Origin of the sequence: Rhodococcus sp. 1R11 (genome assembly GCF_004563845.1) — a bacterium.
In the GTDB taxonomy this organism is placed as follows: domain Bacteria; phylum Actinomycetota; class Actinomycetes; order Mycobacteriales; family Mycobacteriaceae; genus Rhodococcoides.
This window is the reverse complement of record NZ_SPNG01000010.1, coordinates 56,412-171,754: the sequence shown is the minus strand read 5'-3', so window position 1 is coordinate 171,754 and position 115,343 is coordinate 56,412. Positions and strand designations below refer to the sequence as shown.

106 protein-coding genes, 1 tRNA gene and 1 pseudogene (2 of these 108 cut by a window edge) are annotated in these 115,343 nt (G+C 65.0%); 64 read left to right on the top strand and 44 right to left on the bottom strand.

What is annotated here, in order from left to right:
* A protein-coding gene (locus E4P29_RS18260; RefSeq protein WP_135046593.1) for a propionyl-CoA synthetase crosses the window boundary here: on the bottom strand, nucleotides 1-1,320 show its 5' portion. Its footprint begins 537 nt before the window's first position; 1,320 of the gene's 1,857 nt are visible here — the first part of the coding sequence; its start codon is at nucleotides 1,318-1,320; the stop codon falls past the left edge of the window.
* A gap of 193 nt (nucleotides 1,321-1,513) precedes the next feature.
* Between E4P29_RS18260 and E4P29_RS26610 the strand changes: the two genes are divergently transcribed.
* Entirely contained in the window at nucleotides 1,514-1,945 is a 432-nt protein-coding gene (locus E4P29_RS26610; RefSeq protein WP_135046592.1) for a hypothetical protein, read from the top strand.
* 20 nt (nucleotides 1,946-1,965) lie between these two features.
* Here the strand turns inward: E4P29_RS26610 and E4P29_RS18250 are convergent.
* The 6 genes and pseudogenes from E4P29_RS18250 to E4P29_RS18225 all read right to left on the bottom strand — a co-directional run bounded on the left by E4P29_RS18250 (nucleotide 1,966) and on the right by E4P29_RS18225 (nucleotide 6,918).
* Nucleotides 1,966-3,458: pseudogene (locus tag E4P29_RS18250) on the bottom strand (carboxyl transferase domain-containing protein).
* Nucleotides 3,459-3,468: 10 nt separating this feature from the next.
* Nucleotides 3,469-4,668: an ABC transporter permease gene (locus E4P29_RS18245; RefSeq protein ID WP_135046591.1), complete on the bottom strand. Its 1,200-nt coding sequence runs from the start codon at nucleotides 4,666-4,668 to the stop codon at nucleotides 3,469-3,471.
* Nucleotides 4,665-5,558: an ATP-binding cassette domain-containing protein gene (locus E4P29_RS18240; protein WP_135046590.1), complete on the bottom strand. Its 894-nt coding sequence runs from the start codon at nucleotides 5,556-5,558 to the stop codon at nucleotides 4,665-4,667. The genes E4P29_RS18245 and E4P29_RS18240 overlap by 4 nt, the downstream gene beginning before the upstream one ends.
* Nucleotides 5,559-5,574: 16 nt before the next feature.
* A complete protein-coding gene (locus E4P29_RS18235) occupies nucleotides 5,575-6,129 on the bottom strand; it encodes a hypothetical protein (protein ID WP_135046589.1) in 555 nt (184 codons plus the stop codon).
* Nucleotides 6,126-6,398, bottom strand: a complete 273-nt coding sequence (locus tag E4P29_RS18230) for a helix-turn-helix transcriptional regulator (RefSeq protein WP_135046588.1) — start codon at nucleotides 6,396-6,398, stop codon at nucleotides 6,126-6,128. Before E4P29_RS18230 ends, E4P29_RS18235 begins: the two co-directional genes overlap by 4 nt.
* Before the next feature lie 64 nt (nucleotides 6,399-6,462).
* On the bottom strand, nucleotides 6,463-6,918 hold the full coding sequence (locus tag E4P29_RS18225) for a MarR family transcriptional regulator (protein ID WP_135046587.1): 456 nt from the start codon (nucleotides 6,916-6,918) through the stop codon (nucleotides 6,463-6,465).
* Between the two features lie 81 nt (nucleotides 6,919-6,999).
* Between E4P29_RS18225 and E4P29_RS18220 the strand changes: the two genes are divergently transcribed.
* On the top strand, nucleotides 7,000-7,830 hold the full coding sequence (locus E4P29_RS18220) for an alpha/beta fold hydrolase (protein ID WP_135046586.1): 831 nt from the start codon (nucleotides 7,000-7,002) through the stop codon (nucleotides 7,828-7,830).
* Nucleotides 7,831-7,890: 60 nt separating this feature from the next.
* On the opposite strand, the gene E4P29_RS18215 is transcribed toward E4P29_RS18220, so the two are convergent.
* Nucleotides 7,891-9,522, bottom strand: coding sequence for an ABC-F family ATP-binding cassette domain-containing protein (locus E4P29_RS18215; RefSeq protein WP_135046585.1), 1,632 nt, complete (start codon nucleotides 9,520-9,522; stop codon nucleotides 7,891-7,893).
* Between the two features lie 54 nt (nucleotides 9,523-9,576).
* Between E4P29_RS18215 and E4P29_RS18210 the strand changes: the two genes are divergently transcribed.
* Nucleotides 9,577-10,425, top strand: a complete 849-nt coding sequence (locus tag E4P29_RS18210; RefSeq protein ID WP_135046584.1) for an aldo/keto reductase — start codon at nucleotides 9,577-9,579, stop codon at nucleotides 10,423-10,425.
* Between the two features lie 69 nt (nucleotides 10,426-10,494).
* Nucleotides 10,495-11,322 (top strand): uroporphyrinogen-III synthase, encoded by an 828-nt coding sequence (locus E4P29_RS18205; protein ID WP_135046583.1) that lies wholly within the window; start codon nucleotides 10,495-10,497, stop codon nucleotides 11,320-11,322.
* 4 nt (nucleotides 11,323-11,326) lie between these two features.
* On the opposite strand, the gene E4P29_RS18200 is transcribed toward E4P29_RS18205, so the two are convergent.
* Nucleotides 11,327-12,400, bottom strand: coding sequence for an NAD(P)-binding domain-containing protein (locus E4P29_RS18200; protein WP_135046672.1), 1,074 nt, complete (start codon nucleotides 12,398-12,400; stop codon nucleotides 11,327-11,329).
* Nucleotides 12,401-12,455: 55 nt separating this feature from the next.
* Between E4P29_RS18200 and E4P29_RS18195 the strand changes: the two genes are divergently transcribed.
* From E4P29_RS18195 to E4P29_RS18185, 3 genes are all read left to right on the top strand, one after another.
* Entirely contained in the window at nucleotides 12,456-13,187 is a 732-nt protein-coding gene (locus E4P29_RS18195) for an enoyl-CoA hydratase (RefSeq protein ID WP_032371283.1), read from the top strand.
* The gene (locus E4P29_RS18190; protein WP_135046582.1) at nucleotides 13,184-14,518 is read left to right on the top strand and encodes an ammonium transporter; all 1,335 of its coding nucleotides are present in this window, start codon (nucleotides 13,184-13,186) and stop codon (nucleotides 14,516-14,518) included. The genes E4P29_RS18195 and E4P29_RS18190 overlap by 4 nt, the downstream gene beginning before the upstream one ends.
* Nucleotides 14,519-14,710: 192 nt before the next feature.
* Nucleotides 14,711-15,385, top strand: coding sequence for a hypothetical protein (locus E4P29_RS18185; RefSeq protein ID WP_027495954.1), 675 nt, complete (start codon nucleotides 14,711-14,713; stop codon nucleotides 15,383-15,385).
* 63 nt (nucleotides 15,386-15,448) lie between these two features.
* Here the strand turns inward: E4P29_RS18185 and E4P29_RS18180 are convergent, their stop codons facing one another.
* Complete coding sequence (locus E4P29_RS18180) at nucleotides 15,449-16,396, bottom strand: alpha/beta hydrolase (RefSeq protein WP_135046581.1); 948 nt, start codon at nucleotides 16,394-16,396, stop codon at nucleotides 15,449-15,451.
* Nucleotides 16,397-16,592: 196 nt separating this feature from the next.
* Between E4P29_RS18180 and shbA the strand changes: the two genes are divergently transcribed.
* Together shbA and E4P29_RS18170 are read left to right on the top strand one after the other, a co-directional pair.
* Nucleotides 16,593-17,174: an RNA polymerase sigma factor ShbA gene (shbA, locus tag E4P29_RS18175; protein ID WP_135046580.1), complete on the top strand. Its 582-nt coding sequence runs from the start codon at nucleotides 16,593-16,595 to the stop codon at nucleotides 17,172-17,174.
* Nucleotides 17,175-17,288: 114 nt separating this feature from the next.
* Entirely contained in the window at nucleotides 17,289-18,935 is a 1,647-nt protein-coding gene (locus E4P29_RS18170; protein ID WP_135046579.1) for a hypothetical protein, read from the top strand.
* Between the two features lie 64 nt (nucleotides 18,936-18,999).
* Here E4P29_RS18170 and htpG read toward each other — a convergent pair whose 3' ends face one another.
* Nucleotides 19,000-20,925, bottom strand: a complete 1,926-nt coding sequence (gene htpG, locus E4P29_RS18165; protein WP_135046578.1) for a molecular chaperone HtpG — start codon at nucleotides 20,923-20,925, stop codon at nucleotides 19,000-19,002.
* Nucleotides 20,926-21,019: 94 nt separating this feature from the next.
* Here htpG and E4P29_RS18160 point away from each other — a divergent pair, with 94 nt between their 5' ends.
* From E4P29_RS18160 to E4P29_RS18095, 14 genes are all read left to right on the top strand, one after another.
* A complete protein-coding gene (locus tag E4P29_RS18160; protein WP_135046577.1) occupies nucleotides 21,020-22,135 on the top strand; it encodes an MBL fold metallo-hydrolase in 1,116 nt (371 codons plus the stop codon).
* Between the two features lie 55 nt (nucleotides 22,136-22,190).
* Nucleotides 22,191-24,584, top strand: a complete 2,394-nt coding sequence (locus E4P29_RS18155; RefSeq protein WP_135046576.1) for an HAD-IC family P-type ATPase — start codon at nucleotides 22,191-22,193, stop codon at nucleotides 24,582-24,584.
* A gap of 61 nt (nucleotides 24,585-24,645) precedes the next feature.
* Entirely contained in the window at nucleotides 24,646-24,834 is a 189-nt protein-coding gene (locus E4P29_RS18150) for an antitoxin (protein ID WP_135046575.1), read from the top strand.
* 76 nt (nucleotides 24,835-24,910) lie between these two features.
* On the top strand, nucleotides 24,911-26,536 hold the full coding sequence (locus tag E4P29_RS18145; protein WP_135046574.1) for a Na+/H+ antiporter: 1,626 nt from the start codon (nucleotides 24,911-24,913) through the stop codon (nucleotides 26,534-26,536).
* A gap of 29 nt (nucleotides 26,537-26,565) precedes the next feature.
* Nucleotides 26,566-27,747 (top strand): alpha/beta hydrolase, encoded by a 1,182-nt coding sequence (locus tag E4P29_RS18140; protein ID WP_135046573.1) that lies wholly within the window; start codon nucleotides 26,566-26,568, stop codon nucleotides 27,745-27,747.
* The gene (locus E4P29_RS18135) at nucleotides 27,744-28,916 is read left to right on the top strand and encodes a histidine kinase (RefSeq protein ID WP_135046572.1); all 1,173 of its coding nucleotides are present in this window, start codon (nucleotides 27,744-27,746) and stop codon (nucleotides 28,914-28,916) included. Before E4P29_RS18140 ends, E4P29_RS18135 begins: the two co-directional genes overlap by 4 nt.
* A complete protein-coding gene (locus tag E4P29_RS18130; protein ID WP_135046571.1) occupies nucleotides 28,913-29,716 on the top strand; it encodes a LytTR family DNA-binding domain-containing protein in 804 nt (267 codons plus the stop codon). The genes E4P29_RS18135 and E4P29_RS18130 overlap by 4 nt, the downstream gene beginning before the upstream one ends.
* Before the next feature lie 13 nt (nucleotides 29,717-29,729).
* Nucleotides 29,730-30,089 carry a hypothetical protein gene (locus E4P29_RS18125; RefSeq protein WP_135046570.1) on the top strand — a complete coding sequence of 120 codons (360 nt, stop codon included), beginning with the start codon at nucleotides 29,730-29,732 and terminating at the stop codon, nucleotides 30,087-30,089.
* 6 nt (nucleotides 30,090-30,095) lie between these two features.
* Complete coding sequence (locus tag E4P29_RS18120) at nucleotides 30,096-31,838, top strand: cation acetate symporter (protein ID WP_135046569.1); 1,743 nt, start codon at nucleotides 30,096-30,098, stop codon at nucleotides 31,836-31,838.
* 201 nt (nucleotides 31,839-32,039) lie between these two features.
* Entirely contained in the window at nucleotides 32,040-32,339 is a 300-nt protein-coding gene (locus E4P29_RS18115; protein WP_135046671.1) for a DUF485 domain-containing protein, read from the top strand.
* Nucleotides 32,336-33,967, top strand: coding sequence for a cation acetate symporter (locus E4P29_RS18110; protein WP_135046568.1), 1,632 nt, complete (start codon nucleotides 32,336-32,338; stop codon nucleotides 33,965-33,967). Before E4P29_RS18115 ends, E4P29_RS18110 begins: the two co-directional genes overlap by 4 nt.
* A gap of 84 nt (nucleotides 33,968-34,051) precedes the next feature.
* The gene (locus E4P29_RS18105) at nucleotides 34,052-34,483 is read left to right on the top strand and encodes an SRPBCC family protein (RefSeq protein WP_027495972.1); all 432 of its coding nucleotides are present in this window, start codon (nucleotides 34,052-34,054) and stop codon (nucleotides 34,481-34,483) included.
* A 20-nt stretch (nucleotides 34,484-34,503) separates the two neighbouring features.
* Nucleotides 34,504-36,135, top strand: a complete 1,632-nt coding sequence (locus E4P29_RS18100) for a substrate-binding domain-containing protein (RefSeq protein WP_135046567.1) — start codon at nucleotides 34,504-34,506, stop codon at nucleotides 36,133-36,135.
* A 149-nt stretch (nucleotides 36,136-36,284) separates the two neighbouring features.
* Entirely contained in the window at nucleotides 36,285-37,895 is a 1,611-nt protein-coding gene (locus E4P29_RS18095; RefSeq protein ID WP_245154392.1) for a VWA domain-containing protein, read from the top strand.
* 1 nt (nucleotide 37,896) lies between these two features.
* Here E4P29_RS18095 and E4P29_RS18090 read toward each other — a convergent pair whose 3' ends face one another.
* Together E4P29_RS18090 and E4P29_RS18085 are read right to left on the bottom strand one after the other, a co-directional pair.
* The gene (locus E4P29_RS18090) at nucleotides 37,897-38,634 is read right to left on the bottom strand and encodes an energy-coupling factor transporter transmembrane protein EcfT (RefSeq protein WP_135046565.1); all 738 of its coding nucleotides are present in this window, start codon (nucleotides 38,632-38,634) and stop codon (nucleotides 37,897-37,899) included.
* Nucleotides 38,631-40,661, bottom strand: coding sequence for a DUF2232 domain-containing protein (locus E4P29_RS18085; protein WP_245154391.1), 2,031 nt, complete (start codon nucleotides 40,659-40,661; stop codon nucleotides 38,631-38,633). Before E4P29_RS18085 ends, E4P29_RS18090 begins: the two co-directional genes overlap by 4 nt.
* Before the next feature lie 39 nt (nucleotides 40,662-40,700).
* Between E4P29_RS18085 and E4P29_RS18080 the strand changes: the two genes are divergently transcribed.
* Entirely contained in the window at nucleotides 40,701-41,957 is a 1,257-nt protein-coding gene (locus E4P29_RS18080) for an MFS transporter (RefSeq protein ID WP_245154390.1), read from the top strand.
* A 29-nt stretch (nucleotides 41,958-41,986) separates the two neighbouring features.
* Here E4P29_RS18080 and E4P29_RS18075 read toward each other — a convergent pair whose 3' ends face one another.
* From E4P29_RS18075 to E4P29_RS18045, 7 genes are all read right to left on the bottom strand, one after another.
* On the bottom strand, nucleotides 41,987-43,387 hold the full coding sequence (locus E4P29_RS18075) for a DEAD/DEAH box helicase (protein WP_135046563.1): 1,401 nt from the start codon (nucleotides 43,385-43,387) through the stop codon (nucleotides 41,987-41,989).
* Nucleotides 43,388-43,610: 223 nt separating this feature from the next.
* On the bottom strand, nucleotides 43,611-44,966 hold the full coding sequence (locus E4P29_RS18070) for an HNH endonuclease signature motif containing protein (protein ID WP_135046562.1): 1,356 nt from the start codon (nucleotides 44,964-44,966) through the stop codon (nucleotides 43,611-43,613).
* A gap of 106 nt (nucleotides 44,967-45,072) precedes the next feature.
* Nucleotides 45,073-45,148, bottom strand: a tRNA-Arg gene (locus tag E4P29_RS18065).
* A 115-nt stretch (nucleotides 45,149-45,263) separates the two neighbouring features.
* The gene (locus E4P29_RS18060) at nucleotides 45,264-45,890 is read right to left on the bottom strand and encodes an isochorismatase family protein (protein ID WP_167735528.1); all 627 of its coding nucleotides are present in this window, start codon (nucleotides 45,888-45,890) and stop codon (nucleotides 45,264-45,266) included.
* A 142-nt stretch (nucleotides 45,891-46,032) separates the two neighbouring features.
* A complete protein-coding gene (locus tag E4P29_RS18055) occupies nucleotides 46,033-48,441 on the bottom strand; it encodes an FtsX-like permease family protein (protein WP_167735527.1) in 2,409 nt (802 codons plus the stop codon).
* Nucleotides 48,442-48,500: 59 nt separating this feature from the next.
* A complete protein-coding gene (locus tag E4P29_RS18050; protein ID WP_209205454.1) occupies nucleotides 48,501-49,205 on the bottom strand; it encodes an ABC transporter ATP-binding protein in 705 nt (234 codons plus the stop codon).
* A 74-nt stretch (nucleotides 49,206-49,279) separates the two neighbouring features.
* Entirely contained in the window at nucleotides 49,280-50,512 is a 1,233-nt protein-coding gene (locus E4P29_RS18045; RefSeq protein ID WP_027495984.1) for a helix-turn-helix domain-containing protein, read from the bottom strand.
* 334 nt (nucleotides 50,513-50,846) lie between these two features.
* Between E4P29_RS18045 and E4P29_RS18040 the strand changes: the two genes are divergently transcribed.
* A complete protein-coding gene (locus E4P29_RS18040; protein ID WP_135046559.1) occupies nucleotides 50,847-51,752 on the top strand; it encodes an acyl-ACP desaturase in 906 nt (301 codons plus the stop codon).
* A 102-nt stretch (nucleotides 51,753-51,854) separates the two neighbouring features.
* Entirely contained in the window at nucleotides 51,855-52,715 is an 861-nt protein-coding gene (locus tag E4P29_RS18035) for a universal stress protein (RefSeq protein ID WP_094644477.1), read from the top strand.
* Here E4P29_RS18035 and E4P29_RS18030 read toward each other — a convergent pair.
* From E4P29_RS18030 to E4P29_RS18020, 3 genes are read right to left on the bottom strand one after another with little or no spacing between them, the layout of a single operon-like run.
* On the bottom strand, nucleotides 52,708-53,034 hold the full coding sequence (locus tag E4P29_RS18030) for a cupin domain-containing protein (RefSeq protein ID WP_094621643.1): 327 nt from the start codon (nucleotides 53,032-53,034) through the stop codon (nucleotides 52,708-52,710). The genes E4P29_RS18035 and E4P29_RS18030 overlap by 8 nt on opposite strands.
* 54 nt (nucleotides 53,035-53,088) lie before the next feature.
* Complete coding sequence (locus E4P29_RS18025) at nucleotides 53,089-53,598, bottom strand: dihydrofolate reductase (RefSeq protein ID WP_135046558.1); 510 nt, start codon at nucleotides 53,596-53,598, stop codon at nucleotides 53,089-53,091.
* Nucleotides 53,595-54,395, bottom strand: coding sequence for a thymidylate synthase (locus E4P29_RS18020; RefSeq protein WP_027495989.1), 801 nt, complete (start codon nucleotides 54,393-54,395; stop codon nucleotides 53,595-53,597). Before E4P29_RS18020 ends, E4P29_RS18025 begins: the two co-directional genes overlap by 4 nt.
* Before the next feature lie 29 nt (nucleotides 54,396-54,424).
* On the opposite strand from E4P29_RS18020, the gene E4P29_RS18015 reads away from it, so the two are divergent.
* A complete protein-coding gene (locus E4P29_RS18015) occupies nucleotides 54,425-55,291 on the top strand; it encodes a DNA-formamidopyrimidine glycosylase family protein (RefSeq protein WP_094644479.1) in 867 nt (288 codons plus the stop codon).
* Here E4P29_RS18015 and E4P29_RS18010 read toward each other — a convergent pair.
* Nucleotides 55,284-56,828, bottom strand: a complete 1,545-nt coding sequence (locus E4P29_RS18010) for a carboxylesterase/lipase family protein (protein ID WP_135046556.1) — start codon at nucleotides 56,826-56,828, stop codon at nucleotides 55,284-55,286. The genes E4P29_RS18015 and E4P29_RS18010 overlap by 8 nt on opposite strands.
* A 74-nt stretch (nucleotides 56,829-56,902) precedes the next feature.
* On the opposite strand from E4P29_RS18010, the gene E4P29_RS18005 reads away from it, so the two are divergent.
* The 5 genes from E4P29_RS18005 (at nucleotide 56,903) to E4P29_RS17985 (ending at nucleotide 62,141) form a co-directional block, all read left to right on the top strand.
* Nucleotides 56,903-57,463, top strand: a complete 561-nt coding sequence (locus E4P29_RS18005) for a molybdenum cofactor biosysynthesis protein (protein WP_135046555.1) — start codon at nucleotides 56,903-56,905, stop codon at nucleotides 57,461-57,463.
* Between the two features lie 126 nt (nucleotides 57,464-57,589).
* The gene (locus E4P29_RS18000) at nucleotides 57,590-58,981 is read left to right on the top strand and encodes an SLC13 family permease (protein WP_135046554.1); all 1,392 of its coding nucleotides are present in this window, start codon (nucleotides 57,590-57,592) and stop codon (nucleotides 58,979-58,981) included.
* 29 nt (nucleotides 58,982-59,010) lie between these two features.
* A complete protein-coding gene (locus tag E4P29_RS17995; protein ID WP_135046553.1) occupies nucleotides 59,011-60,231 on the top strand; it encodes a CoA transferase in 1,221 nt (406 codons plus the stop codon).
* Nucleotides 60,232-61,155: a hydroxymethylglutaryl-CoA lyase gene (locus E4P29_RS17990; RefSeq protein ID WP_135046552.1), complete on the top strand. Its 924-nt coding sequence runs from the start codon at nucleotides 60,232-60,234 to the stop codon at nucleotides 61,153-61,155.
* The gene (locus tag E4P29_RS17985) at nucleotides 61,152-62,141 is read left to right on the top strand and encodes a D-glycerate dehydrogenase (RefSeq protein ID WP_135046551.1); all 990 of its coding nucleotides are present in this window, start codon (nucleotides 61,152-61,154) and stop codon (nucleotides 62,139-62,141) included. The genes E4P29_RS17990 and E4P29_RS17985 overlap by 4 nt, the downstream gene beginning before the upstream one ends.
* On the opposite strand, the gene E4P29_RS17980 is transcribed toward E4P29_RS17985, so the two are convergent.
* On the bottom strand, nucleotides 62,129-62,902 hold the full coding sequence (locus tag E4P29_RS17980) for an IclR family transcriptional regulator (protein WP_135046550.1): 774 nt from the start codon (nucleotides 62,900-62,902) through the stop codon (nucleotides 62,129-62,131). The genes E4P29_RS17985 and E4P29_RS17980 overlap by 13 nt on opposite strands.
* Complete coding sequence (locus E4P29_RS17975; protein WP_167735526.1) at nucleotides 62,899-63,507, bottom strand: TMEM175 family protein; 609 nt, start codon at nucleotides 63,505-63,507, stop codon at nucleotides 62,899-62,901. The genes E4P29_RS17980 and E4P29_RS17975 overlap by 4 nt, the downstream gene beginning before the upstream one ends.
* 60 nt (nucleotides 63,508-63,567) lie before the next feature.
* Between E4P29_RS17975 and E4P29_RS17970 the strand changes: the two genes are divergently transcribed.
* Nucleotides 63,568-64,974, top strand: coding sequence for an APC family permease (locus E4P29_RS17970; protein ID WP_135046548.1), 1,407 nt, complete (start codon nucleotides 63,568-63,570; stop codon nucleotides 64,972-64,974).
* Nucleotides 64,975-64,979: 5 nt separating this feature from the next.
* Here E4P29_RS17970 and E4P29_RS17965 read toward each other — a convergent pair whose 3' ends face one another.
* Nucleotides 64,980-66,410 carry an NAD(P)/FAD-dependent oxidoreductase gene (locus E4P29_RS17965; protein ID WP_135046547.1) on the bottom strand — a complete coding sequence of 477 codons (1,431 nt, stop codon included), beginning with the start codon at nucleotides 66,408-66,410 and terminating at the stop codon, nucleotides 64,980-64,982.
* Nucleotides 66,411-66,439: 29 nt separating this feature from the next.
* Between E4P29_RS17965 and E4P29_RS17960 the strand changes: the two genes are divergently transcribed.
* Nucleotides 66,440-67,198 carry an SDR family oxidoreductase gene (locus E4P29_RS17960; protein ID WP_135046546.1) on the top strand — a complete coding sequence of 253 codons (759 nt, stop codon included), beginning with the start codon at nucleotides 66,440-66,442 and terminating at the stop codon, nucleotides 67,196-67,198.
* A 33-nt stretch (nucleotides 67,199-67,231) separates the two neighbouring features.
* Here the strand turns inward: E4P29_RS17960 and E4P29_RS17955 are convergent, their stop codons facing one another.
* The 3 genes from E4P29_RS17955 to E4P29_RS17945 are packed head-to-tail and all read right to left on the bottom strand — an operon-like array spanning nucleotide 67,232 to nucleotide 69,511.
* Complete coding sequence (locus tag E4P29_RS17955; RefSeq protein WP_135046545.1) at nucleotides 67,232-67,477, bottom strand: DUF2630 family protein; 246 nt, start codon at nucleotides 67,475-67,477, stop codon at nucleotides 67,232-67,234.
* A 16-nt stretch (nucleotides 67,478-67,493) separates the two neighbouring features.
* The gene (locus E4P29_RS17950; protein WP_135046544.1) at nucleotides 67,494-68,750 is read right to left on the bottom strand and encodes a hypothetical protein; all 1,257 of its coding nucleotides are present in this window, start codon (nucleotides 68,748-68,750) and stop codon (nucleotides 67,494-67,496) included.
* Entirely contained in the window at nucleotides 68,747-69,511 is a 765-nt protein-coding gene (locus E4P29_RS17945) for a crotonase/enoyl-CoA hydratase family protein (RefSeq protein WP_135046543.1), read from the bottom strand. The genes E4P29_RS17950 and E4P29_RS17945 overlap by 4 nt, the downstream gene beginning before the upstream one ends.
* A 60-nt stretch (nucleotides 69,512-69,571) precedes the next feature.
* Here E4P29_RS17945 and E4P29_RS17940 point away from each other — a divergent pair, with 60 nt between their 5' ends.
* Nucleotides 69,572-70,174 carry a TetR/AcrR family transcriptional regulator gene (locus E4P29_RS17940; protein WP_027496005.1) on the top strand — a complete coding sequence of 201 codons (603 nt, stop codon included), beginning with the start codon at nucleotides 69,572-69,574 and terminating at the stop codon, nucleotides 70,172-70,174.
* Nucleotides 70,161-71,777, top strand: a complete 1,617-nt coding sequence (locus E4P29_RS17935) for an acyl-CoA dehydrogenase family protein (RefSeq protein WP_135046542.1) — start codon at nucleotides 70,161-70,163, stop codon at nucleotides 71,775-71,777. The genes E4P29_RS17940 and E4P29_RS17935 overlap by 14 nt, the downstream gene beginning before the upstream one ends.
* A 15-nt stretch (nucleotides 71,778-71,792) precedes the next feature.
* On the opposite strand, the gene E4P29_RS17930 is transcribed toward E4P29_RS17935, so the two are convergent.
* Together E4P29_RS17930 and pgi are read right to left on the bottom strand one after the other, a co-directional pair.
* Nucleotides 71,793-72,803 (bottom strand): hypothetical protein, encoded by a 1,011-nt coding sequence (locus E4P29_RS17930; RefSeq protein ID WP_135046541.1) that lies wholly within the window; start codon nucleotides 72,801-72,803, stop codon nucleotides 71,793-71,795.
* A 125-nt stretch (nucleotides 72,804-72,928) separates the two neighbouring features.
* Complete coding sequence (pgi, locus tag E4P29_RS17925) at nucleotides 72,929-74,578, bottom strand: glucose-6-phosphate isomerase (RefSeq protein ID WP_135046540.1); 1,650 nt, start codon at nucleotides 74,576-74,578, stop codon at nucleotides 72,929-72,931.
* 83 nt (nucleotides 74,579-74,661) lie between these two features.
* Between pgi and E4P29_RS17920 the strand changes: the two genes are divergently transcribed.
* Nucleotides 74,662-76,113 carry an NAD-dependent succinate-semialdehyde dehydrogenase gene (locus E4P29_RS17920; protein WP_135046668.1) on the top strand — a complete coding sequence of 484 codons (1,452 nt, stop codon included), beginning with the start codon at nucleotides 74,662-74,664 and terminating at the stop codon, nucleotides 76,111-76,113.
* A gap of 44 nt (nucleotides 76,114-76,157) precedes the next feature.
* Here the strand turns inward: E4P29_RS17920 and E4P29_RS17915 are convergent, their stop codons facing one another.
* Entirely contained in the window at nucleotides 76,158-76,448 is a 291-nt protein-coding gene (locus tag E4P29_RS17915; RefSeq protein ID WP_027496010.1) for a chorismate mutase, read from the bottom strand.
* A 328-nt stretch (nucleotides 76,449-76,776) separates the two neighbouring features.
* Between E4P29_RS17915 and pcrA the strand changes: the two genes are divergently transcribed.
* On the top strand, nucleotides 76,777-79,266 hold the full coding sequence (pcrA, locus tag E4P29_RS17910) for a DNA helicase PcrA (RefSeq protein WP_135046539.1): 2,490 nt from the start codon (nucleotides 76,777-76,779) through the stop codon (nucleotides 79,264-79,266).
* Nucleotides 79,267-79,339: 73 nt separating this feature from the next.
* Here the strand turns inward: pcrA and E4P29_RS17905 are convergent, their stop codons facing one another.
* On the bottom strand, nucleotides 79,340-80,344 hold the full coding sequence (locus E4P29_RS17905) for a M23 family metallopeptidase (RefSeq protein WP_135046538.1): 1,005 nt from the start codon (nucleotides 80,342-80,344) through the stop codon (nucleotides 79,340-79,342).
* Nucleotides 80,345-80,576: 232 nt separating this feature from the next.
* Between E4P29_RS17905 and E4P29_RS17900 the strand changes: the two genes are divergently transcribed.
* From E4P29_RS17900 to E4P29_RS17885, 4 genes are all read left to right on the top strand, one after another.
* Nucleotides 80,577-82,439 carry a hypothetical protein gene (locus E4P29_RS17900; protein WP_245154389.1) on the top strand — a complete coding sequence of 621 codons (1,863 nt, stop codon included), beginning with the start codon at nucleotides 80,577-80,579 and terminating at the stop codon, nucleotides 82,437-82,439.
* A 146-nt stretch (nucleotides 82,440-82,585) separates the two neighbouring features.
* Nucleotides 82,586-83,749 carry an ADP-forming succinate--CoA ligase subunit beta gene (sucC, locus tag E4P29_RS17895; RefSeq protein WP_032377331.1) on the top strand — a complete coding sequence of 388 codons (1,164 nt, stop codon included), beginning with the start codon at nucleotides 82,586-82,588 and terminating at the stop codon, nucleotides 83,747-83,749.
* An 8-nt stretch (nucleotides 83,750-83,757) separates the two neighbouring features.
* Complete coding sequence (sucD, locus tag E4P29_RS17890; protein ID WP_032371251.1) at nucleotides 83,758-84,669, top strand: succinate--CoA ligase subunit alpha; 912 nt, start codon at nucleotides 83,758-83,760, stop codon at nucleotides 84,667-84,669.
* A gap of 132 nt (nucleotides 84,670-84,801) precedes the next feature.
* Nucleotides 84,802-85,143, top strand: a complete 342-nt coding sequence (locus E4P29_RS17885) for a DUF2200 domain-containing protein (RefSeq protein ID WP_135046537.1) — start codon at nucleotides 84,802-84,804, stop codon at nucleotides 85,141-85,143.
* Between the two features lie 6 nt (nucleotides 85,144-85,149).
* On the opposite strand, the gene E4P29_RS17880 is transcribed toward E4P29_RS17885, so the two are convergent.
* Together E4P29_RS17880 and E4P29_RS25965 are read right to left on the bottom strand one after the other, a co-directional pair.
* Complete coding sequence (locus E4P29_RS17880) at nucleotides 85,150-86,565, bottom strand: NAD(P)/FAD-dependent oxidoreductase (RefSeq protein ID WP_135046536.1); 1,416 nt, start codon at nucleotides 86,563-86,565, stop codon at nucleotides 85,150-85,152.
* 9 nt (nucleotides 86,566-86,574) lie between these two features.
* Complete coding sequence (locus tag E4P29_RS25965) at nucleotides 86,575-86,751, bottom strand: hypothetical protein (RefSeq protein ID WP_167735525.1); 177 nt, start codon at nucleotides 86,749-86,751, stop codon at nucleotides 86,575-86,577.
* A 345-nt stretch (nucleotides 86,752-87,096) separates the two neighbouring features.
* Between E4P29_RS25965 and E4P29_RS17875 the strand changes: the two genes are divergently transcribed.
* The 16 genes from E4P29_RS17875 (at nucleotide 87,097) to E4P29_RS17800 (ending at nucleotide 106,633) form a co-directional block, all read left to right on the top strand.
* On the top strand, nucleotides 87,097-87,309 hold the full coding sequence (locus tag E4P29_RS17875) for a hypothetical protein (protein WP_135046535.1): 213 nt from the start codon (nucleotides 87,097-87,099) through the stop codon (nucleotides 87,307-87,309).
* Between the two features lie 98 nt (nucleotides 87,310-87,407).
* The gene (locus E4P29_RS17870; protein ID WP_135046534.1) at nucleotides 87,408-88,259 is read left to right on the top strand and encodes a hypothetical protein; all 852 of its coding nucleotides are present in this window, start codon (nucleotides 87,408-87,410) and stop codon (nucleotides 88,257-88,259) included.
* Nucleotides 88,249-89,238, top strand: a complete 990-nt coding sequence (locus tag E4P29_RS17865) for an alpha/beta hydrolase (protein WP_135046533.1) — start codon at nucleotides 88,249-88,251, stop codon at nucleotides 89,236-89,238. The genes E4P29_RS17870 and E4P29_RS17865 overlap by 11 nt, the downstream gene beginning before the upstream one ends.
* On the top strand, nucleotides 89,177-89,806 hold the full coding sequence (locus tag E4P29_RS17860; RefSeq protein ID WP_135046532.1) for a hypothetical protein: 630 nt from the start codon (nucleotides 89,177-89,179) through the stop codon (nucleotides 89,804-89,806). Before E4P29_RS17865 ends, E4P29_RS17860 begins: the two co-directional genes overlap by 62 nt.
* Entirely contained in the window at nucleotides 89,799-90,287 is a 489-nt protein-coding gene (locus E4P29_RS17855; protein WP_135046531.1) for a hypothetical protein, read from the top strand. The genes E4P29_RS17860 and E4P29_RS17855 overlap by 8 nt, the downstream gene beginning before the upstream one ends.
* A 64-nt stretch (nucleotides 90,288-90,351) precedes the next feature.
* Nucleotides 90,352-94,194, top strand: coding sequence for a hypothetical protein (locus tag E4P29_RS17850; RefSeq protein ID WP_135046530.1), 3,843 nt, complete (start codon nucleotides 90,352-90,354; stop codon nucleotides 94,192-94,194).
* Between the two features lie 52 nt (nucleotides 94,195-94,246).
* Nucleotides 94,247-94,513, top strand: a complete 267-nt coding sequence (locus E4P29_RS17845) for a hypothetical protein (protein WP_135046529.1) — start codon at nucleotides 94,247-94,249, stop codon at nucleotides 94,511-94,513.
* Nucleotides 94,514-94,619: 106 nt separating this feature from the next.
* Entirely contained in the window at nucleotides 94,620-95,843 is a 1,224-nt protein-coding gene (locus tag E4P29_RS17840; RefSeq protein ID WP_027496018.1) for an acyl-CoA dehydrogenase family protein, read from the top strand.
* A 108-nt stretch (nucleotides 95,844-95,951) separates the two neighbouring features.
* A complete protein-coding gene (gene sfnG / locus E4P29_RS17835) occupies nucleotides 95,952-97,076 on the top strand; it encodes a dimethylsulfone monooxygenase SfnG (RefSeq protein ID WP_135046528.1) in 1,125 nt (374 codons plus the stop codon).
* Between the two features lie 93 nt (nucleotides 97,077-97,169).
* A complete protein-coding gene (locus E4P29_RS17830) occupies nucleotides 97,170-98,378 on the top strand; it encodes a DUF5336 domain-containing protein (protein ID WP_135046527.1) in 1,209 nt (402 codons plus the stop codon).
* Between the two features lie 72 nt (nucleotides 98,379-98,450).
* Nucleotides 98,451-99,920, top strand: a complete 1,470-nt coding sequence (locus tag E4P29_RS17825) for a DUF6350 family protein (protein WP_135046526.1) — start codon at nucleotides 98,451-98,453, stop codon at nucleotides 99,918-99,920.
* Between the two features lie 70 nt (nucleotides 99,921-99,990).
* The gene (gene purN, locus E4P29_RS17820) at nucleotides 99,991-100,614 is read left to right on the top strand and encodes a phosphoribosylglycinamide formyltransferase (protein WP_348539774.1); all 624 of its coding nucleotides are present in this window, start codon (nucleotides 99,991-99,993) and stop codon (nucleotides 100,612-100,614) included.
* Nucleotides 100,611-102,167, top strand: a complete 1,557-nt coding sequence (gene purH / locus E4P29_RS17815) for a bifunctional phosphoribosylaminoimidazolecarboxamide formyltransferase/IMP cyclohydrolase (RefSeq protein ID WP_135046524.1) — start codon at nucleotides 100,611-100,613, stop codon at nucleotides 102,165-102,167. Before purN ends, purH begins: the two co-directional genes overlap by 4 nt.
* Nucleotides 102,168-102,369: 202 nt before the next feature.
* Nucleotides 102,370-103,185: a DUF559 domain-containing protein gene (locus E4P29_RS17810; RefSeq protein ID WP_245154388.1), complete on the top strand. Its 816-nt coding sequence runs from the start codon at nucleotides 102,370-102,372 to the stop codon at nucleotides 103,183-103,185.
* A gap of 116 nt (nucleotides 103,186-103,301) precedes the next feature.
* Nucleotides 103,302-104,687 (top strand): ATP-binding protein, encoded by a 1,386-nt coding sequence (locus E4P29_RS17805; RefSeq protein ID WP_135046522.1) that lies wholly within the window; start codon nucleotides 103,302-103,304, stop codon nucleotides 104,685-104,687.
* Entirely contained in the window at nucleotides 104,687-106,633 is a 1,947-nt protein-coding gene (locus tag E4P29_RS17800; RefSeq protein ID WP_032371243.1) for a VWA domain-containing protein, read from the top strand. Before E4P29_RS17805 ends, E4P29_RS17800 begins: the two co-directional genes overlap by 1 nt.
* On the opposite strand, the gene E4P29_RS17795 is transcribed toward E4P29_RS17800, so the two are convergent.
* From E4P29_RS17795 to rpmB, 7 genes are all read right to left on the bottom strand, one after another.
* Entirely contained in the window at nucleotides 106,634-107,206 is a 573-nt protein-coding gene (locus tag E4P29_RS17795; RefSeq protein ID WP_135046521.1) for a DUF1707 domain-containing protein, read from the bottom strand. It abuts the gene before it with no gap.
* Between the two features lie 25 nt (nucleotides 107,207-107,231).
* A complete protein-coding gene (locus E4P29_RS17790) occupies nucleotides 107,232-107,696 on the bottom strand; it encodes a hypothetical protein (protein ID WP_135046520.1) in 465 nt (154 codons plus the stop codon).
* Between the two features lie 46 nt (nucleotides 107,697-107,742).
* A complete protein-coding gene (locus tag E4P29_RS17785) occupies nucleotides 107,743-108,669 on the bottom strand; it encodes an AEC family transporter (RefSeq protein ID WP_135046519.1) in 927 nt (308 codons plus the stop codon).
* Nucleotides 108,670-108,750: 81 nt separating this feature from the next.
* The gene (gene rpsR / locus E4P29_RS17780; protein ID WP_008719028.1) at nucleotides 108,751-109,005 is read right to left on the bottom strand and encodes a 30S ribosomal protein S18; all 255 of its coding nucleotides are present in this window, start codon (nucleotides 109,003-109,005) and stop codon (nucleotides 108,751-108,753) included.
* A 14-nt stretch (nucleotides 109,006-109,019) separates the two neighbouring features.
* Nucleotides 109,020-109,325, bottom strand: a complete 306-nt coding sequence (rpsN, locus tag E4P29_RS17775; protein ID WP_027496028.1) for a 30S ribosomal protein S14 — start codon at nucleotides 109,323-109,325, stop codon at nucleotides 109,020-109,022.
* Nucleotides 109,326-109,328: 3 nt separating this feature from the next.
* Nucleotides 109,329-109,499: a 50S ribosomal protein L33 gene (gene rpmG / locus E4P29_RS17770; RefSeq protein WP_209205461.1), complete on the bottom strand. Its 171-nt coding sequence runs from the start codon at nucleotides 109,497-109,499 to the stop codon at nucleotides 109,329-109,331.
* Complete coding sequence (gene rpmB, locus E4P29_RS17765; RefSeq protein WP_032365915.1) at nucleotides 109,496-109,732, bottom strand: 50S ribosomal protein L28; 237 nt, start codon at nucleotides 109,730-109,732, stop codon at nucleotides 109,496-109,498. The genes rpmG and rpmB overlap by 4 nt, the downstream gene beginning before the upstream one ends.
* Before the next feature lie 137 nt (nucleotides 109,733-109,869).
* Between rpmB and E4P29_RS17760 the strand changes: the two genes are divergently transcribed.
* The 5 genes from E4P29_RS17760 to E4P29_RS17740 all read left to right on the top strand — a co-directional run bounded on the left by E4P29_RS17760 (nucleotide 109,870) and on the right by E4P29_RS17740 (nucleotide 114,165).
* Nucleotides 109,870-111,102 carry a GTP-binding protein gene (locus E4P29_RS17760; RefSeq protein ID WP_135046666.1) on the top strand — a complete coding sequence of 411 codons (1,233 nt, stop codon included), beginning with the start codon at nucleotides 109,870-109,872 and terminating at the stop codon, nucleotides 111,100-111,102.
* A complete protein-coding gene (locus E4P29_RS17755) occupies nucleotides 111,099-111,359 on the top strand; it encodes a type B 50S ribosomal protein L31 (protein WP_135046517.1) in 261 nt (86 codons plus the stop codon). Before E4P29_RS17760 ends, E4P29_RS17755 begins: the two co-directional genes overlap by 4 nt.
* A 3-nt stretch (nucleotides 111,360-111,362) precedes the next feature.
* Nucleotides 111,363-111,530 carry a 50S ribosomal protein L32 gene (gene rpmF / locus E4P29_RS17750; protein WP_135046516.1) on the top strand — a complete coding sequence of 56 codons (168 nt, stop codon included), beginning with the start codon at nucleotides 111,363-111,365 and terminating at the stop codon, nucleotides 111,528-111,530.
* 77 nt (nucleotides 111,531-111,607) lie between these two features.
* Nucleotides 111,608-112,672, top strand: coding sequence for a VIT1/CCC1 family protein (locus tag E4P29_RS17745; protein ID WP_135046515.1), 1,065 nt, complete (start codon nucleotides 111,608-111,610; stop codon nucleotides 112,670-112,672).
* A 311-nt stretch (nucleotides 112,673-112,983) separates the two neighbouring features.
* Nucleotides 112,984-114,165 carry an RtcB family protein gene (locus E4P29_RS17740; protein ID WP_135046514.1) on the top strand — a complete coding sequence of 394 codons (1,182 nt, stop codon included), beginning with the start codon at nucleotides 112,984-112,986 and terminating at the stop codon, nucleotides 114,163-114,165.
* Nucleotides 114,166-114,250: 85 nt separating this feature from the next.
* Here the strand turns inward: E4P29_RS17740 and E4P29_RS17735 are convergent, their stop codons facing one another.
* Nucleotides 114,251-114,547, bottom strand: coding sequence for a hypothetical protein (locus tag E4P29_RS17735; RefSeq protein ID WP_135046513.1), 297 nt, complete (start codon nucleotides 114,545-114,547; stop codon nucleotides 114,251-114,253).
* 445 nt (nucleotides 114,548-114,992) lie between these two features.
* Between E4P29_RS17735 and E4P29_RS17730 the strand changes: the two genes are divergently transcribed.
* Nucleotides 114,993-115,343 carry the 5' portion of a metallophosphoesterase gene (locus E4P29_RS17730; RefSeq protein WP_135046512.1) on the top strand. The gene runs 1,368 nt beyond the window's last position, so only the first 351 of its 1,719 coding nucleotides appear in the window; it begins with the start codon at nucleotides 114,993-114,995; the stop codon falls past the right edge of the window.

Genomic DNA, 115,343 nt, shown 5'->3' with positions numbered 1-115,343 from the left:
TGGCAGCTGTACGACGATGTTGCCCTCCGTGCCTGCGTCCACGGGATTACCGGACGCGTCGAGGATACCGACCTGGAATCCCGGTACCGGTACGGTCGGCGATCCGGGTTTGATCGGAAGTGGTTCCAGTCCGCGAAGATTGGCGCAGATCGCCCAGCCGGTTTCGGTCTGCCACCAATGGTCGACGACGGGTCGATCGAGGGTGCGTGAAATCCACTCGTACGTATCGGGATCGAGGCGTTCACCGGCGACGAACAGTGTCTCCAGCGAGGAGGTGTCGTACTTCTCGAGCTCGGCGGCGTGAGGATCGACCTTGCGGATAGCGCGTAGCGCGGTCGGTGCGGTGAACAGTGCGCGGACACCGTGGTCCTGGATCACCCGCCAGAACGCGCCTGCATCGGGAGTCCCGACGGGCTTGCCCTCGTAGAGAACCGTTGTGGCACCGGCGAACAGCGGTCCGTAGACGATGTACGAGTGTCCCACCACCCACCCGACATCGGAGGCCGTCCACATCACCTGACCGGCATCGACGTCGTAGATGTTGCGCATCGACCACGTCAACGCGACGGCATGACCGCCGTTGTCGCGCACCACGCCCTTGGGCTTGCCCGTCGTACCCGACGTGTAGAGGATGTACAGCGGATCCGTCGCCGCCATCGAAACCGGTTGTGCGGCCGTGGCGTCGGCGATGAGGGTGTCCCAATCCAGCCACTCGTGTTCGCCGGGAATGCCCTCTCGCCCTTTCACGATCACTGCCGGCGTGTTCGCGGTCGTGAGCGTCAGGGCGCGCTGCAACAACGGCAGATACTCGATGACGCGACCCGGCTCGAACCCACCGTTCGCGGTGATCAGCAGCACCGGCTCGGCGTCGTCGATGCGCGCGGCGAGTTCTTTGGCGGCGAATCCGCCGAACACCACCGAGTGCACCGCACCGAGTCGCGCGCACGCGAGCATCGCGATGACGGCCTCGGGGATCATCGGCAGATAGATGACCACGCGGTCGCCCGGTCCGACGCCCTGCGCGCGCAGCACGCCGGCGAAGCGCGCGGTCTCGTCGAGAAGTTCGGCGTAGGTGTAGCTCCGGGTGAGCCCGAGCATCGCCGAGTCGTAGATCAACGCGGTCCGGTCGCCGTGCCCGGCGTCGACGTGCCGGTCGAGTGCGTTGACGCAGGTGTTGAGACGGGCTCCGGGAAACCACTGCGAGCCGTCGAACGCCGTGGTGGGAGGGGTGTCCCAGTCGACTCCCGACGCGGCCGCCAGCCAGAAATCCTCGCGGTTGTCGATGCTGCTGTCGAACGCCTGCCGATACTCGCCACTCATGTCTGCGAGCGTAGTTCGAGGGTGGGGCGGTCCGGGCCGGGTTGCGCACTACCGGCGACGACCGGCGGAATCCCGTCGACCGGCGGTCGTACTGTGCACTCCTGCCCACGCGCCGTCAATATTCACGGCCGGGGCGTCAAGATTGCGTCAACACCTCTGTCCGACGCCACCGCCCGGCGCAAGACTCCTTCTCATGACACTTCTCGACATGCTTCCGTCTCTCGGTTCCGCCTATGTTGCGCGGTGCGATCCAGCGCTGTGGCCGGCGGACACTCACTGTGTGTGCGGCCGCATCACCGTCGACGGCGTTGCGCTGGAGGATCTGGCCGATGCCGAGGGCACTCCGGTGCAGTGGGGCCGCATTCTGGTGACTCGGGTGCGCTCGGTCATCGCAGGCGAAGTGGGCGTCGATGCCGAGTTCGGTGACCTGCTGCAGGCCGTGGTGGTCAACCGGCATTCGGTGGGTGCGGTGGTCAAGGTGGACGTGCACGGTCCGGGGCGCCGGTGCGTGAGCCCGGTGGAGCTACCCGCCGACCTGCGTGCGGGCGACGTGTTGGCGCTCGTGACCTCCCACGTGCACGGCGGAGCCTGCGGTCGTTCTGCAGGCTCCACTCCGGTCTCGTAGCAGGGGTCGGGAGTTTCCACTCACAAGGTGACCCCGAGAGTGCGGTAGCGGCCGAGTCTCGCACTCGTCCGAGCTGCCGCTTCGAGGGTCGACAGCTCGCGTAGTTCGCGGACGACGGCATCGGCGATGCGACCGGAGAACGCGGCCGGTTCGTCGGCCGCATCGGGGAGTTCGGGAACGATGGCGTCGACGATGCCGTCGCGCAGCAGATCGACCGACCGAATGCCCTGGGCCTCGGCCATGTCCGGGGCGTGGGCGGTGTCGCGGTGCACGATTGCGCTGGCACCCTCGGGTGGAAGTGGTGCGAGCCAGGCATTCTGGGCACACAGGACTCGGTCGGCGGGCAGCAGTGCGAGCGCCCCGCCGCCGGTGCCCTGGCCGAGAAGCACCGACACCGTCGGAGTGTTCACGGTGACCAGATCGGAGATCGAGCGCGCGATCTCGGGAGCGAGACCACCCTCCTCAGCTTCTTTGGACAGTGCTGCGCCGAATGTGTCGATGACGAGCACCAGAGGTAGCCGGAGTTCCTCGGCCAGGCGCATGCCGCGGCGAGCTTCTCGTAGTGCTGCCGGACCCATCGTTGCCGTGGCGGTGCTGCTGCTTCGGTCGTTACCGAACAGCACACAGGAGACACCGCGAATGCGGCACAGCGACAACAGGATCGAAGTGTCGGCTTCGCCCTGACCGGTGCCACTGAGCGGAACGTGCTCGGTAGCAGCATGTTCGATCAGTTGCCGAATCCCGGGTCGATCGACGCGACGTGACGACTCCACCGAATGCCAGGCCGACCGCTCGGTCAGGGGTGCGGGACTTTCGTCAGCGATATCGGTCCACCTCGGGGCGTCGACGATCACCCGCAGTGCGCGGATAAGTAGGTTGCGCAGTTGGTCCACCGGCACCACCCCGTCGATGACCCCGTGCTGGTACAGGTTCTCGGCCGTCTGGACACCCTCGGGAAAAGGCTTGTCGTAAAGGCCTGATAGACCCGCGGGCCGAGGAACCCGATGAGGGCCTCGGGTTCGGCGACGGTGACGTGGGCCAGCGAACCCCAGGATGCGAACACGCCTCCCGTCGTCGGATTGCGGAGATACACCACATACGGCAGGTGCGCCGCCTTGTGTGCGGTGACGGCGGAGGCGATCTTGACCATCTGCACGAAGGCCAACGTTCCCTCCTGCATGCGCGTGCCGCCGGAGGTGGGGGAGGCAATGAGTGGCAGGCCCTCTGCAGTGGCGCGCTCGATCGCGGAGGTGATGCGCTCTGCCGCCGCGACGCCGATCGATCCGGCGAGAAACGCGAACTCGCAGGCGATGATCGCGACGCGTCGGCGGTCGATGGTGCCCTCGCCCGTTAACACCGATTCGTCGACGCCACTTTTCTCGCGAGCCCTGGCCAGATCCTTCAGATAGGACTCCCCAGCATGGACGTCCACCGGCGTGGAGTCCCACGACACGAACGATCCGCCGTCGAGAACGGAGTCGAGAATCTCGGCGGCGGATGTCCGTGGGCTCATGGCGCGAACTCTATCGAGCGAAGGCTTCCTTCCACGAGACGGTCTTGCCGATTCGAAGGATGGAGCGCTGGTAGATCTTCGCTGCGCCCATCGCCAGGACCGCGGTGGTGATGATCATCAAGACCGCCGAGCCGACGATCTGCACCGGTGAGGTCACGCCGGCGGCGATGCGCAACGGCATCATGATCGCGGAGAACGGGGGGATCCAGCTCAACGTGTTCGCGAGTGTGCTCTCCGGATCGCTGACGGAGTAGAAGGCAGCGAAGAACATTGCCATGATCAGGATCAGGAGCGGCATGGTCGTCGAGTTCACGTCCTCCTGCCGCGAGACCATCGACCCGCCCGCCGCGTAGAGCACTGCGAAGAAGGCGAAGCCCAGGATGAACCAGGCCAACGTGGCAGCGAAGACACTGACGGCGGCACCGGTGACGGTGAGTACGCCAGTGCCCAATCCTGCTCCGACACCGGCGACTCCGTACAGGGCGAGCTGCAGGATGCCGACGGCGCCGATACCGAGGATCTTGCCCCACAGCAGCTGCAGTGGGCGAACGGTGGAGAGCAGCAGTTCGACGACACGCGAGGACTTCTCTTCGACGACGCCCATCGCGACGTACATGCCGAAGCCGATGATCTGTGCGTACAACAGGAACACGGCGGACAGGGCGAGCGCGGTCCGCTGACCGGCTTCGGGATCTGGCGGATCGATCGCATCGACGGTGACCGTCGCGGCACTTGTTGCTGCCCCGAGTTCGTTCTGGTCGACGCCCTGTTGCGCCAGTGCAGCATTCGTGGCTTGTGTTGAGACACTGCCCTCGACGACGGCGCGCAGCGTCCCGGTCAGATCCGATTCGGTGACGGCCGTGTACGCGCCTGCGGTCCCGTCCGGAACCAGCGCCACGTCGAGATCCCCGGATTCGACGCCGCTCCGTGCGGCCCCCGCGTCGGCGATCTCACGAACGTCGACCGGCGAACCGACGGCGTCGCCGGTTGCTTCCACTACGGCCGCGATGGACTGATCGCCGGAAATGCCGATCACGTCGCGTTCCTCGTCGCCGCTGCCGGAGAAGATCGAGTAGGCGATGATGCCGCCGACGATGACGGCGAGAATGATGACGTTGCTGATGACGAAGCTCTTCTTCATCACCTGAACGGTGAACTCGCGCTTGGCGATCAATGAGACCGCGCTGAAGGAATTCAGTTGTGAGCTCATGCCACTACCGCCTCTCGGAACAGGTCGCTCAGGGAAGGTTTCTGGATGGAGAATTCGTGTACCGGTCCGGTCGCGAGCGCGGCCCGCAGAACTGATTGATCGTCGGCTCCCGGTGCCAACCCCAGAACGGTGATGCCGTCGTTCTGGCTGAGGATGCTCACGCCGTCGATGCCCGACGCCCATCCGGGGGCAGCGTTCGGTGCGTGGACGTGCAGGTGGGAATCTCCCGATCCGCGTAGTTCATCGACGGTGCCGACGGCTTTCATCGAGCCGGCGGCGATGATGCCGACGCGGTCACAGAGGCGTTGCACCAGGTCGAGTTGGTGGCTCGAGAACACCACCGGTACTCCGGCAGCTGCCTTTTCGCGGAGGACCTCGCTCATGACGTCGACGGCGATCGGGTCGAGGCCGGAGAACGGCTCGTCCAACACGAGAACCGCGGGGTCGTGCACCAGCGCTGCTGCCAACTGGACGCGCTGCTGATTCCCCAGGCTCAAAGCGTCGACGGTGTCGTTCACTCGCTCGTCGATGCCGAGACGTTCGGTCCAGCGAATCACTGCGGCTTTGGCATCCTTCGACGAGAGGCCGTGCAGCTCGGCCATGTACGCCAATTGCGGGCCGACCTTCATCTTCGGGTACAGGCCGCGCTCCTCCGGCATGTAGCCGATCGTGCGGCGCACGTCGAGGTCGACGGGTTTGCCGCCCAACAGAACCCGGCCGGAATCTGCAGACAGAACACCGAGCGCAATGCGCATCGTGGTGGTTTTGCCCGCGCCGTTGCTGCCGACGAAGCCGAACAGTTCGCCAGGCCGGACGTCGAAACTCAGGTTGTCCAGGGCGATCTTGTCGCCGTATCTCTTGGAGACGGAGTCGATCGTGAGGGTGCTCATGGTGCCCTTTCGGTCGTTACTGCTGGTCGAACTCTTCGGTGTCTTCTGGTTCGGGGTTGGGGGTGATCCACGCGAGAATCATTGCGGGGGAGCAGATGCCGGTCATCAGTGCGGCGAGAGTCCATCCGCCACCTGCGTACGCCAGGCGCGGCATCTCGTCGTTCGCCGTGGACAGGAAGATGGACGCGAACGCCGCCGCCATCACCAGGGTCTGCGTGACGGTGAGGCCGATGGATCGAGCTTCGTTGCGCTGCTGCACTTCCCACTCGTCGAGTGCTCCTACCGGTGCGTCTCCGTGCCGGCCCGAGACCGTCTGGAGAACAGTCCAAACCGGTATGAACAGGAGGGCGGCCGGTATCCATCCGATCGCGAACCACTTCGAGAACAGGCTGCCGATACTGACGACGAAAAATGTGAAGAGGAGTACAGCCACAGCGACAACGAGGATTCGGCGTCGATGCTGGGTTCGCCACGTAGGAAGCCAATGCCTCGTCTTGGCGTCGTTCTCGAGAAATCGGCGGGTCCGATAGGCCTGATAGCGGGTGAGGATGTCGGAGCCGGGCGTAGTCATCGATCCTTCTCCCTTCGGAAGAGTTCGGCCGACAGTGGTCCGAGTTCGTTGCGTGAGAACACTGCCTCGATCGGCAGATCGAAGACATCGCAGATGCGCATCGCGAGGTCCAAGCTCGGGTAGTGGTCGCCTCGTTCGAGGGCGCCCACCGTCTGGGGATTCACTTCGACGAGTTCGGCCAGTTGCGCGCGGCTCATCTTTCGTTCTGCCCGCAGAACACCCACCCTGTTGAAGATCGGGAGCGCGGTACCGCGCTTGACGGGGCTCATGACAATGAAGTGTTGTATAAACCCAACGATGTGTCAACCGGTAATAACAAAACCGCTGATTTGTCTACGGGGTCTGCTGCTCCCGAGTGGAGGCGACGATGGCGCGCATCGTGGTCAGAAACTCATCGATCGTTGCCCGCTGCTCTGGCGTGAATCGTGCGAGTTCGTCGACGGCCTGGCTGATGACGGGGCCGAAGAACCTCGTCCCGAGTTCCGACGCATGCGCGGTCACGCGTAGCAATACACGGCGGCGATCGGATGGGTCTGCTTCGCGTGACACCAAGTCTCGCTTGCTCATTCGATCGATCAGGGCAGTGATCGACGCGGATTCCAGGCCCAGCTGGGTTCCTAGCCAACCGGGGGTAGCGCGCGTTCCGGCTCGGTCCGCGTCGAGCAGACAGATCAGCGCCCGGATATCCGTCGGATGGAGCGCATGTCTCTGCGCGAACTCCGCGCCCAGAAGATCGAGGTCGACCGTCAGTGCACGTAGTTGGTGGACGGCAGAGATGGGCTCGGTCATGTGCTGGTCCCTCGGGAGATGCTGGACGAGAAGTCTCTCTATTGTCTACTATCTCGATCATCGAGAGAATAGAGGGTTGCCGTGACGTTGGAGAAGTTCTATGCCGTATACGACCGAGTGCTGCGGGAGTGGCCGGCACATACCCAGGCCATCGACGTGAACACGGTGCACGGCTCCACACGAATCAACGCCTGCGGACCCGTCGACGGTCCGGCGCTGGTGTTGCTGCCGGGCGCGGGTGCGACGTCGACCGTCTGGTTCGCCAATATCAACGCACTCTCGCAGCACTATCGGGTCTACGCGGTCGACCTCATGGGCGACGTCGGACGGAGTGTTCCCGGTGAGCAGTCCATCGACTCCGTGGACGAGCTGCTGAACTGGGTGACGGCGGTGCTGGATGAACTGGGCCTTGGAACCGTCGCACTGTGCGGCCATTCCTACGGCGCGATGATCGCTCTGGCGTACGCCCTGCACAACAAAAGCCGCGTCGATGCGCTGACGTTACTCGATCCCAATTCCTGCTTCGGCTCCATGAGTCCGCGGTACCTGGTGCATGCCCTGCCGATCCTGCTGTCGCCCAACGAGAAGCGGCAGCGTGCTTTCGTCCGATGGGAAACCGATGACGCGCAGTTGGATCCGGATTGGCTCGACGTGCTCGCGCTCGGAGCCGCGCACGCCCCGACGTCGAAAACCATCGTTCCGAAACGGCCGAAACCTGCTGCGTTCGCGAACTTCGGTGTCCGCACCACAGTGGTTCTCGCAGGGAAAGGGAAGGTGCACAACGCATCCAAGATCGAAGCGACTGTGCATGCCGTTCTACCGGCAGCGCGGACCGTGATACTCGACGGAGCCACGCATCACACGTTGCCGATGCGTCCCGCCGCCGAGGTGAACGAAATTCTGCTGAGCTGACGTGAATCGGGTGCAGCTGACCGCGCTCACCGCGGCCAGCTGCACCCGATTCAGCGCGACCTACTTCTCGCTCAGCTGCCCATCGTTCATCGTCCAGTGACGAGTGCTGCGGACCGTGTCGAGCATTCGGCGGTCGTGGGTGACCAGCAACAGCGTGCCCTCGAAGTTCTCCATGGCCCGTTCGAGTTGTTCGATGGCAGGCAGGTCGAGGTGGTTGGTCGGCTCGTCGAGCACCAGGAGATTGACTCCGCGGGCCTGGAGCAAAGCGAGTGCCGCGCGGGTTCGCTCACCGGGCGAGAGCGAGGATGCCGGCCGCAGTGCGTCGTCGCCGCGCAGCCCGAACTTGGCCAGCAGTGTGCGGACCTCGGCGTCGGGCCACTCGGGAACTGCGGCACTGAGGGCGTCGGACACTGTGCCCTCGCCGACGAAATATGCCCGTGCCTGGTCGATTTCGCCGACAGCGACTCCGGATCCGAGCGAGGCCGTGCCCTCATCGGGGCTGAGCCTGCCCAGCAGTACCGACAGCAACGTCGTCTTGCCGGAGCCGTTGGGCCCGGTGATCAGGATTCGATCACCCCACTCGATCTGTGTCGTGACCGGTCCGAACGTGAATGCGGAGCGCCGCACGACGGCCCCGCCCAACACCGAGACGACGGTGCCGCTGCGAGGAGCGGCCGCAATTTCCATCCGCAGCTCCCATTCCTTGCGGGGCTCCTCGACCACCTCGAGTCGCTCGATGCGCCGCTGCGTCTGACGGGCTTTCGCAGCCTGCTTCTCTGTCGACTCGGCGCGGGTCTTGCGGGCGATCTTGTCGTTGTCGGTCGCCTTGCGTCGCGCATTGCGCACCCCCGACTCCATCCAGTTCCGCTGCATCTGGGCGCGAGACTCCAACGCCGACTTGGTGTCTGCGAACTCGTCGTACTTCTCCCGGGCATGCTGGCGCGCAATCTCGCGCTCTGCCAGATACGACTGGTAGCTGCCGTCGTACACGTCGATGCGGCGCTGCGCTCGATCGAGCTCGACGACGCCGGTCACCGTCCGAGCCAGAAACTCGCGATCGTGACTGACGACGACGATCGCCGCCCGCGTCGCGACGACGAATTGTTCGAGTTGCTCGAGGCCTGCGAGGTCCAGGTCGTTGGTGGGCTCGTCGAGCAGAAGAATGTCGTAACGCGCGAGGAAAATCGCGGCGAGACCGGCGCGGGCAGCCTGCCCACCGGACAGCGCCGTCATCAGCGCAGACCCGTCGACATCGAGGCCCAGATCCGCGAGCACCTTCGCCGTTCGCTCCGCCAGATCCGCGCCGCCGAGAGCCAGCCACTTCTCCAGCGCCGGGGTGTAGAGGTCCTCGTCACTCGAACCCAACGCCTCGGCGGCTGCGTTCATGGAGGCTTCGGCATCGGTGACCCCGGTACGCCGGCCGAGGAAATCCAACACGGTCTCCCCGGCGATGCGCTCGGGCTCCTGCGCCAGATAACCGACGGTCGCGTCGGGCGGGCTGGTGTAGATCTCACCCTCGTGATCGGCCGTGCCGACCCCCGCGAGCAGCGTCAACAGCGTCGATTTACCTGCACCGTTCGCCCCGACGAGTCCGATCACATCACCCTCGGTCACCGTCAGATCGAGGCCGGAGAACAGTGTTCGATCGCCGTGAAAAGCGGCGAGATCGTCGATACGAAGCGTTGCGGTCACACCGAAACCATAGGGGCCGGGAACAACACCACCCCACCCACCGTTGGCATTCGTATGACGTATTCAGCCGAGACCAGTACTGTCCCGACCATCGTGCTCAACGACGGCACGTCCATTCCCCAGCTCGGGTTCGGTGTGTGGCAGGTTCCCGACGACGGTGCCCAGGCCGCAGTGTCCGAGGCGCTGAAGGTCGGGTACCGCAGCATCGATACCGCCAAGGTGTACGAGAACGAGGCCGGCACCGGCAAGGCGATCGCGGAGTCCGGCATCGCGCGCGACGAACTGTTCGTCACCACCAAGCTGTGGAACGACGATCAGGGTTACGACTCCACCTTGAAGGCCTTCGACGCCAGCATGGATCGTCTGGGACTCGAATACCTGGACCTGTACCTGATTCACTGGCAGCAGCTCGATCGCGACAAGTACATCGACACGTTCAAGGCGTTCCAGAAGCTGAAGTCGGACGGCCGCATCGGTTCGATCGGCGTCTCCAACTTCACCATCCCCACGCTCGAGAAGCTGATGGACGCCGTCGGTGAGGTCCCGTCGGTCAACCAGATCGAATTGCATCCGCGCTTCATCCAGGAAGAACTGCGCGCTTTCCACACCTCGAAGGGCATCGCCACCGAGGCCTGGAGTCCGCTCGGCTCCGGCACCGTGCTCGACGACCCGGCCTTCGTGCCCATCGCCGAGGCGCACGGCGTCACCCCGGCCCAGGTGATTCTGCGCTGGCACATTCAGCTCGGCAACGTCGTGATCCCCAAGTCGGTCACTCCCGAGCGGATCGCGAGCAACTTCGACGTGTTCGGCTTCGAGCTGAGCAACGACGAGATTCAGCAGATCAACGCTCTGGACACCGCCGACGGCCGAACCGGCCCGGACCCGGACAAGTTCAGCAGCTGACCCGCCATGTGAGTGGAACTTCGTAGTGGACTACGAAGTTCCACTCACATGGGGGCCTAGTCTGTACCCATGTCGGAACCGCTCGCAGGCAAGACCGTTGCCCTCACCGCCGAGCGGCGTGCAGACGAATTGGCCACCATGCTCGAACGCCGCGGCGCGAACATAGTTCACGCCGCGGCGATTCACGTTCTGCCCCTCATCGACGACTCGGAGTTGAAGTCTGCCACCGAGGGCATCGTCGAACGCCCACCGCAGATCGTCGTGATCAGCACCGGTATCGGCTTCCGGGGCTGGCTCGACGCGGCGGCCGAATGGGGTGTGCGCGACGACCTCCTGGCAGCGCTCGAGCACACGCGAATCATTGCTCGTGGCCCCAAAGCACGTGGTGCGATCAGGGGTGCCGGGCTGCGTGAGGAATGGTCGCCCGCCACCGAAGCATCGCAGGAAGTCGCCGATCACCTTGCTGCCCAGGGTGTTTCCGGTGCCGACATTGCCGTGCAACTGCACGGCGTCATCACCGAATGGGAACCGACGATTCATCTGAGCGATGCTCTGAGCGAACTCGGTGCGCAGGTAAGACCGATCCCGGTATACCGCTGGATCCGCCCCGTCGATCAGGCCCCGCTCCTCGACTTGTTGGCACAGATCATCGAGCACCGCGTCGACGCGGTGACGTTCACGAGCGCTCCCGCCGTCGCCTCCCTGCTGTCGACGGCCAAGGACAACGCCATGCTCGACGGCTTCCTCGCCGCACTTCGAGGCCCCGTCGCCGCGATCTGCGTGGGGCCGGTGACGTCGGCACCGTTGGATGCGTTGGGCGTTCCGACGTCGATGCCGAGCCGTGCGCGTCTCGGTTCCCTGGCCAAGTTCGTCGTCGAGCAGCTCTCCTCGCCATAAGGACTCAGCCCAGGGTCTCGAGCAACTCCGTCACCGCTGCTCGCCCGGCCCGGTTCGCCCCGATCGTGCTCGCGGACGGGCCGTACCCCAGCAGGTGGACGCGATGGTTCGCGGCCACCCGGGTGGTCAGCCTGCCGTCCATGACGATTCCGCCGCCGTGCCCGCGCAGTCGCAGCGGAGCGAGGTGATCGAGGGCGCTGCGAAATCCGGTGGCCCACAGGATCACGTCGGCGTGCTGGGTCGAACCGTCCTCCCACACAACGGAATCGGCGGTGATGGACGAGAACATCGGCTTGCGTTCGAGAGCGCCACGCTCACGTGCGGCAGCCAGCGACGGGGTGAGCAACAGACCGGTCACCGAGACGACCGAGCCCGGCGGCAGACCCGCTCGCACTCGCTCCTCGACCATGGCGACGGCTTTGCGTCCGGCGTCGTGGTCGAATCGGCTGTCCCGGAACACCGGTGGTCGACGCGTCACCCACGTAGTCGTCGTCACCTGGGAGATCTCGTCGAGCAGCTGGACGGCCGAGATCCCGCCGCCGACCACGACGACGTGTTTGCCGACGAACTCGTCCGCGGTTCGGTAGTCCTTGGTGTGCAGTTGTCTACCGGTGAAGGTCTCGGCCCCGTCGTAGTGCGGAACGAACGGTTTCTCCCACGTTCCGGTCGCATTGATGAGGCCCTCGGCTATGACGACCGTGTCCCCGGCCTCGACTCGAAAGAGAGGTTCGCGGTCGCACACGACCGTCACCGTGACGGGGCGTCGGACATTCAGTTCGAACCGTTCCTCGTACGCGCGGTAGTAGCGGGGAACCGCGTCGGCTGCCGCGATGGATTCGGGTGGCTCGTCTCCCAGCGTGTCGGCGAACGGCATCCCGGGCAGATCGTGCACTCCGTTGACGGTGCTGAGCGTCAGCGACGGCCACCGGAACTGCCAGGCACCGCCGGGTCCGGGGGAGCGGTCGAGCATGACGAAGCCCGCACCTGCGGCAAGTCCGGCCCGCCTGAGGTGGTAGCCGGCCGAGAGCCCGGCCTGGCCGGCGCCGATGACAGCAACCCGAGTGTCGATCACGAGTATCAGTAGATCAGGCCCCGCCCGGTGACCGCCGCTACCAGCCGGTAACCTGCTCGGCGTGATCGGACACACTCGTGACGGCGATGTCGTCATCCTGGAACTGCAGCGACCGGACAAGCGCAATGCGCTGAGCACGGATCTCTGTGTCGCGCTACGACGCGAGGTCGAGCAGGCGGATGCCGACGGCGCGCGGGTCGTGGTGATCACCGGGCAGGGCAGTAGTTTCTGTGCCGGTGCCGACCTGACCGGAGATGCGTTTCCCGACGCGTTCGGCGAGACGCTGGAAGGCATGCTCACCGCCATCGAGCGAGTGTCCGTTCCCGTCGTGGCGGCGATCAACGGGCCTGCCGTCGGAGCGGGGACGCAACTGGCCATTGCCTGCGACCTGCGGGTGGTCGCACCCGAGGCATTCTTCGAGATTCCCTCCACACGTCTCGGAATCGCAGTGAGCAACTGGACGATCAAGCGGCTGGCGGCATTGGCCGGCGGCGGCGTGGCGCGCACGATCCTGCTCGGCGGCGAACGGGTACACGCCGATCAGGCGTACACGTGCGGTCTGGCCAACAAGCTCGGCGATCGCGATGTTGCCGTGCAGTGGGCGCACTCGATCACCGCTCTCGCACCCCTGGCGCTGCGACACCTCAAGCTGGTGTTCAACGACGACGGCGCGCACGACGATCCGACGCCCGCACAGCGCGCGGCATTCGAGGCCGCCTGGAGCAGTGCGGACATGAAGGAAGCGCGCCGCGCGAGAGCCGAGAAGCGCGCACCGAAATTCGTGGGCAAGTGATCAGCGGAGCGCCCGACGCGGGCGACACGGCCTGGTTGCTGGCCAGTACCGCGCTGGTTTTGCTGATGACGCCGGGCTTGGCCTTCTTCTACGGCGGCATGGTGCGCTCGAAGAGCGTGCTGAACATGATGATGATGAGCCTGTCGGCCATCGCCGTGGTGTGGCTGCTGTGGTTGGTGTTCGGGTTCTCGATGGTGTTCGGCGACAACGTTCTCGGCGGCTGGATCGGAAACCCGTTGCAGTACGCAGGTTTCGAGGGTTTGCTCGGCGGCGTGTACACCTCGGCGGCGGGCACGGTGTCGATTCCGTTGGTGGGAACCGTTCCGGCGTTGGTGTTCGCAGCGTTCCAGGCGGGATTCGCCATGGTGACGGTCGCGCTGATCTCCGGTGCGGTCGCCGACCGGATGCGCTTCGTGCCGTGGGTGCTGTTCGCAGCCCTGTGGTCCACGCTGGTGTATTTCCCTGTGGCGCACTGGGTGTTCTCGCTCGACGGGCTCACCAGTGAGTTCGGCGGGTGGATCACCAACAGGCTCGGCGCGATCGACTTCGCCGGTGGCACGGCCGTGGAGATCAACGCGGGTGTGGCCGGGCTGGTGCTGGCCCTTGTGGTCGGCAAACGGAGCGGGTGGCCGCGAGATCCCATGCGTCCGCACAATCTTCCGGCCGTCATGCTCGGAGCCGGACTGCTCTGGTTCGGCTGGTTCGGGTTCAACGCGGGCTCGTCGTTGGCGGCCGACGGCGTCGCCGCAGTGGCACTGGTGAACACGATGGGTGCCGGCGCGCTGTCGATGGCCGCGTGGCTCGTCGTCGAGAAATGGCGGGACGGGCACGCGACGTCGTTCGGTGCGGCCTCGGGTGTGGTGGCCGGACTCGTTGCGATCACGCCGTCGTGTACTGCCGTCACACCGATCGGTGCAGCGGCGATCGGCATCGTCTCGGGCGCGTTGTGCGCGTTGGCGATCGGCCTCAAATACCGCTTCGGCTACGACGACTCACTCGACGTCGTCGGTGTGCATCTCGTCGGCGGTGTCGTCGGAACGCTGATGATCGGACTCGTCGCCAGTGCGCAGATGCCGGCGGGTGTGGACGGTCTGTTCTACGGCGGCGGCCTGCATCAGCTGTGGGTGCAGGCGATCGCGGTGGTGGCGGTGTTCGTGTACACCGCAGTCGTCACCACCGCTATCGCGTTCGCAATCAAGGCCGTCATGGGCGTGCGCGCCGACGCGCAGCACGAGGCCGACGGCCTGGACGAGCACGAGCATGCCGAGTCCGCCTACGACTTCGGAGTGGGCCACGGAGGCAGCAACAAGCCTGGTCTTTTCGGTAAGTAGGGGCAAACTCTGCGCACCCTTTACGAACCAGCTGGTACTTGAAAACTGTTGTGTCCCTTTTGGGTTGATACGTTCGATCGTTGTACGGATCGACCCCGTTCGTTCATCTCGGGTTCGCCTCACTCGCGTGTTCCACCCATAGCTTTTCGCTGCTCGGTATCGAGAGATGGACACGACGAAAGACTGAGGAACATGAAGCTGACTCGATTCGCGGCAACGTCCGCATTGGTCATTGCAGCGATGACGACCGCCATGGGCACCGCCTATGCGGATCCGGCCCCGGCTCCCGCCGCTGCCGTCGGGTGGAACGTCACCCAGGCCGGCAACCAGGTCCTCGTCGACACGACGGCCGGCACCCTGAGCAACGAAGACAACCACCTGGTCGTCCGTGACGCCAACGGCGCACTCGTCGACTCCGTACCGCTCGCCATCGCCGCCGACGGATTCTCGCACCCCGTCGCTGCCGACATCGACGGTAACCACGCCACTCTGACCGCTGATGTCTCGCCTGCCGCCGCAACCCCGGTCTCCACCTCCCTTCCCGGCCTGCAGCAGGTCGACCTGCCCGCCGCAGTCGCAGGCGTCAAGGACAACCTCAGCCTCACCGCCTCCGTCGGTGGATTCCTCGGTGCTGCAACCGGAATCGTCGGCGGATGCATCCTCGGAATCATCACCGGAGTCGTCGTGACCGCACCGGTCGCAACTCTTCTCGGAGCAGGCCCCATCGGCGGCTGCGTCATCGGCGCGATCGCCCTCGGTGCCATCGGATCGCTCGCCGGCACCTCCGCCGGTGGCCTCGGCGCGGTCATCGGAAACGCCGGACAGTTCATCCAGCTGCTCAACGCTCCCCCCGCCGTCAAGAAGTAACTTCCGACGGTAGAACTGTGGCCCGCACCGGATATCCGGTGCGGGCCACAGTCGTCGGTAGGTCTAGCGGGCCAGTTCCAGATCCCCCACGTGAGCGCGCCGAGCTGCCGTCACGAGTTCGACGATGGCGTCGGCCACCTCGTGTGCTCGTTCGAGAATCACCATGTGTCCGGCCTGCGCGATACGTACCAACCGTGCGTCGGGAAGATGGGCGGCGAGGGTTTCCGAGTGTCGCATCGGCGTCATCAGATCGTCCGAACCGCAGAGCACCAGGGTGGGAATCGAGGCCAGTGCAGCCAGACCGGTCACTTCGTCGAGACCGCGGAACGCGCCGAGGAAGCCGGCCATCGTCACGATGGACGTGTCGCCGAGCATGGCCGTCGCCAGCGTGACCACCCGCGGGCTGACTTTGTGGGAGCCGCATCCCGCCGTCCTGACGATGGGGGCGCAGACCCCGCGACTGAGCCGCTTGGCACCCGACATCAGTCGAGGGGCGCGTCGAACAGCTGCCTGAAACGCCGACACGGCCGGATGCGCGAGGCAACTACCGAGGCCGTCATCGGTGATCCCGCCCGCGGACGTCGCGATCAACCCGACCCCGACCAGGCGCGAGCCGACGGCATCCGGGTACTGACGCGCGTAGGAGAGCGCCGTCATGCCGCCCATCGAGTGTCCGATGACGACAAACGGCCCCACCGGAACGACAGCGCGGATCACGTCGGCCAAGTCCTCGCCGAGCTGATCGATGGTGCAGCTGTCCGGCGTTGCGGCGCCGGACTCGCCGTGGCCGCGGTGGTCGTACAGAACGATTCGGGTGTCCTCGCCCCAGACATCCTCGACGTGGGTGCGCAGCTCGGTCCACGACTGCATCCGCAGGCAGTGTCCGTGTACGAACACCACGGTCAGAGCCGCATCGGGCCGTCCGAACTCGCGCACTGCAAGCGTGGTGCCGTCCCCGGCGGCGACGGTGCTCCGACGACCGACCAGGTGGTTCTGCTCACTGGTACTCATGTGCGCTCCGCGGTGTCAGGGTCACGTGACGCGACGTGGATGTTGTCCGGTACGTCGCTCATACGACACGCCGTGTTACCTGAGTCACATTTTTCTCGAATGTGGTACCCGGTCCGACCAAGCCGAACGGTCGGCTGCCTCGAAGTACTGGTGAGCGTTCAGGTGAGGGCGCGCGTTGCCAAGAAGGAGATCGGCCATGAGCACTTCCATGGACACGCTCGAAGACGTCGTGCCGCGGGCCGTCGCGGGTGACCGCGCCGCACTCGAACGCGTACTGGTGTTGATCCAGCCTCCGATTCGCCGCTACTGCGCTGCCCGCATCGGCAATCTCGATGTCGCGGCCGACGACGTGGTGCAGGACGTCTGCCTCGCTCTGGTCACCGCGATACCCAAGTACCGCGACATGGGCAAACCGTTCATGGCATTCGTCTACGGAATCGCTGCTCACAAACTGGCCGATGCCGGCCGACGATCGGCTCTGCGGCAGACGTTCTCGACGGCCGAGCTGCCCGAGGAAGTGTCGGGTGAGGACGGTCCCGAGCAGGTCGCGCTGGGCGACGAACTCCGCTCCCATGCGCAGGCCCTGATGAACACCCTGCCCCCGAAGTACAGCAAGATCATCCTGATGCGAGTGGTGTGGGGCCTGACGGCACCGCAGACCGGCGAAGCTCTGGGAATGACGGCCGGTGCAGTGCGGGTGGCCCAGCACCGGGCGATGAACATGCTGCGTGCCGAACTGTCGAACTTCTCGCTACTGGCGGCCCGCACAGCCGCCTGACACCGCCCGGTGGACGGACTTTCCGAGACGTATGTCCGATAAGCCGGTTCGATTAACACCAGCTACATCGGCTCAAGACACGTCGGCAACGTGGCGGTTCTACGTTACTGAGCCATGACCGCCGTACAGCCAGCGCCGACAGACACCGCGCTGAAAGAGACGCTCGAGGACTACACGCTGCGCTTCGCGCCGCGTAGCTACCGTAAATGGGGAACCGGTGTTGTCGCGACGTCCGCGCTCGGCGGCATCGCGTATCTCGCGGATTTCGCCATCGGTGCCAATATCGGAATCTCGTACGGAACCGGCAATGCACTGTGGGGCATCCTGGTGTTCGCCGTCGTCATCTTCCTGACCGGCCTTCCGCTTGCCTACTATGCGGCCCGTTACAACATCGACCTCGACTTGATTACGCGCGGAAGCGGATTCGGCTATTACGGATCGGTCGTCACCAACGTCATCTTCGCGACGTTCACCTTCATCTTCTTCGCGCTCGAAGGCTCGATCATGGCGCAAGGACTCGAACTGGGTCTGAGTATTCCGTTGCCCATCGGGTACGCGGTGTCCACGATCATGGTGATTCCGTTGGTGATCTACGGCATGAAAGCCCTTGCCAAACTTCAGGTCTGGACGACCCCGCTGTGGCTCGTCCTGATGGTGTTGCCGTTCGTGTACCTGGTGATCAGCAATCCCGACTCGGTGGGCGAGTTCTTCGCCTATGGCGGTCAGGACGGGGCCGACGGCAAGGGCGTCAACGTCGGATCGGTGATGCTCGCCGCAGGCGTGTGTCTCTCGCTCATCGCGCAGATCGCCGAGCAGATCGACTACCTGCGTTTCATGCCGCCCAAGACTCCCGAGAATTCCCGACGCTGGTGGACTGCAGTGCTTCTCGCCGGCCCCGGCTGGGTCATCTTCGGTGCCCTCAAGCAGGTCGTCGGCCTCTTCCTCGCCGTGTACCTGATCGCCAACGTCGTCGACGGATCCACCATTGCCAACGAGCCGGTGCACCAGTTCCTGGAGATTTACGAGAACTTCATGCCGGGTTGGCTCGCAATGACCCTCGCGGTGATCCTGGTCGTCATCAGCCAGATCAAGATCAACGTGACCAACGCGTATTCCGGATCGCTGGCGTGGACCAACTCCTACACCCGCCTCACCAAGACGTATCCGGGCCGCATGGTGTTCGTGCTGTTCAACCTCGCGATCGCGCTGATCCTGATGGAAGCCAACATGTTCGACTTCCTCAACAGCATCCTCGGCTTCTACGCCAACTGCGGTATCGCGTGGATCGCCGTGGTGGCCTCGGACATCGTGTTCAACAAGTACATTCTCAAGCTCTCGCCCAAGGTGCCCGAGTTCCGACGCGGCATGCTCTACAACATCAACCCGGTCGGCTTCGGATCGATGGCGGTATCGGCGATCCTGTCGATTCTGGTGTTCTTCGGGGCATTCGGATCTGCGATCAAACCGTATTCGCCGATCGTGGCTCTCGTTCTCGCGCTGGTGCTTCCGCCCATCCTGGCGATGGCGACCAAGGGCAAGTACTACCTGCGACGCACCGACGACGGCATCGATCTGCCGATGTTCGACGAGCACGGCAACCCGTCCGACGAACTCGTGATGTGCCACGTCAGTGGCATGGAATTCGAGCGACCCGACATGATCGCGTCCAACGTGCCGGGGCCCAACGGGGAGAAGCAGTACATCAGTTCACTGTCGCTGAGCACTGACAAGACGGGGGAGCACATCCTCCCTCCGCAGTGACCCACCCATGTGAGTGGAACTTCGTAGCAGGCTACGAAGTTCCACTCACATGCGGCGCAGCCGCTCAGATGGTGCGCGTCAACCGATCGGCGAGCAACTTCGAGAACTTCGCCGGATCCTTCAGCTCGGTACCCTCGGCCAGAAGTGCCGTCGCATAGAGCAATTCGGCGGTCTCGGCGAGGTGTGGATCGTCGCTACGATCCTCGCGAGCCTTCTTCAGTCCCGTCACCAGGTCGTGGTTCGGGTTGAGTTCGAGGATGCGCTTGGAGGTCGGCACGAACTGGCCCGACGCCTTGTACATCTTCTCGAGCTGCGGGGAGAAGCTGAACTCGTCGCCGACGACGCAGGCCGGTGACGTCGTCAGGCGCGTCGACAGACGTACCTCCTTGACGTCCTCGCCGAGGGTGTCGGTCAGCCAGGTGAGCAGGTCGGCGAATTCCTTGTCCTGCTCCTCGCGCTTGGCCTCGGACTCCTTCTTCTCCTCTTCGGTGTCGAGGTCCACCTCGCCCTTGGCGATGGACTGGAACGACTTTCCGTCGAAGTCGGTGACGTTGCCGACCCACACCTCGTCGACCGAGTCGGTGAGCAGCAGGACTTCGAGGCCACGAGCCTTGAACGCCTCCATGTGCGGCGAGCTCTCGATCTGCTGACGGGATTCGCCCGTCATGTAGTAGATCTGCTGCTGGCCGTCCTTCATTCGGTCCACGTACTCGGCGAGGGTCGTCAGACCCTCTTCCGAGTGGGTGGACGCGAACGACGAGATGCCCAACAGGGTTTCGCGGTTGTCGGCGTCGGAGATCAGGCCTTCCTTGAGGACCGTGCCGAACTGCGACCACAGCGTCTTGTACTTGTCGGGCTGCTCGCTCTGCAGCTCCTTGACCGTGGAGAGCACCTTCTTGGTCAGGCGTCGACGGATCGCGCGGATCTGCCGGTCCTGCTGCAGAATCTCGCGAGAGACGTTGAGCGAGAGGTCTGCTGCGTCGACGACACCCTTGACGAAGCGCAGGTACTCGGGCAGCAGTTCCTGCGAGTCGTCCATGATGAACACGCGCTTGACGTACAGATGTACGCCGGCCTTGCTCTCGCGCATGAACAGGTCGAACGGTGCCTGCGACGGAATGAACAGCAGCGCTTGGTATTCGAACGTGCCCTCGGCCTTGAACGGGATGACCTCGAGCGGCTCGTCCCAGGCGTGGCTGACGTGCTTGTAGAACTCCTTGTATTCCTCCTCGGACACCTCGTCCTTGGATCGGGTCCACAGCGCCTTCTGCGAGTTGATCGTCTCGGTCTCGATGGTGACCGTGTCCTCGCCGCCCTCCTCTTCGCTCTTGACGCGCTTCTCGACGTCGATGCGAATGGGCCAGGCGATGAAGTCGGAGTACTTCTTGACCAGTTCCTTGATCTTGCGCTCGGACGCGTAGTCGTGGAGGTGGTCTTCCTCGTCGGCGGGCTTGAGAGCGAGCGTCACCGAGGAGCCCTGCGGGGCGTCGTCGACGTCGGTGATCTCGTAGGTGCCCTCGCCGGTGGACTCCCACTTGGTGGCCGTGCTCTCACCGGCCTTGCGGGTGAGCAGCGTGACCTTCTCGGCCACCATGAACGTGGAGTAGAAGCCGATGCCGAACTGGCCGATGAGTTCCTCGGAGGCGGCGGCGTCCTTGGCTTCCTTGAGCTTCTTGCGCACCTCGGCGGTGCCGGACTTGGCGAGGGTGCCGATGAGGTCGATGACCTCCGAGCGCGACATTCCGATGCCGTTGTCCCGGATGGTGAGGGTACGAGCGGAGGAGTCGATATCGATCTCGATGTGCAGATCCGAGACGTCGACGTCCAGATCCTTGTTGCGGTACGACTCCAGGCGCAGCTTGTCCAGCGCGTCCGAGGAGTTCGAGATCAGTTCACGGAGAAAGCTGTCCTTGTTGGAGTAGATGGAGTGCACCATCAGATCCAGGAGCTGACGCGTCTCCGCCTGGAATTCGAGCTGTTCGGTACTCAATGTCTCCCCTTCTAGCAGCAAAACCGACGCAAATATTCTACGGCAAGGCTACGGGTGAGCTGCGAAGACGTCGGCGCCGCCTACTGTGGTGCCCGTGACGAAGACGAAGTTCGTAGCAGGAGCAACCGCAGCGTTGGGTGGGGCATGGTTGGCGCGTGCGCTGTGGGGTCTTCCGTCGGCCATCGGTGCCAGGAGAGTGCACATCACTCCGTACGCGGCCGGGTCCCCGCGCTACCGCGACCGCCGATTCCACAACTCCGACCCCAGTTCGAGTTACGTCCCGGGTCGCGGCGAGAAGGGGCAGAAGAACATGCTCGTCTCGCTGTTCACCGAGCGAGGTAAGGGCAGGCCGCAGCGGCCGATTCCACTGGCACCGCCGATCGCGCCGGTGGATGCGGGCGAGCTGGCGGTCACCTGGTACGGACATTCGAGTGTGCTCGTCGAGGTCGACGGGTATCGCATTCTCGCCGATCCGGTGTGGAGCAAGCGCGTGTCCCCGTCCTCGGTGGTGGGGCCGGCACGGCTGCATCCGACCCCGGTCGCCCTGACCGATCTACCTCGGGTCGACGCCATCGTGATCTCCCACGATCATTACGACCATCTCGACAAGGCGACGGTGCAGAAGCTGGCGAGCACGCAGTCGGCCCCCTTCGTCGTGCCGCTGGGCATCGGCGCGCACCTGCGCAAGTGGCGGGTGCCGGGTGAGCGCATCATCGAACTCGATTGGGACGAGCAGACGGCCATCGGTGGGCTCACCGTCACGTGCACCGAGGCTCGTCACTTCTCCGGACGCGGCCTGACTCGCGATTCGACGCAGTGGGCGTCCTGGGCGTTCGCCGGTCCGGTGCGACGCGTCTTCTTCGGCGGCGACACCGGTTACACACCGAAATTCGCAGAGATCGGCAGCAAGTACGGGCCCTTCGACCTGACGCTTCTTCCGGTCGGGGCCTACGACGTGCGCTGGCCGGACATTCACATGAATCCCGAGGAGGCTGTCACCGCGCATGTCGATCTGACGCCGTCGGGGATGTTCGTGCCGATCCATTGGGCGACGTTCAACCTGGCATTCCATCCGTGGTCCGAACCGATCGTGCGACTGCACGCCGCTGCGCAGGACGTGGGTGTGCAGGTTGCGGTACCGATGCCGGGCCAGCGAATAGACGGCATGAGAACGCTGCACGACGATCGCTGGTGGACCCGTCTGGGCTGAGGCCGCTCCAGGCAAGGAGTGGAGCCTGCAGGAACGACCCAACTAGGCTGCACCCATGTCTATCGACGCCGATGCACAGCGGGACACCGGGCTGACCGAGGCGGAGGTCGCCGCACTGCGGGCCGAGGGGAAATCGAACGACGTCCCCGCTCGCGCGTCACGTTCGGTCCGCGACATCGTCCGGGGCAATGTGTTCACCCGAATCAACGCGATTCTCGGCGTACTGCTGATCATCGTGCTCTCGACGGGCTCGGTGATCGACGGCATGTTCGGGCTGTTGATCGTCGCGAACAGTGGCATAGGAATCATTCAGGAGATCCGCGCCAAGCGCACGCTGGATCGGCTGGCCATCGTCGGCCAGAACAAGCCGCAGGTGCGACGCGACGGTGTCTCGCAACAGATTCCGCCCGACGAGGTCGTCCTCGGTGACATCGTCGAACTGGGCCCCGGTGATCAGATCGTCGTCGACGGCGAGGTGATCGAGACGGCGAGCCTGGAGATCGACGAATCGTTGCTCACCGGCGAGGCCGATACCGTGCACAAACTCGAAGCAGCGCAGGTACTTTCGGGCAGCTTCGTCGTTTCGGGCAGTGGGGCCTATCGGGCGACGAAGGTCGGACGCGACGCCTACGCGGCCAAGCTCGCCGAGGAGGCCAGCAAGTTCACCCTGGTCAAGTCCGAGCTGCGCAGCGGTATCGACAAGATCTTGAAATTCATCACTTACCTGATGATTCCGGCCGGCGCGCTGATCATCTACAACCAATTGTTCTCCAGCGGGCAGGCTTTGAAGCCTGCCTTGAACGGCATGGTCGCGGCGCTCGTTCCGATGGTCCCCGAGGGTCTCGTCCTGATGACGTCGATCGCGTTCGCGGTGGGTGTCATCAGGCTCGGGCAGCGGCAGTGTCTGGTGCAGGAATTGCCTGCCATCGAGGGGCTCGCGCGCGTCGACGTGGTGTGCGCCGACAAGACCGGCACGCTCACCGAGAACGGCATGCGGCTCTCGGAATTGGTGGTGATCGACGAGCGCGACTCCGGCTCGGTGACAGAAGTTTTGGCGTCTCTGGCGCACGACGATCCGCGGCCCAATGCCAGTGTGCAGGCCGTTGCCGAGGCATACCCCGACGCGCCGGGGTGGACGCAGAGCGCGGTGGCTCCGTTCTCCTCGGCCAAGAAGTGGAGCGGTCTGTCGTACGGTGAGCACGGTAACTGGCTGCTCGGTGCTCCGGACGTGTTGCTCGACCCGACTTCGGAGACCGCTCGACAGGCCGAAGATGCCGGGTCCAAGGGCTTGCGGGTACTGCTGCTCGCCAGTAGTGACCTCGCCGTCGACGACACCGCGGCGCCGGGAGTCGTCACGCCGCGGGCTCTGGTGATTCTCGAGCAGAAGGTGCGCGAGGACGCCCGAGACACGTTGGAGTACTTCGCAAGTCAGCACGTTCAGGTCAAGGTCATTTCCGGGGACAACGCCGTGTCGGTCGGCGCGGTCGCGGGCTCGCTCGGTCTTCCGGGCGGCGACGCCCCGATCGACGCACGTGACCTGCCCGAGGATTCCGAGCAACTGGCCGACACCGTGCAGAACTCGACGACGTTCGGCCGCGTTCGGCCGGACCAGAAGCGTGCGATGGTGGGCGCGTTGCAGTCTCGTGGCCACACCGTTGCGATGACCGGTGACGGCGTCAACGACGTGCTCGCACTGAAGGATGCCGATATCGGTGTCTCGATGGGCTCGGGTAGTGCAGCCACGCGTGCCGTCGCGCAGATCGTGTTGTTGGACAACAAGTTCGCCACCCTGCCCTACGTGGTGGGGGAGGGGCGACGCGTCATCGGCAACATCGAGCGCGTGTCCAACCTGTTCCTGACCAAGACCGTGTACTCGGTGTTGCTGGCGTTTCTCATCGGTCTCTCGGGAGTGCTGTCGCAGGTCTTCCATTTCGAGCCGATCCCGTATCCCTTCCTGCCGAGGCACGTGACCATCGCCGCGTGGTTCACCATCGGCATTCCGGCGTTCGTGCTCTCGCTGGCCCCGAACAACGAACGGGCACGCAGCGGGTTCGTCTCGCGGGTGATGCGATTGGCCGTTCCGTCCGGGTTGATCGTCGGCTCGTGCACGTTCGTGTCGTATCTGCTGGCCTACGCGGGTCCGAACGCCTCCGAGACCCAGGTGACCCAGGCGAGCACCACCGCCCTGATCACGCTGATCATGATCGCGCTGTGGGTGTTGGCCGTCGTTGCGCGGCCGTACAACTGGTGGAAGGTGGTGCTGCTCGCGGGATCCGTCGGCGGCTACCTGCTGTTGTTCGCAATCCCGTTCTGCCGCACATTCTTCAAACTCGATCCCTCGAATGTCGGTGCCACCACGAGCGCGTTGATCATCGGCGCTGTCGGTATCGCACTCGTCGAGATTGCCCACCGGTTCGGATCTGTGTTGCGCAACCGAACAACTGGGTGACGGCCGGAACGAAACGTAGACTGAGGGGCGTTCCGTTTCACCCGACTGGCAGGAGAGTTTCATGGGCTTCGCAGACAACTTGAAGGGCATGGTCGACAAGGGCAAGGACCTTGCGGCAGAGAACGCGGACAAGATCGACGACGTCGTCGAGAAGGCCGGGGACTTCATCGACAACAAGACCGGCGGCAAGTACGCCGACAAGATCGACAAGGTGCAGGAAGCAGCCAAGAAGGCAATTCCGGACAAGTAGGTCGATTCGGACCGTCCACCCGGTGTTCGGGTCGTCGGTGGTGCCGTAGGGCGCTGCGGACGGCAGAATCGGGCGGGTGGACGGACCGGTACTTCTTCTCGTAATCATCTTCGCGATCGCGGTCGCGGGATTCGCCGAACGTCTGGACCTGCAGGTCCCGCTCGTCCTGGTCACCGTCGGATCCATCGCATCGTTCGTGCCCGGCGTGCCGCACATCAGTCTCTCGCCCCAGCTCATCCTCGGCGTCGTGCTACCGCCGTTGCTCTATTCCGCGGCACTGAACTACTCCTTCGTCAGTTTTCGCCGCAACTTCGGCCAGATTCTGCGACTCGGTCTGGTGATGGTGATCGTCACGACCGTGGCCGTCGGGTATTTCGCCAACCTGCTCGTTCCCGAGCTGACTCTGGGTGCGGCCCTCGTGCTCGGTGCCGTCGTGGCCCCGCCCGACGCAGTCTCTGCGACTGCCGTCGGCCGTAAGCTCGGCCTGCCGGCACGGATGATGGCCATCCTCACCGGGGAGAGCCTGGTGAACGACGCGGCTGCGTTGACTCTGTTCACCTTGACCGTTGCGTCGGTGACGGGCAGTCGTATCGAACTCGGTTCACCGGTCCTGTTCTTTCTGTACGAGATCGTCGGCGGCGTGCTGGTCGGATTCGTCCTCTCGCGCATCGTTCGTTTCGTTCGAAACCGGATCGCCGACTCGGCGCTCGAGACGGTGCTCGGACTCGTCCTACCGTTCGCGGCCTATCTGGCGGCGGAAGAAATTCACGCGTCCGGCGTGTTGGCCGTCGTCACCGCAGGGTTCGTACTGGGCCGCGTCACGGCCGATGTGTCGGTCTCGACCCGGGTGCAGGAGCGCCAGGTGTGGCCGACGGTGGACCTGCTGCTGGAAGCATTCGTGTTCGCGTACATGGGCTTACAGCTGAAGTTCGTCATCTCCGAGGTGCAGCGTGAGGGACTTCCGGTGCATCACATCTTCGGGTACGCGCTGCTGGTGTTGCTCGTGGTCATCGTCGTGCGTCCGGCCTGGATCTTCTTCAATTCGGGCAGAAATCTGCTCTTTCGCACGGTGTTTCGCCGCGAGGGGGTGGCCGACGGTCTGACGTGGCAGCAGAACCTGGTGTTGTCGTGGGCCGGGATGCGCGGAGTGGTGACTCTCGCTGCAGCAGCGGGTGTCCCGTTCACCACCGTGCTCGGCGACGAATTTCCCGGGCGGGCGGTGATTCAGGCGGTCGCGTTCGTCGTCGCGGTCGGAACGTTGTTGCTGCAGGGCCTGACGCTTCCGCTGCTGATCCGCCGACTCGACGTCGCCGATCCACTCGAGCAGCAGCGCACCGACAATCAGCGATTGCTCTCGCAGGCCATCGCCCGTACCGCCGCCGAGACCTACCTCGAGCGTGCTGCGAAGGACGGAATCGCGGGCGTCGACAGCGATCGGGTGGCCGAGGTGATCGCGCGCGTGCGACGGTCGGTCCGGGCCCGGATGGACGCGGACGAGACCGAGGACCGCGAGAAGCGAATCGCAGCGGCCGGCGCGCTGTTCGACACTCTGCGACACAATGTCCTGGTCGCACAGCGGGCCGCACTGATCGCCGCCCGCGACTCGGGGGAGTTGGACGACGAAGCCCTTCGCGCAGTGTTGAATGGGTTGGACGTGGAAGAGATTGCGGCCGAGGCACGCATCGAACGACGCACGACGTAGACGACGAACACAGTGGGAGCGCTGAGACAGTGAGGTCGACCGGACTGGTGGTCGCCGCGGCACTGGTGTTCGTCCTTGCCGCGTGCGGCTCGCCTACCGTGCCTCCTGCCGTTCCGGCCTCCACGTCGATCCCGGCACCCGAGGGCTCCGAGCGCGGGTCGATCGTCTCGTCGATGCCACTCGGTCAGGTCGACATCGGTGTTGCATTTCTGGGCGGATCCGTCACGAAGATCGTCTACCGCACCACCGACGGCGTCACCGGAGGCGGAACCGACACGTCGGCAACGGTGTTCGTGCCCAAGGGTTCTGCGCCTGCGGGCGGTTGGCCGATCGTCTCGGTCGGGCACGGCACCACCGGTGTCACCGACGAGTGTGCGCCCTCGCTGTATCCGAACCTGTTGGGCACCATCGGCTTGGTGACGCCGTTCCTCGAGCGCGGCACCGTCGTGGTGGTGACGGACTATCAGGGTCTGGGGACCCCGGGAGATCCCGCGTATCTGAACGTCGACGCAGCGGCCTACGACGTCATCGATGCGGTGCGCGCCGCGCGTACCGTGGTGCCCGACGTCGGAACCCGGTGGGGTGCCATCGGCACTTCTCAAGGGGGACAAGCAGTCTGGTCCGCTGCCGAGCGCAATGCGGACTACGGCGACGGCCTGGAACTGGTAGGAGTCGCTGCGTTGTCGCCCGCAGCCGATCTGACGCGGTACTTCGCAGCCGACACCGAACAGACCCTGTCCCGTCAGTTGCTGGTGCCGTTTCTCTACGAGGGTCTGCACGTCACGGATCCGAGCGTCGAGCGCTCGGACTACATCCGCGGCTCCTTCGCCGACAACGTGACCGCGCTGACGGCCTGCAGCGATCTGCTCGGTTTCTCCAAGGCCGACGCCGGAGCAGTCATCGATCCGGCCGATGCCGTCCCGGCTGATGACCGGGCCGCGAATCGAATGACGGACTGGCTCCGATCGGTGGCACTGCCGACGTCCCGCACCGATGTTCCGCTGTTCGTTCTGGTCGGCGAGCGCGACGACCTGATCGATCCGCAGTGGACCCGCGACGCCGTGGCGAAAGCCTGTGGACTCGGCGACGACGTGGAACTGCGTTCGGAACCCGAGCAGGGGCACGCGGACCTGGCCGCCAACGGTATCGGCGTCGACTGGCTCGTCGAGCGCTTCTTGAACGTTCCGACCAGCGGGACCTGCGCGCGATGACCGCGGCACTGGCGTGGATGGCGGTGATCGTAGCGGCGATCGTCACCGCCATCGCGCTGATCAGCCTGCGTGGGCGACGCGATCTGACCACCCCCGAGGAGCGTGCGGTTCATGCCACCCTGCATACCGCGTCGTTGGCCGCAAAGCCGCTGCGGAACGGTCTCGATGCCCGCTCGGCCGCCGCCGCTGCTCCGCATCTTCGCGTCCTGACCGGGGCGGATGCACTGGGTATCTGCGATCCGAGTGCGTCGCTGCTGGCCTGGGACGGGCCGTGGCAGGAGTTGACGCCGGCGTTCGTGGAGGCGGCCAGACGCGCCGTCGACGGGCAGCGGCGCGTGCTGGTGCGGCTTCCGCTCGGCTCGATCCACGAGGTCAAGGCCCTGGTGGTGCAGCCGTTGATCGACGAGGATTCGCCGGTGGTGGGGGTACTCGGTGCCGCGGTGGTGGCCGAGCCGGGGCCGGGCATGCTCGGGGCTATCGCCGAGGTCGCGCGCTACGCGTTCGGCCAGATCAAACTCGCCGAACTCGACGCGTCGAGGGCGCGATTGGACCGCGCGGAGGTGCGTGCGCTCCGGGCGCAGATCAGCCCGCACTTCATCTACAACGCGCTGGGCACCATCGCGTCGTTCGTCCGTACCGACCCGGATCGGGCACGGGAACTGGTGCTCGAATTCGCCGACTTCACCCGGTACTCCTTCCGCAACGCCGGGGAATTCACCGTGCTCGCCGACGAACTACGCAACATCGATCGGTACCTGACGCTCGAACGGGCCCGGTTCGGCGATTCGCTGCAGGTCACCCTGCAGGTGGCTCCCGAGGTGCTCGGGGTGGCGCTGCCGTTTCTGGCGCTGCAGCCACTGGTGGAGAATGCCGTCCGGCACGGATTGTCGGGCAAGGCCGACGGCGGTCGCGTCACGATCATCGCCGCCGACGAGGGCACCGACGCCGTGATCAGCATCGAGGACGACGGAGTGGGAATGGACCCCGAGGTATTGCGATCGGGCAGCCTGCACACCGAGGATGCCGCCCACGTGGGACTGGCGAACGTGGACGATCGGCTGCGGGCGGCCTTCGGAAACGACTACGGTCTCGTCGTGGACACCGCACCGGGAGCAGGCACGAAAGTGAGCCTTCGGGTGCCCAAGTTCAGGCCGGGGGTGCGGGCATGACGCATCCTGCGAACTCCGGTGCGGCGCGCGGGCTGGTGGTGCTGGCGGTTGACGACGAGCGGCCTGCCCTCGACGAACTGGCTTTCCTGCTGCGTGAGCAGGAGGCCGTGTCCGAGGTCTACACCGCGCAGGACGCGACCACCGCACTGCGCCAACTCAAGCAGACCTCCGGTCAATCCGTGGTCGATGCAGTGTTTCTCGACATCAACATGCCCGGCCTCGACGGCCTCGAGCTCGCCGGAATCCTGTCGGCGTTCGCTCGGCCACCTGCCGTCGTGTTCGTCACCGCTCACGACGATCGGGCGTTGGCCGCCTTCGACCTGGGTGCGGTGGACTACCTCCTCAAGCCGTTGCGCGACGACCGATTGGCCGAGGCCGTCCGACGTGTTCTGCTCGCCCGTCGTCGCCCTGCCGAGTCGGCCGAATCGGCTGCCGACGAGGTCATCCCGGTCGAGCTCGGTGGAACCACCACGCTGGTGCACCGGTCGACGGTGGCGTGGGTCGAGGCCGACGGTGATTACGCGCGGCTGCATACCGCCACCGGCTCTCATCTGGTGCGTATTCCGATCTCGGCTCTCGAAAGCCGTTGGGCCGATGCCGGTTTCCTGAGAGTGCATCGTTCGTATCTGGTGTCGCTTCCGTTGGTCACCGGAATCAGAAGCGTGGGTTCGGGCTTGGTGGTGTGCCTGCGGGCCACCGGCACGCTGCCGGCCTGCGAACTCCCGGTGAGCCGACGGCACACCAGAGAACTCAAGGACCGGCTCGTGCGCGGTCCGCTGCAGTCGTGGTCGTCGCGGTGACGAGAGGTGCGCGGTGAGTCAGCCGCACCGGGAGCGGGTGGTGCTCTCGCAGCGCCGCGGCGCGCGCCTGGTGCGTACCCGCGTCGAGGTGCAGGAGCAAACCGAGGTGGGCGACGCACTGGTGCGAAGCCTGGTGCGTGCGCAGCTGTTGCTGTCGCTGCGGCTTGCGGTGATGACGTTGTCGATCCTGTTCGCGATTCCCCTGCTGGGCATGCTGCTCACCCGTCTCACCGATGTCGCGCCCTTCGGTATCGGATTGCCGTGGTTGCTGCTGGGGGTGGCGATCTATCCGTTGCTGTTCGGCGTCGGCCGCGCGTACGTGCGCCGCGCCGAGCGTAACGAGGCCGAGTTCGTCGTCCTGGTCGAGGACTAGACACCGGTGAACGGATCCATTCCCGTCGCGACGCTGATCGCGTTGATCGTGGCCGCGGGGGCAACCGTCGGTATCGGGGTCTACGGAGTTCGGTTGGCCCGCACCACCTCCGACTTCCTGGTGGCCTCACGCACCGTCGGACCGCGGTGGAACGCAGCGGCCATCTCGGGTGAATACCTTTCTGCCGCATCGTTTCTCGGTGTCGCCGGGCTCATCGCAAAGTACGGTGCCGATGCGCTCTGGTATCCCGTCGGCTTCACCGCAGGCTATCTCGGTCTGCTGCTCTTCGTCGCCGCTCCACTGCGCAGGAGCGGCGCGTACACGGTGCCCGACTTCGTCGAATTCCGGCTCGGCGCACCATGGTTGCGTACCGTGGCCATGCTCGTGGTGGTGGTGATCTGCGCGCTGTATCTGGTGCCGCAGTTCCAGGGCGCAGGCCTGACGCTGAACATCCTCCTCGGAGTGCCGGGCTGGGTGGGAGCACTGGCGGTCGGTCTGATCGTCATCGCGAACGTCGTCGGCGGCGGAATGCGCTCGATCACCTTCGTGCAGGCATTCCAGTACTGGCTCAAGCTCACCGCGATCGCCATCCCCGCACTGGTGCTGACCGTCCACTTCTTCGCCGACGACCGCAGCGTCGGGAGCGCGGCCCCGCCGACCGTCGCCGAGCAGACCCGGGTCGACATCACCACCGACGTGCTCGTGCAGGTCGACTCGCCGATCGTGGTGTCCGTGACCGGAACCCTGGACGAGCAGAGCGTCGACGGACGGGTGAATCTCGACGCCGGCGAACACCGGCTCGGGTCCGGGACGCTACTCACCCTCGACGCAGGCTCGCCGGTTCCGGTGGTCGCCGGCGCACCGACCACCGACCGCGCGTGGGCGATGCCCGGCGGGGGACTGGGCGGTCAGCACCCGCTCTACCAGGTGTATTCGCTGATCCTGGCCACGTTCCTCGGCACCCTCGGGCTGCCGCACGTGCTGGTGCGGTTCTACACCAACCCCGACGGGCGAGCCGCTCGACTCACCTCGTTGACCGTGCTGGCGCTGCTCGGCACGTTCTATCTGTTCCCGACTGTCCTGGGAGTGTTCGCCCGGCTCTACGTGCCGCAATTGCTGATCACCGGTGCCTCCGACGCCGCAGTGTTGCTGCTGCCCGGCTCCGTGCTGTCGGGGGTACCGGGCCAGTTGTTGGCCGCACTCGTGGCCGCCGGAGCCATCGCCGCGTTCCTGTCGACCTCGTCCGGCCTGCTGGTCAGCATCGCCGGAGTGCTGAGCACCGACGTGCTCTCGGGCAAGGTCCGAGACTTCCGCGTCGCGGCCGTCCTTGCGGGCGCAGTGCCACTCGCACTGTCGATCGGCGTTGTCTCACTGGATCTCTCGCGTACCGTCGGGCTCGTGTTCGCCGTCGCCGCGTCCACACTGTGTCCGTTGCTCGTGCTCGGGATCTGGTGGCGCGGACTGACGGCGGCAGGAGCCGCGGTCGGGCTGTTCCTCGGCGGCGGTCTCTCCCTCGTCGCCGCGTCGATCTCCGTCGTCACCCCCATCTCCGACGGCGTCCTCGGTGGCTGGGCGGCAGCGATACTCGGCTACCCGGCCGCGGTCAGCGTGCCCGTGGCCTTCGCCGCGATGATCGTCGTCAGCCTCGCCACCCGAAAAACGGTGCCGCCGGACATCTCCCGCATCTTTGCCCGACTGCACCTGCCCGAAGGCCTCGACATGGGCAAAGACCGAGAGCGCGAGCTGTAGCGAGAGGCGGCCGTTCGTCGGGTCTGCGCTACCGCTCGTCGCACACTCCCGCAGCCCGCCGTGTGATCGACGCCACCCCCTGATGTTGTGACCTGACTCTCATTACAGTTCCGAGTCAGCTACAGCTCACATCAACTTCAGGAGTCCAAGGTGACCGCACCGGAAACCAATTCGCCACCGGACGCGCAAGCGTTCGTCGACATGCAGGCCAGTCCCGAGTTCCAGGAACTCCGGCACCGCCTGCGTAGCTTCGTGTTCCCGATGGCCGGGTTCTTCCTGGTCTGGTACGTCGTCTACGTACTGCTCAGCACCTACGCCGTCGACTTCATGTCGACCAAGGTGTGGGGCAACATCAACGTCGGTCTGCTGCTCGGCCTCGGCCAGTTCGTCACCACGTTCGCCATCACCGGCATCTACGTGCGGTTCGCCAACCGTGAACTCGATCCTCGCGCCGCAGCCCTGCGCGCCGAAATGGAAGCCTCCCAGGGAGCGAAGCGATGATCCTCGCGCAAGCAGCAAGCACCACGGTCGGTGAACCGATCGTCAACATCGCGATCTTCGGCGCATTCGTCCTCATCACGATGGCCGTCGTCATTCGCGCCTCCAAGAAGAACGCGACGTCTGCGGAGTTCTTCACCGCGGGCGGCGGATTCTCCGGACCGCAGAACGGCGTCGCCATTGCCGGTGACTACCTCTCCGCGGCAAGCTTTCTCGGTATCGCCGGTGCCATCGCCGTCTACGGCTACGACGGCTTCCTGTACTCCATCGGTTTCCTCGTCGCCTGGCTCGTCGCGCTCCTGCTCGTCGCCGAATTGCTCAGGAACACCGGCAAATTCACGATGGCGGACGTGCTGAGCTTTCGGCTCAAGCAAGGCCCGGTTCGTACCGCGGCCGCCCTGTCGACGCTGACGGTGTCGCTGTTCTATCTGTTGGCTCAGATGGCAGGTGCCGGCGGACTCGTCGCACTGCTGCTCGACATCTCCGACCGCACCGGGCAGTCCATCGTCATCGCCATCGTCGGTGTGTTGATGATCGCGTACGTGCTCATCGGCGGCATGAAGGGCACCACGTGGGTGCAGATCATCAAGGCCGTTCTGCTCATCGCCGGTGCCGCATTCATGACCGTGCTCGTGCTCGCCAAGTTCGGCCTCAACTTCTCCGAGCTCCTCGGCAGCGCGCAGGCGATGGTGTCGAGTTCGACCGATTCAGCAGTGAATGCCCGTGACGTCATCGAGCCCGGTGCCCAGTACGGCGGCAGCGCCACCTCGAAGATCAACTTCCTCTCGCTCGGTATCGCCCTGGTGCTCGGTACTGCAGGTCTGCCGCACGTGCTGATGCGCTTCTACACGGTGCCCACCGCCAAGGAAGCTCGTCGCAGCGTCGTGTGGGCCATCGCGCTCATCGGTGCGTTCTACCTGTTCACCCTCGTGCTCGGCTACGGTGCCGCAGCGATCGTCGGACCCGACCGCATCCTGGCCTCGGCCGGCGGTCAGAACTCCGCAGCTCCGCTGTTGGCCTTCGAGCTCGGCGGCGTCATTCTGCTCGGCGTCATCTCGGCGGTCGCCTTCGCGACCATCCTGGCCGTCGTCGCCGGATTGACGATCACCGCGTCGGCGTCGTTCGCTCACGACATCTATGCAAGCGTCATCAAGAAGGGCAAGGTCGACGACAAGAAGCAGGTCAAGGTCTCGCGGATCACGGCCGTCGTCATCGGCATCCTGGCCATCGGCCTCGGCATCCTGGCCAACGGGCAGAACATCGCCTTCCTGGTGGCACTCGCGTTCGCCGTCGCGGCAGCAGCGAACCTGCCGACCATCCTGTACTCGCTGTTCTGGCGTCGCTTCACCACCACGGGCGCACTGTTCAGCATGTACGGCGGCCTGATCTCGACGATCGTGCTGATCATCTTCTCCCCGGCCGTGTCGGGATCCAAGACGTCGATGATCCCCGGCTCGGACTTCGCGTGGTTCCCGCTGTCCAACCCCGGCATCGTGTCGATCCCGTTGGCATTCATTCTCGGTATCGTCGGAACGCTGATCTCGAAGGACACCGAGAACACCGACAAGCAGGCCGAGATGGAGGTCCGCTCTCTCACCGGCATCGGTGCGGAGAAGGCCAGCGCCCACTGATCCACCTGTAGAACTGTTCGCGAAGTGCCCGTGTGAGCAAGGCCTCACACGGGCATTTTTCGTCCAGCGGTTACCATCCCTGCTGTGGCCAAGCTGAAGGTTTCCCTCGACGTCCCGCTGACACCCGAGCAGACGTGGGCGCACGCGTCCGATCTGTCCGGCTACGAGCAGTGGCTCTCCATCCACGAAGCGTGGCGCGGTGAGCTGCCCGAGCAGCTGGCCGTCGGCACCACCCTGGACTCCATCGCCAGCGTGAAGGGCATGCGCAACCGCGTCTCGTGGAAGATCGAGTCCTACGATCCGCCCAGGAAGCTCGAGCTCAAGGGCAACGGCAAGGGCGGAGTGAAGATCGGGCTTGACCTGTCGGTGAAGTCCAAGGGTGACGGGTCCGAGATCACGATCGACGTCAATTTGGGCGGTGCCCCGTTGTTCGGACCCATCGGGTCCGGTGTCGCTCGCGCGCTCAAGGGCGACATCGAGAACTCGCTGAAGACGTTCGTCAAGATCTACGCCTGACGGTGTAGGAGTGGAGATGCATGCCCGGTAGGCACAGTGCGCCGTCGTCCGCGACGGGCAGCAGAGGGTTCGCCAAGTACGTCGTCGTCGCCGTCGTCCTGCTTCTGATCGTCGCAGGCGGAGTGTTCGTGGCGCAGAAGGTCTTCGGCAGCGACTGCGGTGATCCGTCGAACTACACGTTGGCTGCCGATCCCGCGATCGCACCGGTACTGCAGAAGATCGTCGACGACTCCTCGCCCGAGGATCTCGGTTGTGCCGAGGTGACGGTGACGGCGATGGAGTCGGGTCAGGTGTCGGCCGCAGTGGCCAAAGGCGACGACGTTCCCTCGCTCTGGATTCCCGATTCGTCGCTGTGGGTCGGCAAGACCGTGCGATCGACCGCCTCGCTGATCGACCTGGCGAGCCAGTCGGTGGCGAGCACCCCGGCCGTCCTCGCAACCCGCAAGGACGAGGTTCCGTTCTTCGACACGTGGCTCACCGCACTGAAGCTCGAAGGTCTGCGCATCGGTAATCCGTTGGCCAACACCATCTCCGACGCGGCCATCCTCGGGGCGGTCGCCGAGGCCGGTGGGGACGAGAAGGCCCTCGATGCGGTGTCGACGGCGCTCGTGCCGATCGCTCAGGCTCAGGCCGCCACCCGCGGTGAGGCCGATCCCACCACCCGGTTGGACGATCTGGTGGCCGACGGCGGCGTGGCCGTGGTATCCGAGCAGACGATGTTGCAGTACCGAACCGACACCGGTGTCGAACTCGGTGCGACGGTGCCGCCGACGGGCAGTATCTTTCTGAACTTCCCGCTGGCCGTCACCGAGCCTGCAGGCGAGCGGCACGACAGTGCGAAGTCGGTCGGCACCGCACTGGCCGCGGTCATCGAATCCGATCGAGGGCGGGAGATGTTGTCCGAGGCCGGTTTTCGGTCGGAAGACAACGCGCCCCTCGATTCCGATCGTGGTATCGGTGCCGTCGAGAGTCTGGCGATCGGAGACCAGCAGGCTGCCGAATCGGTGTTGCGTCAATATCAGGTGCTGGCGCTTCCGTCGCGAACGCTCGTGATGGAAGACGTGTCCGGCTCGATGAACTACAGCGCCGGCGCGAACACTCGGATCGCGATGACGGTGCAGGCCAGCGAGACCGGAAACCGACTGTTTCCCGACAATGCGTCGATGGGATTGTGGGCCTTCTCCATCGGACTCGGCGGCGGCGATCAGGATTACCGTGAGCTGGCACCGATCCGGCGCATGGACGAGAAGGTGGGCAACACGACCCAGCGGGAAGTGCTGCTGCAGCAGACCCGCACCCTTCCGTCCCTGGTCGGTGGTGGAACCGGGCTGTACGACACCACGTTGGCCGCGTTCCGCACCGTGCAGCAGGGCTACGACCCCGACGCGGTGAACAGCGTCATCATCCTCACCGACGGTGCCAACGAGGATCCGAACAGCATCTCGCTCGACGAGCTGTTGGCCACACTGCGCACCGAACAGGACCCGTCGCGTCCGGTCGTCATCGTCACCATCGGTATCACCGACGACGCCGATGCCGGTGTGCTGCAACAAATTTCTGCTGCTACCGGGGGTACCAGCTTCGTGGCGCGAAACCCGGCCGAAATCCCGAACGTCTTCGTCAATGCGCTGAGAAGCCGTTCCGGTCGGTGACGGGAGCGGCTATGCTGTGCGCCGCGTGCTCTCCGTCACCTGGGGTAGTGCGGAGCAGTCCCGCAACACAGGCGTGTCGGGGGTAGTAGTAGGGGGCGAAGTCGATGTCAGGACGCCACAGCGGCAGTAGTCGCAGGTTCAGCCCTGTCGTGACCTGGGGCGCGGCCGCTCTGGCGGTAGTCGTGGTCGCGGCCGGTGGCTGGTTCGGCGTCCAGGCCGTACGCGCAGCGGGTTCGGACTCGTGCGAATCGCTCGACACGGTCTCGCTCGCGGTGGACACCTCGATCGCCGAACCGGTGCAGCAGATCCTCGGCCGGGCGGGCGAGGTGGACCGCGGCTGCGTCGACTTCGAAGTGCGGGCCGAGCGACCCACCGACACGGCGACCGAGATCGCAGGCACCGACGAGAATCGCCCCGACCTGTGGATCCCGGACTCGACGTTGTGGCTGCTCAAGACCCTGCGCTCGACCGGAGCCCTGCCCGAACTCGCCAAGACGTCGGTGGCGAACACGCTGCCCGTGCTGGTGTCGGCCTCCGATACCGCTCCGGTGGCCGACACCTGGCTCAGCGTGCTGCAGATGCCGGGCCAACGCATCGGTGATCCGCTCACCAGCAGTGCCTCCAACGCTGCGATCCTCGGTGCACTGGCCGAGTCCGAGGTCGCGATCTCCGACGCCAAAGCCGTGTCCGCCGCTCTAGTGCCCATGGCACAGGACTTTGGCCGGATAGCCGACACGCCCCACGACACCCCGGACCTCGTCGCCCAGGTGGCGACCGAGGGCGGCACCAGCGTCGCCACCGAACAGGCCGTGCTGGCCTACGAAGCAGCGAACCCCGGATCGGCGCTCACCGAGTCGGTGCCGCCGACGGGCAGCTACTTCCTCAACTACCCGCTCGCCGTGACGGCTCCGGCCGGACCGGAGTACGACCGTGTCAAGGCAGCCGGGGCCGCGTTGGCGTCGGTGCTGGCCTCGCAGTCGGCGACGGACACACTCGTCACAGCAGGCTTCCGAACATCGAGTGGAACCCCGCTGACGGGCGGCAGAGGCGTCGGCTCGGTGGCCGCGTTGGAAATCAAGAATCCGCTGTCGATCGAGACGACGTTGCGCGACTGGGCCGTGCTCGCGTTGCCGCTACGGACCCTCGTCGTCGAGGACGTGTCCGGTTCGATGGCGGCGAAGTCCGGCGACTCCACCCGCATCGCGTTGACCGTCGATGCCTCGCTCGGTGCCAACGACCTGTTCAGCGACCAGACACAGATGGGGCTGTGGGCCTTCTCCATCGGACTCGGTGGTGGAAAGCAGGACTATCGAGAACTGGTGCCGCTCGGCCCGGTGAGCAACACGTTCGACGGTAAGCCGCAGCGTCAGGCCATTCTCGATGCGGTCCGTGGGCTACCGGCTCTGGTCGGAGGCGGAACCGGGCTCTACGACACCACTCTTGCGGCGTTCCGACGTGTCAAGGAGGGCTACGACCCGGACTACGTCAACAGCGTCATCATTCTCACCGACGGCGCGAACGAGGACAACGGCAGCATTTCCCTGGACCAGCTTCTCGCCGCCCTGCAGAAAGAGCAGGATCCGGTGCGTCCCATCGTGATCATCACGGTCGGCGTCACCAGCGACGCTGATCCGGTTGCGTTGCAGCAGATCTCGGCGGCCACCGGAGGAACGAGCTATGTCGCGGAGGATCCCCGCGATATCCCGGACGTGTTCGTCAAGGCGTTGAACTCGCGCACCGAGCGTCTCGCGGGGGAGTAGCTCACCGCAGCAGGAAGCTGATCGTGATCGCGGCCGCGCAGGCCAGCGTCACCACCACCAGAGTCGCCGCGTCCGAGCCCTTGAAGCGTGCCTCGGTGGCGGTGATCATGCCGGTGCCCCCGCGTGCGGTGATGGCCTCACCCATCTCGTCCGCGCGCCTGATGGCCACCGACATCACCGTGGTCACGATGTCGACCAGCGAGTTGTCCGACGCACTGTTGACCACGGGTTTCGGGCGCAGCCGTCGGGCGGCGTTGAGGGTGCGCATCTCCTCGATGAGCAGTGGGAGCGACCGCAGGCTGAGCGCTACGGCGATCGCCCACTCGTCGACCGGCAGCTTCAGCTTTTTCAGCGGTGCACCGAGTTTCGACACCGCCGGAGCGATGTCGCTCATCGACGTCGTCCACCCGATCATCATCGATGCGCCGAGCAGAACGAACACGAACAGCGTCGCACGGAAGTACAGCAGAACCGCTGCGCCGCCGATGGGCAGATTGATCAATGCTCCGACGCCGAAGAGTGCCCAGATCCACCACGGCGGGCGCGGTAGTGCTGTGATCGGAATATGGGCAATGGCAGCGGCGATGACCAGCAGTGCGAACACGATGCCGAGGGCAGGCCACGTCGGAGCCGCGACGAGCGTGACGCTGAGCAGCAACACCACGATGAGCTTGGTGCCCGCCCACAGTCGATGAATGGGTGAGAACCGCGGAACCTGGCGCAGTACGACGGTCGTCACGAATGCACGCTCCCGTGAATCGAATCGGAGACGATGTGGCCGTCGGCCATCGTGATGGTTCGACTGCAGACGGCGTCCATACCGTCCACGTCGTGCGAGATGACCACGATCGACACGCCGCGCTCACGCAGGCCGGCGAGGACGCCGATGATGTCGTCGCGTCCGGGCGGGTCGAGTCCGGCCAGAGGCTCGTCGAGCACCAAGATGCGGGGTCGACGAGCGATCAGACCGGCCAGCACCACGCGTCGCATCTGTCCGCCGCTGAGCGAGTCGACGTCACGTGCGGCCAGTGACCGGTCGAGACCGACGGCATCCATCGCGGCAGACACTGTGGCAGAGCCGGTTTCGGGTCCCGCGGCCGCGGCGATGTCCTCGGAGACGGTGCGCCGTTGCAACTGCAGGCGCGAATGCTGAAAGGCCAGCCCGACGTCGCCGACTCGCGACGTCATCGTCTTGCCGTCGAGCTGCGCGACGCCGGTGGTGGGCCCGGTGAGCCCGGCCATGATCCACGCCAAAGTCGATTTGCCCGAACCGTTTCCGCCGAGAACGAGAACTCCCTCGCCTCGCTTGACGGTGATGTCGACGCCGTTCAACGCCGATTGTGCCCACGGGGTGCGCCTGTTGTAGACGTGCCGCACGTCGCGTAGTTCGAGCAGGCGCGGGCTCGAATTATCGTGCAGCACAGCAGCGTTGACGGTCCTGGTCTGCATCCACAGCGTGTCGTGCTCCACCTGTATGCCCTCGTGTAGATGTACGACGCGATCAGCGGCAACAGTTTCCGAGACATGATGGGTCACGAGTACGACCGACATCCCGTGCCGACGGGGCAGTGCCGCGAGTAATGAGACCAGATGCTCGCGGCCCGAGGCGTCGATCATGGCGGTTGCCTCGTCGGCGATCAGCAGAGCGGGACGCCGAGCCAGGGCCGCGGCGACGGCAAGTCGCTGCATCTCGCCGCCGGAGAGAGAGGCCGTGTCGCGAGCACCCATGCCGCTCAACCCCACCTCGTCGAGCAGGGCGTCGACGTCGGGGCGAGAGTCGCCGGGTGGCAGTCCCCATACGACGTCGTCGGCGACGCGGGTGCCGAGGATCTGGCTTTCGGGTCGCTGCAACACCACTGCGGTGCCGCCGTACCGTCCGAGTCCGGTGGAGTCGGGACGAGTCACCGACCCCTCGGAGGGTTCGCGGCCTGCGAGAATTCGCGTCAGCGTGGATTTGCCGGATCCGTTGTGGCCGACGATCGCGACGAATTCGCCTGGTTCGATGCGCAGGTCGATGCCGCTCAACGCTGCCGATCTGCTGCCGGGATACCGGTAGCCGACGGCGGTCAGGGTGACGGGCAGTGGCGCGATCTCGTCGTCGATGCCCGAGACGAACGGCTCCGGGGTGGGGATGGCGGAGAGGCGATCGAGGATGGCGGTGAGGATCAGCCACGCGAACAGCGTTCCGGTGACGATGCCGAATGCGATGGATCCGCCGACCCACCACCACCAGTTGTCGAGTACCGCTGTGCTGCTGCTGCGAATCACATCGGCGATGCCCTGCGGGGCGGATGCGCGCTCGAAGAGTCGGGAGATGCCTTCGATGGTGTTGCGGAGCGTCTCGAGGAACAGCTGCCGCAGCGGGACGAGGATCAGCAACAGCAGCACCGCGAGGGCTCCGAGTGCCGGTCCGACGACGGCCGACGTGACGAGCACGCCGAACAGGCCTTGCTTCCGGCGCTTCGCCCGGCCGACCAGACCGCCCAGTAATGCCGCACTGGCCACGGTGAGCGCCGTCTGAGTGCCGGCCGCGACGAATCCGACGAGTATGCCCGCCACCGCTGAGGTGACCAAGGCCCGAGTGCGATAGCGCAGGGCTACCACCGACATCGGAATTGCGGCGACGACCTGCAGAATCGCTGCCATGGGCACCAGGACGCCGATCACCGTCAGCGCGACAGTGAAGCTGCTCATCACCGCAGCGGTCGCCAATTCTTGCGGACCGAGGGGCCCGGACTCGGGACGGTGGGCAGCGCTGACGGTCACCGCTCCAGTGTGCCAGCTCGACTGAGGCACACTGTCTGCGTGACTTCCGAGATCGCGACCCGCAGGCGACTTCATCCGGCATGGATCGTCGCGGCCGTGGCGTTCCTTGCCCTGGTCGGCGCAGCCGGCTTCCGCGCGGCACCGAGTGTGTTGATGGTGCCGCTGCAGGAAGAGTTCGGTTGGCCGCGGTCGATGCTGTCGCTCGCGGTGGGCGTCAACCTGGTGCTGTTCGGTCTGACGGCACCGTTCGCCGCGGCGTTGATGGAGCGTTTCGGGATCCGAGCTGTGACGTCGACGGCATTGGTCGTCGTGGCAGCGGGCAGCGCTCTGAGCGTGTTCGTGACCCAGTCGTGGCAGTTGGTGTTGACGTGGGGTGTCATGATCGGGTTGGGCACGGGGTCGATGGCTCTGGTGTTCGCGGCGGTGGTGACGAATCGATGGTTCGTACAGCGTCGAGGGCTCGTCTCGGGCGTGTTGACCGCGGGCAGCGCGACGGGGCAACTGATCTTTCTGCCGTTGATCGCTCAGCTGGTCGACCGATCCGGTTGGCGCGCAGCGTCGTTCCTCATCGCCGGGGGCTCGCTGATCGTGGTGCCGTTCGTGTTGCGGTGGCTGCGCAATATGCCGGCCGATGTCGGCGTGACTCCGTACGGCGCACCCGCCGACTACGTCCCGCCTGCGGCGGTGTCGACCGTGAACCCGGCGCGCGCAGCGGTGCAGGCTCTACGCGACGCGAGCCGAGTGCGAACCTTCTGGGCGTTGGTGCTCGGATTCGCGATCTGTGGCGCAACGACCAACGGGCTCATCGGAACTCACTTCATACCGTCGGCGCACGACCACGGAATGCACGAAACCACCGCAGCGGGTCTGCTGGCGGTGGTGGGAATCTTCGACATCGTCGGGACGATCGCATCGGGTTGGCTGACCGATCGAGTGAATCCGCGGTATCTGTTGGCGGCCTACTACGGCTTTCGTGGAATCTCGCTGTTGTTTCTGCCGTGGTTGTTGTCGGCGACGATCCAACCGTCGATCGTCATCTTCGTGGTGATCTACGGATTGGATTGGGTGGCAACGGTCCCGCCCACGATTGCTCTGTGCCGAGAGGTGTTCGGCGACAAGGGGTCTCTGGTGTTCGGGTGGGTGTTCGCCTCACACCAGATCGGAGCGGGCATCGCGTCCGTCGTCGCGGGCGTCGTGCGGGACGCCACCGGTGCTTACACGATGGCGTGGTTCGGTGCGGCCGGTCTGTGTGCAGTTGCTGCCGTCGTGAGCATCAGAACAGGAAAGCCCTCGTAGCGAGGGCTTTCCTGTTCCCGAAGTTCGTGTCAGCGGCTGCGCTGGCTCGTGGCCGGTCCTGCTGCGCGACGGCTGTGGCCGCCGCCACCGGAACGCGGCTGTCCACCACTGCGCGGCTGTCCACCACTGCGCGGCTGTCCACCACTGCGCGGCTGACCGCCCGAGCGGGCAGGGCCGCCGCGTCGCGCGTTGTTGTTGCGCGGTGCTCCGGTGCGGGCGGGGGCCTGCTCGACTCGCGGTGCAGGCTCGACGTAGCGGGCCTGCTCGCCGACGAGGTTCGCCACTGCAGGCGAGTCGGCGGTGACGCGGATCGGGGTGACCTTTATGTCGGCCTTACGCAGCAGCACTGCGGTGTCCTTGCGCTGCTCGGGCAGAACCACGGTCACGACGTCACCTGCGCTACCGGCGCGCGCGGTGCGGCCGGAGCGGTGCAGGTATGCCTTGTGCTCGGCCGGGGGATCGACGTGGACGACGAGCTGAACGTCGTCGACGTGGACGCCGCGGGCTGCGACGTCCGTGGCGACGAGCACGCGGGCCTGGCCGGAGGAGAAGGCCGCGAGGTTGCGGTCACGTGCGGCCTGCGAGAGGTTGCCGTGCAGGTCGACGGACGGGATTCCGGCGTCTGTGAGCTGCTTGGCGAGCTTGCGGGCCTGGTGCTTGGTGCGCATGAACAGGATGCGGCGTCCGGTGCCGGAGGCGAGCTGGTGGACCAGCTTCTTCTTGGCTTCGACGCCGTCGACCTCGAACACGCTGTGAGTCATGGCCTCGACGTGCGAGGTCGCCTCGTCGACGGAGTGCGTGATCTGGTTGTGCAGGAAGCGCTTGACCAGTTTGTCGACACCGTTGTCCAGCGTCGCCGAGAACAGCATGCGCTGACCCTTGTCGGGCGTGGCGGCGAGGATCCGGGTGACGACGGGCAGGAACCCGAGGTCGGCCATGTGGTCTGCCTCGTCGAGGACGGTGATCTGTACGCCGTCGAGAGTCAGGTGGCGCTGCTTCATGAGGTCTTCGAGGCGTCCGGGGCAGGCGACGACGATGTCGACACCGGACTTGAGTGCGGACACCTGACGGACCTGCGAGACACCACCGAAGATCGTCGTGACCTTCAATGAGTACGCGGCGGCGAGGGGTTCGATCGCGACGGCGATCTGGGTGGCGAGCTCACGCGTCGGCGCAAGGATCAGTCCGCGCGGGCGGCCGGGCTTGCGGTTGCCGGGGAGTTGGCCGGCGAGACGCGCGACCATGGGGATGGAGAATGCGAGTGTCTTTCCGCTGCCGGTCTTTCCGCGTCCGAGTACGTCGCGTCCCTGCAGTGTGTCGGGGAGCGTGTCGGCCTGGATCGGGAAGGCCTCGGTCTTGCCCTGGCTCGCGAGTACGTCTGCGATGGCCTGGGGTACTCCGAGTGCAGCAAAAGTCTGTGGGGTCGTCATTGTGATGAAAAGTGCCTTTCGGGCAGGGTGTTGCACCTGCGGGCCTTCGGGCCGAGATGCAAGGTGGCGAGACTGCCGGTGGGCAGTTTCGATCGCCGTAAGAGAAGCCTGTGCGGGGTGCACATGGTGATTCGGGAGCATTCCACGACGTCTGACGTGCAGTTACGCGCGTCGATATCGAGTGTAACCGAGTGCGGACCCGATCTCTTCCCGCGGTCGACGGTCACGCGGCGTCGGAGCCGAACAGTCCGTCGATGTAGACGTTCTCCGCCGGCGAGCTGTAAAGCTCGACCACCGGCATCGGCGGCGCGCTCGAATCGTACGTGTGCCCGGTGGGTGAGATGAGCCTGTAGCGATGGCGCGCGTTCCGTTTGTCTCGCAGCGATTCGGCCGTCCAGCCTTCGCCTTCTTTCGCGTAATTGCATGCGGCACAAAGGCCTGCGCCGTTTTCGGCGCTGGTCGCTCCGCCCGCGGTGTGTGCGGTGATGTGGTCGTGGTGTCGGATCGGCGCGTCGCACCACGGGGTGCGGCACGTTCGATCACGGAGATCGATGAGGCGTCCGAGAGCGGTGGGAAATGCGCGGGATGTGGATTCGACGGCGGTCAGCGCGCCGGTTTTCGGATGGGCATAGAGGCGACGTAATGCGACGTGCGTCTCATTGCCCTGTGCGTCGTCGAGTGCGTCGCGGACGAGTTGACGTGCGACGTCCGACGGGATGTCGCCGTAGCCGTGCAGATATGCGGACGTGTCGCCACCGGCGAGCAGGGTCGAATCCGAGATGACGATGTCGACGGTGACCGGTGGACCTTGAGCGGCAGATGCGCCGGTGATGCGCTCGAATGCAAGGTCGGCCATGATCTGGTCGCGGCTGCGTGTGTCGCCACCTGCGTTGATGACGGTGTCGGCGTCTCGTCGCAGGGTTGCCCACATGCAGACGGTCTTCTCCATCGAGGTGAGCGCAGTGAAGAATCCCATCGATTCGGGTGCGGGGCGCGTACTGACTCGGCGTGCGGCGTATGCCTTTGCGCGTCGCTTGACCTGGGAGGCGGCGTCCAGTTCGTTGGCGAGTGCGCGGGCGCGACCTTCGATGGTGCGATCTCCTGCACCGGCGAGGGTGGCGGGGTCTGCGCACAGGCGTTCGTCGATGGTTCGGCGATCGTCGACGGTGAGGCACGCTGTTTCGCGAGCGAGGATCATGACGCGCCACTCGTTCAGTTCGCCGGCTTTCAGGCGGGCCAGGGTGTGTGGCATTTCGTGAACGAGCGCACGAGCAAGCCCGAGATGAGTGCCGCCGCGGTTGGGTGACTCTCGTCGAGCCAGGCCGATCTGCGACGCAATACCGGTGCGCCACTGCGCTTTCGGCTTGCCACGTTCACGACGTTCGTTGCTGATCACTGTTGCGACGGCATCGGTCACCACGGCTTGGGTTGCCACACTGACGCATTTGACGGTTTCGAGAGCAGAGATGAGATCGATGCCTGCTGCTGCGTCGACAACGATGTCGGATGCCTGAAGACGCGCAACGAACCCCAACACCTCAGCGGATGTGAGCGGTGATTCCTGTACAGCTGTGACCACGAGTTCCTCCCCAGTACTCGAATGCATGTTCGAATGTACGCCCGCTTGGAAGGAAGCGCAATGGGGAGGAGCGTGAAATCTGAGAGTGTGCGCCGAAATGCGATGCTGGTGCCCTCGGCAGGATTCGAACCTGCGACCTACCCTTTAGGAGAGGGTTGCTCTATCCCCTGAGCTACGAAGGCTGGTGATCGAACGAACGCTCCAAAGTCCCTGGCCAGCAAAGTCTTTCGATCAGTCGAACAATCGGTTTGCGGGTGGGTCGCTGTCGTACTGCACAGTGGGCCCACGTCGCGTTCGTCAGTCTAGCGGTCCGCCCCCTGGATCGTGAAGCAGGTTCGCGCTGCTGGTCACCACACCGGTCAGTGATGTGATCAGATTCAGGGCGGTGCGGTGCTGGTGGGCGGTGTAATCGGCGACCGATTCGATGCCGACGAAGCACTGAATGTCCCGGGCGAAAGCGTCGAACGTCGTCGCGAGAATTCCCGCCGAGGCGAAGAAGCCCACGATGACCAGCTGGTCACGGCCTCGCCGGCGTAGTTCGACCTCGAGATCGGACGCGTAGAACGCGCTGTAGCTGCGCTTCGCGATCGGAACGAAGTCCCGCTCGGTGACCGCCACATCCTCGGTGGACGGGCCCAACCCCCACATCGGCCCCAGCAGTCCACGCTGTTCGATCGCCTCAGCCGCCCGCGGACCGCTCGCCAGAATCGGCACTCCGGCAGACCTGGCGTGCGCGACCACCGCCGACGCTTCCGCAGCCACTCGCGCACGAACCGAGGAGTGCAGCACGTTCAGGTAGTACGGCTGCATGTCGTGGACCAGAAGTGCCGCGCGATCGGGCCGTAACTCCCACTCGGGACCACCCACACAGTCGCGCAGAGTCTCTACCGCGTACTTCTCTACTTCGACGCTGAATGTGGCCACGTCGGTCATCCTCGTACAAACGCGCGCGCATTTGCCAGACGCGCGCAGAGTCGTCAGCCGCTGGCTGTCTATTTCGCTCGCACCTGACGAACGCGCGCGCGTTTGCGAATCCCGAGGCCGAGAACCCGATCGCCTCTCACCGTCAGTCCGCCGCAATAGCATCCACGATGTTCAGGCGTGATGCGTGTACCGCAGGCGGAGCCGATCCCAGCAGCGAGAGGCCCAGCGCGACGAGTCCGTACAGCAGCACAGTCCAACTGGCGTTGTACTGCACTGGAATTCCGATGCTGGCACCGAGGATCAGCGTGCTCAGATATTGCAGGCCGGCGCCGATGATCAGCCCCAGCACACCGCCGACGATGCCCACGGACAGTGCCTCCGCGAGCACCATGCGTGCCAGGGTTCCTCGGCCGCCGCCCATGGCGCGCAGTACTCCGAGTTCACGTCGACGTTCGAGTACCGACAGCGTCAATGTGTTCAGCAATGCGACGGCAGCGACGAGTGCGACGATCCACTGCAGTGCGATGGCCAGCGCACCGGATTGGCGGATGGCCGCGCTGGTGCCCTCGAGTGCCGCGGCGCCCGTGTATACGAATGCCTCGGGCGGCAGCGTCGACCGCAGCGAATCCTGCACGGCTGCAACGTCTCCGTCGACGGTGATCTCGAGGTACGTCGCTCCCGGGCGGTCGTAGAAGCGCTGCATCGATTCCAGCGAGATCGCCATCGTGCCGCCTGCGGCGTTGATGTAGTCCACGAGATCGAGCACGCGTACGTTCTGCACTCCGGTCGGCGTCGGCAGATCGATGGAGTCTCCCGCAGTCACTCCCAGCGTCGTACCGAGCGCCTTCGACAGCACCACGCCGTCGCCCGCGAGCAATCCCGCGCGTACGTCTGCGGGGAGCGAGGCCAGTGTCACCGCGTTGCTTCCGTCGGCGACGCCTTGGATGGAGACCAGCTCGTCGTCGATGGTCGCGTAGGCCCACTGTCCTTCGACGACGCGGGAGACGCCGGCCGTCGCCCGCACGGCCTCGTCGACGGCGGTGGGAACGATCGGGCCCGACGGTATGGCGTCGGGTGAGCTCATCGATACGTACAGGTCCGTGTCGGCGAGCGACGACAGTGATTCGGCGGCGGAGTCGGTCATGTTCGTCAACGAACCGGACACTCCCACACTGACTCCCACGGCGATGACGATGGTCATCACCGTCGCCCAGATGCGCCGCGGGGCGCGTTCGATCGTTGCGGTAGCGAGCCGCCCGGCACCACCCCATCGGCGGGGCACAGCGCCGGTGGCCCAGACGATCGGCCCAGTTCCGCCGACGCACAGTGCGACAACCCCGAACATGAACAGGGCACCGGCACCGAGAGTCAGTTGCCCGTCCACGTTGACGGCGAACACGAACGATCCGGCGATGGCCAACAGACCGAACACCGTGGCGGCCAACGTGAACGACAACTTGGGACCACCGGACGTTTCTCCGCCGCCGACCGCCAATGCTTCGATCGGCGAGATGCGATACACCTGAACGGCAGCCAGAGCGGACGCGCCGACGCAGGCCAGCACGCAGGCCACGATCGCGACGGGAATGGCGAAGCTCGGCAACACGTATTCGATCCGCGCATCGAATGCTTGCGACAGGAACGGCGGCAGGCTCTCGATGGCGATGCGGCCCATGATGATTCCGAGAGGTACCCCGACGGCACCGCCGACGAGACCCACCAGCACCGACTCGAACAACAGGTCGCGGACGATGTCCGCGCGCCGACCGCCGACCGCTCGGAGCAGGGAGATGGTGGGGCGACGCTTGGCGATGGCCATGCTCATGACGTTGAACACCAGGAACGCCGCGACGACGAACGCGATGAGGGAGACCATGAGCGTCGCATTGCGCGTCAGACTCATGGCCTGATCGGCTCTGTCGGCCCGAAATTCCGGATTCATCACCGATACTCGGCCGGCCAATGCCGCGTCGAGGTTCGATCGCAGGTCGTCCCCGCCACCGAGAACGAAGATCGAATCGAGCTGACCGGGGCGGTCGGTCAAGGCCTGCGCGGTGGGCAGCAACGTGACGGCGAACATGCCTCCACCGATGCGCTGCGTGCCAGGGCCGTCGATCACGCCCACTACCGCAGTCGGTCGGTCGGCGATCGTGACCGTGTCACCCTGCGTCAATCCCGTTGCTGCTCCGACCAATACGCCCGACGGGTCGGACAGCAGACCCGCTGCGTTGCCCACCGCACCTTGCAGATCGGACTGCAGTGCCGTGATCGAGGAATCGACACCCAGTACCGTCAGCTCGCCGACATCGGATCGCACGATGCTGCGGAGCAGGGGTACTGCCGCATCGACGCCCGCTACACCGCGTACGACGTCGAGTTCGTTCTGGTCGAATCCCGAATCGGTCACGCCGACCACTTCGTACTGCGCGTTGCCCGCGATCGATACCGCCAGACGTTCGACGGATCCGGTCAGCGATCCGTAGGTGCCGAGGACAGCGATGAGCAGACCCGCGGCGACGGCGACGACTCCCGCCGAGACCAGCGAACGCACCCAGTGCATTCTGAGGTCGCGGAGGCTGATGACGCGAAATCTACTGAGCGCGGTACCGATCACCGAGGTGTACCGGCGGTGTCGGTGTCGACGCGGCCGTCGATCATGCTGACGACGCGATCGGTCGACCTTGCCGCCTCGAGATCGTGCGTTGCCATCACCACTGCCCGACGCCCGTCGCTGCCGTGGGCTACGTCGGCGAGAATCTCGAGAACGTTGTGGGAGGTCTTGGAATCGAGGTTGCCCGTCGGTTCGTCGGCGATCAGCAGCGCCGGGTCCATCATCAGGGCTCGCGCGATCGCGATGCGTTGAATCTGACCGCCCGACAGCTGCGCCGGGCGGTGTTCCGATCGTTGCGCCAACCCCACCATGTCCAACAGCCGCATCGCATCGGCTTTCGCCTTCTTGATGGGGGTGCCGTCGAGCAGCTTCGGGACGGCCACGTTCTCCCACGCCGACATGGTCGGCAGCAGGTTGAAGAACTGGAAGACGAAGCCCACCTGATGGCGTCGGAAGTCGGACTGGGCGTTGTCGTCGAGGGTGGTGACCTCCACGTCGTTGAATCGGATCGACCCGGCCGTCGGGGTGTCCAGCGCGCCGAGCATGTGCAGCAGTGTCGACTTACCTGCTCCGGACGGCGCGACCAGCGATACGAACTGACCGCCGTCGATCGTGAGATCGATGCCGTCCAACGCACGGACCGGCTGTTCGCCGGTGGGGTACTCCTTGACCACGCCGGACAACTGGAGCTTCAACTTCGTCATGCATGATCCCCTGCTTCTCGAATACTTCCGACGCTACCTGCCGTCGAGTCGAGAAACCGGTCGGAGTTCTCAGATCACGCTGCGCCGCGCGAGGATTCGAGCCGCCTGGCCACCAGTGCCGCCTGCAGGTGGCGGATACCGGACGGACGAGTCGGGTCGAACCCGGTCAGTTGTGCGATTCGCTTGAGGCGGTAGTCGACGGTGTTGGTGTGCAGATGGAGTTGCCGAGCGGAGCGCTGTCGGTTGAGGTCGTGCGAAATGTGGATCTCGAGGGTCTCGAGCAATTCGGGTGACGAGTCGAGGGGCTCGAGGATCTGGGTGAGGTGGCGTCGACCCGGTCCGGGACGAGTGAGCTGGTACTCGAGCACCAGATCGTCCATCCGGTACAACCCGGACGGGCGGTGCAGCTGATGAGCCAGCGACAACAGTTCGTGGACCTGGTCTGCTGCGGTGGGAATGTCGGCTGTCGCGGCCTGCTCGGCGGTGGCGGTGACGGGCACCTCGGCGGCGGTACCGATGCGGTGCACCAGGGCCTCGACCCACTCGTCGTCGTGGACGCCGGGGATCAGGACGGTTCCGCCCTCGGTGCTGAGCAGCGACAGGGGAGTGCGTCCGCAGACGGTGGCCAGTTCGGCCTGCACGCGACGCAGCTTGCGTCGTGCAGCCACCGTCTTCTGGATGTTGGGGTCGTTCTCGTCGGGGTGCGGCGGTACCGACAGCGCGAGCACGAGGTAGCTGTCGGCGAGTTCGATGCCCGACTGGCGGGCCATCGAGACGGCGTTGTGTCCGCTCAGCAACGAGGTGACCAACGTGTGCGCGGCTGTGTGATGCTCGCTCGCCACCGCCTGAAGCTCTTCGACGTAGCTCTTGCTGGCCGCGATCGAGACCTTCTCCGACAGCAGCACGAACATGCGCGCAGCTTCGATCAACTGGGCGGCGTCGCCTTCTCCTGCCCGCTTGGACACCAGGTTCCAACCGATTTGAATGCCCTCGTGGTAGACGCTGAGGACGGACTCGAGCGGCACACCCTCACGAGCCCACTGACTGGCCTTGGCGCGGAGCTCGGCCAAGTCGGACTCGGCAGGTGCGCGCCGCTCGTCGAGCATCTGCACCGCGATGCTGATGCATTTGACGGTGAATTCGGTGACGTCTCCGTGGAGTTGCTCACCGGGAAGTGAGCCGCAGGGAGTATTGGCGGCGAAGTGACCTACCAGGAGGCGCGCCACTGCGCGAAAGTCGCGAAGGGGAGCCGAAGCAGGCTGCCCTGCGACCATGATTCCGAGGCCAGTCGAGTTGTGAACGGTCACAGATCAACCCTTCGTGTTGGATTCTTCAGGTTTTGAGAGAGCTAACGTACTCACGCGTAGAAACGCGCTTCCTGCCGTGAATCTATGCAACTTCAGCCGAAATGGCAGGTTTTTCAAACTTTGAGTTTGTTTCCTGGCCTCTAACAGGATCGATCATAGGTTGTTATCTAGGTGTGATCCATGGTTTCGGGAAAACTCGTTGTGATTTATCTCGAGCGGGCCACGAGGGGCCTTGCGACTTGCCCTAAACAATGTGGAAGGCGGTCCCATCGCCCGCGCTGCGCGCCTACTTTGATCTCGGATCGGACCGGGCACGCGGGGTGAGAGGGCAAGTATGCGCAGCGACATCGGGCAGTTCGCGGTTCTACGGAAACTGCAGCCGACGATCGACGAGAACCTCGCTCGCCACCGCTCGGCGGCCGTCTCCTGGCAGCCCACGGACTTCGTTCGGACCGAGATGTACTGGGGAACGCGTACATCCCCACTGACCGAAGCAGCCAAGGCCGCACTGGTCACCGATCTCCTCACCGAACAGAACATCCCGCTGTATCGGTGCGAGGTCGCGGCGTCGGGTACCGGCTCGTGGCCCGCATGGCTCACCGAGTGGAGCGCCGAGCGCACCCGGCATGCTGCCGCCGTCACCGACTACCTCGTCGCTACCCGCAGTGTCGATCCGGCGGCGCTCGGTCGAGCTCGCGCACAGTGCAAGACGGTGGGATTCGACTCCCCGATGAACGGCGCTCACCTCCTTCGTTCGCTGGCGCAGGTGACTCTCGACGAATCGATCAGCAGCGTCTGCCATACGAATACGGCGTACCAGTGCAACGATCCGGTGGCCGATTGCTTGCTGGGCCGGATAGTCGACGACCAGAAATTGCACGTCACCTTCTTCGCGAATCTGGTGTCGGCAGCGCTCGACGTCGCCCCCGCTCCGACCGTCACGGCGATCACCGAAGTGGTCATGAACGCGCAGTTGCCGGGCACCAACCTGCCCGGCTTCGGTCGAAGCGCCATGCTCATCGAGCGGGACGGGATATTCGATCTCCGACGTCATCTCGACGAGGTGCTGCTGCCGTTGCTCGCGCGGTGGCAAGTCTTCGAGCGGACCGACCTGGGTGTCGGTGCCCGCAGACGCGACCAATTGGCCGACTACCTGGGGCATCTCGACACCCGGGCTGCCGCAGTCGAGGCGAACCGCACCCGAACTCAGGGGTACGCAGACGCGCTGCGCGCCAGCTGACGTAAGCACATCCCGCCGTTGGCGACTATTCATCGACTAGCCTGAACCCCTGTTCGTCATTCACCGAGCCGCGGGCTCGGGGCTACTACCGGAGGCCGGCACGTGACAGGGCATCGACCGATCATCGTCGGCATCGACGGTTCCGCTGCGGCCGACAAGGCTGTGATCTGGGCGGCCCTGTGCGCTCGGCGACGGGACCGGCGATTGCACATCGTGACGGCCGTCGACATGCCGGGCGTCGTCGATCTGAGCGAATTTGCCGGCGAGGCAACGGAATACGTTGCCACTGCGAAATCGCGTCTGGCGGCGGCCGAAACGCTGGCCGTGTCGGTCATCGACGACCCGACGTTCGAGGTGACCTCCAGTGCTGTCGAGGGCGGCGTGATGGACGTACTCATCGGTGTGTCGGCCCAAGCCGAGCTGTTGGTGATCGGAGCGAGCGAAACGGGCGCTGTGACAATCTCTCTGGCAGCCCACAGCGTGTCGCCAGTGGCCGTCGTACGCGGCCGGGACATCGACGGCCGTCCCGTCGCCGAGGGCCCGGTCGTCGTCGGCGTGGACGGATCCGACGTCAATCAGCCAGCGGTCGAGTGGGCGTTCGCCGAGGCCTCGGCACGTGATGCCCCGTTGATCGCAGTGCACGTATGGTCCGACGTGGATCTGACGCGCTCGTTCGGCCGGGCACCCGCGGACTGGCAGTCCATCGCCGACACCGAGGAAGCGCTGCTGGCAGAAAGTCTCGCCGGGTGGCAAGAGCGGTTCCCGGAGGTCGACGTCCAACGCGTCGTCGCCCAGGATCGCCCCGTTCGAGTGCTCAGTGGACTGTCCGAAACGGCAGCGCTGATCGTGGTGGGTAATCGGGGGCGCGGCGGATTCGGGGGAATGCTGCTCGGATCGACGAGCTTCGCTCTGGTCAACACCGCAGATTGCCCGGTGCTGGTCGTCAGGAAAGCGGTCACATAGCGACGGTCAACAAGAAGCTGACGTCTTCGAGCGCTTCGACGCTGTGTCGTGCGTCGGGGATGACGAGGAGATCGCCGGTCGAGCCCTTCCAGGTCTTCTCACCGCTGATCAGCTCCAACTTGCCGCTCAGGACGAGGACGGTCGACTCACCGCTGAGATCGTGTTCGGCCAGCCTGTTGCCTGCGGCCAGCGCCACGACGGTCTGCCTCAATTTGCGACTGTGGCCGCCGTACACCGTCTGCGAACTGCGGCCACTCGACGCGCCGACTGCGAGCTTGAGTTGCTGACGGGCAAGTGCGGTGAGTGACTTCTTGTCCATAGCCGCCAGTATGACGCACCACCCACAGTCACGACGGGGGAATCATGAACGCGCTCAAACAGTTTGGGTAGGCTTTCCGTACTCCACATATCTGAACTGTCTACCGTCGACTCTGCTGGTGAGCCAGTCGCCCGTCTTCGTGATCCATTCGCCTTCCACCGACGGCGCATCCGTATCGCCCGGTACCTCGACGTCGATCTCGGTCACATGCAGGGTTGTGGCGAATGGCATTGCCGATCGGTAGATTTCACCGCCGCCGATGATCCACACAGTGTCGTCCCCGGCAAGGGCCAGGGCTTCGTCCACCCCGCCGCATGTCTCGGCACCCGGCACCTCCAGCGAGCGGTTGCGAGTGACCACAATATTGCGTCGGCCCGGAAGCGGTCGAAATCTTGCCGGCAGAGACTCCCAGGTTTTGCGTCCCATGATGACCGGGTGATTCATCGTCACGGCTTTGAACCGGGCCATGTCTTCCGGTACTTCCCATGGAATCCTGCCGGCTTCGCCGATTTTGAGGTTGGAGCTTTGCGCCCAGATCAGGCCGACTTCTCTCGATGCACTCACACTGCTACCGGGGCCTTGATTGCAGGGTGGTGCTGATAGTCGACGATCTCGACGTCGTCGAAGGTGTAGTCGAAGATCGAATCCCGTTGTGCCAGTTTCAGAGTCGGGTAGGGGTACGCCTCGCGGGAGAGCTGCTCGGCAACCTGGTCGCGGTGATTGTCGTAGATGTGGCAATCGCCGCCGGTCCACACGAACTCGCCTACGTCGAGGCCGGTCTGTGCGGCGACCATGTGGGTGAGCAGTGCGTAACTCGCGATGTTGAACGGCACACCGAGGAACATGTCGGCGCTGCGTTGATACAGCTGGCACGAGAGCTTGCCGTCGGCAACATAGAACTGGAAGAACGCATGGCACGGCGGCAGGGCCATCTGCGGGATTTCGCCGACGTTCCACGCCGAGACGATCATTCGCCGCGAATCCGGATCGGTCTTCAGGGTCTCGATGACCTGGCTGATCTGGTCGATATGCTCGCCCGACGGGGTCGGCCACGAACGCCATTGCACTCCGTAGACGGGGCCGAGCTCGCCGTCCGGAGCTGCCCACTCGTCCCAGATGCTGACGCCGTGTTCCTGCAGCCAGGTGACATTGGAGTCTCCGCGCAGAAACCACAGCAGTTCGTAGACGATCGACTTGAGATGGACCTTCTTGGTGGTGATCAACGGAAAGCCCGCGGCCAGATCGAACCGCATCTGATGCCCGAACACGCTGGTCGTCCCGGTTCCCGTCCGGTCGGATTTGGCCGTACCGGTGTCGAGGATGCGGCGCAGCAGATCTTCGTACGGAGTCGGAACCATCACGACGGCCATCGTAGCTGCATACTGGACACATGCCGGAATTACCCGAGGTGGAAGCCCTTGCCGGCTTCTTGCGCGAGCATGCCGTCGGTGCCGTGATCGGCCGGATCGACATCGCGGCGCTCAGTGTTCTCAAGACCTTCGATCCGCCGATCACAGATCTGCAGGGTCGCGACGTCACCGATGCCGCGCGGTTCGGAAAGCATCTGGCGCTGCAGGCAGGTGACCTGTGGCTGATCACCCACCTGTCGCGTGGGGGTTGGCTGCGGTGGGTGGACAACCCCAGTGTTGCTCCGCCGAAACCGGGTAAGGGGCCGTTGGCGCTGCGGATCCACTTCTTCACTCCAGAAGGCGCGACGCCCGCCATCGACCTGACCGAAGCCGGTACCAAAAAGCGATTGGCGGTCTGGGTGGTCCGTGATCCTCAGCAGGTCGCGAGCATCGCCCGGCTCGGGCCGGACGCGATGACGGTCACCGAGCTCGAATTCGCCGAGATACTGGGCAGCACCACCGCGCGTCTGAAGACCTCGTTGGTGGACCAGTCGTTGCTCGCCGGGATCGGCAACGCCTACTCGGACGAGATTCTGCACGTCGCCAAGCTGTCGCCGTTCGCGTCGTCGAGCAAGCTCGACGCGGAAGCCGTTTCGGTTCTCTATGCCGCGATGCGCTCGGTCCTGTCCGACGCGGTGGACCGTTCGGCCGGGCAGGATGCGGCGCGCCTCAAGGGGGAGAAGCGTTCCGGAATGCGGGTGCATGCCAGGACCGGACTGCCGTGCCCGGTCTGCGGAGATCCGGTGCGCGAGGTCGCGTACGTGGACCGTTCTTTTCAGTATTGCGCGACGTGCCAGACGGCCGGCAAGATTCTCGCCGACCGCCGGATGTCGCGGTTGCTCAAGTAGCGGGTTCGAGCGTTTGACTGGCGTAGCCGCGGTAGCCTTCCCACGCTGTGCGGCGATCGCTGCGCGGATCTTTCTGCACCCGAGTGCGCGTGTCGAAGATCAGCGTCTTGCGCTCGGCTTCGTCGTAGGCCGGCCACGATTCCAACGGCTTTCCGTTGGTGGCGAACGCAATCCAGTGTGACTGCACCTGCTCGGTGACCTTCGCGAACGACTTTCGTCCGCCCGTCGCGGTCAGGGCCTTGCCGAACAACGTCTCGTTGATGCCGAAGACAGCGAACAATTCGAATCCGTGGGTAGCGTCGAGGCCCAGCAGCTTCATCGACCGAGGGGCGAAGTCGAAGCGATAGAAGTACGTCGGTGCGTGACGCGAATGTCCCTCGGCCACTTCGAGAGACGGCTTCCAGAACGTGAAATCTCCACCGAAGTCGATGGCCGCGCGCTCGCTCGGGTATCCACGGTATCCGCCGGTGACAACCGGTTCTGCCGCTGGATCGGTGAGGGAGAAGAGTTTGGAAATGCGTTCGGGGTTGGTGGGCAACGCGTCCAGAAACTTCGGAAACAGTGTTCCCTCACGGGCATTGGTGCCGATGATCAGCGGAACGTTGTGTGCGGTGCCGTTCCCGTATGCCTCGACCGGATCGACAGGAAGGAAATCACCGTCGATCACCGGGCCGAAGGGGAGCAGGCCGGGAGTGCGGTGCAGCGTGGTGAGTCCGAGCTTGGTGCCTGCTCGGCCGAGTGCCAGGACCTCGGCGTTCTCCAGGGTTTCCACCGCGGTCTCGGCGGTGCCCCCGAGGTAGCCGACGTATTCGCTCGCCCACTGGTCCGCACGGTGCTTGGCGGTTGTCATGCCCGGTGCCGAACTCTCGGCAATTGCCTGGGCGAAAAGGCCTTTCGCGGCAGGGACCGTCATCAGGGTGGTGACGGCATTGCCGCCTGCGGACTCGCCGAAGACGGTGACGTTGTCGGGATCCCCGCCGAACTCGGCGATGTTGCGCTGGACCCACTCCAATGCCGCCACCTGGTCGCGTAGTCCCAGGTTGGAATCGAACGGCCGCTCGGGGGTCGAGAAGCGGGACATGTCGAGGTAGCCCAGAGCGCCGAGTCGGTAGTTGACCGAGACGTAGATGATGCCGTCGCCGTCCTGCAGCGAGCGCCGGACCAGCGAGCCTCCGCCGTACAGCGGGGTGGCCGACGTGCCGAGGGTGTACGCGCCGCCGTGGATGAACACCATGACCGGTCTGGGTTTTGCGCTCGGCGTGCTCGGTGCCAGGACGTTGAGCGTCAGGCAGTCCTCGCTCGACGGTTGGTATTTCCCGATTGCGAGCATCGTGCCCCGCTTGTGCTGAACGGATGCGTTGCCCCACTCGGTCGCGTCGCGCACGCCCTGCCACGGCTGCGTGGGTCGAGGTGCGCGGAACCGGAGCGGACCGACGGGAGGGGCGGCGTAGGGAATGCCCCGCCAAGTGGTGAGATTCCCGACCGGCTTTCCCTCGATCATGCCGTCCGTGGTGGTCACGCGTGTTTTCACAGCCATTTCGCGATACTACCGGGCGCTTCTTACCCAGTGGTAAGAACCGGCAGTGTTCGGCACCGGGCAGACTCGGGAGCATGCCTTTCGAGTATCGAGCCGAGATTGTGGAGCTACTGCGAGCGCCCTCGCACGCGTACTTCGGGAGATCCAAGGACGGCCCGGCCGAGGTGCCGACGGACCTGCCGGACAGCGTCGAGATCGTCGCCCACAAGGGCATCCGCGGCGATCGATTCTTCGGGGTGAAGGCTCATACCGAGGCAGCGGTGAGCTTCCTGGCACTCGAAGCCTGGGACGCCGTCGGCGAGGTTCTGGGAGTCGACGTTCCCGACCCGGCCGTGGCCAGGCGAAATGTTGTGGTCCGCGGGTTGGAGCTCGACCCACTGCGCGGACTGGAATTCGAACTCGATTCCGGTGACGGCTGGATTCGCTTCCGGGGCGGCCGACCTGCCCATCCGTGCGCGTGGATGGACCGCATGGTGGTCGACGGAGCTCGCAAGGCATTGATCGGTCGCGGCGGATTGCGGGTCGAGCCGCTGTCGGACGGAATCTTGCGAGTCGGGCCGCTGTCGGTGCGCTCTCCGGTCGAACTGGATGCGTCGCGAGCTGCGCTGTCGATTCGGCGCGCGCAGCCCATTTGACGCGAATCTGAGAGCCCCTCTTGCTCACGAAGTAAATATGTGCCCATAATGTGGGTAATGGTGCGACGCATCACACCGGTCCGTCATCGATGGCGGCGGTCACTCTCTGCCTGGAAAGACCTGCCGATGTCCGATGTGTGGATCGTGATCAACACCGTCGTCGCCGTGCTGGCGGTGGTGGTATTCATCGTTCGTTTCCATTTCAACCCGGTGATCTCGCTGGTGCTCGGGGCTGCGTACCTGGGCCTGGCGACCAAGCTGGGAGTGTCGACCACTGTCGACACGATCACCGGCGGATTCGGCGAGATCATGGCCGAAGTCGGACTGCTCATCGCATTCGGCGTTCTGATGGGTTCGGTGCTGCAGGAGATGAGCGCCATCCAGCGTCTCGTCGGCACCCTGCTGAAAACATTCGGGCCCAAACGGCTCCCGTACGCGCTGTCGCTGACCATCGCGACCGTGTTGCAGTCCATCTTCCTCGACGTGCTGCTGGTGATCTCGGCTCCGCTCGCTCGCAACCTCGCCCCCAAGATCGGCAAGTACGGCACAGCCAGAATGGCTACGGCACTGGCGATCTCGCTCGAATGTGGAATCGTGTTCATGGTCCCCGGTGTCGCGACGCTCGCGCTGGCCGGACTGCTCGGCGTGCCGCTGGGCAAGATGATGATCTACGGACTGATCCTCATCGTTCCGGTCGTCGTGCTGTCGGTGGCCGTCATGTCGTTCGTGTTCCGGCACGGTTGGTGGAACGAGGAGAAGGACGAGCAACAGATCACCGTAGTCACTGAGCCCGGGGGCCCGGAGCCTGTCGAGGCCGACGACGAGCCACTCGACGCCGGCGGCGGCGTGGCCCAGAAAGTGCGCACCGAGAAGCAGACCTCGCTGCTCGTGTTGCTCTCGCCGTTGCTGCTCGCGCTCGTCCTGATCGCGATCGGTGCCGTTCTCGAAGTCGCCGAGATATCGGTGCCGGTAGTCGAATTCATCGCCAGCCCGGTCATCGCGCTGCTCCTCGGATTGGTGGGGACGTGCCTCATCGGTCGCTACCACGTCGGCCAGGAGCGGGTGGAGAAAGCTCTCGCTCGTGGTTTCGCCGAGAGCGGTCAGATCCTCATCCTCACCGGTGTCGGTGGATCGCTCGCAGCCGTCATCAACGAAGCAGGTCTCGGCGACATCCTCGGCCAGTACTTCACGGCCAGCACCGCGGCACCGCTGTTGATGGTGTGGGTCATTGCGGCCGCGTTGCACATCGCCGTCGGATCGGTGACGATCTCCGCCATCACCTCGGCCGGCATCCTCGCTCCGGTGGCTCCGCTGATCGGGCTCGACCCGGTGTTCATCGCGCTCGCCGCCGGTGCCGGATCACTGTTTGCCGTGCACGTCACCAGCAACACCTTCTGGCTGTTGCAGTCCTTGATGGGCCAGTCGACGAGGGGCACACTCAAGACGTGCTCGGTGGGCGTGTCGGTGGCATCGGTCATCGCCATCGCCTTGATCGTGCCGATGAGCTGGATCCTGTGACCTCGTCCGTGAATATCGAAAGGAACACAATGGCATTGCCGCTCAGTGGAGTTCGAGTTCTCGAACTCGGCAACTACATCGCCGCACCCACGGCGGCCAGGATGCTCGCCGATTTCGGCGCCGAGGTGATCAAGGTCGAGAGGCCGGGTACCGGCGACGAACTGCGCAATTGGCGGCTGTACTCCGGTACGACATCGATGCTGTACCGCACGATCAACCGGAACAAGAAGTCGATCGTGTTGGACCTGCGCACCGAGCAGGGCCGCAAAGATGTGGTCGACCTCGCCGCGCACTGCGACATCGTGCTCGAGAACTTTCGACCCGGCACACTCGAGAAGTGGGGCATCTCGCCGGAGGTTCTCAGTGCCGCCAATCCGGAGCTGATCATCACGCGTATCTCGGCCTTCGGACAAACGGGACCCATGTCGCAGCGACCCGGATTCGCCGCAGTTGCAGAGGCATACGGTGGTTTTCGTAATCTCGTGGGCGACCCGGACCGGCCACCCGTGCGGGTCGGTGTGTCGATCGGCGACTCGATCGCCGGTCTGTATGCGGCGTTCGGATGTGTCATGGCGTTGTTTCAACGACAGACGCAGCGCGCAGCCCAGGGTTCGGACGAACAGACCCCGTTGTCGTTGGCGCAGCGGTCCATCGACGTAGCGCTGAACGACTCCATCCTGTCCATGATGGAGTCCCTGGTCCCGGATTATCTGGCCTACGGCGTCGAACGCGAACGGACAGGCGGCCGAATGGAGGGAATCGCCCCTTCGAATGCGTACCCGTGCAACGACGGTCACTCGATCATCATCGCCGGCAACGGCGACGCCATCTTCCAGCGTTACATGGAGACCATCGACCGTCCCGATCTGGGAGCCGATCCGAACCTCGCGACCAACGCAGGCAGGTGGCGTCGCCGCGACGAGCTGGACGCCGCAATCTCGGCGTGGACCGGATTGCGTTCGCGTGCAGAGGCATTGAAGATACTCGATGCCGCGGGGGTGCCGTCGGGTCCGATCTACACTGCCGCGGACATCGTCGCCGACGAACAGTACGCGGCCCGCAACATGATTCAGCACTTCCAGGTCGACACCGGCGAGGACGAGCCCACCGACGTCGGGTTCGTCGGAGTCGTCCCGGTCATCGGTGATGCATCCCTGCCGATCCGATCGGTCGGGCCGGATCTGGGCGAGCACACCAGAGAAGTACTGTCGACGCTGCTCGGCCGGACCGACGAAGAGATGGGCCTGTAGATGTACAGATTCACCCCCACCGCGGAGTTACGCGACGTCACGATGCGCGACGGACTGCAGCTCACCGGCAAGATGCTCCCCACCGAACGCAAACTCGAGATCATCAGGGCCCTGATCGAACTCGGCGTACCGGAACTCGAGATCGGCTCGATGGCGCGGGGCGACAAGGTGCCGCCCATGGCCAACACCCTCGAGGTCGTCGGCGAGCTGACCGCCGAGGAACTCGAGCGATGCTGGGTGTGGGTCGCCACTCCACGCCACGTCGAGAAGGCCGCTGCTGCGGGAGCTCGTAACTTCCAGTACTGCTTCTCCGCGTCGGACTCGCACAATCAGGCCAACATCGGGCGCACCACCGAGGTATCGCTGGCCGCCATGCCCGATGCCGTCGATATCACCCGCTCGGTGGGAGGGCAGATCGAGCTGTGTATCGCGACGTCGTTCACCTGTCCTTTCGAGGGGCAGGTACCGCCGGATCGGGTCATCGAGATCGCCAATGACGAACGAGCAACGGGCGCAACGGACATCGTCATCTGCGACACCCTCGGGCAGGCGGTGCCGGTTCAGGTGTCGTCGCTGATTTCACGGGTGCGCGCGGAAACGCCGGATCGCCGGGTGGTGTTCCACGGTCACGACACCTGGGGTCTGGGCGTCGCGAACACTCTGGCCGCCATCTCGGCCGGAGCCGCGATGGTCGACGGTTCGCTCGGCGGACTGGGCGGCTGCCCCTTCGCCCCCGGTGCCAGTGGCAACACCTCGTCCGAGGACATTCTCTTCGCGACGAGGCCGGACTGGTTCGAGCCGAAGACGCTGGCACGCATGGTCTCTCTGTCGGAGGGCCTGCTGGCCGAACTGGAGGAGCCCATGCGATCGAAAACCGTGCAGGGTGCCAGGTCCGAGGCGCACGTGTTCGAGTGGGTCGTATGAGCCGCATTCTCGTCACGTCGGAAATCCCGGCTCCCGGCATGGACATTCTGCGGGCTGCCGGCGAGGTCGACCTCCGCGAGGTGGACCACGAGCAGCTTCTCGACGCCTGCGCATCGGGTACGTACTCCGTGGTCGTCTCGCAGTTGCGCGACCGCTTCGACGCGGAACTACTCGCTACGGCGTCGATCACCGGGATCTCCAACTACGCCGTCGGATTCGACAACATCGACATCGCGGCCGCGACCCGCAACGGAATCACCGCCGCGAACACTCCAGGTGTGCTGACGGATTCGACCGCAGACATCGCGATGCTCCTCATCCTGTCCACGGCCCGCCGCGCCATCGAAGCCGATGCCTTTGTTCGGTCCGGATCCTTCACCGGGTGGAAGCCCGAACTGCTTCTGGGCAGCGATGTCTGGGGCCGCGTACTCGGCCTCGCCGGTTTCGGCCGGATTGCTCGGGCCACCGCTCGGCGGGCACTGGGCTTCGGTATGACGGTGAAGTTCTGCCCCCGGCCACCCGGCGATCGCGAGGTCTCCGACGACGAACTCGGTGAGTTCGCCGGCCGCGTCGAACATGTGGCGTGGGACGAGATCGTTGCAACGAGTGACTTTCTGTCTCTGCATGTCCCGTTGTCGGACTCCACCCGGCACCTGGTCGATGCTGCCGTGTTCGAGGCCATGAAGCCGTCGGCGATTCTGATCAATACCGCGCGGGGGCCGGTGGTCGACGAGGCAGCGCTGGTGGTTGCTCTACGTGAGAAATCTATCGCCGCAGCAGGATTGGACGTCTACGAACACGAACCTGCGCTCGAACCGGGTCTGGCCGAACTGTCCAATACCGTGCTCCTACCGCACGTGGGCAGCGCGACGGTCTCGGTGCGTTCGGAGATGGCGCGCCTGTGCGCCACCAATGCCGTGGCGATGCTGCGCGGTGAGCTCCCGCCGCACCCGGTCAATCCCGAGGCCTGGGGTCAGGCGGGGTAGCGGCCGCCGAGGGTCCGGGTGATCTGTTCGGCATGCGAGATCAGCAGGTCCACCCAGGCCTCGCACTGCGACTGCGGCATTCGCAGCGTCGGGCCGCTGATGGTGACGGCACCGACGATGTCCGAGGCCGAATCGAACACCGGAGCAGACAACCCCGATGCGCCGGTGTCGCGCTCGCCGGTGGTGATCGCATAGCCGTCGGACCTGGTCTGGGCCAACAGTTCCCGCATCGTCTCGGCCTCGGTCACCGTCTGCTCGGTCAACGATTCGAGTTCTCGGGAGAGAACGCGCTCGGCCAGTTCCGAGTCCCAGGCCAAGAGGACGCGGCTGGCCGATCCCGCGCTGAGCGGAACGACTTTGCCGACGTACATGTCTCGCCGCAACGCATGCCGCGTCTCGGCAATGGCCACGCATACACGGTAGTTCTGCTCGGGCCGAAAGAAGCACGCTGTTTCGGTCGTCAGATCGCGCATGTCCTTGAGGATCGGGTTGACGACCGACAACACATCGAGATCCTTGGTTGCGGTCGCGGCCCAGTACGCCATCCGCACACCGATACGAATGCGATCGCCGCCTCGATCCAGAAAACCCTGTTGGACCAGGTTGGTGACCAGACGCTGCACCGTCGAGGTAGGTAGTCCGGTGCTCTGCTGAATCTCGCCCAGCGTCATGGCCGGGCGATCGAACGAGAACGCATCGAGAATCTCGGTGATTTTGCCCAGCACGAGAAGCGGCTGCTGCTTCGGTGAATTCTCGGTCACTCGACCAATCTACGTGTAGTGCGTCGATCGGCGAAGTGGTTGATCGGCTTGGCCAGCAGCAGGATCAGCAGTGACCACAGGCCGAGTGGTGTGAACGCCAGACCGAACGCGATCAGGATCAACGCCGAACCGACGGCGCCGGTGCGGACTCGTTCCACGTCGCGAGAGTCGGCGGCCACGATCGACGGGTGCCGCGAGACGACGACGTCCGCGACGAACATGGCGATGACGGAGACAGCGATGGTGGCGACGTACAGCGTCGACGAACTCGAGTCGTATCCGTTCTTCTCGGCGATCAGCTTCGTCGGAAAAGGGAGGAACACGATGGACAGTAGCCACACGAAATTGACCCACATCAGCGCAGGTGTGTAGCCGATCAGATTTCGGAAGACGCGGTGGTGGCTGAGCCATTGAGTGAAGATCACCAGAAAGCTCAGGACGAACGCGTAGAACTCCACACCGTGCTCACGAAAGACGTCCACGAAGCTGTCGCTCCGGCCCGGGTCGGCCAACTCGACCAGCGGTAGGACCAACAGCGTGGCCGCGATGGCTACCACGGCATCGCTGAAATTGACCAGTCTCTCGAAACCGCGTTGGTATTCCATGTCAGCCCATCTCGTTTTCCATGTCAGCATTGTGCTCTCAGTACGGGTAGCGTCCCAACGATGTCCGAGCGACGTACTCTGACCACCGGGCGAGTGGTATTTCTGGTGGTTGCTGCCGCAGCACCGATGGCGGCCATGATCGGTAATGTGCCATTGGCTTTGATTCGCGGAAACGGGGCGGGATTGCCTGCCGCCTACGCGATCAGTGCCGTTGTGTTGCTGTGTTTCTCGGTGGGTTTCGCGGCGATCGCACAGCAGGTGTACAGCACCGGGGCGTTCTACACCTACATCGGTCTCGCGTTGGGTAAACCGCCTGGAATTGCTGCCGCATATGTCGCAGTTGTCGCGTATACGTCACTTGCATGCGGGCTTTCAGGAGCATTCGGCTATTTCACCCATTTGGTCTTCGCCGATTCGGGCATCGATATTCCGTGGTACGTCTTCACCGGCGTTGCCGTGGTGATCGTGGCAATTCTCGGGTTTCGAAATGCCGACCTCTCGGCCAAGGTCTTGGGGACATTGATGGTGCTGGAATTTGCTTTTCTGGTGGTGTTCGACGGCTTGGTCGTCGGGCAGAAGGGTGCTGCCGCAGTGCCACTGGAGTCGTTCACACCGACTCAGGTGTTCTCCGGTTCGCTCGGTATCGCCATGATGTTCGCCTTCTCGAGCTTCATCGGGTTCGAATCCGCAGCGTTGTACGGGGAGGAGACCAAGGACCCGCGGCGAAGTATCCCGCGTGCGACGTTCATTGCGGTGTCGATCATCGCGGTCTTCTACGTCACGACGAGCTGGATCGTCGTCGGTGCGGCAGGCGGCGTCGACGCTCCGGCGCTGGCCCGGACCGAACTGGGCAACCTACTGTTCACGCTGGCGCGTGAGTACGGCGGAACAGTGCTGTACGACGGAACCGCAGTGCTGCTGTGCACCAGCGTGCTCGCCTCGTATCTGGCGGTGCACAACGCCGCCAGTCGATATCTGTTCGCGTTGGGCCGTGAGCGTGTACTTCCGGTGTGGCTCGGCCGAATTCACCCGCGGCACGCGAGCCCCCACGTCGGGAGCATCACTGCATCGGTGGTGGCAGCGGTATCGCTGACGGGCTTCGCGGTGGCCGGTGCCGACCCCTACCTGAGCTATGCGGCCGGTGCCATCGGCCTCGGCACTCTGGGTGTCATCGCGCTGCAGGCCGCCGCGGCACTGTCGGTGGTCGTGTTCTTCATCGGCCATCCCGATCGATCCGTGTGGCGCACCGCGATTGCCCCGGGCATCGGATTTCTCGGGTTCACGACCGGATTGTTCCTCGCCGGAACGCATTACAGCGTGCTCACCGGATCCGATTCTGCCGTCGTCAACGCGGTACCGGTGGTGCTGATCCTCGCAGCGATCCTCGGGATCCTGGTGGCTCTACGCCTGAGGCGAACCGACCCGACAACCTACGCCGGGATAGCTGCAGCATATGCGCGGAGCTGAACCTGTCACCGGCGCGATTCGAGTAGCCGGAGCCAGATTTCGCTGACCGTCGGATACGACGGCACCGCATGCCACAGATCGTCGAGCGATACCTTCCCGACCACGGCAACGGTGGCCGCGTGGACCAATTCGGCCACCCCCGGCCCGACGAAGGTCGCCCCGACGAGAGTGTCGGTGGCCCTGTCGATCACCAACTGCGCACGACCCGAATAGTCGTCCTGCTGCAGGGAGGAACCCGCAACGGCGATGTCCTGGGCCGCGATCTCGACGTCGATACCGGCTTCGCGTGCCTTCGCCTCGGTGAGCCCGACCGAGGCGACCTCGAGGGGCGTGAAGACGACCTGGGGAATCTGTCCGTGATCGGCGGTGGCGCGAAACTTCTTGTGATCGAGTGGCTTTCCCTCGGCCCGGGCAGCGATGACGTCACCGGCCACCCGTCCCTGATACTTGCCCATGTGCGTCAACGGTGCCCGGCCGTTCAGATCGCCGACGGCATAGAGCCAGTCGTGGTCTCCCACAGTGAGGTGATCGTCGACGTCGACGTATCTGCCGTCGGGAAGACCGACGGAGGACAGCCCCAGATCCGAGCTCGCCGGGGAGCGGCCCGCCGCGACCAGCACCTCATCCACGACGAGGTCCTCGCCGCCGACCGTGAGAGTGACCGGACCACCGTGGATTCGGCCGACGCCGGTGTCGGCGGGATCTTGTCGCGACACAGCCGTCAGGGACGCGTCGAGCATGATCGTTGCGCCGCGTTGTTTCAGTACATCGGCGACGAGTTGTCCGGCGAACGGCTCGGAGCCCGCCAGCAGGGACGAGCCGCGCACGATCATCGTGACTTTCGCCCCGAGGGACAGCAGCCACGTCGCTGCCTCGCTCGCCACGACACCGCCGCCGATGATGGCCACGTGTCCGGGGGTCTCGTGAATGTTCGTGGCATCGCGGGAGATCCACGGTCGGGCGTCGCGAAGGCCGGGAGTGTTCGGTACCGACGCGGTGGTGCCGGTCGCCAGCACCACCGCGTGCCGAGCTGTGAGCGTTCTGCCGTCGACCTCGACGGTCTTGACCCCGCTGAGCCGTCCGTGGCCACGGATCACCGAGATGCCCGCGGACTCGGCCCACGACACCTGCGACGAGTCGTCGAGGCCGTGCGTGAAGGATTCCCGTCGGGCCAATACGGCGTCGGCGTCGAGGGGTTGGTCGCCGACCAGTTCTTTCACACCCGGCATGTTTCGGGCGGTGTCGAGCACCTCGCTCGGCCGCAGGAGCGCCTTGCTGGGCATGCATGCCCAGTACGAGCATTCGCCGCCGACGAGTTCGTGTTCGACGATGGCGGCGGTGCGGCTGCTGCCTTGTATCGCGTACTGCGCGGCATTCTCGCCGACGGGTCCTCCGCCGATGACGATCACATCGAATTCCGAGCTGTCTGGGGCCATTGCTCCACAGTGACATAGGCTCCCCGCTTATGGCGACCACTCGGAGCAAGATTCTGATCACCGGCGCGAGTTCGGGACTGGGCGAGGAGATGGCGCGCCGCTTCGCAGCCATGGGCCGCGATCTCGCGCTCTGTGCGCGACGGGTCGAGCGGCTCGACGAGCTTCGTTCCGAACTGATGACGCAGCATCCCGGGATCACCGTGGCGGTACGCGCCCTCGACGTCACCGATCACGATGCCGTGGTGATGGTGTTCGGCGAACTGCGCGACGAGCTGGGCGGCCTGGATCGAGTTGTCGTCAATGCCGGACTCGGCAAGGGTGCGAAAATCGGATCCGGTCGCGCGGACGCCAATCTGCAGACCGCGCGCACCAATTTCGTCGGTGCGCTGTCGCAGGCCGAGGCTGCGTTGGCGATATTTCGGGTCCAGAAGCACGGGCACCTGGTGTTCGTCTCGTCCATCAGCGCCGATCGAGGTCTGCCCGGTGCCAAGGCGACCTACTCGGCCAGTAAGGCGGCGGTGGCCTCTCTCGGAGAATCGTTGGCCACCGAGTTGGCTCGCACCGACATCGTCGTCACGACGCTGCTGCCGGGCTTCATCGCCACCGACATGTCGGCGGGCGCAGGCGACAGTGCTGCTCTCACAGCCACTCTGGACGAGGGCGTCACCGCGATGGTCCGGGCCATCGAGAGCGAAACGCGCCGCGCCGCGCTGCCCGGCCTGAAATGGCGAGGCATCGACGCGGCGCTGCGGTTCCTGCCGAACGTGCTGACGGATCGAATGGTCTGAATCGCAGGAGTGGAGCCTGCGGAATGACCGGATCTACTGCAGGTATCCCTCGACCTGGTTGACGCTGTTGGCCGTCGCGGAGTCGGGGTCCTTTCCTGCGTCGATGCGTGCGCGGCGCTGCCGGAGCAGGTCCCAGCACTGATCGAGAGCGTGTTCGAGTGACGCGAGCTGTGCCTTCTCGGTGTCGGGATCGATCTCCCCAGCCTGGGTCTCGGTGCGCAGCTTGTGCTCGGTGGCGATCAGCTGCTGAATCTTGGTGTGGATATCGTGCTCGTTCATGGCTGCAACGGTAGACCTACCAGGGTGTACCGGCCAGGTTTCGCCGCGCCAGAGCGCGGTGCACCGCGGCGGTGAGTTCTGCGGCCGATCCGACCAGCGCGTCGTCGGTGCACACCAGGGAAAGTGTGTAGCGCCCGTCCATCCGGGACAGGTAGGTCGACAGTCTGATCGTCGACAGCGGGATCGGTCCCGTCGGTGCGGGGTGGATCGCGCGGGTGGCCAGACCGCAGGATCGATGCGGTCCGAGGGTAGCCAGAGCCTGCGGAATGTCGCCGATGTTGGAGCACAACACTTCTCCGCGCCCCGGCGTCGACGTCAACTTCGCCGCAAGGCGGTGGGGGAGCAGTTGGACAACCTCGGGCGGGTACCCCGCGGGCGCTCCGACGGGCGCGGCGAAGGCAGCTTTGCACGCCGCGCGCACTGCAGCCGGTGAATCGTCTCCGCGAACGTCGACGGTGGCCATCCCGATCGAGTTCGCGTCGCCGGATCCGGTGCGGAAGGGGATGTCGACGGTCACCGTGGGTGAGCCGAGTTCTGCCATGGTCGCGGCGACGACGCATACGAACAACGAATTGGGTGAGCCACCACCGAGCTCGGCAGCCGAATCCCACTGCGCTGCATCGACGTCTACGACCACTGAGAATGCCCGTCGAACACGGTGGGGGCGAGTGCGATTCGAGTCGGATGCCGTGAACGCGCGCAGCTCGGCCCGAGCCTTCGCGCTCACCCACAGTCGAGCGGTCGCGAAAATCGACCGCACGAGCACGGTGACGATCATGCGCAGAGCGTCCGCCGCGTCCGAACCGGGGGAGGCGATCGGCTCGGTTTCTACCGAACCTGAAAACGACTGTGCGGCAGCGTCGATGAGCCCGCGGGCATCGGCGAGCGCATGCGAGCACACCAGCGATACGACGGTACCGCCGTCGGCCAGCGGAGCTGCCGTCAACCGCCACCCCGGTCCGTATTGCGGATCCAACTGCACATCGGCCTGGTGGTCGGCCCACTCGATGGCATCGTCGACCGGCTCGGAGGCGACCGTCAGCGTCAGCGAGGTGGAACAGACGTCCCATCGGAGCCGGGCACCGGGGATGCGAGGCACGCCGACCTGCCGCCCCAGCTGCCCGCGCGCGAGCGCAGCGTGTACCCGTTCGAGTTCGTCCTGGGTCACCGACTCAGCAGTACGCCAAATACCCTGCAGTGCAATCGGTGTGCCGTACCCGCGGTGTGTGCGGAGAAAGATCTCGTCGATCACCGACAGGCGGGTCGAGGTCACGGACTGGGGGTACCGTGTCGCCCCGCGCCCGAGGCGAACCGACTCGCTCCGGTGAGCGCGTCGGCGGTGATCGAGATGGCACCGTGCCGGAACTCGTTCTTCAGCGCGGCTTCCTCGTCGAGGCCGTCCTGCTCGAGGACGGACAGTCGATCCTCGCGCATGCAGGTCTGGGGCAGCAACGCCAGTTCGGCGGCCAGCGCCTCGGCCTCGGATCGGGCACGGCCGACCGGAACCACCCGGGTGATCAGACCGATGTCCAACGCTTCCTGGGCGGCCACGGCGCGTCCGGTGAGAATCATGTCCATCGCTCGCCCGGTGCCGATGATGCGCGGCAAACGCACTGTGCCGCCGTCGATCAGGGGCACGCCCCAGCGTCGACAGAACACGCCGAACGTGGCGTCGTCCTCCGCGATGCGTAGGTCGCACCACAGGGCGAGTTCGAGCCCGCCCGCGACGGCGTGTCCCGACACCGCGGCGATGACCGGCTTGGACAACCGCATTCGCGTCGGGCCCATCGGACCGTCGCCGTGTTCGGTCGCGTGGTTCGACCTGGGGGTGCCGAGCGCCTTCAGATCGGCACCGGAGCAGAAGGTCCCGCCTTCGCCCCACAACACGGCAACCGACGCGGATTCGTCGGCATCGAATTCCTCGAAGGCCTGAGTGAGTTCCTGAGCAGTGGGCCCGTCGACGGCGTTGCGTGCCTCCGGGCGTGAGAGGACCACGGTGGTGACGGGGCCTGATCGTTCGATCCGTACCGGCATGGTTACGAACCTACTCGAGTCCCCTTGCGTGAAGCACTGAATCAGTGCTTCAATCCTTCAATGCCCTACCGGCGAACACCCGCAGTGCAGGCCCGGCTCGATGCCGGCCGAACGAAACTGCTTGCTGCCGCCGTCGAGGTCCTGTCCACCAAGGGATACGCGGGCCTGTCGGTGGCCTCGGTCGCCGCGGCCGCCGGCGTGTCTGCGGGCAGCGTCTACACGCACTTCGACGGCAAATCCGACCTGGTCGTCGAGATCTTCCGGCAGGTATGCACCCGAGAAGTGGCTGCGGTGGTCGCCGTCGCCGCGCACGGCAGCACATCCGAGCGAGTCGCCGCGGTGGTCCAGACGTTCGCCGGGCGAGCCCTGAAGAACCGCACGATGGCCTACGCGCTGCTCGCCGAACCGGTCGATCCAGCAGTGGACGCCGAGCGGTTGGTGTTCCGGCGCAAATTCACCGCTGCGTTCGCCGACGCGATCGTGGCAGGAATCGCCGCCGGGGAAATTCCCGATCAGGATGCGGCGATCTCGGCCGCCGGCCTCGTGGGCGCCGTCGGCGAAGTGCTGGTCGGTCCGTTGTCCTCGCACGAGTCCGTGGACGTGGTCCCCGGTCTCGTCGCTTATTCGTTGCGTGCGTTAGGAGTTCGAGATGAACACACATGAGGTCTTCAATCAGGCGACCGACCTGACGCCCTACGACGTGTCCGACGACGCCTCGCTGCTGGACGGCCTCGACCGCGCCGGCGGCGGCTGGGCGCGCGACGAGGTGCGGCAATTGGGCGCTCTCGCCGGCGGAGTCGAGGCCCAGGAGTGGGGCAGGCTCGCGAACGAGAACCCACCGGTGCTCAGAACACACGATCGGTACGGCCATCGCGTCGACGAGGTCGAATTCCACCCGCATTGGCACGACCTGATGACCGTCGCGGTCCAGCACGGACTGCACGCCAGCCCGTGGACAGACGACCGAGTGGGTGCGCACGTGGCCCGCGCCGCGAAATTCTATGTATGGGGACAGGCCGAAGCAGGCCACATGTGCCCGATCTCGATGACCTACGCCGTCGTACCCGCGTTGCGGCACAACCCATCTCTGGCCGAACAGTTCGAACCATTGCTGGCGTCCCGGGAATACGATTTCGGGCTGCGCGAGCCGTCGAGCAAACGCGGCTTGATCGCCGGTATGTCGATGACAGAGAAGCAAGGCGGCTCTGACGTTCGCGCCAACACCACCACCGCCACCCCGTCGTCGGACGGCACCTATTCGATCGTCGGCCACAAGTGGTTCACGTCGGCACCGATGTCGGACATGTTCCTGACGTTGGCCCAGGCACCCGGCGGGCTCTCGTGCTTCATGTTGCCGCGGGTGCTGCCCGACGGCACCCGTAACCGAATGATGCTGCAGCGCTTGAAGGACAAGCTCGGCAACAAATCCAACGCCTCGGGGGAACTGGAATACGACGGTGCGACCGGCTGGCTCGTCGGCGAGGAGGGCCGCGGGGTGCGCACCATCATCGAGATGGTGAACATGACCAGATTGGACTGCGTCATCGGCTCGGCTGCCGGTATCCGCAACGCCACCGTCCGCGCGGTGCATCACGCACGTCACCGAGCTGCCTTCGGTGCGCAACTGATCGATCAGCCTCTGATGCGAAACGTATTGGCAGACTTGACCATCGAATCCGAAGCGGCGACCGCGGCCATGATCCGCCTGGCGCAGGCCACCGACGGTTCCGCTCGCGGCGACGATCAGGAGAGCGCGCTACGCCGAATTGCTCTGGCCATCACCAAGTACTGGGTGTGCAAGCGCGCACCCGCACATGCGGCCGAAGCACTCGAATGCCTGGGCGGCAACGGTTACGTCGAAGAATCGGGTATGCCTCGGTTGTTCCGCGAATCGCCGCTGATGTCGATCTGGGAGGGCTCGGGCAACGTCGCCGCACTCGACTCGCTGCGTGCACTCGCTCGTCAACCCGACAGCGTCGAGGCCTTCTTCGGTGAGATCGGCAAGGCGTCGGGCGTGGACTCTCGACTGGACGACGCCATCGCCCGCGTCGGGAAAGAACTCTCCGACACCTCCGACATGGAATACCGCGCCCGCCGCGTCGTCGAACTGATGGCCCTGACCTTCCAAGGCGCGCAACTGGTGATGCACGGAAACCCTGCGGTGGCCGACGCCTTCTGCGCGAGCCGACTCGACCGCGACTGGGGCATTGCCTTCGGCACCCTGCCGACGGGAGTCGATACGGCAGCGGTGTTGGCTCGGGTGTAGTGGCCGTCCGGGGATTTACGCCCCTCGTGGGAATTCGCACCGCCTGTAGGGTGCGCATATTCCTACGAGCGCCGTAGCTGTGGGGAGGGGTAGCTCGGCGTACCGTCCACTCGGCGGGCCGAGGAGCAATGCCCGCCGGTAGGCAGCATCAAGCCGGTCGATGATGACGTGCGGAGTCGACAGGTCCCGCCAGTCGAATCTGAACACCGTTCTGCCCTGCTCGGCCAACCGGTTGTGCCGATTCTTCTCCGCGATGATCGCTTGCCGTGGCTGCGGACCGTACTTGTCTTCCCCGTCGAACTCGGCGATCACCTCGGCCAGGTCGGGAAACAGGAAGTCGGTACGGGCAATGCGTCGACCGCCTTCGTCGAAGATCGTCTGATTGGACAGCGGAGTCGACACTGTCTGCAGGATCAGTCGCGATCGACTTTCGCCGACGCTGTCGCTCCGCGCACTCATCACGCTGACTGCACGTCTGGCGCGTCCGGTACCAATTCGGAATTGCGCTGCGTCGCAGAACTTCTCGAGTTCCTCGATCGTGGTGAGGCCGTGGCGCAATGCCCGATCACCGAGGCACACCGCAACCTCGAGTGGATGAGTCCTGGCGACGTCGACGACTGTGCGCGCGGGACGTGTGACACGCATACCGTCGAGATGAAACCACTCGTCGTCCAGTAGATCGGTGCCGTGGAGGAACCGGCGTCGACTGCGCTTGCCCGAGTGGCCCTGACGGTTGGTCATCGTCACCGTGTCGAGCGGCAAGTTCCACACGTCGAGTCCGAGAACCACCGCTGCGGATACGTGGCTGAGTACGACGTCGTCGCCGGAATCGGTATAGGTCGCCTGCGCCAAGAGTGCATGCTGCTGCGCAGAGTTCAGTGTTGCGAACACATCCCCTCGAACGAACCAGCCTCTACGGATTGCAACAATGGACTTGTGTGCGCGTGCCCGGCGAAGGTTGTCATCGGTGCAGCCCGACGCGAGCGCATCGGCACGGGTGAAGAGCCCACACTGGTCGAAGTCCATGCTCGATTGGACGCACGGCCGACCTGTTTGGATCCGTCGAGCGGCAATCTACGGCCCGTCCAGGAATCCGCACCGCCTGCAGGGTGCGCAGATTCCTACCAGGGCCGTAGATCCCCCGACCGACCTCAGACTGCGCGACCCCGCTGATCGCGGTACCAGCGCACCAGTGCGTCGGTGGACGAATCCGATTGCACGGCAGGGGCTTCGGTGTCGGTGAGTACCGGGGTCAGTTCGAGTGCCTGGGTCTTGCCGAGTTCGACGCCCCACTGGTCGTAGGAGTCGACGCCCCAGATGACGCCTTCGACGAAGACCTGGTGTTCGTACAGGGCGATCAATTGGCCGACGACGGACGGGGTGAGTTTGGGGGCGAGGATCGAGGTGGACGGTCGATTGCCCGGCATCACCTTGTGCGGCACCACATCTGCGGGTGTGTCCTCGGCGGCGATTTCCTCGGCGGTCTTGCCGAAGGCGAGCACCTTGGTCTGGGCGAAGAAGTTGCTCATCAACAGGTCGTGCATCGAGCCGCTGCCGTCGCGGGTGGGCAGATCGTCGGTGGGCTCGGCGAAGCCGATGAAGTCTGCCGGCACCAAACGTGTTCCCTGGTGCAGCAATTGGTAGAAGGCATGCTGACCGTTGGTGCCCGGCTCGCCCCAGAAGATCTCTCCGGTGGGGGTGGTGACGGGGGAGCCGTCGGCCTTGACGGACTTGCCGTTGGACTCCATCGTCAGCTGCTGTAGGTAGGCCGCAAAGCGCGAGAGGTCATTCGAATACGGCAGTACCGCACGGGTTTCCGCACCGAAGAACGAGCTGTACCACAGGCCGATCAAGCCGAGCAGAACCGGCGCGTTCTCGGCGAGCGGTGTCGACCGGAAATGCTCGTCGATGCGGTGGAAGCCGTCGAGGAATTCGGCGAACGCCTCTTTGCCGACAACGGCCATGACCGACAGGCCGATTGCCGAGTCCACGGAATAGCGTCCGCCCACCCAGTCCCAGAAGCCGAACATGTTGGCGGTGTCGATGCCGAAGTCTGCGACGCGTTCGGCGTTGGTGGACACGGCGACGAAGTGCTTGGCGACGGCGTCCTCACCGAGTGCGTCGACGAGCCAGCGGCGGGCCGCGGTCGCGTTGGTCAGCGTCTCGAGGGTGGAGAACGTCTTGGACGCGATGATGAACAGCGTCGACGCCGGGTCGAGTCCGTCGAGCGCGCCGACGAGATCGGCGGGGTCGACGTTCGAGACGAACTTCGCGGAGATCCCCGCATCGGCGTAGTGACGGAGTGCGTTGTAGACCATGACCGGGCCCAGATCGGATCCACCGATACCGATGTTGACGACGGTGGAGATCTTCTCGCCCGTGGCACCGACCCATTCGCCCGAACGCACGCGATCGGTGAATTCGCCCATGGCCGTGAGGACTTCGTGTACATCGGCAACCACGTTCTGGCCGTCGACGGTCAACGACGCATCGGCCGGTAGACGCAGCGCGGTGTGCAGCACAGCGCGATCCTCGGAGGTGTTGATGTGCTCGCCTGCGAACATGGCGTCGCGCTTGCCTTCGACGTCTGCGGTGCGCGCCAGTTCGATCAGCAGCGCGAGAGTCTCGCTGGTGACGCGGTGCTTGCTGTAGTCGATGTGAAGATCCGCGGCGCCAAGGGTGAAGGTGCGCCCTCGGTCGGCGTCATCGGCGAACAGAGTTCGGAGATGAGTATCGGCAATCGCGGAGTGGTGATCGGTCAGTTTCTGCCAGGCATCCGTGCCGGTGATATCGACGCTCATACGAACCAACAGTAATCCGGTGCCGAGTCATGCGCGCGTCGTTTGTCGTTTGCATCGGGCGCTGCGGAGGCATCATGGACGGTATGGACCAACGTGCATTGATCGATTCGATTCCGGCAAAACTGTGGATCGGCGGCAAGGCCGTCGACGCCGAGGGCGGTAAGACGTTCCCGGTGAACGATCCGGCGACCGGCAAGCCCCTGACGGAGGTGGCCGACGCATCGCCCGCCGACGCGATGAAGGCCCTCGACGCGGCTGCTGCGGCGCAGAAGAGCTGGGCGGCAACACCTGCCCGCGAACGCAGTGAAATTCTTCGAGCGGCGTTCGAGAAGGTCACCGAGCGTGCCGACGACATCGCGCTGTTGATGACTCTGGAAATGGGCAAGGCCCTCGCGGAGTCGAAGGCCGAGGTGAAATACGGCGCGGAGTTCTTCCGGTGGTTTGCCGAGGAAGCGGTGCGCATCGGCGGTCGATACACCCCGGCCCCGGCAGGCAACGGCCGCATTCTCGTGACTAAGGCTCCGGTCGGCCCGGTACTGGCGATCACCCCGTGGAACTTTCCGTTGGCGATGGGCACCAGGAAGATCGGGCCCGCTCTGGCCGCCGGCTGCACCATCGTGGTCAAGCCGGCCCGGGAGACCCCGCTGACGATGTTGCTGCTCGCGCAGATCTTCGACGAGGTCGGCCTGCCGGAGGGCGTGCTCTCCGTGCTGACGACGTCGAAGTCCGGCGACGTCACCGGGCCGCTGCTAGAAGACCCGAGGCTCCGCAAACTCACCTTCACCGGATCCACCGGCGTCGGCAAATCGCTCGTCGAGAAGTCCGCGACGAGGTTGCTGCGGACGTCGATGGAACTCGGTGGCAATGCCCCGTTCGTGGTGTTCGACGACGCGAACATCGACGACGCGGTGGACGGCGCGATGCTGGCGAAGATGCGCAACGGCGGCGAGGCCTGCACGGCGGCGAACCGTCTGCACGTGCACAACAGTGTGCGTGAGGAATTCACCACCAAGTTGGTGGCGAAGATGTCCGAGATGAAGCTCGGACCCGGCGTCGACCCCGACACCAAGCTCGGCCCGCTGATCAACGCAGACCAGCTCGAGACCGTGCAGGAGCTCGTCGACGATGCAGTGGAGAAGGGAGCGACGGTAGCGCTCGGCGGTAGCGCACCGGGTGGCGACGGCTACTTCTACCCGGCGACCGTACTCACCGACATGCCGGCGTCGGCCCGCATTCTGAAGGAGGAAGTGTTCGGTCCGGTGGCCCCGATCGTCGGATTCGACACCGAACAAGAAGGAATCGACGCGGCCAACGCCACCGAGTACGGCTTGGCGTCGTACATCTACACCGAAAGCCTGGACCGTGCGCTACGGGTGGCCGACGCGATCGACAGCGGCATGGTGGGTGTCAACCGCGGAGTGATCTCGGACGCGGCAGCACCGTTCGGTGGAGTCAAAGAATCCGGATTCGGCCGTGAGGGCGGATCCGAGGGAATCGAGGAATACCTCGAGACCAAGTACATCGCACTGAAGTAGAGCATCGGTTGGGCGTGCATCCTGCGCGCCCAACCGGGGTTCGGTCAGTGGCCGAGGCGACCGCGGCCGAGGCGGAGCAGGAGCATGGCCAGCGTGTGACCCTCCTGGCCGAGGCTGCTGAAACGCTCGAGAACTTTCATCTCACGGCTGTGCACGAGGCGCGGGCCGCCGGACGCCATGCGGGTGCGTCCGATGATCTGCGAGACCTCGGACCGACGCCGCACTGCTGCGAGGATCTCGGCGTCGAGACGGTCGATCTCCTGACGCAGGTCGTTGATCTCGGCTTCGCTGGAAGGCAATGCAGTCTCTGAATCGATCTTCGTCGTCATAGCCATCGTCTCTCCTCGGGTCACATCTTGGATCGTTGCGTCGTCCGGCACCGTTACGCCTTTCGTATTCGGAACTGCAGCGGCTGTCGGCTGGGTTTCGTCTCGAAGGACCGAGATCGACGAGATTCCCGCCGGGAAAGCTGGGGCGTTACGACTGTCGACAGGCTCCCGCTCGTCCGGCTGCGCAGTGGCCGATCCGACGCAAGCGATGACGCACGACTTTTTCGATCACCGATCCAGTGTGCCACGGGGTAACCGTCCTGAAAAGTCGGAGACGACGCCGACGACCACGGGATGTGGGTTTGTCGGTACACGCCGGTAGCCTGGCCAGACGATGAACACATTCCTCCAGGGCCTCGAGTCCCGTAAGAACACCTCGTCCGACGCGCTGCTGGAGGGGCTCAATCCTCAGCAGCGTGAGGCCGTCGTGCACACGGGATCGCCGCTGCTCATCGTGGCCGGTGCAGGCTCGGGCAAGACAGCGGTGCTGACGCGTCGCATCGCGTATCTGCTCGCGGAGCGGGGGGTGTCGCCGGGGCAGGTCCTGGCGATCACGTTCACCAACAAGGCGGCCGCCGAGATGCGCGAGCGGGTGGCCGGTTTGGTGGGGCCCAGGGCAAACGCGATGTGGGTGTCGACGTTCCACTCCAGTTGCGTGCGCATCCTGCGGGCCCAGGCGGCACTGTTGCCGGGGTTGAACTCCAACTTCTCGATCTACGACGCGGACGACTCACGTCGGCTGTTGACGATGATCTCGAAAGACCTGCAGATCGACACCAAGAAGTTCTCGGCCCGCCTGCTCTCGACGGCGATCTCCAACCTCAAGAACGAGCTGATCGGCCCGGACAAGGCCGCCGAGGACGCCGACGGCGACCCTGCCGAGCTGCCCCGACTCGTCGCGAAGGTCTATCGCATCTATCAGCAGCGTCTGCGCGCGGCCAACGCCATGGACTTCGACGACCTCATCGGCGAAACCGTGGGCATTCTGCAGGCCTTCCCGCAGGTGGCGCAGTACTACCGACGCCGGTTCCGGCACGTACTGGTCGACGAGTACCAGGACACCAACCACGCCCAGTACATGCTGGTTCGCGAACTCGTCGGCACCCCCGATGCGGACGGCGCGCTCGAAGGCACCGTTGCGCCGGGAGAACTGTGCGTGGTGGGTGACGCCGACCAGTCGATCTACGCATTCCGCGGCGCGACCATTCGCAACATCGAGGAGTTCGAGCGCGACTACCCCGACGCTCGCACCATTCTGCTCGAGCAGAACTACCGATCGACGCAGAACATTCTGTCGGCGGCCAATGCCGTCATCTCGCGCAACATCGGACGCCGCGAGAAGAAGTTGTGGACCGACACCGGTGAAGGCGAACTGATCGTCGGGTACGTCGCCGACAACGAGCACGACGAGGCGTCGTTCGTCGCGTCGGAGATCGATCGACTCGTCGACAGCGGAGATGTGCGTTTCGACGAGGTGGCGGTGTTCTACCGCACCAACAACTCCTCGCGTGCGCTCGAAGAGATCTTCATTCGATTGGGCCTGCCGTACAAGGTGGTCGGCGGAGTCCGGTTCTACGAGCGCAAGGAGGTCCGTGATCTCGTTGCGTACCTGCGCGTGCTGTCCAACGAAGACGACACCGTCAGTATGCGGCGCATCCTCAATACCCCCCGCCGTGGCATCGGAGACCGCGCCGAGGCGTGTGTGGCCGTGCACGCCGAGCAACGCGACATCAGCTTCTCGCGAGCGCTGCACGACGCGGCCGCGGGCAAGGTGGCGTTGCTCAACTCGCGGCAGCAGAAGTTGATCGCTCAGTTCATGGAACTGCTCGACGAGTTGCGTGCCGTCCTGACGGCCACCGACGGAGACGGCAACGACATCGCCGATATCGGCGACGTGGTCGAAGCAGTTCTGGACCGCACCGGCTATCGCGCCGAGCTTGAGGCCAGTAGCGACCCGCAGGACGGTGCTCGCCTGGACAACCTCAACGAATTGGTCAGCGTCGCACGGGAGTTCACGTCCGAGGCGCGTAACCAGGCCGCAGTGGCGGAAGAGGCACTCGAAACAGGTGACGACCGGAACGACGAGGACGGCGGTGTCGACGGTCTGGCCGAGCCCGGTTCGTTGGCCGCTTTCCTCGAACGGGTTTCTCTGGTTGCCGACACCGATCAGATTCCCGATTCGGGCACCGGCGTCGTGACGTTGATGACGCTGCACACCGCCAAAGGGCTGGAATTTCCGGTCGTCTTCGTCACCGGGTGGGAAGACGGCCAGTTCCCGCACATGCGTGCGCTCGGTGATCCGAACGAGCTGTCCGAGGAGCGACGCCTGGCGTACGTGGGCATCACTCGCGCGCGGCAACGGCTCTACCTCACGCGCGCGATCATGAGGTCGGCGTGGGGTCAGCCCATTGCCAACCCGGAATCACGCTTCCTGCAAGAGGTTCCGCAGCATCTGATCGACTGGCGTCGTGAAGATCCGGGCACCGGCGGCGGCCGCGCAATCGGCGGCGGTAGATCCGGCAGCTATGGATCGAACAGTTACGGCTCGGGCGGCGGTTACGGCTCGGGCAACTACGGCTCCGGTAGCTACGGCGGGTCGTCGAGTCGTGGCCAGAGTTCGTCTCCGAGCTTCGGTGCCGCGAAGGGTCGAAATTCCAATCTGGTTCTGGCCGTGGGTGATCGAGTCAGCCACGACAAGTACGGACTGGGCACGGTGCTCGAATCCACCGGTGCCGGAGTCAAGGCAATGGTGCTGATCGATTTCGGCTCGGCAGGTCGCGTCAAGATGATGCTCATCGGCGGCGTTCCGATGACCAAGCTGTAGAAGTCCCGACAACGCGAAAGCCGGGCCCTGCGAAAGCGGGGTCCGGCTTTGTTGTGAAGCGGTGGAGAAGGACTCAGTCCATTTCGGGTCCGAGGGAGATTCCTCGGGACGCGAGCCAGGGGAGGGGATCGATCTTGACCTCACCCGGGAGATGAACCTCGAAGTGCAGGTGCGGGCCGGTGGAGAAGCCGCGGTTACCCATGCGTGCGATCTGGTCGCCGGCCATGACATCCTGGCCCACGGTGACGAGCGAGCTGTCGATGTGGCCGTAGACCGTGATCGTGCCGTCGGCGTGCTGGAGGCGAACCCACATTCCGAAGCCCGATGCGGGACCGGAATCGATCACCTTGCCGTCGGCGACGGCGTAGATAGGGGTTCCGATGGCGTTGGCGACATCGACGCCGGCATGCAGGACGCCCCATCGAGTGCCGAAGTTGGAGGTGTACGTGCCCTGAGCCGGGAGGGAGAACAGCGGGCGACGGGCAGCGGCCTCGCGTGCGGCCCGCTCTTCGCTGAAACGCTGGCCCTTGGCGAGCAGGTCGTTGAACTGGCTGAGGTCGACCGGTGCGGCGACGCTGAGGATCTGCGGTGCCTGCGAGGGGGTTGCGCTCGAAACGTCGGCTACCGGCTCGTCGGCCTGCGGTGCAGTGGTGGCTGCGAGTGCTGCGGCGGCCGGTGCTTCACCCGCGGCGAGTGCGTACTCGGAGGTGGCGACTGCGGTGGGTGCATCGTCGTCGATGACGGCTTGACCTGCTGCAACAACGGCACCGGCGGCCACGGCCAGCACGGCGGCACGGCCCTTGAGTGCAGTCGGGGGAACGGGGATTCGGTGTGCTCCGCCGCGACGGGCCACGGGTGCGGCGTCTGCGGTGGTGGCGATCTTCGTGACGACGGTCGGTGTCTCGTCGGCTGCTACTGGACCGGCGAAATCGGCTTCGACGTACTCGTACGTGGGGTAGGAATAGGCCTCGTACGCACTCGGCTCGGTGGTGGGCTCGTAGCTGTACACCGTGGTCGCGTCGTCCGCCGTCGGGCGAGAGAATCGGCTGGAAGTAAAGGACGCGCGGTGCTGCTGCAAGACCTACAACCTCCGATATCTGTGACCTGGCCGTTACTGAAAGACTCGGGAGACGGTAACGAAATGGTTGCGGGCCGCGCAAGTTAACAGCCGAAACCAGCGTGATATGTGAGATGGCTCACAGAGTGACCAGGGTTTATGTGGTGAGACGCCACATCCGTAATCGGACACGAACGCGGCACGCACCGTGACCGACGGCTCGGGGCGCGACCGAGCCGATACCGTCCTACGAGTGCCGACCCCCACCTTCGACGACTCGTCCGCCCACGGCTCCGACCGAGCCGAACCGCAACGTATAGCGCCGCAGGATGCCCGCGGCGGAGTGGAAGATCATTCGCCCACGTCGCGCATCGTCGTCGCCGTCGTGCTCGCTGTCGTTGCCGCACTGTGTGCCGCTGCAGCTCCGCTGATCGGCGTCGTCCGAGCCGTCGACGGTTCGCCGGTGGGCGACGGTGTCTCGTCGGCCGCTGTGCTGGCCGTTGCGCTCCCGGTCGTGGTGGCGGTTGCGGCGGCCGCCAGCGCTGCGATGCGACGCATCGAATTCGGTGCCGCGCTCCTCGCGGGCTTCGGCGCGGTGACGCTCGGAATCGCAATCCTCGATCTCGCTGTGTTGTCCGATCCGATCGACGCGAACCGGCTCGAGCTGTTCCGTCCCCTGAGCGCCGCGATGCTCGACGCCACCCTCGGCTCTCATGTTCTGCTCGCCGGTCACGCTGCGTCGGTTCTGGCGGGTGCGGCGGGGTGGTCGGCAGTGCATCGCGCAGCGCTCGGTGACGGGTACGGACATTCGGTCTACTCGGAGCACGTGGGGCGGGCGACGGCGGGCCGAGTGGGTCCGATGTTGTCGATGCTGCTCGGGGCGCTCGGTGTCGTGGCCGCTGCAGCGGCGTTCGCGTCGCTGTACCGGTCGGCCGATCCGGTGGTGATCGTCTCGGCGGTGGTGGAGTCGCCGGTGTTCGTGGCGGTGGGGTCCGCGGTGGTCGGGATCGGCGCACTCGTGGTCACGGCCTCGGCTCTGGCCTCGCTCTCGCCGCTGGTCGCGTCCGGTGCCGCCGTCGGTGCAGGTCTCGGGGTCCTCTCGTTCGCGGGTGTCGGTCTGCTCGCCGGAGTGGGTACCGGTGCTCGGATCGAGGCCGGGCTCGGGGCGTACCTCGGCACCGTTGCCGGGCTCGGGTTGACCGTCGGGGGCGCTGTGTTGGCACCGATTGCCTCCGGTCGTGATCGCCGCGCTCTGGCGTCTGCTCGATCCGTCGCCGAGGGCGGCCGGGGTCCGCGCGGGGTCTCCGGGCCCGGCACCACGAGGTGGCATGTGGCAGCAGGCAGTGCGGGCGTGCTTGCCGGCGTACTGCTGGTGGTGGGGTCTCTGTTGCCGATTCTCGAGACCGACGCCGCGACTGCTGTGCCCACGATCCTGGCGACCCGCGTGGTGCTCGTAGCGGGTTTCGTCTCGATTCTGGCATCGGTGCCGCTGCTGTTCTCCGAGTTCGCCGCCGCCGCACGTCCGTTCTTGTCCGTCTTCTGGCTCGCTGCGGTCTCGGCCGCGGCGGCCGTGTTGCAGTCGGTGGTTCTGGCCGAGGATCTTGCGGGCGTCGATACCGGGACGGGTGCCCTGCTGATCATCGCGGGAGTCGTCGTCGCGGCCGTCACCGGACTGCTGGCACTGTTCGCCGGATCGGCCGAGCGTGACGACGTCGACACGTCCGAGGATGCGGCCACGCACTTCCCGGTGCTGGGAACTGCGCTCGTGGGGGCCCTTCTGCTGGCTGTCGGGTTGGCCCTGCCCCTGTATCGAGGCAGCGATCTGACCGCGGCGACCATCACCGAGTTCCCGTGGGGTTGGGACACCTGGGGACAGCTGCTGCTCGCCGTCGGCGTCGTCGTCGCCGCTGTCGTCGCCGCCCGAGCCCGCCCCGCGCGCGGCAGCGTTCTGCTCGTCGGTGCGGCCGTCGCGGGCATCGTTCATCTCGCGTCGTGGCCACTGACGTCCGCTCGCGCAGCCGACCCGGAGATGGGCCCCGGTGTCGTGCCATCGATTGCCGGAATCGTCGTTCTCGGTGTCGCGGCGGCACTTTCGGCTCGTCGCACCGATCGGTGACGCCGGTTTCACTGCGACCGCAGCGGTGAGATAGACCACATAGCATCCATGCGCCCGATGCGCTGTCGGGGCACCTGGATAAAGTCCATGCTCAGACCCGCTCACACCCCTGGAGCGGGCGTCAACGTAGACGAGACGGTGAGCTGATGGATCTCTTCGAATACCAGGCGAAGGAATTGTTCGCCAAGCATGGCGTACCCACCTCCGCCGGTCGTGTCACCGACACGGTCGCCGGAGCAACACAGATTGCCGAAGAAATCGGCAAGCCAGTAATGGTCAAGGCGCAGGTCAAGGTCGGCGGCCGCGGCAAGGCCGGCGGCGTCAAGTACTCCAAGGACGTCGCAGCAGCAACCGAGAACGCAGAAGCGATTCTCGGACTCGACATCAAGGGCCATGTCGTCAAGAAGCTTCTCGTCGCAGAAGCCTCCGACATCGCCGAGGAGTACTACATCTCCTTCCTGCTCGATCGCACCAACCGCACCTACCTCGCGATGTGTTCGGTCGAAGGTGGAGTCGAGATCGAGGTGACGGCGGAGGAGAACCCCGACGCACTCGCACGTATCCCCGTCGACGCAGTCAAGGGCGTCGACCTCGCGTTCGCTCGTGAGATCGCCGAGAAGGGCAAGCTGCCCGCCGAGGTGCTCGACGCCGCTGCGGTGACCATCCAGAAGCTGTGGGAGGTCTTCATCAACGAAGACGCTCTCCTGGTCGAGGTCAACCCGCTGGTTCGCACCCCCGACGATCAGATCCTCGCCCTCGACGGCAAGGTCACGCTCGACGCCAACGCCGACTTCCGCCAGGCCGGCCACGCCGAGTTCGAGGACAAGGACGCAGCCGATCCCCTCGAGGCCAAGGCCAAGGAGAACGACCTCAACTACGTCAAGCTCGACGGACAGGTCGGCATCATCGGAAACGGTGCCGGACTGGTCATGTCGACCCTCGACGTCGTCGCATACGCAGGCGAGGCACACGGCGGCGTCAAGCCGGCCAACTTCCTCGACATCGGCGGCGGCGCTTCGGCCGAGGTCATGGCCGCAGGCCTCGACGTCATCCTCGGTGACGAGCAGGTCAAGAGCGTGTTCGTCAACGTCTTCGGTGGCATCACCGCGTGTGACGCAGTCGCCAATGGCATCGTCGGCGCGCTGAAGAAGCTGGGCGACGACGCCAACAAGCCGCTGGTCGTCCGTCTCGACGGCAACAAGGTCGAAGAGGGCCGCAAGATTCTCGCCGACGCCGCGCACCCGCTGGTGACGCTCGCCGGAACCATGGACGAGGGCGCCGACAAGGCCGCCGAGCTGGCAGCGAAGTAGAGGAAACAATGTCTATCTTTCTGAACAAGGACAACAAGGTCATCGTCCAGGGCATCACCGGCGGCGAAGGCACCAAGCACACCGCCCTGATGCTCAAGGCCGGCACCCAGGTCGTCGGTGGCGTCAACGCCCGCAAGGCCGGAACCACGGTCAAGCACGTCGACGCACAGGGCAACGACATCGAATTGCCGGTGTTCGCTTCGGTTTCCGAGGCAATGGAGAAGACCGGAGCCGACGTGTCCATCGCGTTCGTGCCGCCGGCATTCTCCAAGGACGCCATCGTCGAAGCGATCGACGCGGAGATCCCGCTGCTCGTCGTCATCACCGAGGGCATCCCCGTGCAGGACTCCGCATACGCGTGGGCCTACAACGTGGAGAAGGGCAAGAAGACCCGCATCATCGGGCCGAACTGCCCCGGAATCATCACTCCCGGTGAGGCATTGGTCGGCATCACGCCCGCCAACATCTCGGGAACCGGCCCCATCGGCCTGGTCTCCAAGAGTGGCACCCTGACCTACCAGATGATGTTCGAGCTCCGCGACTTCGGATTCTCGACGGCCATCGGCATCGGCGGCGACCCCGTCATCGGAACCACCCACATCGACGCCATCGAGGCGTTCGAGGCGGACCCCGAGACCAAGATCATCGTCATGATCGGCGAGATCGGCGGCGACGCCGAAGAGCGTGCAGCCGACTACATCAAGGCCAACGTGACCAAGCCGGTCGTCGGCTACGTCGCAGGCTTCACCGCTCCCGAGGGCAAGACCATGGGCCACGCCGGCGCCATCGTCTCCGGCTCGCTGGGAACGGCGCAGGCGAAGAAGGACGCACTCGAGGCCGCAGGCGTCAAGGTCGGCAAGACGCCGTCCGAGACCGCTGCCCTCGCGCGCGAAATCCTGGAATCGCTGTCCGTCAAGTAGGACTCGCTTCCGAAAGAGCCCGCCACCGATTTCGGTGGCGGGCTCTTTCGTGCGCCCCCCAGTTCGCGTGAATGGACCACTGCACACGTCTCGGCGGTGCAATGTCACATTCACGGGTCTAGATTGACTGGCGTGCACAGGATATTCACGACCGCATTCAGCTCTGTCTATCCGCACTACGTTGCGAAGGCCGAACGTAAGAAGCGAACGAAGGCCGAGGTCGACGAGATCGTTGGGTGGCTCACCGGATTCGACCAGACGACCCTCGAACATCATCTCGAGGTCGACTCGACGTTCGAGGACTTCTTTGCGGCGGCGAATCTGAATCCGAACGCATCTCTGATCACCGGAGTCGTTTGCGGCATTCGCGTCGAGGATGTCGAGGACCCATTGATGCAGAAGATTCGTCTGCTGGACAAGCTGATCGACGAACTCGCCAAGGGCAGGGCGATGGAGAAGATTCTTCGCAGCTGAAGCCCATCATCGGGCGAGGTACTTCAAGGCCGAGTCGGCGGCGTTGTATCCGCACATTCCGTGCGCACCTGCCCCGGGAGGGGTTGCGGCCGAGCACAAGTACAGCCCCGGAGCTCCGAGCGAATAGGGATCGAGTGCTGGACGCGGGCGCAACAGAAGTTGGCGTGCGGTGTTCGCGCCGGTGACGATGTCGCCGCCAACGTAGTTGACGTTGTGCATCGCCATGGCGGCGGTCGACCTGGTGTGGCGCATCAGAATTCGATCGCGGAAGCCCGGTGCGAACCGTTCGATCCGGGACTCGACGGCAGCCGTCGCATCGCCGCTGTACCCGGCGGGTACGTGGGCGTACGTGTACACGGGGTGGACGTCCCCGAACGAGCGCGACGGATCCACCACAGATTGTTGGCCCACCAGCACGAAAGGGTGCAGCGGCATCCTGCCCCGGGTGATCTCGGCTTCGGAATGGGCGATCTCTTCCAGACTGCCGCCGACATGCACGGTCCCGGCCGAACGCGAGTCCTCGTGCTGCCACGGTATTCCTCCGTCGACGGCGTAGTCGATCTTGAACACACCGGGGCCGTGGCGGTACCGGCGGAGGGCGCGAGCCACTCGGTCCGGCACTCGGGATTCGGTGATGGCCGCAGCTGCGGCAGGCGCGACGTCGAGTAGGACGACGTCGGGGTCACCGAGCATGTCGAGGGAACTCACGTGGATCCCGGTTTCCACCGTCCCGCCCAAGTCCGTCAACGCTGCGATCATTGCGTGCGCGATCGCCTGGGAACCGCCGCGGGCGACGGGCCAGCCGTATCGGTGTGCGGCCGCACCGAGGGTGAGGCCGATCGCCGAGGACGCGAGGGCTCCGAACGGGCGAAAAGCGTGCGCAGCGACTCCGGCGAAGAGTGCCCGGGCCGGCTCGTCTCGCCAGACCTTGGCCAACACATGCGCCGGTAAGCCGGCCGCAGCTCCGAACCGCGCGAGGTCGAGGGGATGGCGAGGCACATGCACAGCGGGGATGAGGATGTCCTCGGTGATCTGCGGGAGACGGCGGGTCGTACCACCGAATACCGATCGCCACCGGCGACCGTCACCCCCGAGCCCCTCCGCAGTGCGCTCGAGCGATCGCCACGCAGCTGCGCCTCGGCCGCCGTCGAGTGGGTGCGAATACGACAGGTCGGGGGTGAGCCACTGCAACCCGTATCGAGTGAGATCCACGCGACGGGAGAACGGCGTGTCACGCGCGAGCGGGTGGAAGGCCGAGCATTCGTCGTGCAGCAACCCCTGCAGCGTCAGTTCCGCGCTGCGAACGCCACCGCCGGGGACGGTAGCGGCCTCGAGCACCCGCACTGTGACTCCGGCGGCGGCCAGAGTCACGGCGGCGGCGAGGCCATTGGGTCCGCTACCGACAACGACCGCGTCGGTCATCCGGTGGCGTCATTCGTGGGCAGCGAGCTTCGGGGCTCGCCACAGGACGAAGACGGCCAGCACTCCGCACAGCACCGCGAAGAGTCCGAAGTACGCCGTCTGTGTGCTGCCGAATCCCCAAGCGAAAATGGCCGCGACAATCACGAGTATTGCGGCCTTGATGTATTCCACTTTCTTCCGATCCATGATCGTCCTTTCGCCGATGCCGCTGATTCTTCGAGAGCGCCTGCTCTCGTTCATCCAGTCTGCCGACATCCGCTGCCCGATGCATCGTCCCCATGCTGTAGCGCCTGGTCGGGGCGGTCGGCGAGGTTTCCGGACCGGACGGCAGCGGGCCGCGCCTCGGCGGATGGCGGAGAGGAATTTCGGTGCCGGATCCGGTCCGGAAACCCTCGAACCGGGCTGGTGCTGCGGCGTTGCGCCGACGGTCCGCGCGCGCCATTGCGAACCGATCGGCCCGTTATGGATTCTGGTGGCGCACCACATGCAGTACCTGTCCGACAACGAAGCAATCACATGAGGAGAACGAGAATGCAGACCATCAAGATCGCGAATCGTGACGTTGCCGCAGCTGCCAACCAGCATTTCACCGACGTCGTCACCGGTGTCGATACCAAGGGAGAAATTCCGGTGCTCACCACTCCGGTCACGGTGGTGACGACGCCCGAGGATCTCGCCTTGCTCACCGCGACGCTGAACGCGACCACCGCAGTCGTCAACGCTACCAACGCACACCGCGGCTGACCCCGGACGCAACCGGACGCGGCCCGAGCGTCGACGTGACGCTCGGGTCGGTGTCCCGAGCTTCCGTGCCGATTCCCGACCCAATAGGACGCACTTTCATGAGACTTCCCTCCGAGTATCTTGCGAGATCCCGTCGCATTGCCGCTTTCGGCCAGTGCGTGTCCGCCGCCGAAGGTCTGGCACGCCGTGACCTCTATCGGCCCGGCGAGCTGCTGAGCCCACAGATTCGCCATGCGTACCCCAGGTTCGCGCGGAAGCACCCACGTCTGACCGCGTTGTTGGAGGACTACCGATTCGTCGTCGGCTGCGACACGGTGAAAGCTGCTGCCGGCATCGTGACGCTGCTACTGCCGCACACCCGTCGACTCACCGTTGCCACCTCGACTGTCTCGGCCGTGGTGTTCGGGCTCGAGCGTTACCGCACCAACTTCGGCCGTGACGGCTCCGATCAGATGCAGGACATCATGGCGACTGTCGTCGCGTTGTCCTCGGCATTTCGGGACCGCGAAGACGCCGCCGATTTCGCGCTACGCGCCATCAACACACAACTCGCGGTGTCCTACTTCGCCTCCGGAGCCATCAAGTTGGTCTCGGACGACTGGCGCTCGGGTCGCGCGTTCGTGTCGGTGATGCGTACCGAGGCGTACGGCCATCCGCGGGCTGCGGCACTGTTGGACAAGATCCCGGCGTCGTCGCTGCTCGTGTGCTGGGGCACGATCCTCGGCGAGACGTTGTATCCGCTGCTGTACTTGATGCCCAAGTCGGCGCAGGTTCACCGCGTCCTTCCCGTTGCAGGGCTCTTTCATCTGGCTATCGGCCACTTCATGGGTCTGCCGCGTTTCGTGTGGGCATTCGGTGCGACGCATCCGGCTGCGTCTTACGTCCTCGAAGGCGGTGCGGCTGCGACATCCATCGCGGCCCGAATCGGGGAGGTGGCACGTGCTGCGTAAGAGCGTGTTCGGGCAACTTCGGCGAGGAGCGATTCTGCCCAGCCTCGGAGTGCTCGGCGTGATGGGGATTGCTTCGGGTGTGCGGACCGCGAGGAAATCCACGTCGTTCCGGCCCTCGATCCCGGGCTATGTCTCGGTCGAGACGCCGACGGGGCGACTGGAAGCGAACGTGGTTCGCGGTCGAGACGCAGACAGGTCGAGCCCCCTGGTCGTGTTCGAGAACGGTCTGGGCACCCCCGTCGAGACGTGGCAGTGGGTGGTGGAGAACCTCCCCACTCTCAACTGCGTCCGATACAACCGCGCGGGATACGGTGAAAGCAGTCGTGGTATCGATGTCCTGGCCGGATATCGATACGCTGCGACCGAATTTCCGGAAGCGAGAACCGTTGTCTACGTTGGTCATTCGATCGGGTCGCTGGCCATTCACGACGTCTTGGCCCGGCTCGAGCCCGCGGATCGTCGGCCCGACCACATCGTCCTCGTCGACGGCACCGATCCGGTTCTCTTTCGCGACATGGCGTGCATTCCCGAGCGGCTGGGCAAGGTGACCCAGTCACTCGAACTGGAGATCCTGTCCAGTCTGTTCGACAATACGAGGCGATCGCGAGCATTCGAGGACGACATGGACTATCCGAGGTCCATCCACGAAGCGCACCTGGCATTTTCGTCGTGCGTGGCCACCCAGCTCCAGGCCCGTCGAGAGTTTCTCCGGTTCGTTGCCGCTCCCGAGTTCGCTCCGCTCGGTGTCCCGGTGTCGGTCGTTGCGGCGGACAGTGGCATCGAGGGTGCGGAGGGGCATGCTGCCGCGCAGCGAGCGCTGGCAGACCGAGTGAACGCGACGAGCCTGACCGTCGTCCCGCACTCCAATCATCTGTCGGTCATCGGTTTTCGATCACGAGCACGAGAGGTAGCAGAACATGTCCTTACTGTCGCCGAACGGTCGTCGCTCCAAGCAGGACGCGTTGTGGGGATCGGCTGAGATCGGTGTCGGGGCACTGGTGACGGTCTGGGGTGTCGCCACAACCCTGCACAACCTGCCCGATCAGAAGTTCAACTACCAGCTGGCGTGGTCCAAAGTCGGTCTGACCGTGCCGAACTGGAGATTCTTCGGCCCCAATCCCGGCATCTCGGATTCGCACTTGCTGGTCAGGAGTTTCGATGTGGACGGCAGCGTGTCCGAATGGTCGGAATTGCCACTGGCACATCATCGTCCGCCGTGGGCGTTACTGTGGAATCCGGGCAGCCGGGGCCCCAAAGCGTTGTTCGATCTGATTCAGGCGGTGATGAGTTTGTCGATGAGATCCGGTGGTGGGCTCGGTTCGATCGAGAACAGTCCTCCGTACCGCATGCTCGAAGACCACGTTCGCCTGCACGCCGAGATCGGCGGCAGCACTGCCAGTGTTCAATTCATGCTTCTGCAGTCCACGCCTGATCGCAACGGAGAGCGTGAGCTGAAGCCTCTGGTGGTGTCGAGGAACATTCCGGTCGGGGAACCGAAGGGAACCGGTATTCGACGGGCATCCGACGAAAGGGCTATCAGTGCGTGAATTCTTCGTCCGTCTGTACCAGGACGGTTGGCAAGCGGACGGAGCGGTGCGCCCGGTGGGGCGATTGTTGATCGTGGCGATGTCGCTGGCCGTTCTGAGTTCGGTTCTTTCCCTGGTGTTCGTGCGGATCATCGTCGAATTCCAGCTCCGCAGATCGGGCTACGACCCGGATGGGGCACTACCGCCGTACACGAAGGAAGCCTTCTACGTTGCCGACTGCGTCCGAATCGTCACGGTACTGGCCATATTCGCCAACTACGCGCGGTTGATCAGATGGCTGGGAACGCAGAACAAGTCCAAGTACCGGTCGCTCCTGGTCATCAGTGTGATCACGGTGGTGGCGTACTGCTACCTGCTCACCACGAGCTATCCGCTGTGGGTCCATGTCATCCAGGCCGTTCAGGTCGTCGTCATGTTCATGGTGTTCGTTCTGCTCAATCGCAAATCGGTTCGTGACCACTTCACAGTCACCGCGACTTGATTCTTTTGCTTACTATCTACCGAGGCTCATGGGATGACCAGCACTCGGACGGTAGGGGGAATCGGTGGGGGAGACCGACTCGAGGGAAGTATTCGGTGAAGCGCTGGCGCGGCTGTACGTGCTCGCCGGCGATCCACCCCTGAAGAAGGTTGCATCCACCGCCACGTCGCTGCAGCGCAGGCGAGCACCCACCGGGGCCGCGGTGTCCGCTCAGCGCATCAGCGATTGGCGACGGGGTCGGTCGGTGCCGGCCAAATTCGAGTCGGTACTGCCGGTTCTGCAGGTGCTGGTCGCCGAAGCGCGGAAACGTACGCCGGAACCGCCCACAGACGGACTGTACGACCTGTCGGTGTGGTCGCTGTGGTGGACACAGTCGCAGAAAAGTCGGACGGATACCGCTGTGCCCGCGTACTCGGGTGAGTGCCCGTATCCGGGGTTGGCGGCGTTCACCGAATCTCAGAGCGCACTGTACTTCGGCCGATCACGCAGCACGACAACGCTGCTCGACCGGATCTCGGAGGCCCGACGCGACGGGTCCGTGCTCGTCCTGGTCGGCATGTCCGGCGCGGGCAAGTCCTCCCTGCTTCGCGCCGGCTTGGTGCACGCAGTTCGGGACGGACGTATCGATGGTGTGTCCGACGTGGACGTCCGGACTCCTCGTGCCGGGATCGTTCCAGCCGACGTGGACGCCGACGCGATGCTCGTCGTCGATCAGTTCGAGGAACTGTTCACCGATCGGACCGACGTCGACGCACGATCCGCCTACGTCGCCGAGCTCGTTGCGCTGGCCGAACACGTCCCGGTGGTCGTGGGTTTGAGGGCCGACTTCTACTCTCGGTGCCTGGAATTTCCGGGAATCGGGGTTGCGCTGGAGCATCATTCGATGGTGCTCGGTCCGATGACCGACGCGGAACTTCGTGAGGCCGTGGTGGAGCCGGCAAAAACGGAGGGTCTCAAAGTCGAACCGGCGCTCGTCGACACGATCATCGCCGAATTCGGATCGCGGTCTGCGGGTTCGTCTGCGTCGACGGCCTTACTCTCCTCCGGAGATCGTCGCGCCGGTCGACTCCCGCTCCTGTCGCATGCGCTGCGCGCGACGTGGAGCAGGCGTCAGAACGGCAAGCTGACAGCAGCTGCCTATCGAGCCGTCGGCGGAGCGGCTGGATCCGTGGCCGAGGCCGGGGAGGCGGCGTGGCGACAGTTGACCGACGCCCAGCAGCGCGCGAGCAAAACACTGTGCATGCGGTTGGTGGCGTTCGGTACCGATACCGACGACAGTTGCCGACGGCGTACTCGAGCAGAGCTTTTGGCGGGGTTCGAGAGATCCGCACCGATCGAAGATGTCCTCGAAGTCCTTGCCGCAGCACGGTTGGTGACGATCGACGCAGAATACGTATCGTTTGCGCACGACGCTGTGCTCCGGGCGTGGCCCAGGTTGGCGCGGTGGATCGAGCAGGATCGAGACAACGCCTCGCAGCGGCAGCGAGTGGAGGACGACGCCGAGGCCTGGTTGCAGCACGACCGCGCGCACGAGTTTCTGTATCGAGGGACTCGATTGGCTGCTGCCCAATTGTGGTCCGGCGACGCCGCGGACGTTCCGCCTGTTGCGGCCGAATTCATCGACGCCGCGTCGGCGCGCGCTACCCGGACGCGTTCGGTGATCCGCGCAGGTGTCGCGGCCCTGGCCGTTCTCGCGGTCCTGGCCACCGTCAGTACCGCGGCGGCGGTCGTGGAAAGCGACTCGGTGGCCACCCAGCGCGACGACGCGGTGTTCGACGAGGTGTTGGCCAAATCCGACCGACTTCTCGAATCGGATCCGTCACTGTCGGCCCAGTTGCTGCTCGTGGCACAACGATCGAGACCTGACGATCCGCGCCTGCGTAGCCGTTTGATCGGTACCGAACTCTTGCCGCTCGCCGCGGCCATGACCGGGCACGTGGGTGCTGTGTACGGGGTTTCCTACAGCCCCGACGCCTCGACCGTCGCCTCGGCCGGAGCCGACGGCACGGTGCGGTTGTGGGATGTCCGCGAACCGGATTCGCCACGTCCCCTGGGGGTTCCGTTGGAAGGCCACACAGACTTCGCTACGTCTGCGGTCTTCGCTCCGAACGGTACAGTGTTCGCGACGGCCAGCGGAGACGGGACCGTCGAGTTGTGGGACGTTGCCGACAGGGAGCATCCGGTGCGGCATTCGATGGTCCTCGACGATGACGCCGGGCCTGCGTATCAGGTTGCATTCGCGCCGGACGGGAAGACTCTCGCAGTGGCCCACGAGGACTCGACCGTTCGGTTGTGGGACGTGGCCGATCCCGATGTCCCACGCCCGATAGGTGGGCCCCTGCGAGGGCATGCCGGAGCTGTTCGCACGGTGCAATTTTCGCCCGATGGACGAACGTTGGCGTCCGGCGGTGACGACAACACCGTACGACTGTGGAACACGACCGACGTGTCCCGGGTGACGCCGCGCCCGGTAGCGCTCACCGGCTTCGCGAGTGTCACGCATTCGGTGGCGTTCGCGCGGGTGGGGTCACTGCTGGCTGTGGCCAGCGACGACGGTACGACCCGGCTGTGGAATGTGGCCGACGCGGACGCCCCGACACCGCTCGGGCCACCGCTGCCTGCCCAGTCCGCGGCCTCGTGGTCGGTCGACTTCGGCTCCGACGGGAAGACGATGGTGACGGCCGGCAAGGACGGCACTGCGCAAGTGTGGAGCTTGATGGACCCGGCCCGGCCGGTGCGACTCGGTGCCCCGCTGACCGGCAACGGGGGCGGCCTGCTGACCACCGCGCTCGCACCCGACGGTAGATCGGTTGTCACCGCGGGAGACGACGGCACCATCCGGATCTGGCAGACCCCTGACGCGGTGCAGCAGATTCACCGCGGGCCGGCGCGCGCACTGTCCTTCGCGTCCGCACGCTCCGCGTTCGCCACCGGTTCCTACGACGGAACCGTCGCGCTGTGGCAGAGAACGCCCGAAGGCGCAGTGGCGCAAACCACCTCGATTCCGGTATCGGCCGGTCAGGACGACGGCCAAAGCGTCGAACTCACCCCGGACGGCGAGCTGTTGGCTGCTGCGTCGACAGTCGGTGGACCGGTGCGCTTGTGGGACGTACGCGACCCGGCAGACCCGATCGCGCGAGCCGAGATCCCCACCGAGGCTCGGTTCACCAGCGAGTTGGCATTCGATCCTGCGGGGCAGGTGCTGTTGGCCCCGTCGGACGACAAGTCCGCTCGGTTGTGGGACGTACGCGACCCGGCGATGCCACGTCCGATCGGACTGCCGCTGAGCGGTTTCGACGGATTCGTCACCGACGCTGTCTTCTCCAGCGACGGGCGCACTGTGTGGGTGGCGTCCGCAGACGACACCGTACGTGGCTGGATACTCTCTGCGGACGGATCGAATCCGACCGCCATACCGGTGCTGCTGCACGGTCATTCGGGTGATGCGTCGACCATTGCGCTGAGCTCCGACGATCGGGTGCTGGTGAGTGCGAGCAACGACGTCGTCCGGGTGTGGGACGTCTCCGATCCGTTGCATCCAGAACCTTTGGGACGACCGTTCACACCGGAGGGCGGAGCTGTGCGGTCCCTCTCGTTCGGTCGGGACGATTCGACGCTGGCAGTTGCAGGGTCGGACGGGTCGATCGAATTGTGGGATTTCAGCGACCCCGCGAACGTGCAGAGCATCGGTCCGGTCAGCCGCATCGCGCGTGCCGGCGTGACCGTGGCGTTCGATCCGACAGGTGCGGTGCTCTCCGCCGTCGGGCAGGACGGGGTATTGCAGACCTGGACGATGGACGACCCGGACGTGGCCGATCGGATCTGCCGAACGACCGGCACCATGCTGACGGAAGAAATGTGGGCCAGGATGCTGCCCAATCTGGAGTACGACCCACCCTGCAGGTAGGTCTGTGCGTCCGGTCCGGAAAGCGCGCCGGTGCCGGTCGGAGAACGTTCCGGTGACGATACGACTGGCCGAGTACCGGGTCCGTGCGGCACCGTCGACTCCGTCGGATTACTTACGAAAGAAGGAGAACTCGATGAACCCGATCACCATCACCGGCCGAGACGTTGCCCGCGGAATCAACGAACTGTGGACCGAAGGTACGCACGCCGCATCGGCGCAGCCGGTCTTCACCACCCCCGCGACCGTGACCACACCGACAGTCTCGGTGTGCGACTACATGGTCGTAGCGACCCCGGCCCGTCAGGTATCCGTCGGCTGACCGATCCGGTGGCGGTCAGACCGCAGTTCCGTCGGACCGAAGCATCTTAGAATCACGCTGAATCGAACTGTGGTCATCGGTTCGACACGGGACTTCACTGTGCGTCATGACAACTACCGAAAATCGTGCACTCGCCAAGAACTGGCCCGACGCTCCCACCACTGCCGCCGGATGGGTGTCCCGCGCAGGTGAGGTAGCGCAGCTTCTCGCTGTCGACGCCGTTGCCCGTGACAAGGGTCGTGAGCTTCCGTCCGCCGAGGTTCAGTTGCTCAAGGACGCCGGGCTCGTCACGCTGCTCGGTCCCGTCGAGCACGGTGGCGGCGGCCAGGATTGGCCCACGGCCTACCAGGTGATTCGCACCGTCTCGAAGGCCGACGGCTCGATCGGTCAGCTGCTGGGCTACCACCTTCTCTGGTTCTGGGCTGCGCGTCTCGTGGGCACACCCGAGCAGATCGAGGCCGTCGAGGCCGACGCCACGAAGAACAAGTGGTTCTTCGGCGGTGCCGTCAATCCCCGCGACAACGACGTGTCGGTCACCGACGAGGGCGACACCATCGTGTTCGACGGTTCCAAGACGTTCTCCACCGGCAGTCGTGTCTCGGACGTGACCGTGCTCGAAGGTGCGCTCGAGGGCAGCACCGATCACGTGTTCGCAATCGTGCCGTCGAACATCGAGGGTCTGTCCTTCCACGACGACTGGGACAACATCGGCCAGCGTCAGACCGAAAGTGGCAGCGTCACGATCGACAAGGTTCGCGTCGACTGGGCAAGTGCAGCGGGGTTCGTGGACAAAGTGTTTCAGCCACGCGTCTACAACACCCTCAACGTGCCGACCATTCAGTTGGTGTTCGTCAACTTCTACCTCGGAATCGCGAGGGGTGCTCTCGAGGAAGCCGCGTCGTACACCAAGGACAAGACTCGCGCGTGGCTGCACAGCACGGTGGACAAAGCAGTCGACGAGCCGTACATCATCGACATCTACGGCGATCTGACCGCCAAACTGTGGGCCGTCGAAGCTCTGGCCGACGCAGTTGCGTTGGAAGGACAGAAGATTCACGACAACGCGTGGAACGTCACCGCCGAGGAGCGTGGTGACCACGAGGTGCGGGTGGCCGCAGTCAAGGCTCGCGCCACCGACGTCTCGCTCGAGATCACCTCGACCGTGTTCGAGGCCCTCGGTGCCCGCGCCACGGCCAGCAAGTATGGGTTCGATCGCTTCTGGCGCAACGTCCGTACCCACACCCTGCACGATCCGGTTGCCTACAAGCGACGCGAAGTCGGCCGCTGGGTGCTCACCGGGGAGCTGCCCGAGCCCACCTGGTACTCGTAGTCCCCACATTTCCGGCCCCGATCCGACCCCCGATTTCCGGATGAATGTGCCATTCACGCCATCTGAGTGCGTGGATGGCGCATTCATCCGACGAAGGATGACGCACACATGAGCACCGAAAAGATCGCCGACGCAATCAAGTTCGCGTACTGGGTTCCCAACGTCTCGGGTGGCCTGGTCACCAGCACCATCGAGCAACGGACCAGTTGGGACTACGAGTACAACAAGAAGCTGGCGCAGACCGCCGAGAACAACGGCTTCGAGTATGCCCTCAGTCAGGTCCGTTACGAGGCGAGCTACGGGGCCGAGTTCCAGCACGAGTCGACGAGCTTCTCGCTCGCGTTGCTGTTGGCCACCGAACGTCTGAAAGTCATTGCCGCCGTGCATCCCGGGCTCTGGCAGCCTGCTGTATTGGCAAAGCTCGGCGCTACCGCGGACCATCTCTCGAACGGCCGTTTTGCGGTCAACGTCGTCAGTGGTTGGTTCAAGGACGAGTTCACCCACCTCGGTGAGCCGTGGCTCGAGCACGACGAACGATACCGGCGCAGCGCCGAATTCCTGCAGGTGCTGCGCAAGATCTGGACCGAGGACGACGTGGATTTCCGGGGCGATTTCTATCGGATCCACGATTTCACGCTCAAGCCCAAGCCGCTCAACACCCCGGAACGGCCCAATCCTGAACTCTTCCAGGGTGGTAACTCGTCCGCCGCGCAGGAGAATGCCGGCCGGTACTCGGATTGGTACTTCAGTAACGGCAAGGATTTCGACGGCGTCACCGAGCAGCTCGACAACCTGCGTCGGGTCGCGCGCGATCACCGACGTGAGGTCAAGTTCGGGCTCAACGGCTTCATCATCGCGCGAGACAGCGAGAAGGAAGCGCGAGATACGTTGCGAGAGATCATCGACAAGGCCAACAAGCCTGCCGTCGAGGGTTTCAGAGGTGCGGTGCAGCAGGCGGGCAATTCGACGGCCGACAAGAAGGGGATGTGGGCCGACTCGACGTTCGAGGACCTCGTTCAGTACAACGACGGGTTCAAGACGCAGTTGATCGGCACCCCGGAGCAGGTTGCCGAACGCATCGTCGCCTACCGACGCCTCGGCGTCGACCTCGTTCTCGGTGGCTTCCTGCACTTTCAGGAGGAAATCGAATACTTCGGAGCGAAGGTGCTGCCGCTGGTGCGGGAGCTCGAAGCGGCCGAATCGAACGACCACGAGTTGGCCACGTCCCACTGACCTGGAGTTCCTCGAGCGGTCGGGTCCGTGCAGTAGCGTGAGATCTCGGACCCGACCGACCTGGGTACGGCACTATCAGGATGAGGAGACGCGATGACCTACTCGCCCGGCAGCCCTGACAACGGGGGCTCCAACTCTGGTGGCTACGGCGGAGGCGGACCGTCCTACGGCCCCCCGTCCACGCCGAATCAGGCCACGCCCAATCAGCCGTCGTCCGGTGCCTACCCCCAGTCGGGGCAGAACCAGCCGTTCCACCAGCCGTCGGTATCCAACCCGTTCGGCCCGCCCGTGCCAGGAACCTCCGCACCGAGCGGGTCCGCGCCGGGCACGTCCGGGCACTCGACGAAGTCGTCCGGTGCCGGGGTCGCACAACTGCCGAAGATTCTGACCTTCGTGGTGCTCGGTCTCGGTATCGTCAACTTCCTGCTCGGCCTGCTCGATTTCGTCACCGCCGAAGTGTCGTCGTCCGAGCAACTGCCCAGCGGCATCCAGACCTCGTTCAGCACCAACTTCTTCGAGTCCGGCGGAAGTGCGGCGTCGATCGCGTTCCTGCTCGCCGCCGGTCTGATCGCAGGTGCGTCGCTGCTGCAGAAAGACGCCCGGAACCAGGCCGTGATCGCGGCACTGGCCATCGCCGGATTCCTGGTGCTCGTCTTCCAGTCGTTCAGCCTGCCCAGTGCCGAGGGCAACGAGTTCGCCAGCACCAGCAGTTCGCTCGGAATCGGCGCGATCCTGGTGCTCGTGTTGGGCTTCGTGCAGGCGGCTGCCGCTGTGGTTGCGCTGCTGCTCGATGCAGGCATCGTCAAGGCCCCGGCACCCAAGCAGTCCGGCTTCGGGAACCAGGGTCAGCAGTCCGGTTACGGCCAGCAGAATCCGTACAACGCGCCGACGACGTCGTTCGGTGGACCGTCCGGACCGCAGAACTACAGCAACCCGCCGGCCTACGGTCAGGCCCCGTCGAACACAGCGGGCTCGTCGAACTTCGGGCAAGCGCCGAGTGGACAGACGTCCGGCCAGCATTCCTACGGTCCCGGCGCACAGTCGCCGTACGGCAATCAGCCTGCGCCGAACACGGGACCGCAGGGTGGCTATTCGCCGCCGCCCTACACCGGTCCGAGCGGTCCGCCCGCAGGGCAGGCGTACCCGCCGAACCAGTACCAGTACGGCAACCAGCCGTCCGGTTACGGTCAGCCGTCGAGCACACCAGACGAGTCCGAGTCGGGCTCACAGTCGACGCCGTACGGCGCACCGACTCAGTCGTTCGGCGCCACTCCCGCCGACGACGACAACAAGCGCGACTGATTTCGCACGTCACACTCGACTTCGCGGCGCGCCTGCCCGGCGTGCCGCGAAGTTGATGCGAATCTCGTAGTGATGAGCGATCTATTGAACCGAGATTCTCGACGCGCGGCCGCACGCAGTACCCGTGTCGGTACCGGGCCGACGCCCGACCAGTCACGGACGCTCGCTGCGGTGGCCTTCAAGACCTCCGGGTTGGTGGTGGTCATCGCCACAACACTGGTCCTGATCACCCTCGTCTCGGTGAACAGCGATCTCACCGGAACCCTCGGTGCCATCGCCGGTTCCTGGTTCGCGGTGCACCTGGTGCCGCTGAGTATCGGTGGCACGTCGATGGGCGTCGCCCCGATGCTTCCCACCCTCGTCGTCGCCTGGTCCGTCGCACGCACGGTTCACCACGCGGTGGACGAGACCTCCGACCGCCGCATGGTCAGGTGGGTCTTCGCCGCGTCGATGGCAGGACCCCTCGCCGTCACAGCCATCGCACTGGCCGTCGCCAAGGACGCGTCGACTGTCATCGGACTGTCGAGCCCCAACGCACTCGTCGCCTTCTCGTGGGTGGCCGGAGTGCACGCAGCGGCGTCGGGCACCGGCTTGGTGCTGGCTCGCTGGGACACTCTGGTGATCGATCGGCACCTTCCAGATTGGGTACGCGCGCTCGTTGCGCCGCTCGTCCGAGGCGTCGCAGTGCTGATCGCGGGCGGCGCTGCCATCGTGCTGCTGGCACTGCTCGCCTCCTGGGACACCGCCGGTTCGCTGCTCGACAACGGACGCACCCTCATCGGCATGCTGGGATTGACCGTGCTGTCGGTGCTGTACCTGCCGAACATCGTCCTCGGTGCCCTCGCCGTCGCGACGGGGTCCTCGGCGAGCTTCGGAGACGCATCGGTCAGCCTGTTCTCGACGACGGGCGGGCCGCTCCCGCCGCTCCCGATCCTCGCCGTCCTCCCCGAAGGATCCGCGCAGACGATCTGGATCGTCATGCTCGTCGTGCCCCTCGCTGCCGGACTACTTCTGGGACGCGACTGCGCGATCCGAAGCGTGGACGTCCAGGTCGCCGTCTCCTCGGTGTGGGCGGTGGCCGCAGCTATCGGAGCCCTCGCCGCGGTGTTCGGCTACGCCGCAGGCGGAAACCTCGGCACGTTCGGAACAGTGGAAGTAACCGTGTGGAGCTTCGCACTACTGACCTTCGCCTGGCTCGGTGTCGTCGGATCCGCCTCGGCCGCCCTCGTCGTGTGGCGTCGAGCAGACCCGGAACCCGACCACGAACCCGACGACCGATCCAGCGCAGAGCAGCCCGTGCCGGCGACCGTGCCCCCAGCAGAACTGGCCATCGAAGCGCCTGCGTCGGAGCCGGACGAGGCCGTCGCGGACACCGTCGTCGAGGCCGAGGTTGTCGACGAGAATCCGGTCGCGACAGTGGAAGCAGACGATCCGATCGCGTCCGACGCCGAATCCGAGGAACCGCTCGAGGCCGAGATCGTCGTTCCGCCCCCGGCCCAGGACGACGCGTCGAGCACTGCGGAGGACGGACCTGCCCGGTAGGGGTGCGGGTCGGAGCGACTAAGGTTTCTGCTGGCTCGAACGATCCCCTCGATACCTCAGGAGTAGTGCGCTGACTGCCTTGCGTGAGACACCCGCGCGGGTCGTCGTCCTCGCGTCGGGGACCGGCTCGCTCCTGCTGTCGCTCGTCGCCGCGACAACTGCCGAGAACTACCCGGCGCGCATCGTGGCCGTCGGAGTCGATCGAGAGTGCGCTGCCGCTCGTCATGCCGACGATGCCGCGATCCCACATTTTCGTATCGGCTTGCGGGACTTCGCCGATCGGTCGGCCTGGGATGCGGCGCTCACCGAAGCTGCCTTGGGGTTCGAGCCCGATCTGATCGTCACCGCAGGGTTCATGAAGATCCTGGGTCCTCGATTTCTCGACGCGTTCGCCGGCCGGATCGTCAACACGCACCCCGCGCTGTTGCCGTCGTTCCCGGGTGCGCACGCCGTACGGGACGCACTGGACCACGGCGTCAAATTGACCGGTTCGACGGTGCATCTGGTCGATTCCGGCATCGACACCGGGCCGATCCTGGCCCAGGAAGCCGTGCCCGTTCTCGACGGCGACGACGAAGCGGCATTGCACGAACGCATCAAGACTGTGGAACGACGGTTGCTGGTCGACGTGATCGCAGCGGTCGCAGCCAAAGGTGTCACCTCCGATGGACGAAAGGCTCAGATAATCCGATGAGTGAACGTAAAGCGGTGCGCCGCGCACTGGTCAGTGTCTACGACAAGACCGGACTGATCGAACTTGCGACCGGTTTGCACGCCGCGGGCGTCGCTCTGGTGTCCACCGGATCGACGGCGAGCAAGATCGCCGACGCCGGAATCCCGGTCACCAAGGTCGAGGACCTCACCGGATTCCCCGAGACCCTCGAGGGCCGCGTCAAGACGCTGCATCCTCGCGTCCATGCCGGGGTTCTTGCCGACACCCGCAAGCCCGAGCACCTGGCTCAGCTGGACGAGCTGGGCATCGAGGCGTTCGAACTCGTCGTGGTCAACCTGTACCCGTTCACCGAGACCGTCGCCAGTGGTGCAACACCCGACGAATGTGTCGAGCAGATCGACATCGGTGGCCCCTCGATGGTGCGCGCCGCAGCCAAGAATCACCCGTCGGTCGCGGTTGTCGTCGACCCGAGCCGGTACGACGATGTACTCACCGCTGTCTCGGGTGGTGGATTCACGCTCGCCGAGCGCACATCTCTTGCCGCGCAGGCATTTCAGCACACCGCGGCGTACGACGTCGCAGTGGCGTCGTGGATGTCGAGCGTCCTGACCCCCGACACCGAGACAGTGTTTCCCGAGTGGATCGGCGGCACCTGGGACCGCTCCGCAGTACTTCGGTACGGCGAGAACCCGCACCAGAAGGCCGCCCTGTACGTCGACTCCTCCGCTGCTGCCGGCATCGCTCAGGCCGAGCAGCTGCACGGAAAAGAGATGTCGTACAACAACTTCACCGATTCGGATGCGGCCTGGCGGGCAGCGTTCGATCACTCGGAGCCCACCGTCGCGATCATCAAGCACGCCAACCCGTGCGGAATCGCCGTCGGCAGCGACATCGCCGAGGCGCACCGCAAGGCGCATGCGTGCGATCCGGTGAGTGCCTACGGCGGCGTCATCGCGGCCAACCGTGAGGTCACCGTCGAAATGGCCGAGCAGGTCGCCGAGATTTTCACCGAGGTCATCATCGCGCCCTCCTACGCCGACGGCGCACTGGGAGTGCTGCAGCGCAAGAAGAACATTCGAGTTCTGCTCGCAGAAGCGCCGCCCACGTCGGGCGTCGAACTCAAGCCGATCTCCGGCGGGGCACTGCTGCAGCAGCGCGATGTCATCGACGCCGACGGCGACGATCCGGCCAACTGGACCCTCGCCGCGGGCGAACCTGCCGATGAGCAGACCCTGAAGGATCTCGAATTCGCTTGGCGCGCAGGACGAGCCGTCAAGTCCAACGCAATTCTGCTCGCCCACGACGGCGCGTCGGTCGGCGTCGGAATGGGCCAGGTCAACCGCGTCGACGCCGCCCACCTCGCAGTCCAGCGAGCCGGGGATCGCGTAGTCGGTTCGGTCGCGTCCTCCGATGCCTTCTTCCCGTTCCCCGACGGCTTGCAGGTCCTCATGACCGCGGGCGTCAAAGCCGTTGTGCAGCCCGGTGGTTCGGTCCGCGACAACGAAGTGATCGCGGCAGCCCAGGACGCGGGCGTGACGCTGTATCTGACGGGTTCGCGGCACTTCGCGCACTAGCTGCTCCGTCGAGATCGCAGTTGTGCAGCCTTTTACACCATTTTCGCTCGCATAACTGCGATCTCGGCGATCTGTGGATGACCGAATAGTTGTCCACAGATCGCGCTGCCGGCCGTGTCGAGGGTGTCAGCCCTGCCAGGGTTGAACCATGGGGATCGAGTCGAGACCGTTTCGTGGGTCGGTTGCAGTGCAGTCGGGAGCAATGAGTCGTCACCGACTGAGTCGCGACTATGTACGAGTGTTCCGTGATACGTATGTGCCCGCGGGAACCACCCTGGATGCGCGGACCCTGGCTGCGGCGGCATCTGTGTGCGTCGGCAACAGCGCAATTGTCGCGGGTACTTCAGCGGCCGCCATACACGGCGCGCGATGGGTAGATGCGTCGGTGCCGCCCACTGTGCTTGCGCTGGGAAGATCACATCGAATACCAGGGCTGATCATCCGGCGTGACTCGATCGAGCCTGACGAAGTGCTCGTTGTCGGCGGGGTGGCGGTGACCACCCCGGTGCGGACTGCGTTCGATATCGGGCGATGGGTTCCGACACCGCAGTCCGTGATCTTCCTCGATTCACTCTTGGCCGCGACCGGCCTCGGGCGGGATGCGGTGAGTGCATTCGCGTCACTGCGTCCGGGGTGTCGGGGTATCCGGGTGCTGCTCGACGCCCTCGGTCGTGTCGACGGAGGCGCGGAATCGCCGCAGGAGACGCGCACACGACTATTGCTGATCGATGCCGGACTTCCGAAACCCACCACCCAGATCGACATTCGAGATGCGCGTGGTCGATTTGTCGGGCGGATCGACATGGGCTGGGAGAGGTGGCGTGTCGGGGTGGAATACGAGGGGGTGCAGCACTGGCTCGACGAGCGTCAGCGAACTCGAGACATCGAAAGGTACGAGGACTTGCAGCAGTGCGATTGGCAAATCGTTCGGGTCAATTCCGAACAACTCCGCCGTCGTCCCGACGAAGTGGTCCGTCGAGTTCGGGCCGCGCTACGTGAGGCAGGAGCACCGGGCTAGCGAGATCGCAGTTGTGCAGGGGATTTGTCCAGTTCGGGTGGCATAAGTGCGAACTCGGCGGAACCACAACGGGCCACTAGATGGCAGCAATCGTCAAACGCTCGTAGCGTGGAGAAGTGACCTCCACCAAACCTGGCATCTCCACTCTCGGCGAACTCAAGGCATCCGGACATCGGCAGCGGTCGATCAAGGAAGAGCTCCGCGAAAATCTTCTGACGGCGTTGCGTGACGGAGAGGATCCGTGGCCGGGGATCGTCGGCTTCGGGTCGACGGTGCTGCCGCAATTCGAGCGCGCGATTCTGGCCGGTCACGACGTCGTTCTCCTGGGTGAGCGTGGGCAGGGCAAGACGCGTCTGCTGCGTACACTCAATCTGCTGCTCGACGAGTGGGTGCCGGTGATCGCCGGGGCTGAACTCGGCGAGCATCCGTACGAGCCCATCACCCCTGCGAGCATTCGTAGGGCGAAGGAACTGGGCGACGATCTGCCCATCGAGTGGCGGCACCGCAGCGAGCGGTACGCCGAGAAGCTCGCGACTCCGGATACTTCGGTCGCTGACCTCGTCGGCGATGTCGATCCGGTGAAGGTCGCCGAGGGCCGCAGCTTGGGCGACCCGGAGACCATTCACTTCGGTCTCGTTCCTCGGAGTCACCGTGGCATCGTGGCGATCAACGAACTTCCCGACCTCGCTGAGCGCATTCAGGTGTCGCTGCTCAACGTCATGGAGGAGCGCGACATTCAGGTCCGCGGCTACACCCTGCGGCTCCCGCTCGACGTCATGTTGGTGGCCAGTGCCAACCCCGAGGACTACACCAATCGCGGACGCATCATCACTCCGCTCAAGGACCGCTTCGGTGCCGAGATCAGGACGCACTACCCGCTCGAACTCGACGAAGAGGTAGCCGTCATCGAGCAGGAAGCGGACCTGCAGGCCGAGGTTCCGGCATACCTGCTCGAGGTGCTCGCTCGATTCACCCGGCTGCTGCGTGAATCGCCGTCGGTGGATCAGCGCTCCGGTGTGTCGGCACGATTCGCGATCGCCGCGGCCGAAACGATCGCTGCCGCAGCGGTTCACCGCGCTGCGATACTCGGCGAAGCAGATGCTGTGGCGCGGCCCGTGGACCTGGGCACGATCATCGAGGTGCTGCGCGGCAAGGTGGAATTCGAGTCGGGCGAAGAAGGCCGCGAAATCGAGGTCCTCGAACACATGCTGCGACGCGCGACGGCGGATACCGTCCGGGCGCACCTGGGTGGCCTGAACCTCGCGGCGTTGGTGACGGCCGTGGAGACCGGCGACCCGATCGTCACCGGCGATCGCATCACCGCAAAGGCACTGCTCGACGAGCTGCCCGACGTATCCGTGATCGGCGACATCACCGAGCGGTTGAAGGCGACCTCGGACGGCGAGAAAGCAGCCGCCGTCGAACTGGCACTCGAAGGTCTCTACCTCGCGCGGCGAATCTCGAAGGACCCCGACGAAGACGGCCAGACGGTGTACAGCTGATGCGTCGCTCCAGGTACGGGCGCTATCACGAGGGGCCGGATCCACTGGCTCCTCCCGTCGATCTGCGGGAGGCGTTGGATGCGATCGGCGAGGACGTCCTCGAGGGAGCGTCGCCTCGCCGGGCGTTGCAGGAGATGCTGCGGCGCGGGACGAAGAACATGCGTGGGCTCGACGACCTTGCGGCCCAGGCCGCCAAGCGTCGCCGAGATCTGTTGAAGCAGAACAACCTCGACGGCACGCTGCAGGAAGTGCGTGAGCTGCTGGACAAGGCGGTGCTCGAGGAGCGCAAGGCGTTGGCGCGGGCGCTCGACGACGACGCGCGGTTCCAGGAGATGCAGATCGGCGATCTGTCGCCGTCCACCGCCCAAGCGGTGCAGGAGCTGTCGGACTACGACTGGCGTTCGTCGGAGGGGCGCGAGAACTACGAGAAGATCAAGGATCTGCTCGGCCGCGAGATGCTCGATCAGCGATTCGCCGGCATGAAGCAGGCTCTCGAAGGTGCCACCGAGCAGGATCGTCAGGCCATCAGCGAGATGCTGAAGGACCTCAACGAATTGCTCGACGCCCACAACAAGGGCGAGAACACCGACGAGCAGTTCGACGAGTTCATGAACAAGCACGGTCAGCATTTTCCGGAGAATCCGAAGAATGTCGACGAGCTGTTGGACTCGCTCGCCCAGCGGGCCGCGGCGGCGCAGCGACTGCGAAACTCTCTGACGCCCGAGCAGAGAGCCGAGTTGGATGCGTTGGCGCAGCAGGCCTTCGGTGATTCGAACCTGCTGGATCAGCTCGATCAACTGGATCAGAATCTGCAGCAGGCCCGGCCCGGTGAGGACTGGGACGGTTCGCAGAACTTTCGCGGCGAGAACGGAATGGGCCTCGGTGACGGTACCGGGGCACTGCAGGACATTGCCGATCTCGAGAATCTGGGCAATCAGCTCTCGCAGCAGTACAACGGGGCAGCGCTGGACGATATCGACGCCGATGCCCTGCTGAAACAGCTCGGACCGGAGGCTGCGGCCGACGCCCGGATGCTCTCGGAGCTCGAAAAGGCGCTGCAGCAGCAGGGTTTCATGGACAAGGGTGCCGACGGTCAGTGGCGTCTGTCGCCGAAGGCCATGCGTCAATTGGGGCAGTCGGCGCTGAAGGATGTCGCGGGAAAGCTGTCTCGACGCGGCGGCGAGCGAGACACGCGCAAGGCCGGCGCGATGGGTGAGCCGACGGGAGCGTCGCGCACCTGGGAATTCGGCGACACCGAACCGTGGGACGTGACCCGCACGGTCAACAACGCCGTGTTGCGTACGGCTGCACAAGGATCGGGCTTCCCGGTGCAGCTACAGGTGACCGATGTGGAGATCAGCGAGACCGAGACCCGGACGCAGGCTGCGGTGGCGTTGTTGGTCGACACGTCGTTCTCGATGGTGATGGACGGCCGCTGGGTGCCGATGAAGCGCACCGCACTGGCTCTCAATCACCTGGTGAGTACTCGTTTTCGCGGGGACGACCTACAACTCATCGGATTCGGCCGGCATGCACAGACTTTGACGGCCTCGGAGCTCGCCGGCCTCGACGGAGCCTACGATCAGGGCACCAATCTGCATCACGCGTTGATGCTCGCAGTGCGGCATCTGCGTCGTCATCCCAATGCACAGCCGGTGGTCTTGATCGTCACCGACGGTGAACCGACGGCTCATCTCGAGCCGGACGGCCATGCGTATTTCGATTACCCGCCGTCGTCGAAGACGTTGGGGTTGACGGTGCGCGAGCTCGATACCGTCGCGAAACTCGGTGCGCAGGTGACGATTTTCCGTCTCGGTGACGATCCCGGTCTGGCCCGGGTGGTCGACAAGATGGCCGAGCGGGTCGGCGGCAGGGTCATCGCGCCGGATCTGGACGGATTGGGTGCTGCGGTGGTGAGCGACTATCTCAAGCGTCGGCGGTCGTAGTCACTTCTCTGCTGCCTTGATGTCCACCGAGACTCCGCCCCAGAAGGCGAGTCCGGTGATGACCACTCGGGGCGCACCGGGGTGAGTGGCGCTGACGTGCTCGAATCCGCCCATGATTCCGGTGCCGCGGACCTCGACGCCGATGCCGGGCGGCACGGTGATCTCGATGCCGCCCATGATCGCGACGCAGTTGATCGTGGTTTCCTGGGCCGAGAACGTCGCTCGGCGTAGGTCGAGTTCCACTCCGCCCCAGAAGGCGAGCGCGTCGATGCGTGCGGCGACGGTCCATTCGCCTTTGCGAACCGATCCGCTCATGATCGCGATGGCCCGATCGGTCTGGGGCGCACCGGTGTGCGTTGTCTGCGGAGGTGGGGTGAGGGCCAGATCGTCGGTCAGCAGGTCCAAGTCGCCGTAGGTCTTTGCTCGGTACGCGGCGGCCGTCCGCTCGTCGTACTCGGTGACGGTCAGTTGACCGTTGGCGAACGCGTCGCTCAGCAGCTGCGCCACGAGGTTGCGATCGGCGTCGGCAGCGCGCACCGTACTTCGATTTCGGTCGGGTAGTTGATCGCTCACCGGTCGGACATTACCGGCGACCGGGTCAGGCCGCATTCAGGATTGCGCGATGACCCAGCGGCGACGCCAGAGTGATCTGCATGGTGGCGTAGACGGCAACCATGATGCAGGACTTGTCCTCGGCGTCCGGTCTGGTCCCGGTCCGCAGTTCGATCGTGACGGCCTTATCGGTCTCGGTCACCGTCGCGTCGGCTCCGTAGCATTCGGGCGTGCCGGTAACGAAGTGCACCGCGATGGTGTTGGGGGAGACCTGGCTCCACGACTCGAACGGAGTGGTCGTCGCGCGGATCAGATCCGGGGTCGACTCGAACATCGTGCCGACGTCCCCGACGGGAACTTCGTGGGGTACGGGCGGCGCGCTCGGTTGCTGGACGAACCCGATGGGGGTGGTGGAGTTCGTTGTCGGTGTCGTCTCGTCGTCGTCACCGGCGGCGGTGCTGCAGCCGGCCAAGAGCAGGCACAGCATGACACCTGCAGCGAGAAACCTCATGAACCCAAAGTAGCGCTGGGAGCTGAGGAGAACCTTTGTGTTCGTGTCATGCCAGCAGCACCGTGACGAGTGCGATGACGGGAATCGAGACCAGGGTCGTGACGAATGCCGTGTCGCGGGCCAGAACGACGCCTCGCTGGTAGCGGCTCGCGAAGACGAAGACGTTCTGCGCCGTGGGCAGTGCCGAGACGACGACGATGGCGAACAGGTCGTGCCCGTCGAGGCCGAAGACGAATCGGGCCATCAGATACCCCAACACCGGCTGCAGCGCCATCTTGAACAGGGTCGCCAGAGCCACGTCTCGTCGCGGGCTGATGCCCTTCTGCAGTACCCGCGCGCCGTACAGCGAGAGTCCGAACGCGAGCAGTGCACCAGGAACGGACAGGTTGCCGACGAGTTGGAACGGCTGCATGAGCGCCTCAGGGAGCTCGAATCCGGTGATCGACAGTACGAGACCCGCAGCCCCGGCCAGCACGATCGGGTTTCGGAACGGCGTCGTGATCGTCTTGAACAGTGAGACCTCGTCGATCTTGGTGGAGATGTCGAGGACGGTCACCGCGATCGGCGTGTAGATCATGATCTGGAACAGCAGCAGGGGCGCGACGAAGTTGGCGTCGCCCAGCACGAACACGGCGATCGGGATACCGAGGTTCGCGGCATTGACGTAGGAGCTCGCGAGTGCGCCGACGGTCGCGTCGGGCACGGCGCGTTTCAGCGCGAGCTTCGCGATGACGAAGTAGATGGCCCCGACGAGCAGCGCAGTGGAACCGGCGACGGCCAGTACGGGGGACAGGATGACCGACAGATCCGACCTGGCCAACGTGATGAACAGCAGCGACGGCGTCGCCACGAAGAAGACCAGTCGGCTCAGAACGAATTGGCCGTGTTCGCCGAGGATTTTCAGATGGGCGAGCAGGTAGCCCAGTGCGATGACGACGAAGATGACGGTGAAGCCTTCGAGAACGCCGGACATCGTAGAACTGCTCGTTTCTTGCTAGGAACGACAGAAAGGCCACGTAGCCCCAGGGCTACGTGGCCTTTCTCGAAAGCTGATTCAGCGGCTGGTGAACGGCAGCAATGCCATTTCACGAGCGTTCTTCACTGCGACAGCGACCTGGCGCTGCTGCTGCGGGGTGAGCCCGGTGACCCGGCGGCTACGGATCTTGCCGCGGTCGGAAATGAACTGACGAAGAAGGTTGATGTCCTTGTAGTCCACCGTGGTGACCTTGGCGGCATTCAACGGGTTCTTCTTCGGTCGACGACCCGCCTCTGCGCGGACCTTCTTCGACGGTGCTCTCTTGACTGCCATCTCTACCTTTTCCCTTACCAGCTCGACTTGTGGACGCCTGGCAGCTCCCCGCGGTGAGCCATCTCGCGCATCTTCACGCGGGACAGCCCGAATTTCCGTAGGTAACCGCGCGGACGTCCATCCGCAGCGTCACGATTGCGCAATCGTACCGGACTCGAATCGCGTGGCAGACGCTGCAGTGCCGCCTGGGCCTCCGCGCGCTCGGAATCGCTGCTCGAGGGCTTGCGAATGATCTCTTTGAGCTCTGCGCGACGCGTTGCCCAGCGGGCGACGACGACCTTGCGTTGCTCGTTCTTCGCGATCTTCGATTTCTTGGCCACCGATCAGCGCTCCTCTCGGAAATCGCCGTGCTTGCGCACGATCGGGTCGTATTTCTTCATGACCAGTCGGTCCGGGTCGTTGCGGCGGTTCTTGCGGGTGACGTAGGTGTAGCCGGTACCCGCGGTCGACTTCAGTTTGACGATGGGCCGGACGTCGGTGCTCTTGCCCATCAGATCTTCTCCCCACGTGCGCGGATCTTGGCCACCACGGCGTCGATGCCGTCGCGGTCGATGGTCTTGATGCCCTTGGCCGAGAGCGTGAGGGTGACGCGGCGTCCGAGGCTGGGGGCGTAGTAGGTCTTGCGCTGGATGTTGGGATCCCACCTGCGGCTGGTGCGCACGTGGGAGTGCGAGACCGACTTTCCGAAGCTGGGGGTGCGGCCGGTGACTTGGCAGTGCGCTGACATGAGCACTCCTTTCTTGCCGTTATGACAATCGTTTTCGACAAAGCGTTCAAGCGAATGTAGCGTGCATCTCCAGAGAATGACAATCGTTGTCGAGAAGAAAGGCGCTCGTGAACACATCACCGGACGATCGAACCCCGATGGTCCTCGTCTCCGGCTGGACCGGAGCCATGGACGCTGTCGTGACATCGCTGCTCGCGCCGGGAACTGTCGCAGTCCGCCACGACCTGAGCCGCGTCACCGAGGGCGTCGTACGCCGAACGCTGTACATCCTGGGTGAGAATCCGCGCGAGACGATCTTGGAACTGGCGCACGGCTGTGTCTCCTGCACGCTGCGCGAGGACCTGCTGCCGCTGCTGCGTGCACTGTCGAGCCGCAGCAGTGTCGATCGCATCGTGCTCGTTCTGGACCCTGCACTCGAGCCCGAGGCGTTGTGCTGGGCGGTGGACAACGTCATCGTCGCCGACGTGGTGGGGCAGATCGACGGCCCGGCCTCGCGAGACGTACGTATCGAGGCCGTGATCGGCTGCCTCGACGCCGCAACCTGGTTGGCCGACGCCACCGGCGACGACACCTTGGCCGACCGCGGCATCGTCGCCAGCGGTGACGACGATCGAACCGTCGCGCAGCTGGTAGTAGGCCAGGTGGACTACTCCGACGCGCTCGTCGTCACCGCAGGTTCCGAAGTCGACGCGTGGGAGCGCGCCAGGCTCGCGGCTGTCCTCGCGCGGTTGGCACCGAACGCACCCGTCGTCTGGGTTTCGCAGGACTCGATGGTCGACGGCCCAGCAGTTCTCGCGTCCGTTCCCTTCGATGCCCGGCGCGGTGAGATCACGGACGCCCACTCTCCGCTGTTGCGCGGCCAGCCGCCCTTGTCCGTCGACTGCGGAGTCGCACTCGTGGAGTTCACCGCAACTCGGCCGTTCCATCCCGAACGACTGCACGAGGCCATCGACGTGTTGCTCGACGGCGTCGTCACCGCCCGTGGACGGGCGTGGGTGGCCACGCAACCCGACGAAGCGCTGTGGATCGAATCGGCCGGCGGCGGACTACGGGTGGCGAGCGCCGGAAAGTGGCTTGCGGCAATGTCTCCAGTGGAACAGGATCGCGTCGACACCACCAGGCGAGCGATGGCTGCGCTGCGGTGGGACGAGCAATTCGGCGATCGAGACACGTCCTTGGTGATCTTGGTACATCAGGCCGACCCCACCGAGATCGACCGAACTCTGCAGTGGGCGTTGGTGTCCGACGACGAGGTCACCGAACCCGCTCAGTGGGCCACGTGGACCGACCCGTTCGGCCAATGGCACGAAGACCCCTGCGAGAGCAGCGAATCCCCCTACGCAGACCGATCACGAGAGGCAACAGAATGAAGCCAGGCATCCACCCCGACTACCACCCGGTGGTGTTCCAGGACTCGAGCACCGGGAACAAATTCCTCACTCGATCCACCGTCACGTCCACCCGCGAGACCGAGTGGGAAGACGGCAACACCTACCCCCTGATCGTCGTCGACGTCTCGTCCGAATCGCACCCCTTCTGGACCGGGGCGACACGCGTCATGGACACCCAGGGACGCGTCGAGAAGTTCGAGAAGCGCTACGGCCGTCGAAGCCGAAAGAAGGCGTGAGACATGGCTGTTCCGAAGAGAAAGATGTCGCGCTCCAACACGCGTAGCCGACGGGCACAGTGGAAGGCCGTCGCCCCGGATCTGGTGACGGTGCGTTTTCAGGGTCGAGAGTTCAAAGTGCCGCGCAGGTTGGTCAAAGCAGTTCAGGCCGGCGTCTACGACCCGAGCTGACTGCCCCCTCGTGCGCGTTGTGCGCCCTTCCAGGTACGCACAACGCGCACGAGGGCGGAGCCCGGTACGTTTGCTCGATGGACGGAACGGAACCCTCGTCGAAGGACGTCAAGCGATGGCGGCAGTACCTCGCCGACGAGCGGGCCGAGGCCGCCGTCTATCGCGACCTGGCAGGTAGGCGCAACGGCGAGGAACGCGACATTCTGCTCGAGTTGGCCGACGCGGAAGGTCGCCACGAACAGCATTGGCGCAATCTGCTCGGCGATCGCGTCGGGATGCCGCTGAAAGGCGACATTCGTACCCGGATACTCGGTGTGCTGGCGCGCCGCTTCGGATCGGTGTTCGTACTCGCCCTCGCGCAACGCGCCGAGACCCGCTCGCCCTACGCGACCGACGCGGATGCCACCGACGCGATGACGGCCGACGAGCAAATTCACGCCGAGGTCATCCGGGCATTGGCTGCGCGCGGCCGTAATCGACTCTCGGGAACCTTCCGCGCCGCGGTGTTCGGCGCCAACGACGGATTGGTCAGCAACCTCGCCCTGGTACTCGGCATCAGCGGATCCGGAGTGTCCAACCACATCGTGTTGGTCACCGGACTCGCCGGCCTGCTCGCCGGTGCGCTGTCGATGGGAGCAGGCGAATACGTCTCGGTGCGCTCGCAACGCGAACTGCTCGAGGCGTCGTCGCCCGACAGCGCCGCGAATGAGGCCGTTCAACACCTCGACGTCGACGCCAACGAACTCGCCCTCGTCTACCGCGCGCGCGGAATGACCCACGAGGAAGCCGACGCGAAAGCAGCGGACGTCATTCGACTGCTGCCCGCCGTCGAAGAACCGGCCACCGACATCGACGAGCACGAATCCATCGGCACCGGACTCGGTGCCGCCGCAGCGAGCTTCTGCTTCTTCGCCTCGGGTGCGGTCATCCCGGTGTTGCCGTACCTGTTCGGTCTCGAAGGCTATGTGGCCCTTGCCGTTGCCGCGGTACTCGTCGGACTGGCACTGATCTGTACGGGTCTGATCGTCGGACTGCTCAGCGGCGGCCCGCCCGTCAAACGCGCACTGCGCCAACTCGCCATCGGATACGGCGCGGCCGGGGCGACATATCTATTGGGACTCGCATTCGGTGGGGGAGTGTAGGTTCCGATTATTGGGCCGGAATGCACAGTAGCGACGCACATCGACGGGATCCCGGCTGATCGGCGCACTTCTGTGCATTCTGTCCCGTCTCCCATCCTCGCCGGGCGAATCAATTAGCTCGCGTCGGAGACTTTCAGCTCGATAGGGTCATTGCCATGCGCGCCACTTGTCTGCCCTGCGCGGCTCTCGACACGAGAGTCCGTCCGAGCATTGTGCTGCGCGCATATTCATCCGAGCTGTGTGCTGCTCTCACCGGCAAACAGCGACCCATCGAATAGCTCTCTCTCGACGAGGGGGCAGAAAGGAACATCATGCCCCCGAACAAGGTGGGCTTACGGCTGCTCAACTGGGCGTCACAGCTCGAGGACAAGACGCTCGAGCAGGCTCGCGAAACAGCATCGATGCCGTTCGTGCATCCACACGTCGCCCTGATGCCCGACGCGCACAGCGGCATGGGAAGTGCTGTGGGGACGGTCATTCCGACGTTGGGTGCCGTGATTCCCGCCGCCGTCGGTGTCGACATCGGCTGCGGAATGATCGGTGTCCGAACAGAATTCACCCTCGAGGACCTCGACGGACGGAACCTGAAGGATTTGCGACTTGCCATCGAGGCCAGCATCCCCCTCTCACCCGGCAACTACAACGTCGGTGTCGATCGATGGCAGTTCACTGCGCCAAAGCTGCTCGAACTCGAGGAGTTGGCGGCCAGGGACGGTGTAGAGCTGAACCACTCACCGCAGTGGCGGGAGCAGCTCGGTTCGTTAGGCGGCGGCAATCACTTTGCCGAGTTGTGCCTCGACGAAACCGATCGAGTGTGGCTGTTTCTGCACAGTGGGTCGAGGGGCGTCGGCAACAAGATCGCGAAGAAGCACATCGGGATTGCGCAGCGTCTGTGTGCGCAGTGGTGGATCTCGTTGCCCAACAAGGACTTGGCGTACCTGCCCGAGAACTCTCGTGAATTCGGGCAGTACATCAGAGATCTGAAGTGGGCGCAGCGGTTCGCGTACCTGAACCGGGCCGAGATGATGGACCGGTTCGGCGCGGTGTTCGCCGAGTGGATGGGAACTGACAACCACCGCGAAGTCGAGCGAATCAATTGCCATCACAACTACACGGTGAAGGAAACGCACTTCGGCAAGGACGTCTGGCTCACCCGTAAGGGTGCAATCGATGCACACGAGGGTGTGAAGGCGATCATCCCGGGGTCGATGGGGACGCGTTCGTACGTGGTCGCCGGTAAGGGTTCCAAGGCCGGCCTGTGCTCGGCACCCCACGGTGCCGGTCGACAGTTCTCTCGGACCGAGGCCAGGAAGCGGTTCACCCACGAGAACCTGCAGGAGCGGATGAAGGGGATCGAGTTTCGCGACAGTGCCGACTTCATCGACGAGATTCCCGACGCCTACAAGTCCATCGATGTCGTGATGGAGGACGCCCGCGACCTGGTGAGCGTCGAGCACGAGCTACGTCAGATTCTCAACGTCAAGGGGACCTGAGGGCGCAGGGCCTGTTGAACGACGAAGGACGCGCACCGAGATGTCTCGGTGCGCGTCCTTTGTGTCGTTCAGGGGAGGAGAAGACTCACTCCTCGTCGGGGCATGAGAAGGTGATGGTCACGTTGCTGCGGTCGATGGGCGCGAAGTACACCGAGCGCAAGGCAGTTGCTGTGCGATCTGCGTCGTCACAATCGTTGATGAGGCCGTCCAGCTTGATCAGCATCAAGTTGCCGCTGTCCTTGATGATTGCTCGTGCGGCGGAGATCGACTTGCCCTCGATCTTGTCCTTGAAATCGGGCACATCGGCGGCCTGCGCCAGCGGGGCGAATCCGATCGCACAGGCAATGGACAGGGCAGCTACGGTCAACGACTTCTTCAGCATGACTTCTCCTCGGTTTTCAACTGTTGGCTCCCGTTGACTGGCTGCAGCCACAGGGGCGCGTGCAATCACCGGAGGTGTATAACTCACGTCGAACTTCAGCCAACGGGCGCTGACCTCAAGTTTCGTGCTCACAGTAGCAGTGCGTACGGCCGTCGGCGCGCTGGTTGTCCACCGAATGGGCAAGTAAATTGTCGCGATTGTCTACTCGGATAGGTCTGGAGCTCTGACTGGCGCTCGTGTGCCTGGATATCTACCAATCTTTACCGCAGTGTTGCGTGAGGTTGCGGCCTTTCGGAACCGCCGTTGTCCTTGGTCCGGTGGGGGCCTTCGTTCTCGACGGGATTGTCCTCGTTCGTCCTGTTGTGCCTCGCTGTTCTCCGTCTGTTCACCTGTAATGCGCTCTTCTGTTCAGCGCCCGAGAGGGCTCGGCGGTCACCATCGATTCATGACGCTCAATCCCGCAGGCGAGACCGTCGCGACCGGAATTCCGGGCACGCTCGCCGAGAACCTGACGATGGCCGAGCAGCACGACTGGCATCGGTCGTTCTTGCGGCGGCACCCGGTGAGTCGACGCAACTTCCTGGTGGGTGCCGCGGCGACGGCAGCCGCGGTGGGCGTCGGTAATTCGGCGTTCACTCGCACCGCCTATGCGCAGGATGCTCCGCTGGCGGTGGCCGGTCGACACATGGGCTTTGGCAACGACCCGGCGACCCAGTTGCGATTCTCCGCTCAGCTTTCCCGTAATCCCGGTATCACCGGTGTCTTTCTCGATCACGGCCCGACGCCGGCACTGGGT

Excerpts from the sequence above, each read along its gene's own strand:
- E4P29_RS26610 (WP_135046592.1), top strand. The coding sequence starts at position 1,514 with ATGACACTTCTCGACATGCTTCCGTCTCTCGGTTCCGCCTATGTTGCG.
- E4P29_RS18245 (WP_135046591.1), bottom strand. The coding sequence starts at position 4,668 with ATGAGCTCACAACTGAATTCCTTCAGCGCGGTCTCATTGATCGCCAAG.
- E4P29_RS18240 (WP_135046590.1), bottom strand. The coding sequence starts at position 5,558 with ATGAGCACCCTCACGATCGACTCCGTCTCCAAGAGATACGGCGACAAG.
- E4P29_RS18235 (WP_135046589.1), bottom strand. The coding sequence starts at position 6,129 with ATGACTACGCCCGGCTCCGACATCCTCACCCGCTATCAGGCCTATCGG.
- E4P29_RS18230 (WP_135046588.1), bottom strand. The coding sequence starts at position 6,398 with ATGAGCCCCGTCAAGCGCGGTACCGCGCTCCCGATCTTCAACAGGGTG.
- E4P29_RS18225 (WP_135046587.1), bottom strand. The coding sequence starts at position 6,918 with ATGACCGAGCCCATCTCTGCCGTCCACCAACTACGTGCACTGACGGTC.
- E4P29_RS18210 (WP_135046584.1), top strand. The coding sequence starts at position 9,577 with ATGACGTATTCAGCCGAGACCAGTACTGTCCCGACCATCGTGCTCAAC.
- E4P29_RS18205 (WP_135046583.1), top strand. The coding sequence starts at position 10,495 with ATGTCGGAACCGCTCGCAGGCAAGACCGTTGCCCTCACCGCCGAGCGG.
- E4P29_RS18185 (WP_027495954.1), top strand. The coding sequence starts at position 14,711 with ATGAAGCTGACTCGATTCGCGGCAACGTCCGCATTGGTCATTGCAGCG.
- E4P29_RS18180 (WP_135046581.1), bottom strand. The coding sequence starts at position 16,396 with ATGAGTACCAGTGAGCAGAACCACCTGGTCGGTCGTCGGAGCACCGTC.
- shbA (WP_135046580.1), top strand. The coding sequence starts at position 16,593 with ATGAGCACTTCCATGGACACGCTCGAAGACGTCGTGCCGCGGGCCGTC.
- E4P29_RS18170 (WP_135046579.1), top strand. The coding sequence starts at position 17,289 with ATGACCGCCGTACAGCCAGCGCCGACAGACACCGCGCTGAAAGAGACG.
- E4P29_RS18155 (WP_135046576.1), top strand. The coding sequence starts at position 22,191 with ATGTCTATCGACGCCGATGCACAGCGGGACACCGGGCTGACCGAGGCG.
- E4P29_RS18150 (WP_135046575.1), top strand. The coding sequence starts at position 24,646 with ATGGGCTTCGCAGACAACTTGAAGGGCATGGTCGACAAGGGCAAGGAC.
- E4P29_RS18135 (WP_135046572.1), top strand. The coding sequence starts at position 27,744 with ATGACCGCGGCACTGGCGTGGATGGCGGTGATCGTAGCGGCGATCGTC.
- E4P29_RS18130 (WP_135046571.1), top strand. The coding sequence starts at position 28,913 with ATGACGCATCCTGCGAACTCCGGTGCGGCGCGCGGGCTGGTGGTGCTG.
- E4P29_RS18115 (WP_135046671.1), top strand. The coding sequence starts at position 32,040 with ATGCAGGCCAGTCCCGAGTTCCAGGAACTCCGGCACCGCCTGCGTAGC.
- E4P29_RS18110 (WP_135046568.1), top strand. The coding sequence starts at position 32,336 with ATGATCCTCGCGCAAGCAGCAAGCACCACGGTCGGTGAACCGATCGTC.
- E4P29_RS18100 (WP_135046567.1), top strand. The coding sequence starts at position 34,504 with ATGCCCGGTAGGCACAGTGCGCCGTCGTCCGCGACGGGCAGCAGAGGG.
- E4P29_RS18075 (WP_135046563.1), bottom strand. The coding sequence starts at position 43,387 with ATGACGACCCCACAGACTTTTGCTGCACTCGGAGTACCCCAGGCCATC.
- E4P29_RS18050 (WP_209205454.1), bottom strand. The coding sequence starts at position 49,205 with ATGACGAAGTTGAAGCTCCAGTTGTCCGGCGTGGTCAAGGAGTACCCC.
- E4P29_RS18040 (WP_135046559.1), top strand. The coding sequence starts at position 50,847 with ATGCGCAGCGACATCGGGCAGTTCGCGGTTCTACGGAAACTGCAGCCG.
- E4P29_RS18030 (WP_094621643.1), bottom strand. The coding sequence starts at position 53,034 with ATGGACAAGAAGTCACTCACCGCACTTGCCCGTCAGCAACTCAAGCTC.
- E4P29_RS18015 (WP_094644479.1), top strand. The coding sequence starts at position 54,425 with ATGCCGGAATTACCCGAGGTGGAAGCCCTTGCCGGCTTCTTGCGCGAG.
- E4P29_RS18010 (WP_135046556.1), bottom strand. The coding sequence starts at position 56,828 with ATGGCTGTGAAAACACGCGTGACCACCACGGACGGCATGATCGAGGGA.
- E4P29_RS18005 (WP_135046555.1), top strand. The coding sequence starts at position 56,903 with ATGCCTTTCGAGTATCGAGCCGAGATTGTGGAGCTACTGCGAGCGCCC.
- E4P29_RS18000 (WP_135046554.1), top strand. The coding sequence starts at position 57,590 with ATGTCCGATGTGTGGATCGTGATCAACACCGTCGTCGCCGTGCTGGCG.
- E4P29_RS17995 (WP_135046553.1), top strand. The coding sequence starts at position 59,011 with ATGGCATTGCCGCTCAGTGGAGTTCGAGTTCTCGAACTCGGCAACTAC.
- E4P29_RS17990 (WP_135046552.1), top strand. The coding sequence starts at position 60,232 with ATGTACAGATTCACCCCCACCGCGGAGTTACGCGACGTCACGATGCGC.
- E4P29_RS17985 (WP_135046551.1), top strand. The coding sequence starts at position 61,152 with ATGAGCCGCATTCTCGTCACGTCGGAAATCCCGGCTCCCGGCATGGAC.
- E4P29_RS17975 (WP_167735526.1), bottom strand. The coding sequence starts at position 63,507 with ATGGAATACCAACGCGGTTTCGAGAGACTGGTCAATTTCAGCGATGCC.
- E4P29_RS17970 (WP_135046548.1), top strand. The coding sequence starts at position 63,568 with ATGTCCGAGCGACGTACTCTGACCACCGGGCGAGTGGTATTTCTGGTG.
- E4P29_RS17965 (WP_135046547.1), bottom strand. The coding sequence starts at position 66,410 with ATGGCCCCAGACAGCTCGGAATTCGATGTGATCGTCATCGGCGGAGGA.
- E4P29_RS17960 (WP_135046546.1), top strand. The coding sequence starts at position 66,440 with ATGGCGACCACTCGGAGCAAGATTCTGATCACCGGCGCGAGTTCGGGA.
- E4P29_RS17955 (WP_135046545.1), bottom strand. The coding sequence starts at position 67,477 with ATGAACGAGCACGATATCCACACCAAGATTCAGCAGCTGATCGCCACC.
- E4P29_RS17945 (WP_135046543.1), bottom strand. The coding sequence starts at position 69,511 with ATGCCGGTACGGATCGAACGATCAGGCCCCGTCACCACCGTGGTCCTC.
- E4P29_RS17940 (WP_027496005.1), top strand. The coding sequence starts at position 69,572 with ATGCCCTACCGGCGAACACCCGCAGTGCAGGCCCGGCTCGATGCCGGC.
- E4P29_RS17935 (WP_135046542.1), top strand. The coding sequence starts at position 70,161 with ATGAACACACATGAGGTCTTCAATCAGGCGACCGACCTGACGCCCTAC.
- E4P29_RS17930 (WP_135046541.1), bottom strand. The coding sequence starts at position 72,803 with ATGGACTTCGACCAGTGTGGGCTCTTCACCCGTGCCGATGCGCTCGCG.
- pgi (WP_135046540.1), bottom strand. The coding sequence starts at position 74,578 with ATGAGCGTCGATATCACCGGCACGGATGCCTGGCAGAAACTGACCGAT.
- E4P29_RS17920 (WP_135046668.1), top strand. The coding sequence starts at position 74,662 with ATGGACCAACGTGCATTGATCGATTCGATTCCGGCAAAACTGTGGATC.
- E4P29_RS17915 (WP_027496010.1), bottom strand. The coding sequence starts at position 76,448 with ATGGCTATGACGACGAAGATCGATTCAGAGACTGCATTGCCTTCCAGC.
- pcrA (WP_135046539.1), top strand. The coding sequence starts at position 76,777 with ATGAACACATTCCTCCAGGGCCTCGAGTCCCGTAAGAACACCTCGTCC.
- sucC (WP_032377331.1), top strand. The coding sequence starts at position 82,586 with ATGGATCTCTTCGAATACCAGGCGAAGGAATTGTTCGCCAAGCATGGC.
- sucD (WP_032371251.1), top strand. The coding sequence starts at position 83,758 with ATGTCTATCTTTCTGAACAAGGACAACAAGGTCATCGTCCAGGGCATC.
- E4P29_RS17880 (WP_135046536.1), bottom strand. The coding sequence starts at position 86,565 with ATGACCGACGCGGTCGTTGTCGGTAGCGGACCCAATGGCCTCGCCGCC.
- E4P29_RS25965 (WP_167735525.1), bottom strand. The coding sequence starts at position 86,751 with ATGGATCGGAAGAAAGTGGAATACATCAAGGCCGCAATACTCGTGATT.
- E4P29_RS17875 (WP_135046535.1), top strand. The coding sequence starts at position 87,097 with ATGCAGACCATCAAGATCGCGAATCGTGACGTTGCCGCAGCTGCCAAC.
- E4P29_RS17870 (WP_135046534.1), top strand. The coding sequence starts at position 87,408 with ATGAGACTTCCCTCCGAGTATCTTGCGAGATCCCGTCGCATTGCCGCT.
- E4P29_RS17860 (WP_135046532.1), top strand. The coding sequence starts at position 89,177 with ATGTCCTTACTGTCGCCGAACGGTCGTCGCTCCAAGCAGGACGCGTTG.
- E4P29_RS17840 (WP_027496018.1), top strand. The coding sequence starts at position 94,620 with ATGACAACTACCGAAAATCGTGCACTCGCCAAGAACTGGCCCGACGCT.
- sfnG (WP_135046528.1), top strand. The coding sequence starts at position 95,952 with ATGAGCACCGAAAAGATCGCCGACGCAATCAAGTTCGCGTACTGGGTT.
- E4P29_RS17830 (WP_135046527.1), top strand. The coding sequence starts at position 97,170 with ATGACCTACTCGCCCGGCAGCCCTGACAACGGGGGCTCCAACTCTGGT.
- E4P29_RS17825 (WP_135046526.1), top strand. The coding sequence starts at position 98,451 with ATGAGCGATCTATTGAACCGAGATTCTCGACGCGCGGCCGCACGCAGT.
- purH (WP_135046524.1), top strand. The coding sequence starts at position 100,611 with ATGAGTGAACGTAAAGCGGTGCGCCGCGCACTGGTCAGTGTCTACGAC.
- E4P29_RS17810 (WP_245154388.1), top strand. The coding sequence starts at position 102,370 with ATGAGTCGTCACCGACTGAGTCGCGACTATGTACGAGTGTTCCGTGAT.
- E4P29_RS17800 (WP_032371243.1), top strand. The coding sequence starts at position 104,687 with ATGCGTCGCTCCAGGTACGGGCGCTATCACGAGGGGCCGGATCCACTG.
- E4P29_RS17790 (WP_135046520.1), bottom strand. The coding sequence starts at position 107,696 with ATGAGGTTTCTCGCTGCAGGTGTCATGCTGTGCCTGCTCTTGGCCGGC.
- E4P29_RS17785 (WP_135046519.1), bottom strand. The coding sequence starts at position 108,669 with ATGTCCGGCGTTCTCGAAGGCTTCACCGTCATCTTCGTCGTCATCGCA.
- rpsR (WP_008719028.1), bottom strand. The coding sequence starts at position 109,005 with ATGGCAGTCAAGAGAGCACCGTCGAAGAAGGTCCGCGCAGAGGCGGGT.
- rpmB (WP_032365915.1), bottom strand. The coding sequence starts at position 109,732 with ATGTCAGCGCACTGCCAAGTCACCGGCCGCACCCCCAGCTTCGGAAAG.
- E4P29_RS17760 (WP_135046666.1), top strand. The coding sequence starts at position 109,870 with ATGGTCCTCGTCTCCGGCTGGACCGGAGCCATGGACGCTGTCGTGACA.
- E4P29_RS17755 (WP_135046517.1), top strand. The coding sequence starts at position 111,099 with ATGAAGCCAGGCATCCACCCCGACTACCACCCGGTGGTGTTCCAGGAC.
- rpmF (WP_135046516.1), top strand. The coding sequence starts at position 111,363 with ATGGCTGTTCCGAAGAGAAAGATGTCGCGCTCCAACACGCGTAGCCGA.
- E4P29_RS17745 (WP_135046515.1), top strand. The coding sequence starts at position 111,608 with ATGGACGGAACGGAACCCTCGTCGAAGGACGTCAAGCGATGGCGGCAG.
- E4P29_RS17740 (WP_135046514.1), top strand. The coding sequence starts at position 112,984 with ATGCCCCCGAACAAGGTGGGCTTACGGCTGCTCAACTGGGCGTCACAG.
- E4P29_RS17735 (WP_135046513.1), bottom strand. The coding sequence starts at position 114,547 with ATGCTGAAGAAGTCGTTGACCGTAGCTGCCCTGTCCATTGCCTGTGCG.